Raw genomic sequence first — 115,343 nt, forward strand, 5'->3', positions numbered from 1 at the left:
CGCGTCGAGGATCGCACCATCGACGGCCCCGCCGGTGCCGTCGCCATCAGTATCTATTGGCCGCCAACGGATTCCGGTGATGCCATGCTGCCTGTCGTCGTCTACTTCCACGGCGGCGCCTTCGTGATCGGCGACCTGGACACCCACGACGGCACCGCCCGTCAGCACGCGGTGGGCGCCGAGGCGATCGTGGTGTCCGTCGACTACCGGTTGGCGCCCGAGCACCCGTATCCGGCTGCCGTCGAAGACGCTTGGGCCGCAACGCTGTGGGTGGCCGAGCACGGCGCCGAGCTGGGCGCCGACACCGCCCGGCTGGCCGTCGCCGGGGATTCGGCGGGCGGCAACATCGCGGCCGTGATCGCTCAGCAGAGCCGCGACGAGGGTGGGCCGCCGATTGTGTTCCAGCTGTTGTGGTATCCCTCCGTGCTGTGGGACCAGTCGCTGCCGTCGTTCGCCGAGAACGCCAGCGCGCCGATTCTCGACACCCGGGCCATCGCGCAGTTCTCCCGTTGGTACGCAGGCGATGTCGACCTGTCCAACCCGCCCGTCCGCATGGCCCCAGGGCGGGCGACGAACCTGGCCGGCCTGCCGCCGGCCTACATCGGCGTCGCCGGCTACGACCCGCTACGCGACGACGGCATCAGCTACGGCAAGCTGCTGGCCGCCCCGGACGTGCCCGCCGAGGTGCACAATGCCGAGACGATGGTGCACGGCTACCTCGGCTATGCGGGCGTGGTTCCCGCCGCCACGGCCGGGGCGGATCGGGGGCTCGCCGCGTTACGGGATGCGCTGCACAGGTGAACAACGGGCGTACGGTGGACGAATGATTGAGCCCACCGACGCCCGTCCCGAGATCGACCCGACGTTCAAGGCGTTGCTCGATCTGTTCCCGCAGGGGTTCGACGCCGACGCCGGGGTCGCCCCCGCCCGCGAGCGGCTCAAGGTGCCGCCGGAGTTGTTGCCGGACCTGCGGATCGAAGACCGGACGGTCTGTCACGGCGACCTCGTCGACATTCCGGTTCGGATCTATTGGCCGCCCACCCCGGCCGAGATCTCACAGCCAACAGCCGCTACTTCGCCGAGATGATGCGCAAGCGGCACCGGCAGATCTTCTGGCAGGACAGCTGCCGACTGGCCAACAGCTACTACTTCGACAAGAACTGTGACGTGCCGCTGCGCCCGGCCACCACGATGGAGGCGTACTGGCGCAGCCGCCGATTCGACCTCGACGACTACCGATTCACCGGCCGCTAGGCAGAAACGCATGGCCAAGGTGTTTTCCCGACTCGACGAGTCGCTGCGGGAATTCATCGACGGCCAGGCCATGTTCTTCGTCGCCACCGCCCCTGCCGAGGGAGAACGAAGCAACCTCTCCCCCAAGGGATATCGCGATACCTTCGCGGTGCTCGACGATCACCGGGTGGCCTACCTCGATCTGTTCGGCAGCGGCGTGGAAACGATCGCGCACCTGCGCGACAACGGCCGTATCACCGTCATGTTCTGTTCGTTCACCCGCAATTCACGAATCCTGCGACTGTTCGGTACCGGGCGGGCGGTGCGCCCGGATGACGCCGAATTCACCGAATTGCTAACGCATTTCGGGCACCCGCCGCCCGGCGTGCGGGCCGCGATCGTCATCGACGTCGAGCGGATCGCCGACGCCTGCGGATTCTCGGTTCCCTACTACGAACTCGTCGACGAACGACCGGTGCTCGCCGCCTATCACGCCAAAGCCGGCCACGAAAAGTTCGCCCGCCTGGCCGACCGCAATCGACACAGCATCGACGGGCTGGCCGCACTGGACCCCGACCATCCGCTGCCGAACAGTCCCGAATATCGCGCACCGCGGGCGCGCACCCACTAGCATCTGTTTGCCAGAGGGACCTGGACTGTCGCGGGATGCGGCCCGAGTTTAGGGATGTCACGCGGATGACGAAGACTGCGTTGGTCACTGGCGCCGCCAAACGCATCGGCCGCGCGATTGCGCTCGAGTTGGCTCGGGGCGGCTACGACGTCGCCATCCACTTTCATCGTCCTGGGTGGACTCCGAGACGCTGGCCATGGAGATCGGTTCGCTGGGTCGGCGCACGGCGCTGATCCAGGCCGACCTGGCCGACGAGGCGGCGGTCGAAGCCATTCTGCCGGAGGCGATCACGCGACTCGGCTCGGTCGACACCCTGGTCAACAACGCCAGCGTCTACCAGAGCGACGACGTGCTGGACGTGACGCGGCCCAGTTGGGATCGCCACATGGCGATCAACCTGCGGGCGCCGTTCGTGCTGACCCAACAATTCGCTCGGTTACTGCCCGACGACATGCATGGTGCTGTGGTCAACCTGCTCGACCAGGCGGTGTGGAACCTGACCCCGCACGCCGTCAGCTACACCGCCAGCAAGGGCGCGCTGTGGACGCTGACCCAAAGCCTGGCGCTGGGCCTGGCGCCGCGCATTCGGGTGAACGGCATCGGCCCGGTCCTACCGAACACCAGCCAGAGCCCGGAGCAATTCGAGGAGCACTGGTCCAGCCTGCCGCTGGGACGCCGAATCTTGCCGGCCGACATCGCCCGCACCGCGCGCTTTCTGATCGAATCGCCGTCGCTGACCGGGCAGATGATCGCCGTCGACGGCGGCGAGCACCTAGCGTGGGCTCAGGCCAAACACGAGGCGTCCTGGGAGATCAGATCGCGCGTTTGAGCTCGTCGACCTTGTTCTCCTGCTCCCACGGCAGCTCGACGTCGGTGCGGCCGAAGTGCCCGTACGCGGCGGTCTGCGCGTAAATCGGACGCAGCAGGTCCAGGTCGCGGATGATGGCGCCGGGCCGCAGGTCGAACACCTCGGGCACGATCTTCTCGATCTTGACCGGGTCGACGGTCGCGGTGCCGAACGTCTCGATGAACAGCCCGACCGGGGCCGCCTTGCCGATGGCGTAGGCCACCTGCACCTCCACCCGCTCCGCCAGCCCGGCGGCGACGATGTTCTTCGCCACCCAGCGCATCGCGTACGCCGCCGAGCGGTCCACCTTGGACGGATCCTTGCCGGAGAAGGCGCCGCCGCCGTGGCGGGCCCAGCCGCCGTAGGTGTCGACGATGATCTTGCGGCCGGTCAGGCCGGCGTCGCCCATCGGGCCGCCGAGGACGAACTTGCCCGTCGGGTTGACCAGTACCCGCGTCGCCGACGAGTCCAGGGTGTCGTGGGCAAGTTCCTCGAGCACGGTCGACAACACGTGCCGGCGGATGTCGGGATCCAGCGTCTTGTCCAGGTCGATGCCGTCGGCGTGCTGGGTGGAGACCACCACGGTGTCCAGCCGCACCGGGACGTCGTCCTCGTAAGCGATGGTGACCTGGGTCTTGCCGTCCGGGCGCAGGTAGGGCAGCGTGCCGTTCTTGCGGACCTCGGTCAGCTTGCGCGACAGCCGGTGGGCCAGCGCGATGGGCAGCGGCATCCGCTCGGGGGTGTCGTTGATCGCGTAGCCGAACATCAGGCCCTGGTCGCCGGCGCCCTGGGCGTCCAGCGGGTCCGCGGCGCCCTCGACACGGGTCTCGTGGGCGGTGTCGACGCCCTGGGCGATGTCGGGCGACTGCGCGCCGATGCCGATGTTCACCCCGCAGGTCAGCCCGTCGAAGCCCTTGTCGGAGTGGTCGTAGCCGATGTCGAGGATGCGCGCGCGCACCGTGTTGGTGATGTCGGCGAACGCCTCCTTAGCGGTAGTGGTGACCTCGCCGACCACGTGCACCTGCCCGGTGGTCACCAGCGTTTCCACCGCGACACGCGAGCGGGGGTCCTGCGCCAACAGCGCGTCGAGGACCGAGTCGCTGATCGCGTCGCAGATCTTGTCGGGATGCCCCTCGGTCACCGACTCACTGGTAAACAGCCGACCCTTTTCGCTCACCGCGTCATCCTTCCGTCTTGCCTAAATGTTAGTTAGACAAATTATTTTAAGTGTTCGTGGCACAGCCGGCGAGGCCGGTCGTGATTGCAACCTTTCTAGCAACCTGCCGCCGGACCCTTCGAGCGGGCTAGCCGGCGCCGCCCTGCAGAAAAGCGACAATCGCGTCGACGATGCGACTGGCCATCAGCGTCTTCGACCCGTGCTGCAGCGCGGCCTCGGTCCCGTCGGAGGCCAGCAGCCAGCCGTCGTTGCTGTCCACCTCGAACGCCCTGCCCTCGCCGACCGCGTTGACCACCAACAGGTCACATCCCTTGCGGCGCAACTTCGCTCGCGCGTGCAACAGCACGTCGCCGTTGGCGTCACCGGTCTCGGCGGCGAATCCGACGATGGCCCGCATGTTGGGCAACTCGCCGTGGGCTCGCGCGCGCACCGCGCCGGCCAGCACGTCGTCGTTGCGCACCAGCTCGATCGTCGGCGCGTCGTCGGCGTCGTTCGGGCCCTTTTTGATCTTCGCGGCGGCAACACGCGCGGGCCGGAAGTCGGCGACCGCGGCGGCCATCACCAGGACATCGGCCGCCGGCGCGTGCTTGGACACCGCGTCGGCGAGCTGCGCGGCGGAGCTGATATGCACGACTTCCACGCCGGCCGGATCGACGAGCCCGGCGGTGTGGCCGGCGATCAGCGTGACCTCGGCACCGCGCTGGGCGGCCACCCGCGCGACGGCGTAGCCCTGCTTGCCGGAGCTGCGGTTGCCGATGAAGCGGACCGGATCGATCGGCTCGCGGGTACCGCCGGCGGTCACCAGCAGCTTGCGGCCGGCCAGGTCGTAGGGCAGCGCGTCACCTCGCTCCAGCAGCAGATGCGCCAGGGTGGTGATCTCTTCGGCCTCGGGCAGCCGTCCTTTGCCGCTGTCCGTGCCGGTGAGCCGTCCATATGCCGGTTCCAGCACCACAGCGCCGCGGCGGCGCAAAGTCGCCACGTTGTCAACGGTGGCCGGGTGTAACCACATCTCGGTGTGCATCGCCGGGGCGAACAGCACCGGACATCGCGCCGTGAGCAGCGTCGCGGTCAGCAGGTCGTCGGCGCGGCCATGCACCGCGCGGGCCAACAGGTCGGCGGTGGCCGGTGCCACCACGACCAGGTCGGCCTGCTGGCCGAGCCGGACGTGCGGCACCTCGGCGACGTCGGTGAAGACGCCTGTGTGCACCGGTTGGCCGGACAGCGCCTCGAACGTGGCGGCGCCGACGAAGCGCAACGCGGACTCGGTCGGGATGACGCGGACCTCATGGCCGGCCTCGGCGAGCTGCCGGACGACAGTGCACGCCTTGTACGCGGCGATACCCCCGGAGACACCGACGACGATCCGCTTGCGATTCACCCACGCCGGTCCTTCTTCGTTGAAGCGGCTCACCACGTCGGGCCCCGTCCCGTTACTCGCCCTCGGTGTGCTCGAGCAGGTCGGCGTGGATCTCGCGCAGCGCGATCGAGAGCGGCTTTTCCTGCAAACCGGGCTCGACCAGCGGACCGACGTACTCGAGGATGCCCTCGCCGAGCTGGTTGTAGTAATCGTTGATCTGCCGCGCGCGCTTGGCCGCGTAGATCACCAGCGCGTACTTGCTCGAGACGCGGTCGAGCAGTTCGTCGATCGGCGGGTTGGTAATGCCCAGCGGGGTGTCGTAGGCGCGCTGCCCACCGGACGACGGATCGAATTGGTCCACGGCGGTCAGCGACGCGTCGGACTGCGAAATACTCACTGAAGACTTTCTCCTGGCGCTCGGTCTCGTTGAAGAGCGGTTGAAACTGCTGAAAACTTTGATTCTCGATCGCGCCTGACGGTCGGTTCAGGCCGTACCAGGCGCGTTTCCCACCAGCAAGGATACCAATTCGGCGCACGCAGACTCCAATTGACTGTTGACCACGACCTGGTCGAAGTCGTGTTGAGCTGCGAGTTCCTCGCGGGCGGTTTGCAGGCGGCGGGCCATGTCCTCCGGCGTTTCGGTGCCCCGCCCGATCAGCCTGGCCTCCAGATCCGCCCAGCTGGGCGGGGCCAGGAACACGGTGATGGCCTCCGGCATCGCCCGTTTGATCGCCCTGGCGCCGGCCAGGTCCACCTCGATGAGCACCGGAAACCCCGCCTCGGTCGCGGCCCGGACCGGAGCCGCCGGGGTGCCCGATCGCTGCAGCCCGCCGTGGATTTCGGCCCACTCCAGCAGCGTGCCCTCGTCGATGAGTTGCTGAAAGCGGGCGGGACTGACGAAGTGGTAGTCGACGCCGTCGACCTCGCCCGGCCGCGGCGCCCGCGTCGTGGCCGAGACGCTGAAGTGCAGGTCCGGTACCCGCTCGCGCAGGCACCGGACCACTGTTGACTTACCGACCGCTGAGGGACCGGACAGCACCACCACACGCCCTTTGCCGGATGGCGCGGGATGTGCGCGGTGCTCGGCGTCCGGTCCCTCGTCGACGTTCACCGGCGCCCCTGGGTTGGAGCGCCCACAGGCCGAGCGGCCTGCATGGTCGGCGGGTTAGGCGGAGCCGAACTTTTCCAGCAGGGCCTTGCGCTGGCGGTCGCCGAGCCCGCGCAGGCGGCGGGTCGGGGCGATCTCCAGCTCGGTCATGATTTCCTGCGCCTTGACCTTGCCCACCTTCGGCAACGCCTCAAGCAGCGCAGACACCTTCATCTTGCCCAGGACTTCGTCACTCTCGGCGTCCTTGAGCACCTGGGTCAGGTTGGTGCCACCGCGCTTGAGACGGTCTTTCAGCTCTGCTCGTGCTCGACGTGCGGCAGCCGCCTTCTCCAACGCGGCCGCGCGCTGCTCGTCGGTCAACTGGGGAAGGGCCACGATTCCTCCGTATCTAGATCATTCTCGTGTCTCTGCCGGGTACTTGGGCCCAGCGGAGACGACCGTACTCACGCTTCCTGACGAAATCTAACCCGACCCCCTGGTTAACAGGTTAAATGCGCAGCTAGCGCGGCGCCCACCGATGCCGTCGGCGGCCGGCTTCGGCATCGCTAGCAGCTCCCCGCTCCGGCACTCCGGCGGCCGTCGCGTCCTCGCGAAACGGCCCCCGAACAGGCCTTCTACCTGCTGTTTTGTGCCGTCACGGCACCGCGTCGGTGGCCGGCCGACGGACCGTCGCCGACGAGGCCGACTGATAGCCGCAGGCCTCCGTGCGGGGTATCACGATTTGCCATGGCGTGTCGCGCGTGTCGCGGCGCGGACAAACACCAGGTCGCCGGGTGCAAGGTGGTGAGAAAAATTTCCGACGCTGTTAACCGGGGCCCGACACGGCCCCGCTATTGGGCGCCGAGGTAGGCGACGGCGTCCCGCATTTTCTCCGCCGCGGCCCGCAGCTGCGAGACGCCCGGCCCGGCCCGCAGCACCTCGCGGGCCACCGCGGGCAGCAACTGGCCCGGAGCGGCCCCGCCCAGGCCCGCCAGGGCCTCAGGACGCCCGCCCTGGACTCCGACGCCCGGGACCAGCACCGGCCCGCCCAGCGCGCTGACGTCGGGCGCCTCGAAGACCGTCGCACCCACGACCACGCCGACGTAGCCGGGCTCGTCCGGGGCCGACGACCGGTTGACCACCGCGGCCTGGTCGATGACCAGCTGTGCCACCGTGCGGCCGTCGAAGGTGGCCCGCTGCACGGTCGCGCCCTCCGGGTTGGAGCTCGCCGCCACCACGAACACCCCGCGGTCGTGTGCGGCGGCCGCCTCCAGCAGCGGGCGCAACGAGCCGAATCCCAGATAGGGCGACGCGGTCACGGCGTCGGCGGCCAGCGGCGAATCGGCTGCCCAGGCCGCGGCGTAGGCCGCCATCGTGGTCCCGATGTCCCCGCGTTTGGCGTCGGCCAGTACCAGCACCCCGGCCGCGCGCAGCGCGGCGATCGTGCGCTCCAGCACCGCGTAGCCCGCCGAGCCGTAGGACTCGAAGAACGCCACCTGGGGCTTGACCACCGCGAAGCCGGAAAACGCCGCCACGCAGATGTCGCAGAACTTGGCCACCCCGTCGGCGCTGGTCGGCAGGTCCCACGCCCGCAGCAGCTCCGGGTGCGGGTCGATGCCCAGGCACAGCGGCCCGCGACTCGCCTTGGCCTCGGCCAGCCGGACGCCGAACCCGGTCATTGGTTGCTGCTCCCGGGTCCGATCACGCTGTGCAGCTCCTGCAGCGACCGCACCCCGATATCACCGCGGATGCCGGCCTCGATGCCCTGCACGGCGGCCGACGCGCCCTGCACGGTCGTCACGCACGGGATGTTCGCCGACACCGCGACGGAACGGATTTCGTAACCGTCGATGCGGGGGCCGGAATTCCCGTAGGGCGTGTTGATCACCATGTCGACCTCGCCCGCCTTGATCGCCTCGACCGCCGAGACCTCGGGGCGCCCGGGCTGCGGCGGCTCGAAGTGCTTGCGCACCTCGTCACAGGGAATTCCGTTGCGGCGCAACATCTCCGCAGTCCCTTCGGTGGCAAGGATGCGGAAGTCCAAGTCGTAGAGCCGCTTGACCGGGAACACCAGCGAACGTTTGTCGCGGTTGGCCACCGAGACGAACACGGTGCCCCGCGCCGGCAACGAGCCGTAGGCCGCGGTCTGGCTCTTGGCGAACGCGGTGCCGAAGTCCCGGTCGATCCCCATCACCTCGCCGGTCGACTTCATCTCCGGGCCCAGCAGGGAGTCGATGCCCGATCCGTCGGCGCGGCGGAACCGGTGGAACGGCAACACGGCCTCCTTGACCGCGATCGGAGCGTTCAGGGCGGCCTGGGCGCCATCGCCGGAGGCGGGCAGCATCCCCTCCCGGCGCAGCTGAGAAATGGTGGTGCCCAACATGATCCGGGCACACGCCTTGGCCAGCGGGATCGCGGTCGCCTTGGACACGAACGGCACGGTACGGCTGGCCCGCGGGTTGGCCTCCAGCATGTAGAGCACGTCGTCTTTGAGCGCGTACTGCACGTTGAGCAGGCCGACCACCCCGATGCCGTGCGCGATCGCCTCGGTCGCCTTGCGCACCTTCTCGATGTCGCTGCGGCCCAGCGTGACCGGCGGCAGCGCGCAGGCGGAGTCGCCGGAGTGGATCCCGGCCTCCTCGATGTGCTCCATGATGCCGCCGATGTACACCTCGGCCCCGTCGCACAGGGCGTCGACGTCGATTTCGACGGCGTCCTCGAGGAATCGGTCGACGAGCACCGGGTGCTCGGGCGACAGTTGGGTGGCGCGGGTGATGTAGCTCTTCAGCGTCGCCTCGTCGTAGACGATCTCCATGCCGCGCCCGCCCAGCACGTACGACGGGCGCACCATCACCGGGTAGCCGATCTCGTCGGCGATCCGCCGCGCCTGCGCGAAAGTCGTTGCGGTGCCGTACTTCGGCGCCCGCAGGCCCGCGGCACTGAGCACGTCGCCGAACGCGCCGCGGTCCTCGGCCAAATCGATGGCCTCCGGCGGGGTGCCCACGATCGGAACCCCGGCGTCGGCGAGGCGCTGGGCCAGCCCCAACGGGGTCTGACCGCCGAGTTGCACGATGACGCCCACCACACCCGGGCCCTCGCCGGCCGACTCCGCTTCGGCCCGGAACACCTCCAGCACGTCCTCGAAGGTCAGCGGCTCGAAGTAGAGCCGGTCGGCGGTGTCGTAGTCGGTGGACACCGTCTCGGGGTTGCAGTTGACCATCACGGTCTCAAAACCCGCCTGGCTCAACGTGGTTGCCGCGTGCACGCAGCTGTAGTCGAACTCGATGCCCTGCCCGATCCGGTTCGGCCCCGAGCCCAAAATCAGCACCTTGGGCCGTTCGATCTGGGCGGCGACCTCGGACTCGGCGGCGAGGTCGAGTTCGTAGCTGCTGTAGTGATACGGCGTCTTGGCCTCGAACTCGGCCGCGCAGGTGTCCACCGTCTTGTACACCGGGTGGATGCCGAGGCGCTCGCGCAGCGAGCGCACCCCGCCCTCGCCGGCCAATTCCGGTCGCAGCGCAGCGATCTGGCGGTCGGATAGCCCGCTGTGCTTGGCGCGGCGCAGCAGCTCGGCATCAAGGACGGGTGCGCCGGACAACTCGGCGCGCAGCGCCACCAGCTCGCCGATCTGCGCGACGAACCACGGGTCCACCCCGCTGGCCTCGGCGACCCGCTCCACCGGCGCGCCCAGCCGCAACGCCAGCTCGATGTCGTAGAGCCGGCCTTCGGTCGGCGTCCGCAGCCGGGTCAGCACGTCCTCGACGTCGCCGTCGGGGTCGGGCTGCGTCCAGAAGCCGGCGCGGTCGGTCTCCAGTGAGCGCATCACCTTGCCCAGCGCCTCGACGAAGTTGCGGCCCAGCGACATCGCCTCGCCGACGGACTTCATCGTGGTGGTCAGGGTGGGGTCGGCGCCGGGGAATTTCTCGAACGCGAACCGCGGCGCCTTGACCACGACGTAGTCCAGGGTGGGCTCGAAGCAGGCCGGCGTTTCCTTGGTGATGTCGTTGACGATCTCGTCCAGGGTGTAGCCGATGGCTAGCTTGGCGGCGATCTTGGCGATCGGGAACCCGGTCGCCTTGGAAGCCAGTGCGCTTGAACGGGATACCCGCGGGTTCATCTCGATGACGATCGGCCGGCCGTCGACCGGATTGATGGCGAACTGGATGTTGCAGCCGCCGGTGTCGACGCCGACCTCACGCAAGATCGCGATGCCCAGATCGCGCATCCGCTGGTACTCCCGGTCGGTCAGCGTCATCGCCGGCGCGACGGTGACCGAGTCGCCGGTGTGCACCCCCATCGGGTCGACGTTCTCGATCGAGCAGACCACCACGACGTTGTCGTGGCCGTCGCGCATCAGCTCGAGCTCGAATTCCTTCCAGCCGTAGATCGATTCCTCGATCAGCACGTTGGCGCTGGGGCTGGCGGCCAGCCCGGCGCCGGCCATCCGCTCGAGCTCCTCGATGGAGCGCGCGATGCCCGAACCCAACCCGCCCATCGTGAAGCTGGGCCGCACGACGACCGGGAGCCCAACCTCCTCGACCGTCTCGCGGACCTCGTCGAACGTGAAACACACACGGCTGCGCGCGGATTCACCGCCGACCTTGGCGACGATGTCCTTGAACATCTGGCGGTCCTCGCCGCGCTGGATGGCGTCGAAGTCGGCCCCGATCAGCTCGACACCGTGGCGCTGAAGCGCCCCGTTCTCGTACAGCGCGACCGCGGTGTTGAGCGCGGTCTGCCCACCGAGGGTCGCCAGCAACGCGTCGATCTTGTTGCCGCGCGCGGCCTGCTGGGCAATCACCTTCTCCACGAAGGCGGCGGTGATGGGCTCGACGTAGGTGTGGTCGGCGTACTCCGGGTCGGTCATGATCGTGGCCGGGTTGGAGTTGACCAGGCTGACCTGCAGCCCCTCGGCGCGCAGCACCCGACACGCCTGGGTGCCCGAGTAGTCGAACTCGCAGGCCTGACCGATGAAGATCGGCCCGGAGCCGATCACCAGCACGTGGTTGAGATCAGTCCGCCGGGGCATCAGCGTCCGCCTGCCATCAGGTCGACGAAGTCGTCGAACAGGTACTCCGCATCGTGCGGGCCGGCGGCGGCTTCCGGGTGGTATTGCACCGAAAATGCCCGTACGTCAAGCAGTTTGATACCCTCTACCACTCCGTCGTTGGCGCAGGTGTGGCTGACGATCGCCGGGCCGAACGGCGTGTCGAACCGCTGGCCGGCCTCGCCTTCCAGCGCAAAACCGTGATTCTGCGCCGTCACCGCGACCCGGCCGGTGGCGTGGTCGATGACCGGGACGTTGATGCCGCGGTGACCGAACACCATCTTGTAGGTGGCCAGTCCCAGCGCGCGGCCCAGGATCTGATTGCCGAAACAGATGCCGAACAACGGAATTCCGGCGCCCAGCACCTCGCGGGTGAGCGCGACGACGTGGTCCGCGGTGGCCGGGTCGCCGGGCCCGTTGGACAGGAACACCCCGTCCGGTTTGATGTCGGCGATCTGAGCGAAGGTGGCCGACGCCGGCAGCACGTGGCTGCGGATGCCGCGCCGGGCGAAGTTGCGCGGGGTGTTGGTCTTGATGCCCAGGTCCAGGGCGGCGACGGTGAAGCGCTGCGACCCTTCGGGTGCCACGACATAGCCGGCGGGCGTGCTGACCTCGCCGGCCAGATCGGCGCCCAGCATCGGCTGCTGGTCGCGCACCCGGTTCAGCAATTCGTCCGGCTCGGCCAGCGCGTCGCCGGAGAACACCCCGGCCTTCATCGAGCCCCGGCTGCGCAGATGACGCACCATGGCGCGGGTGTCGATGCCGGCGATCCCGACGATGTGCTGGCGGATCAGCTCGTCCTCCAGCGTCGACGTGGCACGCCAATTGGAGGCGCGCGGCGAGGGGTCGCGGACCGCGTAGCCGGCGACCCAGATCTTGTCGCCCCGGCTTTCGGCGTCCTCGCCGTTCCAGCCGGTGTTGCCGATCTGCGGCGCGGTGGCCACCACGATCTGGCGGTGATAGCTGGGATCGGTCAGCGTTTCCTGATAGCCCGACATGCCGGTGGAGAAGACGGCCTCGCCCAGGGTCTGGCCGATCATTCCGAACGGCCTCCCGGTGAAGACGCGGCCGTCCTCAAGTACCAGTTGGGCTTTCGTCACCAACACCGCTCCTGTCTGCTCACGCCACGTCCCCGAGCCAGCCGTCGTATTCGCCGCGATTGCCCGCCCGGAATCCGGTGTCGATTTCGACACCCGACGGCAGCCGCCACCGGATGGCCAAAATCCCGTTGCGGGCCGCGATCTTGCCGGCGGCGAAGCGCTCGGTGCGCACCTCCGAGATCGCGCTCTGCGGAATCCAAATCGGTTTGGCGCGAATGCGTTCCAGCAGGATTCCCTCGGGATAACGACTCAGCACCGCCTTGCTGCGATATCCGAGATCGCCGGCCGTGACCCGTTCATTGGACTCCGGGGCCAGCGTCGAGCCGACATAGACGCCGCGCAGCGTGGTGGTCGCCGTGCCCACCTCGTCGGGAATGTCGGGTAGGTGACCGATCAGCTCCTCCTGGCGCACTGCGCGCCGGCGCCAGCCGATCATCATCAGCTGGATGGCCACCGCGATGAGCACCACCAGCACGGCGGCGAACACCAGCGACCCCACCAGCGTTCCAGTATTCATGCGGGGCACTTCCCGTCCCGGGCGGTGATCTTGCCGCGCAGCAGCGTGGCCGTCACGGTGGCGGGCAAGGTCATCGACTCGTACGGGGTGTTGGCCGAGCGGCTGGCCAAATCCGCCCCGGTGACCGTCCAGGTCGCATCCGGGTCCACCACGGTCAGGTTGGCCGGCTCCCCCACCTCCAGTGGCCGGCCGTGATCGGGCAATCCGACGATGCTCGCCGGGTTTTCGCTCATCACCCGGGCGACGTCGCGCCAGCCGAGCAGGCCGGGGGCCACCATCGTCTGCACCACCACCGACAGCGCGGTCTGCAGCCCCAGCATCCCGGGGCGGGCAGCGGAGAACTCGCAGCACTTCTCGTGCTCGGCGTGCGGGGCATGGTCGGTGGCCACACAGTCGATTACCCCGTCGGCCAGCGCTTGACGCAACGCGATCGTGTCGGCCGCCTCACGCAGCGGCGGGTTGACCCGATTCACCCCGTCGTAGCTGGCCAACCGGCCGTCGTCGAGCAGCAGATGATGCGGCGTGACCTCCGCGGTGATCGAAATGCCTTGACCCTTGGCCCATTTGAGAAGCTCGACGGTTCCCGCGGTGGAGGCATGGCAGATGTGCACGCGGGCGCGGGCGTCGCGGGCCAGCAGCGCGTCGCGGGCGACGATCGATTCCTCGGCGGCCCGGGGCCATCCGGCGAGCCCCAGCCAGGCCGCGGTGGGCCCTTCGTGCGCCACCGCGCCGACGGTCAGCCGCGGCTCCTCGGCATGCTGGGCAATCAGCACGCCCAACCCGGTGGTGTATTCCAGGGCGCGGCGCATGATCAGCGGGTCGTGCACGCAGTTGCCGTCGTCGGAGAACATCCGCACCTGCGCGGCACCGGCGGCCATCATGCCCATCTCGGTGAGCTCGGTCCCGGCCAGCCCGACGGTGACGGCGCCGACGGGGTGCACGTCGACCAGCCCGACCTGCTGGCCGCGATGCCAGACGTGGTCGGTGACCACCGGGCTGTCGGCCACCGGTGTGGTGTTGGCCATCGCGAACACCGCCGTGTAGCCGCCCAACGCCGCTGCCGCCGAACCGGTTTCGATGTCCTCGGCGTATTCGCGGCCCGGCTCGCGCAGGTGGGTGTGCAGGTCGACGAAACCGGGCAGCAGCACCTGCTCGGTGGCGTCGATGACGTCGGCCGTGTCCGGGATGGCCAGGCCCGGGCCGATTTCGGCGATCTGACCGTCCTCGACGAGGACGTCCACCCGGTCGCCTTCGCCGTAAAGGCGCGCCCCGAGGATCAACACGCTCATGCCGCGATGTCCTCCGCCCCGACCAGCACATGGAACAGCACCGCCATCCGCACGTGCACGCCGTTGGAAACCTGTTGCAGCACCGCGGATTGCCACGAGTCGGCGACCGAGGACGCGATCTCCATGCCGCGCACCATCGGGCCGGGGTGCAGCACCACCGCGTGGCCGGGCAGCATGGCCTGACGCCGGTCCGAAAGGCCGTAGCGCACCGAGTATTCGCGCACCGACGGGAAGAACCCACCGTTCATCCGCTCGGCCTGGACCCGCAGCATCAGCACGGCGTCGGCGGCGGGCATCTCGGCGTCGAAGTCGTAGGAGACGGTGGCCGGCCAGCTGTCGACGCCGACCGGCAGCAGCGTCGGCGGTGCCACCAGCACCACCTCGGCACCCAGCGTGGCCAGCAGCATCACGTTGGAGCGGGCGACCCGGCTGTGCAGGATGTCGCCGACGATCACCACGCGCCGGCCCTCGATGGAGCCCAGCCGCTGGCGCATGGTCAGCGCGTCCAGCAGCGCCTGGGTCGGGTGCTCGTGGGTGCCGTCGCCGGCGTTGATCACCGACGGGCCGCCGTCCTGGTCGCCAGGAGCCGTCCAATCGGCCAGCAGGTGCGCGGCCCCGGAGGCCGGGTGCCGGATGATCAACGCGTCGGCGCCGGCCGCGTGCAGCGTCAACGCGGTGTCGCGCAGCGACTCTCCCTTGTTCACCGAGGAGCCGGCCGAGCTGACGTTGACCACGTCGGCGCTCATCCACTTTCCGGCCACCTCGAACGAGACCCGGGTGCGGGTGGAGTTCTCGTAGAACATCGTCACCACGGTGCGCCCGCGCAGGGTGGGGAGTTTCTTGACCTCGCGCCCGACCAGAGCCTGGGCGAACCGGTCGGCGTCGTCGAGGATCGCGGTGGCCTCGTCGCGGGACAGGTCGCCGGCGGCCAGCAGGTGTCTGGTCATGAGGCGGTCCTCATTCGGCGTCCCTCCCGATGACGACGGCGTCGCAATCGTCGTGCTCGCGCAGCTGGACGTGCACGCTCTCGTTGCGCGCGGTCGGCACGTTCTTGCCCACGTAGTCGGCGCGGATCGGCAGTTCGCGATGGCCGCGGTCGACCAGCACGGCCAGCTGCACGGCCCGCGGCCTGCCCACGTCGCGCAGCGCGTCTAGCGCCGAACGCACCGAGCGACCGGAATACATCACGTCGTCGACGAGGATCACCAGCGCGTCGTCGATGCCGCCGGCCGGGATCGAGGTGACCTCCAGCGGCCGAGGCGGCTTGGTCATCAAATCGTCACGGTACAAAGTGATGTCGAGGGCGCCATGGCCGACCTCGACACCGCAGAATTCACCGATGTTGGCGGCCAGCCGCGCGGCCAGACTGACCCCCCGGGTGGGGATTCCCAACAGCACCACGCGTGGCGCGTCGGCACCGTCGAGCGCGGTCTTTTCGATGATCTGGTGCGCGATACGGGAAATGGTTCGGCCGACGTCGGCCGCCGACATCAATTCGCGGCCGGATGCGGCATCACCCGCGGCACTCATGCGAAACCTTGACCTCCTTCTCCGCCTCTCCGGACGGATCGTTAAAGGATGTCGACTGTCCGGCAGCGTAGCATCACCCGGCTCGCGCGACGATGTCGGACGCGCCCGGTCCCCGTGCGGACCGCGCTATGTCGCCGAAACTGAAATGGCCATCCGCGGCGCACCGAATTTTCGCGATATCGCGCACGGCCCGTCAATAGCGCACTGTTAAATCTACGTACAATAGCGAAAATTCGCAGCATCAGGGCAATAGCAACGGAATACCGGGTAGCCGGCGACTGACGAGTATCTTAAGCGAGCCGACCGACCGTCTTGCGGCATCGCAGCACTGGCTCCCAGCCAGATTGAACTGCTGATACCGGGGTTGGTGTCCTTTGGGGATTCGGCGGGCGATTTCATTGACGCGTCGGTGTTAATTCACCAAAAATTATCAGTTGCAAACCTTCTCGCCTAATGCAAAGATTCTAACCGCAGGCGACAAACTCATTTGAGTGTTCGCCATTTCTTGAATTCGAATAGGAGTTTTCATGCGCAGCGCGAGTTCGCGTGCTATTAAGTCGTGTGCCGCGCCTCCGCCGGGCCAGTACCCGATGCCCGCCGCGCGCCCCGCGACCGAACGCATCGTGCGCCGTGAATACCTGCGATCGGAATGCCTGGGGGCCCGGCGGCGCGGTGAGCTGGCCGGCGAGCTCTACGACATCTACAGCGAGACGCTGCACGGCTACACACCCGCGGCGTTCGACGAATTGGTCTTCGGCGCGCCGCGGGTTCGGCTCGCACTTTTCTACGGCGCGCGCGACGAGCTCGCGGGTTTTGCGTTCGCCGCGATCGACCGCATCGAGCACGGCGGCCGCATGCACGCCGTGATGGGCGGCGGCGGATTCTTCCGGTCGCACTATCGCGGCGGCCCGTCGGCTTCGCTGTTCATCCTCGGCCAGGGGATCCGCGTCCGGCTGCGCGAACCGCACACCCCGCTGGCCTATCTGACCCGGGCCACCTACCGCCGGCTCGCAGTGACGATGCCGACGATTTATCCGAGCCGCCGGCGCCGGACCCCAGGCGACGTCGACGCGCTGGTGCGTGCGCTGGGCCCGCGCCGGCACTACATCCCGGTCAACGAGAACCCGTGGGTGGTGCGTTCGGCCGCGCCGCATGACCCGTCGCGGCTGCGGCGACTCGACCACGATCCCGATGTGCGGTTCTATCTCGACCTCAATCTCGGCTTTGCCCAAGGCGAATCGCTGCTGGTGTGGGTGCGCGCCGACATGGCGGACCTGGCGAGTGGATTCGCCCGGGCGATGCGCGCGGTGAACCCCGCGAAGCTCGGATGACCGGCATTCTCCGACGCATCTGGATTCCGATCGTCATGCTCGTCGTCGTGACGGTCGGTGCCGTCGTCGTCGCCCGGCTGCACGGCATTTTCGGGGCACACCAACATGTTGCGGTCAAAAGCAACGCCGACGCGATCGTCGCGTTCAATCCCAAGCACGTCGTCTACGAGATTTCGGCCCGGCCGGCACGACGGCAACCATCCATTACCTGGACGCCGACGCGCAGCCGCAGGAGGTCGACAACGCGACGGTGCCCTGGACGCTGCGCATCGACACCACGCTCACTGCGGTGGTGGCCAACGTCGTGGCGCAGGGCGACGGTGGCACCCTCGGTTGCCGGATCACCGTCAATGGTGTTGTGCGCGAAGAACTTACCGTCACCTCGCACCACGCCGCGACCAGCTGCCTGGTGAAGTCCGCATGAGCGACGGCGGGCGGGTGCGTGCCGCCGGCCGGACGATCCGACGGCTGGCGCTGCTGATCATCCTGTTCTGGGTGGCACTGTGTGCGGTGCTGAACACGGCGACCCCGCTGCTGTCCGAAGTCGCCGGGACACATGCCGTTTCGTACAGCGCCCACGACGCACCGTCGCTGATCGCCATGAAGCGCATCGGCAAGGTTTTCCAGCAGTTCAACTCCGACACCACCGCAATGGTGGTGCTGGAAGGCCAAGACAAGCTGGGCGATGACGCGCATCGGTTTTACGACACGCTGATCGCCAAACTGTCCGGCGACAAAGCCCACCTGGAGCACGTCGAGAACTTCTGGGGCGACAGCCTGACCGCGGCCGGGTCGCAGAGCACCGACGGCAAGGCCGCCTACGTTCAGCTGTACCTGGCCGGCGACCAAAGCAGCTCGGTGGCCAACGAATCCGTCGCCGCCGTGCAGCGCATCATGGACGGCGTGCCGCCGCCGCCCGGGATCAAGGCCTACCTGACCGGCCCCGGCCCGCTCAACGGCGATACCCATAGCTACGGCGACCGCAGCCTGGAAAAGATCACCCTGATCACCATCGTCGTGATCGCGCTGATGCTCTTCATCGCGTACCGCTCGCTGACCACCGTGGTGTTCGTGCTGCTGACGGTGGGCCTGGAGCTGCTGACCGCCGAGGGCGTCATCGCCACGCTGGCCAACAACGACGTCATCGCCCTGTCGACGTTCGCCGTGAATGTGCTTGTCGCACTGGCGATCGCGGCGTCAACCGACTACGTCATCTTCCTGATCGGCCGCTATCAGGAGGCCCGCTCGGCCGGTCTGGACCGAGAGGCCGCTTACTACGCCATGTTTCACGGAACGGCCCACGTGATCCTCGGTTCCGGGCTGACCGTCGCCGGGGCGATGTACTGCCTGAGTTTCACCCGGCTTCCGGTCTTCAACACGCTCGGGTGGCCGTGTTCGATCTCGGTCCTGGTGGTGATCGTGGCCTCGCTGACGCTGGCGCCGGCCGTCGTCGCCGCCGCCGGCCGATCCGGCGCCTTCGACCCCAAACGCACGGTGAACACCCGACGTTGGCGCCGCATCGGCACCATCGTCGTCCGCTGGCCCGGCCCGGTGCTCGTCGCGTCGATCCTGGTATCGCTGATCGGGCTGGTCGTCCTGCCCAGCTATCAGACCGGCTACAACGGGCACTATTACCTGCCGGCCGACACCCCGTCGAACGTCGGCTTCCAGGCGTCGGACCGGCACTTCGCGCCGGCCCGGATGGAGCCCGAGCTGTTGATGATCGAGGCCGACCACGACCTGCGCAACCCGACGGACATGCTGGTGCTGGACCGGGTCGCCCGCACGATTTTCCACACGCCAGGTATCGCACGCGTGCAAGGCATTACCCGGCCGCTGGGTTCCCCGATCGATCATGCCTCGATTCCGTTCCAGATCAGCGCGCAAAGCGCCATCACGATCGAGAACCTCAAGAATCTGCGGGACCGGGTGGCCGACATGTCCAGGATGACCGAGGAGCTGCAACGAATGATCGATATCTCGTTGCATATGCAGGACTTGACCCGCCAGCTCGTCGACGTGACGCACGGCATGGCCGGTGACACCCGCCAGATGCGGGACACTACCGGTGAATTGCGGGACCACCTGTCCGACTTCGAAGACCTCTGGCGGCCGGTGCGGAGCTATTTCTATTGGGAGCGAAACTGTTTCGACATCCCGCTGTGCTGGTCGCTGCGGTCGCTGTTCGACGGAGTCGACGGCATCGACCGGCTCAGCGAGGACGTCGGCAACCTGTCACACAGCACCGATCAGCTCGACCGGATCATGCCGCAGCTGCTCGCGCAGCTGCCGCCGCTGATCATGGCAATGCAGACGGTCAAGGATCTTGCCCAAACGGCGACGAGCACCTTCGCCGGGTTGATCACGCAGATGGACGCCTTGACACGCAACACCACCGTGATGGGACAGGCCTTCGACGGTGCCAAGAACGACGACTTCTTCTACCTGCCGCCGGAGGCCTTCGACAATCCGGACTTCAAGCGGGGGCTGAGCATGTTCTTGTCCCCCGACGGCAGCGCGGCGCGGTTCTTCATCACCCACAAGGGCGATCCCGCGACGGCCGAAGGGATTTCACACATCGACGCCATCCGGCAGGCCGCGGACGAGGCCGTCAAGGGCACCCCGCTGGCGGCCGCCAACATCTATCTGACCGGCACCGCGTCCGCCGACAAGGACGAGCGCGACGGGTCCAGGTATGACCTGATGATCGCCGCGATCGCAGCGCTGTGCCTGATTTTCATGATCATGTTGGCCATCACCGGCAGCGTGGTCGCCTCGGCGGTCATCGTGGGAACGGTCACCATCTCGCTGGGCTCGTCGTTCGGGCTGTCGGTGCTGATCTGGCAGCACCTGCTGCACACGCCGCTGCACTGGCTGGTGCTCGCGATGGCCATCATCGTGATGCTGGCCGTCGGATCGGACTACAACCTGCTGCTGGCAGCCCGGTTCCGGGAGGAAATCGGCGCCGGACTCAAGACCGGGATGATCCGCTCGATGGGCAGCACCGGCGGAGTGGTCACCACCGCCGGCCTGGTATTCGCGTTCACGATGGGCGCGATGGGGACCAGCGATCTGCGTGTCGTCGGTCAGATCGGCACCACGATCATGATCGGGCTGCTGTTCGACACGCTGATCGTGCGCTCGTTCATGATGCCAGCCGCTGCGACCCTGCTGGGCCGCTGGTTCTGGTGGTCCCGCCGGGTCCGCACTCACGCGCCGCGGCCCGCCCGTGCGGCTACCGTCGAGCAGCGGCCGGCCGCCGCATACGCGGCGAGTGCCCCCACCGCCGAATGACGTTCGCGGCTATGCCACGGTGCACGGATATTGCGCGTTGACCACACAATTGGACGGCGGCGTGTAGGTGCCGCTCAGCACGCCCCGGAAACCGCCGGTGGCCGTACCGCCGGGGCCGATCTCGCGATCCCAGTTCGCCGGCGTCACCACATAGTGCGTGCCGGATTGGGTCACGGTGCTGTTCCACGCGTGCAACACGGATTGGCCGGCCGGCATGTCGAAGTCGATGCGCCAGTCGGTCATCGGTGACAGGTTGGGATTGGTGACGGTGAAGTGGGCGATGAACCCGGTCTGCCACGTGTGTTCGATTTGCAACGTCGCCGTCGCCGCGGCCGCGTGAGCCGCGGGAGCGACGCCGAGCCCGAGCGCCCCGGCCGCCACTGCCGACACGGCGACGTGAAGCGCTGTGCGACAGCACTTCACGGGATTGCTCAGTCCGGCCATAACACCCAACATTAGAGCCAACCGCGCGACATCGGCCCGCGCATCACAGGTACGCTGCCGTACCTTTGCGCAACCGAAACCGTGATGAAATCTTGGTGAGCCCTTCAGGCACCGCGCGGGCTACGCTGGCGGAAATGACAGCCAGTAACCCCTCCGGCTTTCCGTCCGGATTGCAACGCATGGATTTCGACGCCCTGTACCGCGGCGAGAGCCCGGGCGAGGGCATCCCGCCGATGCCCGTCCCGCCATGGGATACCAAGGCGCCCAAGGAAAATGTCATCCACTGGCACACCGGCGGCTGGATCTACGGCAACGTATTGGACATCGGCTGCGGGCTGGGCGACAATGCCGTTTACCTGGCCAAGAACGGCCACCCGGTAACGGGGCTGGATATCTCCCCGACCGCGCTGAGCACCGCCGAGCAGCGCGCCAAGGACGCCGGAGTCGACGTCACGTTCGCGGTGGCCGACTCCACCAAGCTCGAGGGCTACCCGCAAGCGTTCGACTCCATCGTCGACAGCGGGATGTTTCACTGCCTGGACGACGAGGGCAAGCGCAGCTACGCGGCTGCCGCGCACCGCGTCGCCAGGCCGGGCGCCACGCTGCTGATCAGCTGCTTCTCCGACGCCAACCCGCCCGACCGGGAACGGCCCCGGCCATCGGTGTCCGAGCAGACCCTGCGCGACGTCCTCGACGGCGCCGGTTGGGATATCGAGGCGCTGGAACCCGCTACCATGCGACGCGAGGTCGACGGCAGCGAGATCGAGATGGCGTTCTGGTACGTCCGCGCGCAGCGGCGCTGACGAGCCGTGGGCGTCGCGACGGGTTCGCAGCTAATCTGTCTCGCGTGAGCGACAACGCCGACGGGCCGGCCCGCCCGCTGATCGGGTACATCACCAGCGACAACGCGCCGCCGATCGCCCCCGCCCCGGTGAGCCGGGCGTGGATGACGGCCCAGGCCGAGGCGGACGAGGGTTGGCCCAGTCGCTGTTTGCCGATGCTGATCGCCAACCAAAGCGGCTGGGAGCTGCGCAATCCGTGTGCGTTCACCGCCACCTGGATAGCCCAGGAGAGCATGGACGTGATGGTCGAACCCGATCAGTACCGGGCCGATCAGTTCCTGCCCGCCGGCCATTTCGGCAACGGCATCCTGACCTGGCGCCTGCCGCTGCTGTTCCGCACCCCGCCCGGTTACAACCTGTTGGTCCGGGGACCGGCAAACTATCCCAAGGACGCTGTCTGCGCGCTGGAAGGTGTCGTCGAAACCGATTGGGCGAGTGCCAGTTTCAGCATGAGCTGGAAGTTCACCCGCAAACTGATGCCGGTGCGATTCGAAGTCGACGAATCGATCTGCATGATCGTCCCGCAGCGCCGCGGCGAACTCGAGGAGTTCACCCCCGAAATCCGGCCCCTGGCCGCCGACGCAGAGCTACAGCGCAAGCACGAGTTGTTCCTTCGCGAACGCGACGCGGCAAAGCACGCCGAGCAACTGGCCAGGGTTGCCGCGGGCGACCGGGTGGACTGGCAGGGCGACTACACGCGAGGCAAACACCGAGACGGCGAGGCCGGCGCACCGGATCACCAGACCCGCCGCCGTCTTCGCCCGTTTGCCCGGCCGGAATAGCCGGCCCTCGCCGGTTCATCACCGCAGTCCGCGGACCCGCCCAAACCCCAAGCGAATTACCAGGTTTCGCCCATGAGCTCGGGTGCGTGAATGACACGGCCGACGCGACGCCCCGACCGTTGATCGGGTTCGTCACCCGTGACAACGCGCCACCGATCGCCCCGGCACCGATCAGCCGCGGCGTGCCCGCAGGCACGAGGCGTCCTGAGCGCTACGCGCGCAACGGGGCTAACCGGCCGCGGGCTACCCTGACCGGGTGAATCTCGATGGCAATCAGGCCTCCATTCGCGAGGTCTGCGACGCCGGCCTGCTCGCCGGCGCAGCGACGGTGGTCTGGCAGCGCGGAGAAATCCTGCAGGTCAACGAGATCGGCTACCGAGACGTCGGCGCGGGGCTGCCGATGCAGCAAGACACGCTTTTCCGCATCGCGTCGATGACTAAGCCGGTCACCGTGGCCGCGATCATGAGCATGGTCGACGAGGGCAAGCTAACGCTCAAGGACCCGATCGCGCGGTGGGCGCCGGAGCTGGCCAACCCGGCGGTGCTCGATAACCCGCGTGGCCCGCTGGACCGCACCCACCCCGTCGACCGCGCGATCCTGATCGAGGATCTGCTGACCCACACCAGCGGCCTGGCCTACGGATTCTCGGTTTCCGGGCCGATCTCCCGGGCCTACCTGCGGTTGCCCTTCAACCAGGGCCCGGATGTGTGGCTGGCCGAACTCGCCAAGCTGCCGCTGGTGCACCAGCCCGGTGAACGGGTTACCTACAGCCACTCCATAGATCTGTTGGGCGTCATCGCTTCTCGGGTCGACGGCAAACCGTTCCACGAGGTGCTCGACGAGCGGGTGCTGGGCCCGACGGGCATGCCCGACACCGGCTTCTTCGTCTCGCCCGAAGCCCGGCGGCGGGCCGCGACCATGTATTCGCTCGACGACGAGCACCGGTTGCGGCACGACGTGATGGGCCCGCCGCACATCACGCCGCCCTCGTTCTGCAACGCCGGCGGCGGGTTGTGGTCGACCGCGCACGACTACCTGCGCTTCATCCGGAAGCTGCTCGGCGACGGGACCGTCGACGGCGTGCGGGTGTTGTCGCCCGAATCGGTCCGCCTGATGCGGACCGACCGGCTCACCGACGACCAGAAGCGGCACGACTTTTTGGGCGCGCCGTACTGGATGGGCCGCGGGTTCGGACTGAACCTGTCGGTGGTGACCGATCCGGCGAAGGCCACGCCGCTGTACGGGCCGGGCGGCATGGGGACGTTCAGCTGGCCGAGCGCCTACGGGACCTGGTGGCAGGCCGATCCGTCGGCGGATCTGATCCTGCTGTATCTGATCCAGAACCTGCCCGACCTGACCGTGGACGCGGCCACCGCCGTCGCGGGTAACACGTCGTTGGCGAAACTCCGCACCGCGCAACCGAAGTTCGTCCGCCGCACCTATCAAGCGCTCGGCCTCTAGCGCCGTGCCCGGCTACCCACCCGATCGCATCGTCGGCGGACTGCTGCTGCTGCGGCTGCCCACGCTCGCCGACGCCGGTGCGCTGTACCAACGGGTCGCCCGCGACCGTGCGGTCACGAAATATCTGCTGTGGTCGCCGCATCCGGACGTGGCGACGACGCGGCGGGTGATCGCCGAGAAACTCAACGCCAGCGACGACGAGCGGACGTGGGCCGTCGAGCTGCGGCACAGCGGCGACGTCATCGGGCTGACCAGTTGCCGCCGCTCGGCGCCCGAATCGGTGGAGATCGGCTACTGCCTGGGCCGCAAGTGGTGGGGCAAGGGCTTGATGTCGGAGGTGCTGGACATGCTGTTGACCGCGCTGCGGGCCGACCGGGAGCTGGTGCGGGTCTGGGCGACCTGCAGTGTCGACAACATTCGGTCGGCGCGTCTGCTGGAGCGGGCCGGGTTCGTGCAGGAGGCCCGGCTGACACGTCACGCCGTCTACCCCACGATGGGACCCGAACCGCAAGACGCCCTGCTCTACGGCATGGCCCTGCGTTGAATTCGCGCGCGGCTTTCGTTGTGCGCTGACGGATTTCGTTGCGCGGTCAGGGTTTTCGGTGTGCGACCCCGGCGGGCTGCCGCGGCGTGTCGCCGGCGTGACCGCACACTCAAACACGCGGATGCACACTCACCGGCCGGGGCGCACGCCCGAGTCGCCTAAGCCAGAACACCGAAACTTTGGGTCCGGATCGGCGGAGGGACGCATGACGGCCGGAATTGCGTGCCGCACGTGTCGGATCGAGCCACTCGAGAATGCCCGGTTCTGTCACGGATGTGGCTCCCCCGTTGCCAAGGCCGACACGCCGGCGGAGTACAAGCAGGTAACGGTGCTGTTCGCCGACGTCGTGCGCTCGATGGACATGGCGGGCGCGGTGGGTCCCGAGTGGTGGCGCGAGATCATGGCCGCGCTGGTCACCTCGTCGGCGGCGGTGGTGCAGCGCTACGGCGGCACGCTCGACCAGTTCACCGCCGACGGCATCATGGCCGTGTTCGGCGCCCCGACCGCTCTGGAGGACCACGCGCTGCGGGCGTGTTTGACCGCGCTGGGTATTCAGGACGAGGCCAAGCGCCTTGCCGTCGAAATCAACCGCCGCGACGGCATCGGCCTGCGGCTGCGGGTGGGTCTCAATTCCGGCCAGGTGGTGGCCGGCGATATCGGTTCTGCGGGTTTGCGTTACACCGCGATCGGTACGCAGGTCGGGATGGCTCAGCGGATGGAGTCGGTCGCGGCACCCGGCACGGTGATGCTGAGCGAGTCCACCGCGCGGCTGGTGGAGGGCGCCGCGGTGCTGGCAGAGCCGCAACTGGTGCGCATCAAGGGCGCCGAGAATGCGGTGCCGACGCGGCAGCTGGTCAGCGTGGCCGGGCAACTGGAACGGACCGGTCCCTCGTATTCGAGGCTGGTGGGTCACGAGTGGGAAATGTCGGCGCTGGCCGCCATGGTCGATCGCGCGGTTGGTGGTCGCGGGTCCGTGGTCTCGGTGGTCGGCCCCGCCGACGTCGGGAAGACCCGGCTCGTCCGAGAGGCCATGCGGCTGGCCGAAACTCGTGACGTCGAGGTGTTCACCACGTTTTGTGAATCGCACGCCGCCGACGTCTCGTTCCGGGTGGCGGCCCGTCTGTTGCGCGCCTTCTGGCAGTTACGCGGCCTCGACGACGACGCGGCACGAGCACGGGTGCGCGCGCAGGTTTCCGACGCGGATCCGCAGGATCTACTGCTGCTGGACGAGTTGCTCGGCATAGCCGATCCCAATGCGGCGCCGCCCAAGATCGACCCGGACGCGCGGCGGCGCCGGTTGACAGCGCTGATCAACGCGGCCCAGCTGGCCCGCGGCGAACCCGCGGTCTTCATCGTCGAGGACGCGCACTGGATCGACGAGGTCAGCGAATCCCTGCTGGTCGACTTGTTCTCGGTGATCCCGCAGACGCCGTCGCTGGTGCTGGTGACCTATCGGCCGGAATATCACCGGGCGCTGGGGCGTCTCGCCGAGGCCCAGACCATTGCCCTTGGGGCGCTGAGTGATTCGGAGACCGCGACGATGGTCGCCGAACTGTTGGGCACCGACCAGTCCGTGCGCCGGATCGGCGAGGTCGTCGCCGAACGGGCGGCCGGTAACCCGTTTTCGCCGAGGAGATCGTTCGCGAGCTCGCCGAACGCGGCGTGCTGGTGGGCCAGCGCGGCAGCCACACCTGCACCACCGACGTCGGCGAGGTCCGCGTGCCCGCCACGGTGCAGGCGACCATCGCCGCCCGCATCGACCGACTGGGCCCGGCCGCCAAGCGAACGCTCAGTGCGGCGGCGGTCATCGGGGCCCCGGTTCAACTCCGACCTGCTGAGCAGCCTGGGCATCACCGCATCCGTCGAGGAGCTGATCGCCGCGGAGCTCATCGACCAGGTGCGGTTCGCCCCGCGCGCCGAATATGCGTTCCGGCACAACCTGATTCACGCGGTGGCCTACGAATCACAGCTGAAGTCCGATCGGGTCCAGATGCATCGGCGGCTCGCCGCCGCGATCGAAGCCGGCGAACCGCAATCGGCCGACCAAAACGCCGCGCTGATCGCCGAGCATCTGGAGGTCGCCGGTGATCTGCACACCGCCTACGGCTGGCACATGCGCGCCGGATCGTGGGCGAACAGGCGCGACATCAACGCGGCGCGGCTGAGTTGGGAGCGCGCCATCCGGATCGCCGATGCCTTGGGAGCCGAAGACCCGAACCGGACGGCCCTGCGCATCGCCCCGCGCACCATGTTGTGCGGCCTCGCGTTTGTCGCCCGGGTGGACGTCGCGGACGCCCGCCTGGGCGACTTGCGGGAGTTGTGCGCCGCCGCCGGGGACAAGGTGTCGCTGGCCATCGGGATGTCCGGTCTCGTGATGCATCACGCGTATCAGGCCCGGACACGCGAGGCGTCGGCGCTGGCGTCCGAAGCGATGGCCCTCATCGAGTCGATCGACGATCCGAACTTGACGGTGGGGCTGTCGTTTGCGTCCATCTACGCCAAGGCGCTGAACACAGAGTGGTGCGACACGCTGGAATGGTCGCAGCGCGTCATCGATTTGGCCGACGGTGACCCCCGCAAGGGCAAGGTCATCTTCGGCTCGCCGTTGGCGCTCGCTTTCGCGTCGCGCGGCATCGCCCGGTATTGGCTGGGCCGCCCCGGCTGGCACGACGACCTGCGGCAAGGCCTGACCATGGCCCGCAACGCCGACCACATGTCCTACGCCACGGTGGTCAGCTGGGTCTACTTCGGTGGTATACCGCTCGGGGTCCTGACGGCCGACGACGACGCGGTGCGCGAGATCGAGGATGCCCTGCGAATCGCCGAACGATCCAGCGACAACCTCGCGGTTGGCCTACACGCAAATGACCTTGGGCGTGGCACTGGTGGAGCGGCCGACGGCCGCCGAACGCGAACGCGGACAAGCGGTATTGGCCGAGGTGGCCGAGGCCTTCTTGCGTCGGGGCCACAACCTCGGGTGAATTGCCGCTGGTGAACGCCTACTTGGCGCGTGAGATGGCGCGGCGCGGCGATCGGGACGGCGCGATCCCGCTGATGCGCGCCGCGGTCGAGACGCTGTTCGCCGGCGGGCGACTGCTGGCGTGGGGCGTGCCGACGGCCGCCCTGCTGGTGCACACGCTGCTCGAGCGCGGGGCCGATTCCGACGTGGCCGAGGTCGAGGCCGTGATCGAGCGGTTGGCCACGGCGCCGTCCGACGACGGCCAGACCATGCGCGACGTCGTGCTGTTGCGGCTGCGCGCGCTGCTGGCGCGGGCGCACGGCGACACCGCGACGCACGAAAGTCTGCGGGATCGCTACCGCGAAACGGTGACGTCGCTGGGCTTGCAGGGGCAGATCGCGTGGGCGGCGGCGATGGCGTGAACCGGGTCAGACGCCGTCCAGTGCCCGGCGCGCATAGGCCCGCACGTCGGCGTCGCTGTCCTTGAGCGCGATACCAAGCGCGTCGCGGGCCGCGGCCTCGTCGGCCCAGCGGGTCAGGCTGAGCACCGCCGCCTTGCGCACGTCCAGATGCGCGTCGGACAGCGCATCGGCCAGCCGCGAAATCGCAAGCACCGCAAGCTCGGTGGCCGCACCGGACAGCGCACGCGCCGCGCCTTCGCGGACCTGCCAGGCCGGCGCCTGCAACGCCTTTTCGACTGCGTTGAAATCGTCTGCGCTGCAGCCCAATTCACCGAGTGCGGCCAGCGCGGCCGCGCGCACCAACGGGTCGGTGTCGGCGATCAGCGCGCTGACGGCCCCGGCACCGGCCCGCAGCGTGGCCAGGCCGGCCACCGCGGCGATGCGGACCTCGCGGCTCTCGTCGCGGGTGGCCGCCTGGACCCCGGCCACGTCGTCGACCGAGACCAGCGCCCGTACCGCCTCGATGCGCACCCGGTGATCGGGATCGTCGAGCGCCCGGCGGTATTGGCCGGCCGCACCGGCCTTCCGGGCGGCCAGCAGATACACCGCGGCTGCCCGCGCCACCGTGTCGGCCGACTGCAGATACGGCTCGGCGCCGGCCGGGTCGGGCAGCACCTCGACCAGCTCCCGGATCCCCTCGGCGCCGGCGCGGCGCACCCCGGCGTCGGCGTCGTCGAGCGCGGCGAACAGCGCGGGCGCGTACCCGTCGGGCAGGTGCTCGGTGAGGGTCGCCACGGCGGTGCGGCGCACCCCCGGATCGATGTCGGCCAGATACGGTTGCAGGTCGGCGACCGTCGGCTCCTCGAGGGCGAGCACCTGCGCGATCCGCGGTGACGGCGGCTCGAACGTGGTTGCCGCCGAGGCGATTCGCGAGCCGGCCGTGGCCGGGGCCTTGCCGCCGACCAGCGGCGGCTGCGCCACCTCGTGCACCGTCTGGTCGGCCGGCGGCAGGCCGTCCAGCTCCGGGACCGACACCAGGTACGGGGCCACCGGGCGCTTGAGGAACACCATCGCGCCGTCGGGTCCCTTGCGCAGGTTCAGGTGGTAGCCCCACTGGCTGTCGTCGCGGACCGGCAGGTCGGCGCGTTCGTGGTAGAGGCCCCACCGGGATTCGGTGCGGGTCAGCGAGGACCGCGCCGCCATCTCGGCGCAGTCGCGGATGAACGACACCTCCACGGCCCGCATCAGCTCGTGCGGATTGCGGGCCCCCATGACGGCGATCTCGTCTTGCATCCGGTCGAAGGTGCGCACCGCGATGGACAGCTTGGCCGCCGTCTTCAGCGGGGCCACATAGTCGTTGACGAACCGGCGCAGCTTGTATTCGACCTGCGGCTGCGGCGGGCCGTCCGGGTGCCGCAGCGGCCGGTAGATCAGTTCGTGCGCGGCCCGCAATTGCTCCTCCGGAAGTTGTTGCGGCGCAGCGATATCGAGCAGCGTCGAGGCGGCGTGGGTGCCGGCCAGATCGCCGAAGACGAATGCCCCGATCATGTAGTTGTGCGGGACACACGCCAGGTCGCCGGTGGCATACAGCCCGGGAACCGTGGTTCGCGCGTGCTCGTCCACCCACACCCCGGAAGCGGAATGCCCGCTACACAGGCCGATTTCGGAGATGTGCATCTCGATGTCGTGAGTGCGGTAGTCGTGGCCGCGGTTGGCGTGGAAGGTGCCACGGGTGGGCCGCTCGGTGGTGTGCAGGATGTTCTCCAGCGCCGTCAGCGTCTCGTCGGGCGGGTGAGACACCTTGAGGTAGATCGGCCCGCGTGCGGAGTCGATTTCGCGTTTGACTTCCGACATCATCTGCCCCGACCAGTAGTCGGAGTCGACGAACCGCTCGCCGTCGGCGTTGACCTGGTAACCACCGAACGGGTTGGCCACATAGGCGCACGCCGGGCCGTTGTAGTCCTTGATCAGCGGATTGACCTGAAAGCCACTCGATGCCGGACAGCTCGGCGCCCGCATGGTAGGCCATCGCGTACCCGTCGCCGGCGTTGGTCGGGTTCTCGTAGGTGCCGTACAGGTAGCCTGACGCGGGCAGCCCGAGCCGGCCGCACGCCCCCGTCGACAGGATCACCGCCTTGGCGCCGATCGCGACGAATTCGCCGGTGCGCGTGTGCAATGCGGCCGCACCCACCGCGCGCCCGTCCTGAACCAGCACCCGCACCGGCATCAGCCGGTTCTCGATCCGGATCTTCTCCCGCATCGAGCGCTGCCGCAGCACCCGGTACAGAGCCTTCTTGACGTCTTTGCCCCCGGGCATCGGCAACACGTAGGAACCCGAACGGTGCACCCGGCGCACCGCGTACTCGCCGTGGGAGTCCTTCTCGAACTTCACCCCGTACCGCTCCAGCCGCTGCACCATCGCGAATCCGCGGCTGGCCGTCTGATAGATGGTGCGCTGGTTGACGATTCCGTCGTTGGTGCGGGTGATCTCCGCGACGTAGTCCTCTGGTTCGGCCTTGCCCGGGATGACGGCGTTGTTGACCCCGTCCATGCCCATGGCCAGCGCCACGGAGTGCCGCACGTGGGCCTTCTCCAGCAGCAGCACCTGCGCACCGTTCTCGGCGGCCGACAGCGCCGCCATGGTTCCAGCGGTTCCACCGCCGATGACCAGCACGTCACAGTCCAGCCGCACCGGTGTCAGATCGGGCGCCTCCATCATGCTGCAACCACGGAATGATCCAGTGCGGCAATGACTTCGATGCGCAGCGCGGTGCACTGCCGATCGACCCGGGGCTCCGGCACGTCGATCAGGGCGCGCAACGGCTGGCCGGCCTTGCCCAGTACGGCGATCCGGTCGCCCAGCAGCAGCGCCTCGTCGACGTCGTGGGTGACGAAGACGATCGTGGTTGGGTGTGCGCGCCAGGTTTCGATCAGCAATCGCTGCATGGCCGTTCGGGTTTGGGTGTCCAGCGCGCCGAACGGTTCGTCCATCATCACCTCGCGCGGCGTTCCGGCCAGCCCGCGGGCCAGCTCCACGCGTTGGCGCATGCCGCCGGACAGGCTCTTGGGCAGGAAGTCGCCGAAGCCGGTGAGACCCAGTTCGGCGATCCAGCGGTCGGCCTCGGCGCGGCGCCCCGAGCGCGGGACCCCGCGCAGCCGCAGGGCCAACTCGATGTTGGACCGCACGCTGCGCCACGGCAGCAACGCGTTGTCCTGGAACACCATGCCCCGGTCCCCCGAGGTGGTGGTCACGTCGGCGCCGTCGGCCAGGATGCGGCCGGCGTCGGGGCGCAGCAGTCCCGCGATCGCGCGCAGCACCGTCGACTTGCCGCAGCCGGACGGACCCGTCAGCACCCGGATCTCCCCCGGGCGCACGGTCAGGCTCAGCCCGTCGATCACCGGGGATCCGGTGTAGGACAAGCGAACTCCATCCAATTCCAGACTCATTCCGGCGGTCATCGTTGCGCCTCCTGTGCGCGCGGCAGCCAGCGGGTCACCCGGCGGCCGACCAGTTCGACGGCGGCGGCGGTCGCCAATCCGAGCACGCCGATCGTGATGATGCCGACGAACACCTGGGGGTAGGCCAGCACGGTGTAGTCCTGCCAGGTGCGATAGCCGATGCCGAGGCGCCCGGAGATCATCTCCGCGGAGATCACGCAGATCCACGCCACCCCTATGCCGACCGACAGGCCGCCGAACACTCCCGGCAGGATGCCCGGCAGCACCACCTCTTTCAGCACGTCCCACCGGTTGCCGCCCAGGGTGCGCACCGAGTCCTCCCACAAGGTGGGCAGCGCCCACACCGCGTGCCGGGTGCTGACCAGGATCGGGAAGTAGGCGGCCAGGAAGGTGATGAACACGATGCCGGCCTCGTCGGTCGGGAACAGCAGGATCGCGACCGGAACCATCGCGATCGCCGGCACCGGCCGCAGCAGCTCGGTCAGCGGGCCGAAGGTGTTGGCGAACAACCGGGAACGCCCCAGCAGCACGCCCGTGGCGACACCGATCACGGCGGCCAGCCCGAAGCCGGTGAGGATCCGGATCAGCGACTGCGCCAGGTCGAGCCAGTACTCATAGGTGCCGAGCCGACGCTGCAGCGCGTGCACGATCTGGGTGACGGTAGGCAGCGTGTCGAACCGCAGCAGCAGCCGCACCTTGTCGGCGGTCAGCACCTGCCACAGCCCGATCGCGGCGGCGACCGAGGCCAACCGCAGCAGCCGCCACTGTCACGGCAAGGCGGCCCGCCGCAGGGTGCCGAGCACAGGCACCGACACGGGTTGGTCTATCACTTGCGCGGTTATACCGAACCTCCAAGGGCCTGTTGGTAATTCACGACGGTGCCGCCGGGGTGGGCGGCGAGATAGCGATGCGCGCCGGCCGGGGTGCCGAACGGCAGGTAGTTCCGGCCGTCTTGCACCCAGACGGCCTTGTCGGCGAACCACCGGGTGCCCAGCTCGGCGTCGGGCACATAGGCGGCACGGATTTTGGCGCCGTGGGCGGTGGCCTCCCGCACCACCCGCAGCAGGCTGGTCGGGTCGGCCAGCGTCTGGGTGGCATCGGATCCGTCCAGCCACAGCTCGCTGGCCAACGCGGGGTCACCGCCGAGCGCCGACGGGTTGGCGGTGGCGGCCCGGGTCGCGTCGTAGTTGAGGCCGCGGGCGCCGAACACGGCGCGCAACGGCGCGCCGTGGACGAACTCGGCGACGTCGAGATCGGCGAAGTCGCCGATCGACTTCAGGTACGGAACATCGTTTTTCAGCGCTTCGACCAGTGACGGTTTGAGCGTGGTGTCGAATGACGTACCGCCGAGACCGTTGTAGAGGTAGACCACTTCCTGCGGCAGCCCGCTGGCCTGGGCGACGATGCGAACGGCTTCCAGCGGCTTGGCGTTGAGGAAGTCGGTCGCGTCGAGTTGGGCCTGCAGGAACGCGCCCAACACCTCCGGATGCGCGGACGCATACGAGCGGCACCACCACCCCGTGCAGGGTGGGCAGGTTCAGCTCGGCGCCGTCGTACAACAGTTAGGCCTTGTTCTGAAACACCAGCAGACCTGGCCAGGCGACGAACTGCGAAAGCCCTTGCACCTGGCCGGATTCCAGGGCGGACGCGCCGACCTAAGGCTGCTGGTTGAGCACCTCGACGCCGTTGATCCCGCCCCGGTCCAGGGCCCGCATCAAGGTGCCGTGGCCGGCCGAGCCGACACTGACCGAGACCTTCGAGCCGGCCAGGTCACGCAACGTGGTGGCCGTCGAATCGGGCGCGACCACGACCATGTTCAGCGCGCCCTTGGGGTTGTAGCCGGTGATCGAGACGATCTCGGTTTTCGCCAGCGGGTTGGCCTGTGTCTTGGAGCCGTTGATCAGCATGGGGTAATCCCCCATGGAGCCGATGTCGATCTTTTCGGCCAGCATCTGCGCGGTGATCGGGGCGCCGGTGTCGTAATCTTGCCACCGGACCGCGTATTTGGTGCCGGTGTGGGTGGTGATGTCGGCGAGCCGGCGCTCCAGGTAACCCTGGGCGCGCAGCAAGGTCCCAACGGTCACGGTGTTGATCGTCTTGGACTGGTAGCCGACGACGACGTTGACCACACCGGAGGACGCCGATAGGGATTCCAGCGAGCAGCCGGAGACGGCCACGACGATCGCGGCCACGACCGACACCAGCCGGAGGGCGTGTCGTTTCATGAAAGATCCTGGGCTGTTGGGGATTTCAGCGAAGCTGATACGGCATGTTGACGGTGACGGCGCCGGTCGGGCAGCGCGCGGCGCACGGGCCGCAGTACCAGCATTCGTCGACGTGCATGAACGCCTTGCCGGTGTCGGGGTTGATGGCCAGCACGTCCAATGGACACACCTCGACGCAGAGGGCACAGCCGTCGATACACAGCGACTCGTCGATGGTGACCGGCACGTCGACCCGGTTGTTGTTGAGCAGCGCCATGGCTTACTCCTAATCAGGTGGCCGCGCATGGTGATTCGATCGCCGCGCATCCGGATGTATTCGAGGTCGACGGGCCGGCCATCGTCGAGACTGGTGAGCCGCTCGAGCATCAGCAGCGCCGCGCCGTCGGGCACCTGCAGCGTGGCCGCCGAATGCACGTCGGCGGGAATGGCTTCCAACGCCAGCGATGCCTCGCCCAGCCGGTGCCCGCTGACCCGCTCGATCAGCGCGAACAGATCGTTGGTCTCCAGCGGGTGATCCAGGATCCGGGTTCCGATATCCGGGGCGAGGTAGGTCAGGTCGAGGCTCAGCGGCAAGTCGCCCAGATAGCGCAGCCGCTCGATGAACACCGCCTGCTCGCCCGGTTGCAGCCGCAGCCGGGCGGCGACCGCCGGCGGAGCGACCACCGACATGGCCGCGCGCACCTCGTTGCGGACTTCGCCGATGTGTTTGAAGGTCTCTTTCAACCCCAGCAGGGAGTCGATCCGGTGGTCGTACTTGCGCTGCGCGACGTGGGTGCCGACCTTGGGTCCGCGGTCGATCAGGCCCTCCTGCTTGAGCACGCTCAGGGCCTCGCGAATGGTGTTGCGGGACACGGAAAATTCGGTCGCCAGGTCGCTTTCGGCGGGTAACCCGTCGGGATAGGCGCCGGTGTGGATCTGCTGGCGCAACACGTCGGCAACCCGGCGGGCACGGTCGGCCCGGGGTCCGCCAATGGGTATCGCCTCAGCCACGCCGTCACGCTAACCCAGCTCAGGGGCATATTTCGGGAGTGCGATGACCGCGCGGTGACGCCGGCTCGACGTATTGCGCCGGGTGCGTTTGCGCGGCTACCAGCAGAAACCGGGATCGTGGCGGCTATTGCGCCATTTGGGCAAAAGCGCCGGCATTGCGATACCGGTGAGTAGAAAGTCTCGCGTCGCCGGACGCGGCCCGCAGCCTCCGGGTGACGCACCACGTTTTGCCCGCCTCCGAGCGACAACACCGCGGATGTCGGGGCACCGTGGGACAGTTCCGGGGATGACGACTAATTCCTTGCAACTACGTGGAATCGAACTGCGTTACGCGCTGACGTGGCAGCTGGCCCTGTACGGCGCCGCGACGATTCCCGAGCTGATAGACGCGTTGGCATACCACAACTTTGACGCCGGCGAACGCGCCTCAAAATCGATTTCCGACGCGCTGCGTTGGGAAAGAGGCTACGGACGAGTGCAGCACCCGGCCCGCGGTCGGTACGGCCTCGGCTGGATGCCGCGCGGCACCGAGCACCGTATCCATCAGCGGGTGCTGGCCCTGCGCGAACAAGCAAAGTCGCTCAGAGGCGGGCAAAACGTCAAGTCCTCTGGCACCGCCGGCGTCGGCAGCGGCTAAGCGTCTTCAGTCACCGCCCGTTGAACCCGGTCTCCGTTACGCGCGCCGTTCAATACCGATGTGTCCGAGGGCAACTCGAAGCCGGGGAACACCGACCCGACCGCGGCGCTTGCCGCGCTGCGTTGGGCTTCCAGGCGGGCCAGTGCCTCCGAGGTGAACACCGACAGGCCGAGATCCGGGTTGTAACCGTGGATTTCCTTCACGTCGAGTTGAGCCAGGAAATACAGGATCTCCTTCGAGACCACCTGACCGGGAACCAGCACCGGGAACCCGGGCGGGTAGGGCACCACGAACGTGGTGGATACCAATTTGCGACCCTCGGCGATCCGCCGTCCCGCCTGACCGATCTGCACGTACTCACGGTCGGACTCTTCGTAGCCCACGTAGAACGCCGCCCGCATGTCACCGAAGGCGCAGGCGTCCACCGGGCGGAACGCGATGTCGAATTCGCTGAAGTCGGGCAGGTGCGGCAGGTCCTCGGTGATCTCCTCGACCCGGCGCTGGTGTAGCGTCCAATCGGCAGCGCTGGCCAACTCCTTCTCCCGGTCCAGGTCGGTGGCCACCCGGCGCAACACGTCGAGCAGGTGGTGCACGCTCGACCAGGTGACGCCGATCGTGAAGATCAGCAGCACGCTGTTGATCGACGTCTTGTTGATCTGGATCCCGAAGCGCTCCATCAGGATCTTCTCGCGGAAGTCGTACCCGTTCATCCCGGTGTTGCCGAGGAACAGGGTCACCCGGGTCGGATCCAGCACGAACTGGTCGGACCGCTAGGCCTCGTTCCACTCCGCCAGCGCACCCTGACGGACCTCGCGATAGGAACTCACCGCCGAAGCCCGGAACCGCTCGGGCACCAGGTCGGCCTCGTCGAGGATCCGGAACCACTTGCTGATCAGCCGGTCTTTGCGGACGCGGTGCCGGAACACCAGCGCCATGTCATAGGTTTGCCGGACCAACTGAAATCCCTCGATGTCGACCTGCCGGCGGGCCAGGTCCAGCGAGGCCAGCAGTTGCTGGTTCGGCGACGTCGAGGTGTGCGTCAAAAACGCCTCGCCGAACGCGTCGCGGGCGCGCGAGTTGAAGTCGCGGTCGCGCACGTGGATCATCGACGCCTGCCGGAACGCCGACAGCGACTTGTGCGTGGAGTGCGTCGCGTACACCCGCACCCGCGCCTTGGCGGGGTCGGGCAGCAGCCGATGGTTGACCCACTCCGACCGCGGGATCCCTTCCATCTTCTGGGCCCAATCCCGGTATTCCACAGCGTATTCCGGTGACGCCAGCATCTGCTCGAGGCGTTCGGCCGCAACCATGGCGGTGCGTTGCCGAGCCCACGGAACCGCGGTCGCGAACGCGTACCAGGCCTCGTCCCACAAAAAGCGGACGTCCGGCTTGATCGCCAGCACCTCCTCCATCACCCGCAGCGGGTTGTACACCACGCCGTCGAAGATGCAGTTGGTCACCAGCAGCATGCGCACCTTGTCCAGCTGGCCGGCCGCCTCCAGATCCAGCAGCGCCTTCTTGATCGTGTCCAGCGGCACCGCCCCGTAGATCGCGAACTGCGGCAGCGAGTAGGCATCCAGATACAACGGATAGGCGCCGGCCAGCACCAGGCCGTAGTGGTGCGACTTGTGGCAGTTGCGTTCGATCAGCACGATGTCGCCCGGCCGGGTCAGCGACTGCACGACGATCTTGTTGGCCGTCGACGTCCCATTGGTGACGAAGTAGGTCTGCTTCGAATTCCAGGTGCGCGCGGCCTTGTCCATCGCCTTCTTGATGTTGCCGTGCGGGTCCAGCAGCGAGTCCAGCCCGCCCGACGTCGTCGAAGTCTCGGCCATGAAGATGTTGCGGCCGTAGAACTCCCCCATGTCCTGCAGCGACCGGGAGTTGAAGATGCTGGCGCCCCGCGCGACGGGCAGTGCGTGGAATTGACCGACCGGCGAGTCCGCGTACGCCCGCAGGGCATCGAAAAATGGTGTGGCGAAACGATTTCGCAGACCGGCCAGCACCGTGCTGTACAGATCCGTGACATCGTTGAGCCGGTAGAACGTCCGATCGTAGACGTCGTTCTCCTCGTCGTTGCCGGCCGCGATCGACTCGTCGGTGAGCAGATAGAGGTCGATGTGCGGCCGCAACTCGCGGATCCATTCGCCGCATTCGATGCAATCGGTGCCGCAATCGCGGCTGACCGGATCGTCGCTGGTGCCCAGCAGCGTATTCATCAGCGGGACGCGATCGCGCGACCGCAACGCGACGTCGTGCCGGATGATCGCGGCCTGAATCTCGCCGTTGAGGGCGACGGCGGTGATGGCGTCCTCGACGCTGGGCACCACCAGCAGCTCGAACTGCACGTCGTCGGACGGGCAGCGCAGCGCGCGCAGGGCTTCGGCCAGGCAGTCGGGCCCGGTGTTCGGCGAATCGTCGGCGAGCAGCACCGTGTAGAACTGCTGCTGTTTGGCCTGGGCCACCAGCTCCTGATCGGCCAGCGGGGCTGAGGTGTCGAAAAGTGCTGTGCGGTCGCCGTATTCGGACAGCAGCCGCACCGCCAGCGACACCTCCTCGGCAAGCCGCACCGTGGACAGGCTCACCAGGTGGGCGCGGTAGGTCGCCAGGTTGGCCGCCCCGGGGTACAGCCAGTAGCGCTCGTAGGCGGCGAGGCGGTCCATCAGCCGCTTGACCTTCGCCAGGTCATGGGTTTTGTCCAGCCCGGCCAGGTCGACCTCGGCGAGGTGCCGGCAGGCGTCGTCGAGCAGGTTCCAGGTGTCGACGCGCGTGTACGACGGGTTGGCCACCGCCGCCAGCGCGGACACGCGCAGCCGTCGCGGATAGGCACTGTAGGGATTCATGTCGTCACCTGTTCTGTGATGGTGTCCGATACTTGGCCACCGCAGCGAATAATTCCCGACACCGGCCTGAACGACTCGTCACCATTGTTATCCGGTCCTACCTGCGGCCGCGATGTTTTCGCTCAGGATCGGCCGGGTGGGCGGTCGGTGTCGCCGCCGTCGACGATCCGGCGGCGGGCCAGCTCCCACCGGCGCGCCGGCAGCTCGGTGACGTCGCTGAGCGAGCGCACCACGGCCTGGGTCAGGCCCATGATCGCGGCCATCACCGGCAATAGCGGCTGCAGCGGCTTGGCCGCCGTGCGCACCACGCTGATGCGGCGGGCCACGATCAGGCGCTCGACCGCGTGGTACAGCCAGGCGCCCACCCCCAGCGCGTAGATCGACAGCGCCGCGGCGACGATGGTCCACCCGTACGCGGCGCACACGACGGCACCCAGCACCACGGTCGCGGCCAGCCCGGCGGCGAGGACGGCGCGGAGTTCCAGTCGGGTCATGACGGCGGTTCGGAGTGCTCCGGTGTCGTGGCCGCGGGCGTCGCGGCGGCGGCCCGGATCTGCGGCGTCACCATCATGACCTGGCCCAGCACGCCGTTGACGAATCCCGGTGAGTCGTCCATGGACAACTCCTTGGCCAGCTGCACGGCCTCGTCGACCGCGACCGGCTCCGGCACGTCGTCGGCATAGAGCAACTCCCACACCGCAACCCGCAGGATCGCGCGGTCGACCGCGGGCAGCCGGTCCAGCGTCCAGCCCTGCAGGTGGGTGCTGATCAGGTCGTCGATATGTGCGTACTGGTCGGCGACGCCGTGGGCCACCGCGACCGTGTACGGGTGCAGCGGCTTGACGTCGGGGTTGGCCTCGGCCAGCGCGGCGCGCACGTCGGTCACCTCGGCCGGGCTCAGGCCGCGCGCCTCGGCCTCGAACAGCAAATCCACCGCGCGCTTACGGGCGTGATGGCGTCCCTTGGTAGGCCGCGGCGATTTACCGTCCGGCATGGTCAGGCGTTGACCCGCCCCAGGTAGCTGCCGTCGCGCGAATCCACCTTCAGCTTGTCCCCGGTGTTGATGAACAACGGCACCCGAAGCTCCGCGCCGGTCTCCACGGTCGCGGGCTTGGTGCCGGCGCTGGACCGGTCGCCCTGCAGACCCGGCTCGGTGTGGGTGACCACCAGCTCGACCGACACCGGCAGCTCGAGGTACAGGGGTTCGCCGTTGTGGAAGGCCACCTGCACCGGCAGGCCCTCCAGCAGGAACCGGGCGGCATCGCCGACCAGCGATTCCGGCAGCGCGTGCTGTTCGTAGTCCTGGCTGTCCATGAACACGAAGTCCGAGCCGTCGCGGTACAAATAGGTCGCGTCGCGGCGGTCGACGGTGGCGGTGTCCACCTTCACGCCGGCGTTGTAGGTCTTGTCGACGACCTTGCCCGACAGCACGTTTTTCAGCTTGGTGCGCACGAAGGCCGGGCCCTTACCCGGCTTGACGTGCTGAAACTCGACGATCTGCCACAGCTGGCCGTCGATCACCAGAACCAGTCCGTTCTTGAAGTCGGCAGTCGATGCCACGGTCGCTCTATCTCCTACGGGAAGGCCAATTTTCAGGGTCTTTCGGTGGTCGGGCAAGGGCCACCCGGCAGCGGATTCCGCCGCAAACGGTGCGCGCAGAACAGCACCGGATGCAGCTTACCCGTGCCGCGGTCCGGCGCTGACCGCACCCGCTAGCGGCGCAGCTGCCCGGCCCCGCACAGGCCGAACAGGCCGTCGTTAAGGTCGCAGAGGTCCGACGGGGACGGCGCGACCAGGTCGGAGGCGGACGCCGGCGGCAGGTGGTTCGCGGCGAGTTTGCCCAGCAAACCCAACGCGACGCCGGCCGCGATCCGCAGCGGGCCCCGTCCGGCCACCCGGCGAGCCGCCGACATGACGACCCCGGCCGTGTCGTAGTCGTGCCCGACGAACAGCACGGCGGTCAGCCAGAACCCGGCGAGCGCGGTGCCCGCGGCGACCACGTAGACGGCGATGACTGCTAGGTAGGCCATTTGCCGGATCCTACGATGCAACGCCCTACGTCAGAATGGCCAGGTCCTTGGGGAACCGGGTCAGCAGCTCCGCGGTGGCGGGCTGATCGCCGACGACCAGGGTGTCCTCGATGCGGACCCCGCCGCGGCCCGGCAGGTAGACGCCGGGCTCCACCGTCACGACCGAACCGGCCAGCAACGTCCCGTTCGACGTGGCTCCGATGCCCGGCGCTTCGTGGATCTGCAGACCCACGCCGTGTCCCAACCCGTGGCTGAACTGCTCGCCGTAGCCGGCGTCGACGATCACCTGGCGCGCGGCGCCGTCCACCTCGCGCAGGTCGGCGCCCGGGCGCAGCGCCTCGCGGCCGGCCCGCTGCGACTCGGCGACCAGCTGGTAGATCTCCAGCTGCCAGTCCGCGGCCTTACCCAGTACGAACGTGCGGGTCATGTCCGAGTGGTAGCCGCCCACCAGCGCGCCGAAGTCGATCTTGACGAAGTCGCCGTCGGCCAGCACCGCGTCGGTCGGCCGATGGTGCGGGATCGCCGAATTCGGCCCCGCCGCCACGATCGTCTCGAACGAAACCGCGTCGGCCCCGTGATCGAGCATCAGGCCCTCCAGCTCGCGGCTCACCTCACGTTCGGTTCGGCCGGGCCGCAAACCGCCGCGCGCCACCAGGTCTTTGAGTGCCGCGTCGGCGGCCTCGCAGGCCAGTCGCAGCAGCGCCACCTCGCCGGCGTCCTTTATCTCGCGCAGCGCTTCGACCATCCCGGCGGCCCGCACCAGCTCCGTCTTCCCGCCGTGCTCACCGATCTCGCTGGTCAGTGCGTCGAAGCCGTCCACCGTGACGACATTGCTCTCGAAGCCCAGCCTGGACACGCCGGCGTCGACCGCCTTGCCCGCCAGGTAGCGGCCGACGGCCCGGTCGATGGCGATCTCGATATCGGGCGCCTGCGCGGCGGCCTGGGTACGGTACCGGCCGTCGGTAGCCAAAATCGCCTCGCGATCGTTGGCGAACACCAGCAACGCGCCGTTGGACCCGGAGAAACCCGACAGATAGCGGACGTTGATCAGGTCTGTGACCAGCATCGCGTCCAGCCCACTGGCACCGATCTGGCTTTTTAGATTGTCTCGACGCTGGGAATGTGTCACGACTCACGACGGTACTCGCTACGCTGGTTGGCCATGAGTAACTGGATGCTGCGTGGATTGGCGTTCGCCGGGCTGATGGTCGTCGTCCGGTTGTTGCAGGGGGCGATCATCAACGCGTGGCAGACGCAGGCCGGCCTGGTAAGTGTCGTGCTGCTGCTGGTGTTCGTCGTCTGCGTGGCCGTCTGGGGGGTCATGGACGGCCGGGCCGACGCCAAAGCCAACGCGGATCCGGATCGTCGCGCCGACCTGGCGATGACCTGGCTGCTGGCCGGCCTGCTCGCCGGCATCCTGAGCGGAGCCGTGTCGCGGCTCATCGCGCTGTTCTACAAGGGCCTCTACACCGGCGGCCTGATCAACGAGGTCACCACGTTCGCGGCGTTCACCGCGCTCTGCGTGTTCCTGCCCGGGATCGTCGGCGTGGCCGTCGGCCGCTGGCGGGTGGACCGCAATCCGCCGGCCGATCGCGGCGCCGGACAAGACGAGGAGCGCGCCGACACCGACGTGTTCGCGGCCGCCCGCGCCGACGACGCGCCGACCGGCGAGATCCCGACGCAGTCCGGCGCGCAGGCCGCGGCGCCGACGTCGTCGGTGGCCACCGCGGAACGCGACGCGCCGACCGAGACGATCCCGACGCACACCGACGACGCCAAAACCGAGGTGATCCGCACCGACACCGACCCGAAGAAGGACTAGCCGCTAGCCCTTGTTCGCCAGGTAGCGCAGCGCCAGCAGGTAGCCCTGCACACCCAGCCCCACGATCACCCCGGTCGCCACCGGGCTCAGGTACGAGTGACGCCGAAACTCTTCGCGCGCATGCACATTGGAGATGTGCACCTCGATCAGCGGGGCGCGCAGTTCGGCGCACGCATCCCGCAGCGCCACCGAGGTGTGGGTCAGGCCGCCCGCATTGAGGATCACCGGTTCCCCCGCGTCGGCGGCCAGATGAATCCAGTCCAACAACTCTGCTTCGCTATCGCTTTGCCGCACAACGGCTTTGAGCCCCAGTTCGGCGGCCTCGCGTTCGATGATCGCGGCCAGCTGATCATGGGTGGTGTCCCCGTAGACCTCGGGTTCGCGTCGGCCCAGCCGGCCCAGGTTGGGGCCGTTGATGACGTTGACGATCATGGCGCACAGACTCCCGCGTAGGCGGTCACCAGCAGGCCGGGGTCCGGCCCCACCAACCGGCCCGGCTTGGCCAGCCCGTCGAGGACCACGAACCGCAGCACCCCGGCGCGCGACTTCTTGTCTCCGGCCATGTATTCCAGCAGCTGGGGCAGCGCGTCGGGGTCGTAGCTGACCGGCAGGCCCAGCGAGGTCAGGATCGTCCGATGGCGGGCGGCGGTGTCGTCGTCGAGGCGGCCGGTCAGCCGGGCGAGTTCGGCGGCGAACACCAGGCCCACCGATACCGCGGCGCCGTGGCGCCACTGGTAGCGCTCCCGGCGTTCGATGGCGTGCGCCAAAGTGTGGCCGTAGTTCAGGATTTCGCGCAGCTCAGATTCTTTTTCGTCGGCGGCGACCACCTCGGCCTTGACCGCGATCGAGCGACGGATCAGCTCCGGCAGCACGTCACCCTTGGGGTCCAGCGCCGCCTGCGGATCGGCTTCGATCAGGTCGAGGATCACCGGATCGGCGATGAATCCGGCCTTCACGACCTCGGCCATGCCGGCCACGATCTCGTTGTGCGGCAACGTTTCCAGCGTGGCCAGGTCGACCAGCACGGCCAGCGGCTGGTGGAAGGCGCCGACCAGGTTCTTGCCGGCCTCGGTGTTGATGCCGGTCTTTCCGCCGACGGCCGCGTCGACCATGCCCAGCAGGGTGGTCGGCACATGCACGATCGAGACTCCGCGCAACCAGGTGGCCGCCGCGAAACCCGCGACGTCGGTGGCCGCGCCCCCGCCGAGGCTGACCAACGCGTCCTTGCGGTCAATTCCTATGCCGCCCAATACTTCCCAGATGAAGCCGACGACCGAAAGGTCCTTTCCGGCCTCGGCGTCCGGAATCTCGATGCGGTGCGCATCGACGCCGCGGTCGGCCAGGTAACTGCGGATCGCCTCGGCGGTCTGTGCCAGGACCGGCTGATGCAGGATCGCGACCCGGTGCCGGTGGCCGAGCAGCTCGCCCAGTTCGGTGAGCAATCCGGTGCCGATCACCACCGGGTACGGCGGCGCGACGGCCACGGGCACGGTGACCGGCGCGGTGGGCTCTGTCATGTGGTGGCCTCTTGCAGGGGCAGCCGGGACATGATGTAGCGCACCACCGCCCCGGGATTGCGGCGGTTGGTGTCGACCCGCATCGTCGCGACCCGCCGGTACAGCGGAGCTCGTTGGGCCATCAGGGCGCGGTACTTCTCGGCGCGGTTTGCGCCGGCCAGCAGCGGGCGGACCGAGGTGCCGCCGGTGCGCCGGATGCCTTCGCGGGCACCGATCTCCAGGTAGATGACGGTGTGCCCGGCCAGCGCCTCGCACACCCCCGGGGTGGTGACGGCCCCGCCGCCGAGCGATACGACGCCGTCGTGGGAAGCCAGCGTCGCGCGCACCACGTCTTCCTCGATGCGGCGGAATTCCGGCTCGCCGTCGGTGGCGAAGATGTCGACGATGGTGCGGCCCGTCTGCTGCTCGATCAGCACGTCGGTGTCCACGTAGCCGACGCCCATCGCCTTGGCCAGCCGTCGCCCGATGGTCGACTTGCCCGAGCCCGGCAACCCGACGAGTACCGCCCTGGGGGTCACGGCGGTTACCCCGACGCCTTGGCGCGCGCGGCCGGGGTTTCGTACTCGGCGACCGCGCGCCGGTAGGCCTCGATGTTGCGTCGGGTTTCGGCCAGCGAATCGCCGCCGAACTTGTCCAGCGCGGCCCGCGCCAGCACCAGGGCGACCATGGTCTCGACGACCACGCCGGCGGCCGGCACCGCGCAGACGTCGGAGCGCTGGTGGATCGCGACGGCCTCGTCACCGGTGGCCATGTCGACGGTGGCCAGCGCCCGCGGCACGGTGGAGATCGGTTTCATCGCGGCCCGCACCCGCAGCGCCTGGCCGTTGGTCATGCCGCCTTCCAGCCCGCCGGCCCGGTTGGTCGAGCGGATCACGCCGTCGGGGCCGGGGTACATCTCGTCGTGGGCCTGGCTGCCGCGACGGCGGGCGGTCGCAAAGCCGTCGCCGATCTCCACACCCTTGATCGCCTGGATGCCCATCACGGCGGCGGCCAGCTGGCTGTCCAGGCGGTTGTCGCCGCTGGTGAACGAGCCCAGGCCGACCGGAAGGCCCAGCGCGACGACTTCCAGCACGCCGCCGAGGGTGTCGCCGTCCTTCTTGGCGGCCTCGATCTCGGCGATCATCGCCTGCTCGGCGTCCTTGTCGAAGGCGCGAACCGGGCTGGCGTCGATCGCCGCCAGGTCGCCCGGCCCGGGCGGCGGCCCGTCGTAGGGCCGCGACGGGCCGATCGCGATGACGTGGGAGAGCACCTCGACGCCGAGGGCCTGGCGCAGAAACGACCGGGCCACCGTTCCGGCGGCGACGCGGGCGGCGGTCTCGCGCGCGCTGGCGCGCTCCAGCACCGGGCGGGCGTCGACGAAGCCGTACTTGAGCATGCCGGCGTAGTCGGCGTGTCCGGGCCGGGGCCGGGTGAGCGGGGCGTTGCGCGCCGAGCTTTCCAGGTCGGCTGCTCCTGCCGGGTCGACCGGGTCGGCGGCCATCACGGTCTCCCACTTGGGCCACTCGGTGTTGCCGATCTCGATCGCGATCGGCCCCCCCAGCGTGACACCGTGGCGCACCCCCGCCAGCACGGTCACCGCGTCCCGCTCGAACTGCATGCGGGCGCCGCGACCGTACCCGAGGCGGCGACGGGCCAACTGCTCGGCGATTTCGGCGGAGGTGACCTCCACGCCGGCGACCATGCCTTCGACCACGGCTACCAGTGCGCGGCCATGGGACTCCCCGGCGGTGATCCAACGCAACACGGGTGCCATTGTCCCATGGGCGTCGGAAGAAGCTGCTTTCCGGCAGTTCGGCGCCGTTGACGGCGATGTCGCCGAGCACCCGCGCCTTGTACACGGTCGGATTGTGCGAGAACAGCGTCCGCAGGTTGCGCCAGTGCCGGTCCAGCCGCGCGGACGCCTGTATCGCCGACGCGCCGCCGACGTCGAAGACGCGCGAGGCCGCCCGCAGCGCGGGCTCCTGGACCGCGACCTTGACGCGGGCGGCCGCGATCGAGGACCGCTTCTCCAGTTCGGGAGTTCGGGGTCGATGCCGGTGGTGCGGGCCGCGTCCAGCGCGGGCGCGAGTTCGGCCGCCGCGCTACGGACCAGCGCTTGCGCGGTATACGCGACGGCGTCGATCTCGCCGACCACTTGCAGCAGCTGCGGGTCGGCGGTCGGCTGGTCGACGCTGGCGAAGGTGTAGGTACGGCGCCGCTCGCGGACCAGCGCGGCGGCGTCGGCCGTCAGCGCCCGCAGGATCCCCGCGGCCACCGCATGCAGATACAGCTGCATCAGCGCGCCCCGGGCGCGGTCCAGCCCGATGGTGGCGCCCAGCGGGAACACCTCGTCGGCCGCGACCTCGACATAGTGGAAAACCGTTGTGCCGCTGCCAGTTTGGCGCTGACCGATGCCGTCCCAGTCGTCGACGTGCTCGACGCCGGCCCGGTCGACGGGTATCACGACGGCGGTCGGTGCGCCGTCGTCGCCCTGGGCGGTGATGCGCAGATGGTCGGAGAACTGGGCGCCGGTGCTGTAGAACTTCTGCCCGCGCAACCGCAGGCCGTTCGCGGTGGCCACCAGCCGGGTGTCGCGGTCGTTGCCGCCGATGGACTTCTGGCTTCGTTCGGAGTTGGCGCCGCCGATCAGTCCGCCCTCGCGACCACCACGATCCACCGGTCGCTGCCCGGGCGTTTCGGCCGGATCTGCAGCTCCTCCAGCGCGTGGTGCACCCGCAGGATGTGCGCCAGGTCCGGGTCGGCCGCGGCCAGCGCGACGAGGTGGTCGAAGAACTCCGCCACGGTGTAGCCGGCGCCGCCGAGTTCGCGAGCCAATCGCACGGCGCCCAGCCGGTGTTCCCGGACCAGCTTGAGCCCGCGCAGCGGCGGCTCGATCAGCCCTTCGACCAGACGCTGGTGATAGGCCTCGGCGATTTCGGCGAGCACCTGGTCGATTGCAAGCATGCGCCGAAAGGTAGGCGCGGCCGGCCGCACCGGCAACGATTTCCAGCGTCGCAATTTTTAAGCCAGCGCCAGGACCAGCGCGGTGGCCAGGCACATCGACGGACCGTGCGGCACGGCGCCGCGCACGGCCATCACGATCGCGGCGGTCAGCAGCGGCGCGGCCAGCGCCGCGGCCCACGCACGCCGCGGCCACCAGGATCACGCCCGCCCCGGGCAGCGTCAGCAGGTTGGGCAGTCGCCGCTGCCGGATGCCGTAGCAGCTCAACGCCGCCAGCCAGCCGAACACCAGCACCGCCGCCGTCGCCCGCACCGCCGGGACGTTAGTCCAGGGCGGCCAACGCGCAAGTCATCGCGTCGCGCGGGGCAGGCTGCCCGGTGAATTGCTCCACCTGCGCGAACGCCTGATGCAGCAGCATCTGCACGCCGTTGATCACCCGGCCGCCCGCGCCGGCCACCGCGGCGGCCAGCGGGGTGGGCCAGGGGTGGTACACGGCGTCCAGCAGCACCGGGATCGTCGCAAAAGTCGCGGCGTATCGGGCCGCCACCTCGGCCGGAACCGTGCTGACCAGCACCTCCGCGGCCGCGACCTCGTCGGCCAGGGTGTCCGTGTCCAGCCCGCAGTAGCGCGTCGCGACGCCGATCCGGGTGCCCAGGTCCACCAGCCGGGCCGCCTTCTCGGGGTTGCGCGCCACGACGGTGATGCCGCTGACGCCGAGCTGGGCCAGGCCGACGACGGCCGCCGGCGCGGTGCCGCCCGATCCACAGACCAGCGCCCATCCCGAGGCTCCGCCGATTTGCGCGATCGCCCCCGCCACCCCGTCGATGTCGGTGTTGTCGGCCCGCCAGCCGCGGGGCGTGCGCATCAGCGTGTTGGCCGATCCCACCTGCTGCGCGCGTTCGGTGCGCTCGTCGGCGAACGCCAGCGCGGCGAACTTGCCCGGCGCGGTCACCGACACGCCGACCCATTCGGGCCCGAACCCGGCGACGATCCCCGGCAACTCCTCGGCGCCGCATTCGATGCGCTCGTAGGTCCAATTGTCCAGGCCCAGCGCGTGATAGGCCGCGCGGTGCAGTTGCGGGGACTTCGAATGCGCGATCGGCGACCCGAGGACGGCCGCTTTTCTCGGGCCCGCGCTAGCGGGGTGTGCTGTCGAGGACACCGTTGTGCTTAGCCAGCTCGATATTGGCCAGATGCTGCTTGTAGTCCCGGGTGAACAGCGTGGTGCCCTGGGCGTCGATGGTGACGAAGTACAACCAGTCACCCGGCTCGGGATGCTCGGCGGCATGCAGCGCGTCGATGCCGGGCGAACAGATCGCCGTGGCCGGCAGGCCCGGCGAGACGTAGGTGTTCCACGGCGTCTTCTGGGCCCGGTCGGCGTCACTGGTGGCCACCTCGCGGCGGTCCAGCGGATAGTTCACCGTCGAGTCGAACTCCAGCGTGTGGTGCGCGTTGAGGCGGTTGTAGATGACCTGGGCCACCTTGGCGAAGTCCTGCGAGTTGGATTCCTGCTGCACCAGCGAGGAGACCACCAGGATGTCGTACGGCGACAGCTTCATCGCCGCCGCGGTGTCCACCAGCCCGGACTGCATGTACATCGCGGCCCCGGCGCTGATCAGGTTCGCCAGGATGTTCTGCGGCGAGGCCGACGGGTCGACGTTGAAGGTCCCGGGCACGATCAGCCCCTCCAAGCGGCGGTGGTCGGCACCCAGCTCGGTGACCGGCTGAATCGCCCAGGCCGGCACCGACAACACGTTGGGTGGGGTGTTGCCGGCCGCCGCGCGCAGGTCGTCGGACGACACGCAGTGTTTGTTGCCGTCGAGATCCACACAGGTGGCGCGCGAGATCAGCGTCAGGATCCCGGGGTTGACCTTGTTGGTCTTCATGTCGGTGGTGTCGTCGAGCTGACGGCCTTCCGGAATGACCAGCTTGCCCACCCGGTTGCCGGGGTCGGTCAGGCGCGCGACGGCCGAATCGGCCGGGATCTCGGTGCGCATCCGGTAGAAACCCGGCTGGATCGAGTTGATCGCGGCGTTGCCGTGCGCGGCGTTGATGAAGGCTCGGACGGTCTTGACCACACCCTGGTTGTGCAGCGTCTCGCCGACCATCGTCGTCGAGTCGCCGGCCTGGATCTGAATCACCAAGTCGCGCTTGCCGGTTCCGCTGTAGTCGTCCCCGGTGCCGAACACCGTGTGCCACATCTTGAAGCCGACGAACACCGCGGCCATCACGATGACGACGAGCACACCCAAGACGACGCGGCCGGTGAATCGCCGACGCCGGCGCCCACGCTCGCCCTTGATCCGGGCCACCCGGCTGCTCCGGTGCCGGGGCGGCCCGACGGCGGCCGGCTCGGCCCGTTCGTCCCGCGCGCTATCCACCATCGATGACACTCCCCAGCGTGGCCCGGCACTGATCCAGCCAGCTCTGCAGAATCGCCACGGCCGCCGCCTGGTCGATCACCGCGCGCTGTTGTCTGGCTCGCACTCCCGCCGCGCGCAGCGCACGCTGCGCGCTGACGGTGGTCAGCCGTTCGTCGGCCAGCCGCACCGGTATGGGCGCGACCCGTTCGGCTAGCGCCTCGGCCACCTCGATCGCGTCGAGCGCCGACGGCCCGGTGCGGTCGGCCAGCGTGCGGGGCAGTCCGACGACGACCTCGACCGCTCCCAGTTCGGTGACGAGCTCGGCCAGCCGTCGCAGGTGCTTGCCGGAGCGGTCCCGGCGCACCGTTTCCACCGGCGTGGCCAGGATGGCGTCGGGATCGCTGGCGGCCACCCCGATGCGCACGCTGCCCACGTCGACGCCCAGCCGCCGTCCCCGCCCGGGGTCGTGGTCAGGGTCGCCGGGCCGGTCGGGCAACCGATGCTCTGCCAAAGCCACTCAACCGACCTGCGCTTTCACGGCGATCTCGGAGCGGACCGCCGCCAGCGCCGCGTCGATACCGGTCGGATTCTTTCCGGAGCCCTGCGCCAGGTCGGGCTTGCCGCCGCCGCGGCCGTCGACGGCCATGGCGAGCTGCTTGACCAGGTCATTGGCCCGGATCCCTAGGTCTTGAGCGGCCGGATTCGCGGCGACCACATAGGGCACCATCGCGCCGTCGTCGCCAACGGCGATCAGCGCGACCACCGCGGGATCGCCGCCCAGCTTGCCCTTGATGTCGCCGACGAGGGAACGCAGATCGGCCGCCGTCATCCCGCCCGCCATCCGCTGCGCCACCACACGGACGTTACCGATTCGCTCCGCACCGGCCGCCGCGTTGGCCGCCGCGGCCTTGGCACCGGCCTGCCGGGCGCGTTCGAGTTCCTTCTCGGCGGCCTTGAGCCGCTCGACCAAATTGGCCACTCGGGCGGGCACCTCCTCCGACGGCACCTTCAGCGACGACGCCAGCCCCGCCATCAAAGCCCGCTCCTTGGCCAGGTGCCGAAACGACTCCAGCCCGACGTAGGCCTCCACCCGGCGCACCCCGGAGCCGATCGACGATTCCCCGAGGATGGTCACCGGGCCGATCTGCGCCGAGTTGTGCACGTGGGTTCCCCCGCACAGCTCCAGCGAGAACGGCCCGCCGATCTCGACCACCCGGACCTCGTCGGGATAGGCCTCACCGAAAAGCGCCATGGCGCCCATCGCCTTGGCCTTCTCCAGCGACTCGTGGAAGGTGTGCACCTCGAAGTCTGCCTGCACGGCCTCGTTGGTGACTTCCTCGATGTCGCTACGCTGCTGGTCGGTCAGCGCGCCCTGCCAGTTGAAGTCGAAGCGCAGATAACCCGGACGGTTCAGCGACCCGGCCTGAACGGCGTTGGGGCCCAACACTTGTCGCAGTGCGGCGTGCACCATGTGGGTACCCGAGTGGCCCTGAGTGGCGCCCTTGCGCCAGCCCGGGTCCACCGCCGCGATCACCGTGTCGCCCTCGACGAACTCGCCGGACTCGACGTTGACGCGGTGCACCCAAAGGGTTTTGCCGATCTTCTGCACGTCGGTGACCGCCGCCCGCGCACTCTCGCCGGAACCCGTCCCGCTGATCGTGCCCTCGTCGGCGATCTGACCACCGGACTCGGCGTACAGCGGCGTGCGGTCCAACACGAGCTCCACCCGATCGCCGACATCGGCACCATGCGCGACGACCGGAACCCGCTTGCCGTCCACAAAGATGCCCAAAATCCTTGCCTCGGAGGTCAACTCGTCGAAGCCGATGAACTCGGTCGGTCCGGCGTCGACCAGCTCGCGGTAGGCGGTCAGGTCGGCGTGCGCGTGTTTGCGCGCGGTCGCATCGGCCTTGGCCCGGCGGCGCTGCTCGGCCATCAGTTCCCGGAAGCCGACCTCGTCGACCTGCAGGCCGGCCTCCGACGCCATCTCGAGCGTGAGTTCGATCGGGAAGCCGTAGGTGTCGTGCAGGGTGAATGCATCGGAGCCGGAAACCACCTTGGCCCCAGCCGCTTTGGTGGTGCCGGCCACTTCCTCGAACAATTTCGACCCCGACGCCAGGGTGCGGTTGAACGCGGTTTCCTCGGCGACGGCGATGCGCTTGATCCGGTCGAAATCCGCGACGAGTTCCGGATACGACGGACCCATCGCGTCGCGCACGGTGGTCATCAGATCGCCGACGATCGGGCCTTCGATGCCCAGCAGCTTGGCCGAGCGGATCACCCGGCGCAGCAGCCGGCGCAGCACGTAGCCGCGGCCGTCGTTGCCCGGGCTGACGCCGTCGCCGATCAAGATCGCGGCAGTGCGGCTGTGGTCGGCGATCACGCGGTAGCGCACATCGTCGTCGTGGTTGCCGACGTCGTAGCCGCGTGGGGCACGCGCGGCCACCATGTCGATCACCGGCCGCAGCAGGTCGGTCTCGTAGACGTTGTGCACGCCCTGCAGGATGAACGCGACCCGCTCCACACCCATGCCGGTGTCGATGTTCTTGCGCGGCAACGGCCCGCGGATCTCGAAGTCTTCCTTGCCGGTTCCCTCGCCGCGCTCGTTCTGCATGAACACGAGGTTCCAGATCTCGATGTAGCGATCCTCGTTGGCGATCGGGCCGCCCTCGACGCCGAATTCCGGGCCGCGGTCGTAGTAGATCTCCGAGGACGGGCCACACGGTCCGGGGATGCCCATCGACCAATAGTTGTCGGCCATGCCGCGGCGCTGGATCCGCTCGGGCGGCAGCCCGGCGATCTCCTGCCACAACCGCACTGCCTCGTCGTCGTCGAAATAGACCGTCGTCCAAATCTTTTCGGGGTCCAGGCCGTAGCCGCCGTCGGCGACCGAATCGGTCAGCAAGGACCAGGCCAGCTCGATGGCCTCGCGCTTGAAGTAGTCGCCGAACGAGAAGTTGCCGGCCATCTGGAAGAAGGTGTTGTGCCGGGTGGTGATGCCCACCTCGTCGATATCCGGGGTGCGGATGCACTTCTGGATGCTGGTGGCCTTGGTGTAAGGCGGGGTGCGCGCGCCCAAAAAGAACGGCACGAACTGCACCATGCCGGCGTTGACGAACAGCAGGTTGGGGTCGTCGAGGATCACCGATGCGCTCGGCACCTCGGTGTGACCCGCCTTCACGAAGTGATCAAGAAATCGCTTCCTGATCTCGTGTGTCTGCACTCTTTTCCGCTTCTTTCCTTAAAGGCTGTCTAACCGCGTTTCGACCGCTCACAGTACCGGGCCCGGTGCCGTCGGTTACTGAACAGCTAACCGTCCAAAAAGCTCAACCGCACCGAGCGCCGCGGGTTGTCCCGGTTGAGGTCGACCAGAACGACGCTTTGCCAGGTGCCCAGCTGCGGCTCACCCGCGACGACCGGCAGCGTGACCGACGGCGAGACGATCGCCGGCATCACGTGGTCGGCGCCGTGCCCGGGCGAGCCGTGCGCGTGCCGGTAGCGGTCGTCGCACGGCAACAGCCGTTCCAGCGTGTCGACCAGGTCTTCGTCGGAACCGGCGCCGGTCTCGATGATCGCCACCCCGGCCGTCGCGTGCGGGACGAACACGTTGCACAACCCGTCCCCGTAGGAGAAGCAGAACCTGCGCACCGCGTCGGTCAGATCCACGATGCGACGGCTGACAATGTCGACCTCGAGCAGATCCGTATGCATCCGATCCAGGGTACGGCGCGAGCCCGCTGACCAGCCAATCGCTTGTGAGCGCGGCCACACGGGCGGACACGCCGCGACCGCGCCGCGCAGCCATGCCAGGAGGTGATCGGTAGGAGGAAGGTATTTGGTGGGACCGGTGGCGCCACCGGGGGTGCTGCCCCGAATTAGTAGGAGCCATCGTGTACGCACGCTCTTTCACCATCGACGGGCAACCCTTGTCGGTCGACATCGGAATCGCCCATGTCCGCAATGTCGTGATGCCGGGAATGCAGGAGACCGACGGCTACATCGGGCTGTCGCTGTTGGTCGACCGGCAGTCCGGCCGCTGCATCGCCACCAGTTCCTGGGAGTCCATCGCATCGATGCGCGCCAGCGCCGAGCGGGTGGCGATCATTCGTGACCACGTCGCGTTGATGTTCGACGGCAGCGCCAGCGTCGAAGAGTGGCACATCGCGTCGCTGCACCGCCGTCACCGGTCGCACGAGGGCGCGTTTGTGCGTGCCACCTGGCTCAAGGTGGTGCCCGGTCAGCTCGAGCGATCGATGGACTTCTATCGGATGGCGGTGCTGCCGGAGATGGAGCGTCTCGAGGGGTTCTGCAGCGCCAGCCTGATGATCGACCACCCGGCCGGGCGGCGAGCGGTGTCCTGCTCGACGTTCGACAGCCAGGAGGCGATGGCCCGAAACAGCGACGAGGCCAGCCAACTGCGCAGCCGGCGGGCACGCGAGCTGGGCGCCGAGATCGTCGACGTCGCCGAGTTCGAGCTGGCGATCGCGCGGCTGCGGGTTCCCGAACTGGTCTGAGCCCTAGTCGCGCCTGCGGCGGATGATCGCGCGCAGCCGCTCCAGGCGACCGGTGATTTCGCGTTCGACGCCGCGCCCGGTGGGCCGGTAGTAGTCGACGCCCGCCAGCTCGTCGGGCGGATATTGTTGCGCGACAACACCATCCGGGTGGTCGTGAGCGTACTTGTAACCCTGCGCGTGGCCCAGTGCGGCCGCTCCCGAGTAGTGGCCGTCGCGCAGATGGGCCGGCACCAGGCCCGCCTTGCCCGCCTTGATGTCGTTCATCGCCGCGGCCAGTGCGGTGGTCACCGCGTTCGACTTCGGGGCGGTGGCCAGGTGAATGGTGGCGTGCGCCAAGGTCAATTGGGCCTCGGGCATGCCGATCAGCGCCACCGTCTGCGCGGCGGCCACCGCGATCTGCAGCGCCGTCGGGTCGGCCATGCCGATGTCCTCGCTGGCCAGGATCATCAGCCGCCGCGCGACGAACCGCGGGTCCTCCCCCGCGACCAGCATGCGGGCCAAATAGTGCAGCGCCGCGTCGACGTCGGAGCCGCGCACCGATTTGATGAACGCGCTGATGACGTCGTAGTGCTGATCGCCGTCGCGGTCGTAACGCACGGCGGCCTTGTCCAGCGATTGCTCGACGGCCGCCACCGTCAGCTCGCCGCCCGCCGCAACGGTTCCGGCCGCGACCTCCAGCGCGGTCAGCGCGCGACGGGCGTCGCCGGCGGCCAATTGCACCAGCAGCTCGATCGCGTCGGGCGCGACGCCGATCTGGCCGCCCAGGCCCCGCGGATCGTCGATCGCGCGCTGCACCACGGTGCGGATGTCGTCGGCCGTCAGCGGGCGCAGCTGCAGGATCAACGACCGCGACAACAGCGGCGCCACCACCGAGAACGACGGGTTCTCGGTCGTCGCCGCGACCAGCAGCACCACCCGGTTCTCCACCGCGGAGAGCAGCGCGTCCTGCTGGGTTTTGGAGAACCGGTGCACCTCGTCGATGAACAGCACCGTCTGCTCGCCGGATAGCAGCGCCTGGCGGGCCTTGTCGATGACCGCCCGGACCTCTTTGACGCCCGCCGACAACGCGGACAGCGCTTCGAACCGGCGCCCGGTCGCTTGCGAGACCAACGCCGCCAGCGTCGTCTTGCCGCTGCCCGGCGGGCCGTACAGGATGGCCGAGGCCACCCCCGAGCCCTCGACCAGTCGGCGCAACGGCGACCCGGGCCCCAGCAAGTGGTCCTGACCGACGACCTCGTCCAGCGAGGCCGGGCGAATCCGCACCGCCAGCGGCGCGTTGGCCGGCGCGACGAGCGCGTCGTCGGCCGTCCGCGACTCGCCGGGCAGGTCAAACAGACCGTCGGACACGGCTTCAGGCATACCACGCGGACCGGACAGGTACGCGCGGCGGCGCGACGGCCCGGAAGACCGCCCGGAGACGAGCCCCGAAGCAAGCAAAGCCCAACCCTCGCTCCCCCGGCGCATATTTGCTAAGTTCCGGGTTGCCAGGTTCCGCGCAGGTGCCCGCAAGCCATTCCGACAGCAAATTAGGACGGCAAATGAGCCAGCCTCCCGAACAACCCGCTGACCCGGCCGAGCCCTTCGGCGCCGACCCGAACCCCCCGGGCTACGGCGCACCGCCTCCGCCGCCCCCGGGCTACGGCCCGCCCCCGGGATACGGCCCGCCGCCGGGCGGCTACACCCCACCGCCTCCCCCGCCGCCCGGCTACGGCGCACCGCCTCCCTCGCCGCCGGGCTACGGTGCACCGCCGGCGAACTACCCGCCGCCGCCCGGCTACGGCGGCTATGGCGCCCCGGCCTCCCCACAGTTCGACGTCACCGAGGCGCTGAAGTGGGCGTGGGGCAAGTTCCAGCAAAACATCGCCGCACTGGTCGTCCCGGTCTTGATCTACGTCGCGGTGATCACCGTGTTCGCCCTGATCGCCGCGCTGCTGCCGATGGTTTTCGGGGAAAGCACCACCACGACGTACACCGACAGCTACGGCGAGACCACCAGCGGCGTCGACATCGCGTACGGCCCGGCGTCGATCGCCGTCATGATCGTCGGCTACGTGTTGCTCTTCATCGCCGCGATCTACATGCATGCGGGGGTGACGACCGGTGCCCTGGACATCGCCGACGGCAAGCCGGTGACGATCGGCACATTTTTCCGGCCGCGCAATGTCGGCTCCGTGTTCGTCGTCGCGTTGCTGGTCGCGGCCGGCACCGTGGTCGGCACGATCCTGTGCGTCATTCCCGGCATCATCTTCGCCTTCCTGACCTTGTTCGCGATCCCGTTCGCCGTCGACCGGTCGCTGTCACCGGTGGAATCCATCAAGGCCAGCATCGCGACGACGCGGGCGAACATCGGCCCGTCGCTGTTGTCGTGGCTGGTGCAGTACGCGGTGGTGCTGGTCGGTGAATTGCTGTGCGGCGTGGGCATCATCGCGGCCATACCGGTTGCCGCGCTGATCCAGGTGTACACCTACCGCAAGCTGTCCGGCGGTCAGGTCGTTCCGCTCGAGCAGCCCGGCTACCCGGCGGGACCGCCCGCCGGTCCCCCACCCGGACAGCAGTTCGCCTAGCCCCGATAGGCCGCGTCGATCCTCGCTACCCCACCGCGCATTTGTTAGGTTCGGTTGCCAGGTTCCGCGCACGTTAGGACGGCACATGAGCCAGCCCCCGCCTCCCGGTTACGGCCCGCCGCCCGGCTACGGCGCACCTCCCCCGGTTACCCGCCGCCGGGCTACGGCGGCCCGGTTAAACCGCCATTCCGCGTCGCCGAGGCGTTCGGCTGGGCCTGGAACACCTTCACCAGGAACGCCGTCGCGTTGATCGTTCCCACCCTGGTTTACGCGCTGCTGTTCGCCGCGGCGTCCACGCTGAACTTTGTCGACCAGAACATGAGCTCGAATGTGACACCGTACGACTCTTCCGACTACGACTTCAGCTTCGCGGCCAACCTCAGTCCCACCGGAATGGCCATCGTGGGGCTCGGCTACGTCGTGTCCTTGATCGTGACCGCGTTCGCCCAGGCCGGGTTCCTGTCGGGGTGCCTGGACCTCGCCGACGGGCAGCCGGTGAACATCGGATCCTTCTTCAAGCCGCGCAACCTCGGCATGGCGTTTCTCGCCGCGTTCCTGGTCAGCATCCTCACCTCGATCGGTTACGCCGCGTGCTTCCTCCCCGGAATCGTGGTGGGCATCTTCACTCAATTCGTCATCCTGTTCGTCGTCGACCGCTCGGAGAACGCCGTCAAGGGGTTCTCGTCGGGCTTCTCGTTGGCCGGGTCGAATTTCGTCAATGCCCTGCTGGTGTGGCTGGTGACGGCGGCGACAGTTTTCGTCGGCCTGGTGGCCTGCGGTGTCGGTGTGTTGGTGGCGGCCCCCGTCGCGGCACTGATCCTGACCTACTCCTACCGCAAGCTTTCGGGTGGTCAGGTGGTGCCGGTGCAGCAGCCCGGCTACCAGCCGGGACCGCCGCCCGGTCCGCCTCCGGGGCCGGCGCCCGCGTAGCCACGCTGCACCGCCGACCCGCCACGCGCTGCGGTGCTGCTGCCCTTGTGATGAGATCAGCGGTTATGAGCATCAAAGTTGCGCTGGAGCATCGCACCAGCTACACCTTTGACCGGCTGGTGTCGGTGTTCCCGCACGTCGTGCGGCTGCGCCCGGCTCCGCACTCGCGTACACCCATCGAGGCCTACTCGCTGCGCGTCGAGCCCGCCGACCACTTCATCAACTGGCAACAGGACGCGCTCGGCAATTTCCTTGCCCGGCTTGTGTTTCCGAACCCCATGCAGCAGTTGACGATCACCGTCGGGCTCATCGCCGACCTCAAGGTGATCAACCCGTTCGACTTCTTCATCGAGGACTGGGCCGAAAATGGCCTCCCGCTTCGGGATTGATCTATCCCAAGACACTTGCCGACGACCTCAAGCCCTACCTGCGGCCCGTCGACGAGGACACCGAAGGCTCGGGCCCCGGCGAGCTGGCGCAGGCATGGGTGCGGAGCTTCTCGGTCCCCGAGGGCACCCGCACCATCGACTTCCTGGTCGCGCTCAACCGGGCGGTCAACGCCGACGTGGCCTACAGCCTGCGCATGGAACCCGGCGTCCAGACACCGGATTTCACGCTGCGCACCGGCGTCGGATCGTGCCGGGATTCGGCATGGCTGCTGGTGTCGATCCTGCGCCAGTTCGGGCTGGCCGCCCGGTTCGTCTCCGGCTACCTGGTGCAGCTGGCCTCCGACGTCGAAGCCCTCGACTGCCCGTCCGGGCCCGCGGCCGATTTCACCGACCTGCATGCGTGGACCGAGGTGTACATTCCCGGCGCCGGCTGAATCGGGCTGGATCCCACCTCGGGGCTGTTCGCCGGTGAGGGCCACATCCCGCTGGCGGCCACGCCGCATCCCTCCAGCGCAGCCCCCATCACCGGCAGCACCGAACAGTGTGAGACCACGCTGGAGTTCTCCAACACCGTCACCCGCATCCACGAGGATCCGTGCGTCACCCTGCCCTACACCGACGCGGCCTGGGAGACGATCTGCGCGGTCGGCCGCGGCGTCGACGAACGGCTCGCCGCCGGCGATGTCCGGCTGACGGTGGGCGGCGAACCCACCTTCGTCTCGGTCGACAATCAGGTCGACGAAAAGTGGACGACCGCGTCCGACGGGCCGCACAAGCGACAGCGCGCGTCCGAGCTGGCCGCCCGTTTGAAAGCGGTGTGGGCCCCCCGCGGACTGATCCATCGCGGGCAGGGCCGGTGGTATCCGGGAGAACCGTTGCCGCGCTGGCAGATTGGAATCTACTGGCGCACCGACGGGTTGCCGCTGTGGACCGACGACACGCTGCTGGCCGACCCGTGGACCCAACAGCCGACGAGTTCGACAGCCGACAACGAGACGGCGTACAAGGTGCTCGCCGAGGTCGCCGAGGGTCTGGGGTTGCCACTGTCCCAGGTGCGGCCGGCCTTCGAGGACCCGTTGGCCCGGCTCGCGGCCAAAGTCCGCCTGCCCCAGGGCGGCCCGGTCGAACCCGGCGACGACCTCGCCGACGACGACACCGCGGCGCGCGCCGCGCTGCTGGCTCACCTCGACGAAACCACCACGGAACCAGCCGCATTCGTGCTGCCGCTGCACCGCCGCGACGACGGAACCGGTTGGGCCAGCGCGAACTGGCAGCTGCGCCGCGGGCGCATCGTGCTACTCGAGGGCGATTCGCCGGCGGGGCTGCGGCTGCCGCTGAAGTCGGTCAGCTGGCAGCCGCCGCGCCCGTCGTTCCACGCCGATCCGCTGGCCGTCGGCCACGCGCTGTCCACGGAGTCGACCGGCGCGGTGGTCGAAGACGCCGAGACCGCACCGCCCACCGCGATAATCGCCGAGGTCCGCGACGGGCTGCTGTACCTGTTCCTGCCGCCCACCGAGGCGCTGGAGCACTTCGTCGACCTCGTCGGGCGTATCCGAGGCCGCGGCGGCCAAGACGCAGCGCCCGGTTGTGATCGAGGGCTACGGTCCGCCGCCGGACCCGCGGCTGCAGTCGACGACGATCACGCCCGACCCCGGTGTGATCGAAGTCAACGTCGCGCCGACCACCAGCTTCGACGAACAGCGCCAGCAGCTCGAAACCCTGTACGAGCAAGCCAGATTGGCCCGGTTGTCCACGGAGTCGTTCGACGTCGACGGCAGCCACGGCGGCACTGGAGGCGGCAACCACATCACCCTCGGCGGCGTAACGCCCGCGGACTCGCCGCTGCTGCGCCGCCCGGATCTGCTGGTGTCGCTGCTGACCTACTGGCAGCGGCACCCGTCGCTGTCCTACCTGTTCGCCGGCCGCTTCGTCGGCACCACCTCCCAGGCGCCCCGGGTCGACGAGGGCCGCGCCGAGGCGCTGTACGAGCTGGAGATCGCGTTCGCCGAAATCGCCCGGCTTGCTGCGTCATCCACGGGTCGACCACCACAACCGTGGCTGACCGACCGCGCGCTGCGGCACCTGCTGACCGACATCACCGGCAACACCCACCGGGCCGAGTTCTGTATCGACAAGCTCTACAGCCCCGACAGCCCCCGCGGCCGGCTCGGCCTGCTGGAGCTGCGCGGGTTCGAGATGCCGCCGCATCTGCGCATGGCGATGGTGCAGTCGCTGCTGGTGCGCTCGCTGGTGTCCTGGTTCTGGGACGAGCCGCTGCGCGCCCCGCTGATCCGGCACGGCCCCAATCTGCACGGTCGATACCTGTTGCCGCACTTCCTGATTCACGACATTGCCGACGTGGCTGCCGATCTGCGCGCACACGGCATCGCGTTCGAGACCAGCTGGCTGGACCCGTTCACCGAGTTCCGCTTCCCGCGCATCGGCACCGCCGTCTTCGACGGCGTCGAGATCGAGCTGCGTGGGGCGATCGAGCCGTGGAACACCCTCGGCGAGGAGGCCACCGCGACCGGCACCGCCCGCTACGTCGACTCCTCGGTCGAGCGGCTGCAGATCCGCATCATCGGCGCCGACCGGCACCGCTACGTGGTGACCTGCAACGGCTACCCGGTGCCGCTGCTGGCCACCGACAACCCCGACATCCATGTGGGCGGGGTGCGGTACAAGGCGTGGCAGCCGCCCAGCGCGCTGCACCCGACGATCACCACCGACGTGCCGTTGCAGTTCGAGCTCATCGACCTGACGTCGGGCACCTCCCGCGGCGGCTGCACCTACCACGTCGCCCATCCCGGCGGGCGCGCCTACGACGAACCGCCCGTCAACGCCGTGGAGGCCGAGGCGCGGCGCGCGGCGGTTCGAGGCGACCGGCTTCACCCCGGGCAAACTGGACCTGTCCGGCATCCGGGAGAAGCAGGCCCGGATATTCACCGACATCGGCGCGCCGGGCATTCTCGACCTGCGGCGCGTGCGTACCGTGCAGCGGTGATGACGTCTTCCGGAACTGGCATCTTCATGGCACTCGACCCGTCGGATCATTACGACGCCGACCGGCTGCTAGCCGGATACCGGGCCGCGCGCGCCCAGGAGCCGCTGTTCGAGCTGCGCCCCGCCGGTGCGCAGTCGGCCGGCTACGACGAATTCCTCGGCGAAGACGGACAGGTGCGACCGGCCTGGGTCGAGCTGGCCGACACCGTCGCCGAACGCGGCCGCACCGGGCTGAACCAGCTGCGTACGGTGGTGCACAACCTGATCGACAACGACGGCATCACCTACACCGAGGTCGATCCCACCAGCGGCCATGCCCTCGAGCCGCGGCCGTGGAGCCTGGACACCCTGCCGATCGTGGTGTCCGCGGCCGATTGGGAGGTCCTGAAAGCCGGGCTAGTGCAGCGCTCGCGGCTGCTCGATGCCGTGCTCGCCGACCTGTACGGCCCGCGCACCCTGCTCACCGACGGCATGCTGCCGCCGGAGCTGGTGTTCGCCCACCCCGGCTACGTGCGCGCGGCCAGCGGCATCGAAGTGCTGGGCCAGCACCAGCTTTTCATGCACGCCTGTGATCTGAGCCGGCTGCCGAGCGGCGCCTTCGAGGTGAACGCGGACTGGACGCAAGCCCCCTCGGGCGCCGGTTATGCGCTGGCGGACCGGCGCGTCGTCGCGCACGCGATCCCCGATCTCTACGAGCGGATCGCGCCGCGACCCAACACACCGTTCGCCCAGGCGCTGCGGCTGGCCCTGATCGATTCCGCACCCGACGACGCCCAAGACCCGCTGGTGGTGGTGCTCAGCCCGGGTATCTACTCCGAAACCGCCTTCGACCAGGCGTATCTCGCGACGCTGCTGGGTTTTCCGCTGGTGGAAAGCGCCGACCTGGTGGTCCGCGACGGCAAACTGTGGATGCGCTCGCTGGGCACCCTGAACCGGGTCGACGTCGTGCTGCGCCGGGTCGACGCGCTGTATGCCGACCCGCTGGACCTGCGCGCCGACTCCCGGCTCGGCGTGGTCGGTTTGGTGGAGGCGCAGCGGCGGGGCACCGTGACCGTGGTCAACACGCTGGGCAGCGGCATCCTGGAAAGCCCTGGGCTGCTGCGCTTTCTGCCCGAGCTGGCCGAGCGGCTACTCGGCGAAGCCCCGCTGCTGAACACCGCGCCGGTGTACTGGGGCGGCATCGACAGGGAGCGCTCGCACCTACTGGCCAATCTGTCGTCGCTGCTGATCAAGTCCACGGTCGGCGGGGAAACCATTGTCGGACCGGCACTTTCGTCGGCTGAGCTGGACGAGCTGGCCGCTCGGATCCAAGACATGCCGTGGCAGTGGGCCGGCCAGGAACTGCCCCAGTTCTCCTCGGCGCCGACCGATCACGCCGGCGTGTTGTCCTCGGCCGGAATCGGCATGCGGTTGTTCACGGTTGCCCAACGCAGCGGCTACGCCCCGATGATCGGCGGGGTCGGCTACGTCGTCGCACCGGGACCCGCCGCGTACACACTGAAAACTGTTGCTGTTAAAGATGTTTGGGTACGGCCGACGGAACGCGCTCGAGCGGAGACCATCACGCTGCCCACCGCTGTGCAGCCGGTCAAGACGGCAGCGGGCACCTGGGGGGTCAGCTCGCCGTGGGTGCTGTCCGACCTGTTCTGGATCGGCCGCTACGGCGAGCGGGCGGAGAGCACGGCCAGGCTGCTGATCGCCGCCCGCGACCGCTTCCACGTCTACCGCCACCAGCAGGACACCGAGGAAAGCGAGGTGCTGCCGGTGCTGATGGCCGCCCTGGGCCGCATCACCGGCACCGACACTGGAGCCGACAACGACCACGCCGAGATGATCGCGATCGTCCCGTCGACGTTGTGGGCGCTGACCTTTGACCCGGACCGGCCGGGATCCCTGGTCCAGTCGGTCGAAGGCCTCGCGCTGGCCGCGCGGGCGGTGCGCGACCAGATGTCCAACGACACCTGGGTGGTGCTGGCCACTCTGAGCGCGGACTTGCGCACCGGCCCGAGCCGCCGCAGTCGCTGGCCGAGGCCGACACCGTGCTGGCGTTGGCGCACCGGCACGCGTTGGCCGGGATGCTGACCCTGTCCGGAGTGGCCAGCGAGTCGATGGTGCGCGACGTGGGCTGGACGATGATGGACATCGGCAAGCGGATCGAGCGCGGCTTGTGGCTGAACGCGCTGCTGGGCGAGACGCTCACCACGGTCCGTGGCGCGGATGCCGAACAGACCGTCATCGAGTCGACGCTGGTGGCGTGCGAATCGTCGGTCATCTACCGGCGCCGCACCGTCGGCAGGTCAGCATCGCCGCGGTGGCCGAGCTGATGCTGTTCGACGCGGACAACCCGCGCTCGCTGCTCTATCAGCTGGAGCGGCTGCGGACGAACCTCAAGGGCCTGCCCAGCGCGTCGGGGTCGTCGCGTCCGGAATGGATGGTGGAGGAGATCGGCACGCTGCTGCGCCGCTCGCACCCCGGCGAGCTGGAGGCGGCCGTCGACGGGCGTCGCGAAGAGCTGGCCGATCTGCTGGCCACGATCCACGCCGAACTGCGCGAGCTGGCCGGGGTCATCACCGACACGCAGCTGACCCTGCCCGGCGGCATGCAGCCGCTGTGGGGGCCCGACGCACGACGGGTGATGCCCGCCTAACCCGCGACGGCGGCCGGCGTGTTCGACGTCACCTCTTCGATGACGTTGTGGATGAACTGCATCTTCTCCAGCACCGGGCCCGGCAGCATGAACGGGTACAGATCGTCGTGGCCCATCGACCTGTTCACCATGTTCAGCGACCACGACAGCGGCAGCCACAGGTCGATGATGGCGCCAAAAGCGCTGGGGCCCAACGGCAGCCGGTCGAACGTGGCCGACGCCGGGGCCAACCCGGACCACGCGCAGGTGTCCAGGGTGTCGCGGATGTGCAGGTAGTGGGCAAACGTTTCGGCCCAATCCTCGGCGGGGTGTATGGTCGCGTAGGACGACACGAAGTTCTCCTGCCAGCCCTCCGGCGCCCCCTCGCGGTAATGCCGGTCCAGCGCCTGCTGATAGTCGGCATCCGGATCGCCGAACAACTCGTTGAACCGCCGCAGGTAATCGTCGGACGGGTCGACCAGCCGATAGAAGTAGTAGTGGCCGATCTCGTGGCGGAAGTGGCCCAGCAGAGTTCGATACGGCTCGTCCATCTCGACGCGTAGCTGCTCGCGGTGGACGTCGTCACCCTCCGCCAAATCGATTGTGATGACCCCGTTCTCGTGGCCGGTCAGCACCTGTTCGTGCGCGCTGGACAGCAACCGGAGGGCCAGCCCGAAATCGAGATCCTGGCCACGATCGACGATCGGCAGCTTCAGCTCGTGCAGCTCGGCGATCAACCGCCGCTTGGCCGCCTCGGCCGCCGCGAACTCCGCCAGGCCGACGGCGTCGGCATCGTTGGGCCGTTCGGTCGTCAGCACACAGGACTGGCAGAGCAGCCGGGGATTGTTGATAGGCACCAGCCAATTACATTCGGCGACTAGACGATTCGCGCACAGCTGATATTCGGCGGCGTTGACGAAACCGGGCTGCTCGCCCGCCTCGCCCTCGGTGATCACCAGCAGCGCCATCTGTTCGAGCGAGAACCCCAGCGCGCTCTTGCATTTCAGGCAGGTGGAGTTCTCGAACGTCAGGCGCTGGCCGCAGTTCGGGCAGTTGAAGTCACGCATAGAGTTTCGTCGCCTTCGAAGGGCACGACGTCGACGGCGACGTCGATCACGCTGTGCTCGGAGTCGGTGTAGATGATGCCGCGCAGCGGCGGCACGTCCGCGTAGTCACGGCCACGGCCGACGATGATGTACCGCTCGTCGACCATCTGGTCGTTGGTGGGATCCAGTCCCAGCCACTCGAACGCGCCGGGCTCCTGCGGAGTCCAGACCGCGGCCCAGGCGTGGGTGGCGTCGATGCCGATCATTCGTTCCTTTCCCGGTGGCGGGTCGGTGGCCAGGTAGCCGGACACGTAGCTGGCTGCCAACCCGTTGGCGCGCAGGCAGGCGATCGCCAGCCGTGCAAAGTCTTGGCATACCCCTTCCCGGGCCGCTAGAACCTCGTCGACCCCGGTGGAAATCGTGGTCGACCCCGACCGGTAGGTGAAGTCGGAAAAGATCCGCGACGCGAGATCGCGCAGCACCTCGATCAGCGGGCGCCCCGGCACGAAACTGGGCGCCGCGTAGGCGCGGACTTCGTCGGTGATCTCCGGCGGGTTCAGGTCCAGGGTGAACTCGGTCGCCAGCGCTCCCCGCCGCCCGGTCGGCCGGGCCGCCTCCCAGGGTTGGACGGCCGGCCCGCCGCGGTAGCGCTCGGGTGGCGCCGGATACACGTCGACGATGGAGTCGCTGGTCACCGTCAGGGTGGTGTGCGGCTCGGTGACGTGGGAATAGGAGCTGATGTTGCCGTAGCCGTCGACGCTGGTAGAGCTGTCGGCGGGGACCGGATCGATGGTCAGTCGGTGCGCGACGCACCGCTGGCGCTGCGAGTCGCGCGGGGTGAGGAAGCCGCGGCCGTAGGAACTGGCCACGACGTCCGAATACCGGTACTCGGTGCGATGGGTGATGCGGTGGCGACGGGTGGCCGGTGGTGACACGGCAGCGGACAACGGGCGACCTCCTCAATACGGCACCAACCGCACCATAGCGGGAGCACAATCGATTGGGTGGCCACCTGGGACGACGTCGCCCGGATCGTAGGTGAGCTGCCACTCACCTCCGAGCAGTCGCCGCATGACTGGCGGGTCGGCAGGAAGTTGCTGGCGTGGGAACGACCGCTGCGCCCGTCGGACCGCGAAGCGCTGTCGGCGACGGGAACCGAGCCGCCCGAGGGCGACATCCTCGGCGTCTGGGTGTCCGACGAGGGCGTCAAGTTCGCGTTGGTCACCGACGAGCCGCGGGTCTACTTCACCACCCCGCATTTCGACGGCTATTCCGCGGTGCTGGTCAGGCTGGCCGAGATCGACGTTCGCGGCCTCGAGGAGCTGATCACCGAGGCCTGGCTGGCGCGGGCGCCCAAGAAGCTGGTGCAGGAGTTCCAGGCCGGCGCGTTCTGAGCTACCGCAGTTCGATCACCCGCTGCAGGTCCTCGACGCAGGCCTGCACGGCGTCGGCCAACACCACCTCGGACCGTTCCCGCGCATTCGCGAGCAGCGTCGACGCGTGCCGGCGGGCGGCGTCGACGTGGGCGGTCGCGATCACAGGATCGGAGTCGGCACGGGCCGTCGCCCGCGCGAGGTTGGCCAGCACCGCCTGCGCGGGTTGGGGCAGACGGTCGCGGCGGCCGTCCGGCCCGGATTCGGGTGCGGGCAGCACCGTGCGGGCCAGCTGCAGCACGGAGCCGGCCAGCAGGGCCAGCTGCACGGCCTGACGATCGGCGGCGCGCACGGCATCGCGAAGTCGCCACCGCCGCGGCGCGACTCGCACCACTTGACGCGCCGTGGTGCGGGCCTGGATCAGTCCGCCCAGCTGCTCGTGCACCCGGTCGACGGCCGGCAACGGCCAGTCTGTCGCGGGAACCTCACGGCCACAAGCGAATTCGGCGGTGCGGTCCAACACCGCGTGCAGCGTGCGCAGCACCTCGACGCGCGCACTGCGCAACAGGGCGAGCGGGTCGGCCGGGAACAACCCGATGGCGACGACGATCGCCAATCCCCCGCCGATCAGTGCGTCGAAGATGCGTTCCCAGCTGACGCCGCTGCGATAGAGGGCCAGCACCAGAATCGACGACACGACGGTCTGGTTGGCGAACATCATTCCCTGGCCGATGTAGCCCTGACCGATGAAGACCGCGGCCAACAGGGCAACCAGCGCCGCGACCGCGATGGGCACCGCCCCGGGTCCGAGCAGCGCCTCCACCAGGATCCCGGTGCCGATGCCCACGGTGACCCCGATGATCATCTGGATGGCGCGTTGCGCGCGCAGCACGTTGCTGGTCGACAACGACACCGCCGCGGCGATCGGGGCGAAAAACGGTTGGGGATGCGCCATGACGTCGTGCGCGATGAACCAGGCCAGACCCGCCGCGACCGAGGTCTGCACCAGGTAGAACCACACGCCGCGGACCCGGTTGACGCCTGCGACCAATGCCGCTGTGCCCGCGAACGGCCGCGTCAGCAGCGAAGTGCTCATCTCGCTTGCTTACCGCAGCGCCGGCGGGCGCGGCAATGCAAGCGTCAGGCGCGCTGCAACTCGAACAGCGGAATGACCCGGTTGGTCTTCGACGGGTATTCGGCGAACACCGGCGCCGTGGCGATGACCTTGGGCAGGATCGCCTCGCGTTCGGCGGGCGGCAGTTCGCGCGATGTCACGTCGTTGGCGTCGGTGCCGACCTCGATGTACGCCCGCGGGGGTGGTCCGCAGATTGTGCACCCAGGCCAGATCCTTGGGGGCGCCGGCGAACGAGCCGATGATGATCAGCCTGCCGTCGATGGTGAAGTAGGCCAGCGGCGACAGGCGTTGCTGCCTGGACTTGGCGCCGGTCGTGGTGAGCAACAGCAGATCGGCGCCCTCGAACTGGCCGGCGACCTTGCCGCCGTTGGCGCGGAATTCGTCGGCGATGGTGGTGTTGAACGCCTTGACGGTTTCGGTGTCGGGAAAGCCTTCGGTCATGCCTGGTCAACCTTTTTGGGTTTGGCATCTATTCCGGATTCCTTGCGCTGCTGCGCGGTGATCGGCGCGGGCGCATTGGTCAGCGGGTCGACACCGCCGCCGGTCTTCGGGAAGGCGATCACCTCACGGATGGAGTCCACCCCGGACAACAGCGCGTTGATCCGGTCCCAGCCGAACGCGATGCCGCCGTGCGGCGGCGCGCCAAACGTGAACGCCTCCAACAGGAATCCGAACTTCTCCTCGGCCTCGGCCCGGTCCAGGCCCATCACCGCGAACACCCGCTCCTGGACGTCGCGGCGGTGGATACGGATCGAACCGCCCCCGATCTCGTTGCCGTTGCAGACGATGTCGTAGGCATCGGCCAGCACGACGCCCGGGTCGGTGTCGACCACGTCGGAGAACTCCGGCTTCGGCGAGGTGAACGCGTGGTGCACCGCGGTCCAGGCACCGGCGCCGACGGCGACGTCACCGGCGGCGGTGGCGTCCTCGGCCGGCTCGAACAGCGGCGGGTCGACCACCCAGACGAACGACCAGGCTCCCGCGTCGATCAGGTCCAGCCGGTTGGCGATCTCGACCCGGGCGGCACCCAACAGGGCGCGCGACGCCTTCGCCGGTCCGGCCGAGAAGAAGATGCAGTCGCCGGGGTTGGCCCCGACGTGCCCGGCCAGGCCGTCGCGCTCGGCGTCGGACAGGTTCTTGGCCACCGGCCCGGACAACTCGCCGTCGTCGCCGACCAGCACGTAGGCCAGCCCGCGGTGGCCGCGCTGTTTGGCCCATTCCTGCCAGCCGTCCAGGGTGCGGCGCGGCTGCGACGCTCCGCCGGGCATCACCACCGCACCGACATAGGGCGCCTGGAACACTCGAAATGTGGTGTCGGAGAGGAACTCCGTGCACTCGACGAGCTCCAGCCCGAAACGCAGGTCCGGCTTGTCGGAGCCGTACCGGCGCATCGCGTCGGCGTAGCTGATCCGCGGGATCGGCGTCGGAATCCGGTAGCCGATCAGCGCCCACAACGCGCCCAGGATCTCCTCGGAGATCGCGATGATATCCTCGACGTGGACGAAGCTCATCTCCATGTCGAGCTGGGTGAATTCGGGCTGGCGGTCGGCGCGGAAGTCCTCGTCGCGGTAGCAGCGGGCGATCTGGTAGTAGCGCTCCATGCCGGCCACCATCAGCAACTGCTTGAACAGCTGCGGGCTCTGCGGCAGGGCGTAGAACGATCCGGGGTGCAGCCGGGCCGGCACCAGGAAGTCGCGCGCCCCCTCCGGCGTCGAGCGGGTGATCGTCGGCGTCTCGATCTCGACGAAGTCGTGGCGCGCCAGCACCGATCGGGCGGCGGCATTCACCTTGGAGCGCAACCGGATTGCCGCGGCCGGGCCGTCGCGGCGCAGGTCGAGGTAGCGGTACTTCAGGCGCAGCTCCTCGCCGGCCGGCTCGTCCAATTGGAACGGCAGCGGCGCACATTCGCCGAGCACGGTCAGCGTCGTGGCGTTGAGTTCGACGTCGCCGGTGGGGATTTCGGCGTTGGCGTTGCCTTCCGGGCGGATCTCGACGACGCCGGCGACCGCCACGCAAAATTCGGCGCGCAACCGGTGTGCCTGCTCGAGCACGTCGGCCGCGCGGAAGACCACCTGCGCGATGCCGGACGCGTCCCGCAGGTCGATGAAGATGACGCCACCGTGGTCGCGGCGCCGGGCCACCCAGCCGACCAGCGTTACCTGTTGACCGGCGTCGCGGCCCCGGAGCGAACCAGCGGCGTAGCTGCGCAACACAAATAATCCCCTTTACCCGGCTGAACGAGTGACCAGTCTAAGGGGCCGGGTAACTTCGCCTTCATCGCCACACACATCGCACTCGTGGGTCCCGGCGCGGTCGGCACGACGGTCGCCGCGCTGCTGTACCGGGCCGGGCATTCGGTGCTGGTCTGCGGTCGCAGCGCCCGCAACGGCATCGAACTGCGCCCGGACGACGGGGCGCCGATCGTGGTGCGCGGGCCGGTGCACACCGATCCCGCCGCGGTATCGGGCCCGGTCGACGTCGTGATCCTGGCGGTCAAGGCCACCCAGAACGCCGCCGCCCCTGGCTGTCGCGGCTGTGCGCCGAGCACACCATCGTCACGGTGCTGCAGAACGGCGTCGAGCAGGTCGAGCACGTGCAGCCGCTGTGTCCGTCGTCGCCCGTGGTCCCGGGGATCGTCTGGTACGGCGCCGAGACCCAACCCGGGGGTTGGGTGCGATTGCGCACCGAGGCCGCCCTGGTGCTGCCGAGCGGGCCCGCGGCCCAAACGGTTGCCGAATTGCTGCGTGGCGCCGGCTGCCGGGTGGACTGCGACCTCGACTTCTTGACCGGAGCCTGGCGCAAACTGCTGGGCAACGCGCTGGCCGGGTTCATGGCGCTGTCCGGACGACGATCCGGGATGTTCCGCCGCGACGACGTCGCCGAGTTGTCGCGCCGCTAGGTCGCCGAATGCCTGGCCATCGCGCGGGCCGAAGGCGCCCGGCTGCCGGACGGCACCGTCGACGAGTTGGTCGGCATGTTCCGGAGCGCAGCCCAGGACATGGGCACCTCGATACTGGCCGACCGGGAGCACGGGCGGCCGATGGAATGGGATCTGCGCAACGGAGTGATCATCCGTAAGGCACGCACCCACGGCCTGCCGACGCCGATCAGCGAGGTGCTGGTGCCACTGCTGGCGGCGGCCAGCGACGGTCCGGGCTAAGTTATCGCCATGCATGCCTGCGAGCGCGTCGGCCTCGACTTCATCGACAACGCGCCTTTCCGGTTCCGCAACAGCGTCGACCTGGCCATCACGCCCGAGCAGGTTTTCGAAGTCCTCGCCGACGCGCAGGCCTGGCCGCGCTGGGTGAGCGTGATCACCAAGGTCACCTGGACCAGCCCCGAGCCGCGCGGCGTGGGCACCACCCGCGTCGTCGAGATGCGCGGCGGCCTCACCGGCGACGAGGAGTTTTTGGCCTGGGAACCGTTCACCCGCATGGCATTCCGGTTCAACGAGTGCTCGACGGCGGCCGTGGCCGCCTTCGCCGAGGACTATCGCGTCGAGGTGATCCCGGGGGCTGCCGACTGACCTGGACGATGGCGCAGAAACCCGCGCGGCTCGCGCGGCTGGCGATGGTCGTCGTCGGGCCGCTGTTGAACCTCGGGCTGCGGCGGTTTCTGAGCAACCTGCGCCGTTACACCGACAGCCGATTTGCCGCTACGCAACAACGTTAGGTGTGTGCAAAGCTAAATCATGACCTTCAACGAGGGTATGCAGATCGACACCAGCACCGCGGAGTCATCCGGTGGCGGCGGAATGGGGATGGCCCTCGGGGGCGGCGGCGTCGGGCTGCTGATCCTGGTAGCTGCCTTGTTCTTCGGCATCGGCCCGGGCAAGGTGATGCCCCCGCAGGGCGTGAACGCCGGCGGCTACTCCGCACCCGGATTCGACCTGAGCCAGTGCAAGACCGGGGCCGACGCCAACAAATACGTGCAGTGCCGCGTGGTCGCCACCGGCAACTCGGTGGACGCGGTCTGGCATCAGCTGATGCCGAACTATACCCGCCCGCATGTGCGGCTGTTCACCGGTTCGGTCAACACCGGCTGTGGGCCCGCGACCACCGCGGTGGGCCCGTTCTACTGCCCGGTGGACCAGACCGCGTATTTCGACACCGACTTCTTCAAGGAACTGGTCGACAAATTCGGTTCCAGCGGTGGGCCTTTCGCGCAGGAGTACGTGGTCGCCCACGAATACGGCCACCACGTCCAGCAATTGCAGGGCAATCTGGGCCGCGCCCAGCAGAGCGCGCAGGGCGCCGGTGGCAACGGCGTGCGCACCGAGCTGCAGGCCGACTGCTATGCCGGCATCTGGGCGCACTACGCGTCGACGGTCAAACAGGAAAGCACCGGCGTGCCATACCTGGAGCCGTTGAGTGACAAGGATATTCAGGATGCGCTCTCGGCCGCCGCATCGGTCGGCGACGACCGGATCCAGAAGGAGTCGACCGGGCGCGTCAACCCCGAGTCGTGGACGCACGGATCGGCGGCGCAACGCCAAAAGTGGTTCACCGTCGGCTATCAGACCGGTGACCCGCACCAGTGCGACACCCTCTCGGCCACCAACCTGGGCTAGGAGACCAACGCCTTGAGTTGAGCGCGCCCCTGCTCGTCCAGCGGCAGCAGCGGCGCCCGCGGGTCGCCGACCGGGAAACCAATCAGGTCCAGCCCGGCCTTCACCGTGGTGGCCAGGCCCCCCGCCACGATGAACTCCAACAGCGGCTTGAGGTCGTCGTAAAGCAGCTGCGCCTTCTCCAGGTCGCCCGCGCGCACCGCGTCGTACAAATCGATGCACGGCTGCGGTCGCAGATTCGGTGCGGCCGTGCACCACCCGGAGGCGCCGGCTTTCAACGCGTCGAGCACCAGCGGATTGCTGCCGTTGTAGAACGGTAGCCGGCCGCCGGACAGTTCGGTGATGCGCCGCATCCGCGTCAGGTCGCCGGTGGACTCCTTGACCATCTTCACGTTGTCGATCGTCTCGAACATCTTGACCAGCAACTCGGGGCTCATGTCCACGCCGCTGGTGGCCGGGTTGTTGTAGGCCATGATCGGGATGTCGATGGCGTCGCCGATGCTGCGGTAGTGCTGAATGATCTCGCGTTCGGTGAGCTTCCAGTAGGACACCGGCAGGATCATCACCGCGTCGGCGCCGGCCTGTTGCGCGTACGTCGCCCGCCGAATGGTTTTGGCAGTGGTCACATCTGACACGCCGGCGACAACGGGCACCCGGCCGGCGACGGTGGCGATCGTGGTGTCGACGACAGCGTCGAACTCGGGCTCGTCGAGATAGGCCAACTCACCGGTGCTGCCCACCGGCGCGATCGCGTGCACCCCGGCCGACACCAGGCGCTCGACCAGCGCGGCCAGCCGGGCCGTGTCGATGCCGTCGCCGAAGGGCGTCACCGGGTAGGCGATGATGCCGTGGATCTTGGGTTCGGACACTGAGATCTCCTCAACTCGTCAGGGCGTCGGGGTGACGCGCCAGGGCACGGCGCGCGTAGTAAGCGAAGTTGGCCTGGCTGCGCTTGGGTGTCAGCGTCCAGTCGTGAGCCTCGCGCGCCAGCGCCTCGGGCAGCGGCTTGATCCGGCCCGCGGCCATCGCCGCCAGCTGCAGTTTGGCCGCGCGCTCGATCAGGACGCCCAGCGAGCAGGCTTCCTCGATGCTGGCGCCGGCGATCACCTGCCCGTGATGGGCCAGCAGCACCGCCTTCTTGTCACCGAGCGCGGCGCTGATGATTTCGCCCTGCTCGTTACCGACCGGTACGCCCGGCCACTCGGCGAGGAACGCGCAGTCGCCGTAGAGCGGCGTGGTGTCCATGTGGGAGACCACCAGCGGGACCTCCAGCATCGACAACGCCGCCACGTGGAACGCGTGGGTGTACACAATGCATTGCACGTCGGGTCGCGCGCGATAGATCCAGCTGTGAAAACGGTTGGCGGGATTGGCCATTCCGTCTCCGTCGAGCACGTTGAGGTCCTCGTCGACCAGCAGCAGGTTGTCCTCGGTGACCTCGTCGAACCCGAGGCCCAGCCGTTGGGTGTAGTAGGTGCCCTCGTCTTCGGCCCGGGCGGTGATCTGTCCGGCCAACCCGGAATCGTGCCCGGCGTCGAACAGCGCCCGGCAGGTCAGCGCGAGCTTCTGGCGGGTGGTCAACGCCGAATCGGCGATGTTGGCGGCCAACTGCTGCTCGGCGCGACGCATCAGGTCGGATTTCGAATCGCTGAACGTGGTTGCCATGACACTAAGCTAGCATTTAGGAAACTTTGTGTCATTGGTCTAGCGAACGGAGGCACCGCCGTGACTGCCCTGCTGCGTGCGGTCCGCAGGCAACGCGGCCTGACCCTCGAGCAGCTCGCCGCCCAGACCGGGCTGACCAAGAGCTATCTGTCCAAGATCGAGCGCGGGCACAGCACGCCGTCCATCGCGGTGGCCTTGAAGGTCGCCCGGGCACTGCGGGTCAATGTCGGGCGACTGTTCTCCGACGAGGCGGCGCAGGAGAAGATCACCGTCGACCGCGCCGCCGGGCCCGACGGCGAGCGCTACCGGGTGCTGGCGTCGGCGCTGCTCGGAAAGTCCATGTCGCCGTTCGTCGTTCGGCCGACCGCACACGCGGCCGACAACTCACACGTCGAGCACACCGGCCAGGAGTTCGTCTTCGTGCACGCCGGGCGCGTCGAACTCGACTACGGCGACCAGACCATCGAGCTGGGCACCGGCGACAGCGCCTACTTCGACGCGTCGGTCAGCCACAAACTCCGCGCGGTGGGCGCGCAGGAGACCGAGGTCGTCGTCATCGCGCACACCGAGCCGCGGTGATTAACCGGGTTTGCAGGTGACGGTGGTGGTGGCGTCCGCGTGGGCGACGACCTGGCCGTCCACCGCGATCTCGCAGTGAAACTGCGCCGGGCCGTTGCCGGAATCCGGCCAGTGCAGCATGCCGCTGGCGCTGATGCTCGCGTACTGGTTCGGGTTCGCCAAGGTGGCGGTGTAGGTCACCGGCGCTCCCCCGCTGAGTGGGGCCTGCACGCTGCTCATGAACTTCGACGGGTCCGCGCTGTAGGCGGCCTGGCTGGGCGGATCGGAACTCACATAGTTGACGGTGGCGGTCAGATTGTTGGGGCTCGTCACGGTGTAGGTCACCTGGTGGCCATCCGCATGCGCGGTCGCCGGGCCAAGAATCGCTCCCCCGACCAGTGCAAACGACGCCGACGCGACCGCGATGGTCCCCTTTTGCAGGTTCGTCATCACGTTCGTCATATCGAAAACGCTACCGGATTTGTTACCGACGGCTCCGGCGTTCACCGCTTGATATGCCAACGGTCGCCCGGCTCGGGTATGAAACATCCATGACCGACGACGCCGAACCGGTTGTTCCGGACGGCGCACCGGGCATCACCCGCCGCAAGTTGTTGACCACCAGCGCCACCTCGGCGGTCGTCGGGATGGGTGTCGGCGCCGGCGTCGGGGTGGGTGCCGCCACGCTGTTGTGGTCCAACTCGCACGGGCCGGCCCTGTTGCGGCAGCCGGAGCGCAACGGCGCACCGCCCGTGTTCGGGCTACACCTGCAATTCGGCCGCAACGCCGGCACAGAGGTGGTGGTGTCCTGGCACAGCACCGAGGCCGTGCGCAATCCGCGGGTCATGCTCGGCACGCCGGGGTCCGGCTTTGGCCAGACCGTCGCGGCCGAAACTCTGACCTATCTAGATGGCAAGTCCAACAACGAAGTTCGCGTCAACCATGCTCGACTGACCAATCTGACGCCGGACACCGACTACGTGTACGCCGCCGTGCATGACGGCGCCGAACCCGAGCATGGCACCGTGCGGACCGCGCCGGTGGGCCGAAAGCCCTTGCGCTTCACCAGCTTCGGTGATCAGTCCACCCCGGCGCTGGACCAGCTGCCCGACGGCACGTACGGCACCGACAACATCGGATCGCCCGCCGCCGCCGACACCACGCTGGCGATCGAACGGCTGGGCCCGTTGTTCAACCTGGTCAACGGCGACCTGTGCTACGCCAACCTCGCCCAAGACCGGGTCCGGACCTGGTCGAACTGGTTCGAGAACAATACCCGTTCGGCGCGCTATCGGCCGTGGATGCCGGCCGCGGGCAACCACGAGAACGAGTTGGGCAACGGGCCGGTCGGCTACGGCGCGTATCAGACCTACTTCGCGGTGCCCGACTCCGGAGCAAGCCCCGAACTGAGGGGGCTGTGGTACTCGTTCACGGCCGGGTCGGTGCGCGTGCTCAGCCTGAACAACGACGACGTCGCGTTGCAGGACGGCGGCCATTTTTACATCCACAACTATTCCGGTGGCGAGCAAAAGCGTTGGCTTACCGCAGAACTCGCGGCCGCTCGGCGCGACCCCGATATCGACTGGCTGGTGGTGTGCATGCATCAGACCGCCATCTCCACCGCCGAGCGGGCCAACGGCGCCGACCTGGGTATCCGCGAGCAGTGGCTGCCCCTGTTCGACCACTCCCAGGTCGACCTGGTGCTGTGCGGTCACGAGCACCACTACGAACGCTCGCATCCGTTGCGCGGCACCCTGGACACCGATACTCGCACGCCGATTCCCGTCGACACTTCCCACGACGTGATCGACGCGACTCGCGGAACGGTGCACGTCGTCGCCGGCGGTGGCGGAACCTCGGCGCCGTCCAACGCGATGCTGTTCCCCCAGCCGCGGTGCCGGGTGATCACCGGCGTGGGTGCGTTCGATCCCGCGATCGGGCGCAAGAGGCCGCTCTACGTCCTCGAGGACGCCCCATGGTCGGCATTTCGCGACCACGAAAACCCTTACGGTTTCGTATCTTTCGACGTCGATCCGGGCCGGCCGGGCGGCAACACCTCGATCAAGGCCACGCACTACGCGCTGCGCGGGCCGCTCGGCGCCGTCGCGGTCGTGGAACAGTTCACCCTGACGAAGCCCCGGGGGGACAAGCCCGCTTAGAACAGCGTGGGCTGGGCGGGTTCCGGCGGGGCTTTCGGCGCCTGCGCGAACAACCGCTGGTCACCGCTCAGCCGGTGTTTGGCGATCAGCGGAGCCGTCCGCATCCGCAGCATCTCCCGGTAGTCGGGCGGCAAATACGCTCCGCGCCGGTACAACTCGCGATAACGGCCGACAAGTTCGGGATGCGAGCGAGCCAGCCAGGACATGAACCAGCCGCGGGTCGAGCGGCGCAGATGCAGACCGAAGACGGTCACGCTGGTGGCTCCCGCGGCCGCGATCTGACCGAGCAGCCCGTCGAGGTGCTGCTCCGAATCGGTGAGGTGTGGCAGCACCGGCGCCACCATCACATGGCAGTCCAGGCCGGCGTCGCGGACCGCGGCGATCAGACCCAGGCGCGCCTGCGGCGTCGGCGTGCCCGGCTCGACGTCTCGGTGCAGCTCCGGGTCGCCGACCGCCAGCGACACCGCCACCGACACCGGAACCTGTTGGGCCGCAACGGTGATCAGCGGCAGGTCGCGTCGCAGCAGGGTGCCCTTGGTCAGGATGGACAGCGGGGTGCCCGACTCGGCGAGTGCGCCGATGATGCCCGGCATCAGCGCATACCGGCCCTCGGCGCGCTGGTAGGGATCGGTGTTAGTGCCCAGCGCGACGGTTTCGCGTCGCCACGACGGTCGGCGCAGCTCGCGGCGCAGCACCTCCGCGACGTTGGTCTTGACCACCACCTGGGTGTCGAAGTCGGTGCCGCAGTCGAAGTCCAGATATTCGTGGGTGGGCCGGGCGAAACAGTAGCGGCAGGCGTGCGAGCAGCCGCGGTAGCCGTTGACGGTGTAGCGAAACGGCAATGCGGCCGCGTCCGGAATCTTGTTGAGCGCCGTCTTGCACAGCACCTCGTGAAAGGTGATTCCGTCGAACTGCGGTGCGCGCACGCTGCGGACCAGCCCGATCCGCTGCAGACCCGGTAATGCGCCGTCGTCGACCGGTTCCCCGTTGACGGCGACGGCCTGGCTCGCCCACCGCATGCCATCATTCGAATAACTGTTCGATGCAATGTCAAGCGGGCGCCCTACACTTGGCCGAGTGGCGGAGGGGCACTTGTCGAATCCTGAATATGACGGCGAACTGCGGTCCGAACAGAGCTACGTGACCGGGCTGTACGCGCGGCTCGACGCCGAACGTGCCCGAGCGAAGGAGCGATACCGCGCGGCATTGCGGGACGGCGGCGAGAGCCTTTCGGATCGGGATGCCCAGGTGCGCGCGGTGGCCAGGGAGGTCAAGCGGCTGGACGTCGCCGACCACGGGTTGTGTTTCGGGCGCCTGGACGCCCTCTTTGGCGAACGCTCCTATATCGGCCGGATCGGGTTGTTCGACGCCGACGACGAGTACCGGCCGCTGCTGCTCGACTGGCGGGCACCGGCGGCTCGCGCGTTCTATGTCGCCACCGCCGCCAGCCCCGAACACATGCGCCGGTGCCGCCAGTTCCACACCAGCGGGCGGCGCGTGGTCGCGGGCGGCGCGTGGTCGACTTCACCGACGAGGTGTTCGGCCGGCCCGGTGCCGGCGCGCAAGGTGACGCGGCGCTGCTGCCGGCGGTCAACGCGCCGCGGGGCGAGGGCATGCGCGACACCGTGGCGACCATTCAGGCCCAGCAGGACGAGATCATCCGGCTCGATCACCCGGTCGTGCTGGTGATCGAGGGCGGGCCCGGGACCGGCAAGACGGTGGTGGCGCTGCACCGCGTCGCGTACTTGCTGTACACCCAGCGCGAGCGATTCGAGCGTCACGGCGTCCTTGTGGTGGGCCCCAATTCGGCGTTCCTGCGCCACGTCGATCGCGTGCTGCCGTCGCTAGGCGAGTCGAGTGTGGTCTTCATGACGCCGGGCGATCTGGTCCCCGGCATGCAGATCACCGCCGAGGACACGCCGGAATGTGCGGCGTTCAAGGGGTCGCTGAAAATCCTCGACGTGCTCGCCGCCGCGATCGCGGATCGGCAACGGCTGCCCGAGCGCCCGCTGGAGATCGAGCTGGCCGACGTCACGATGCGCATCGACGCCGAGATCGCCGGCTGGGCCCGGGACGAGGCACGCGGCAGCGGACAGCCGCACAACCAGGCCCGCGCGGTGTTCGTCGACATCCTCAGCTGGGCGCTGACCGAGCGCGATCGCCCGGATCGGCCGCGGCTGGCTGACTCGAGAGGACCGCACGGCATGGGAGCAACTGCGCTCTGACCTGCTGGCCGCACTTGCGGACAACGACCAGTTCACCGCCGCACTCGACCGGCTCTGGCCGATCCTGACGCCGCAGGAGCTGCTGACGTCGCTGTACCTGTCCCCCGAGCGGCTGCATGCCGTGGGTGCGCCCCAGTCGCTGCTGCGTGTCCAGGGCGATCCCTGGACGGTGTCGGACGTGCCGCTGCTCGACGAGCTGGTCGATCTGCTCGGCCGCGACAAGGCCGCCGAGGCCGCGGCGGCCGGCGCCGAGCGCGAGCGCAAATACGAGCCGAGTACGCCGCGGGCGTGCTGGACCTGATGGTCGCGCGCGAGGATCTGATGGACGACGAGGACCATCTGATCGCCCGCGACGTGATCCATGCCGAGGCCCTGGCCGATCGGTTCGTCGAACGTGACACGCGAGAACTCGCCGAACGTGCTGCGGCCGACCGGGATTGGACCTACCGGCACGTCGTCGTCGACGAGGCCCAGGAACTGTCCGAGATGGACTGGCGGGTGCTGATGCGACGCTGCCCCGGCCGGTCCTTCACCGTGGTCGGCGACCTCGCTCAGCGCCGGTCGCCGACCGGAGCGACGTCATGGCAGGCGATGTTGCAGCCATACGTTGCGGGCCGATGGGAGTATCGGGCGCTGACCGTCAACTACCGCACGCCGGCGGAGATCATGGCGGTGGCCGCCGCGCTGCTCGAAGAGTTCGCGCCCGGCGTTCAGCCCCCGGAGTCGGTGCGCGCCTGCGGGGTTCGCCCTTGGTCCAGGAAGGTCAGCGACGACGAATTAGCCGGTGCGATCGAAGAATTCGTGGATAGCGAAGCCGGTCGCGAAGGTACCAGCATCGTGATCGGACCGCCCGGCGTGCCCGGCACGGTGCCGGCCTCACAGACCAAGGGCCTGGAATTCGACGCCGTGCTGGTCGTCGATCCGCAGCGGATCCTCGCCGACGGCCCCCGCGGCGCGGCCGAACTCTACGTCGCACTCACCCGCGCCACCCAGCGCCTCGGGGTGCTGCACCGAGAACCGTTGCCACGGGCACTGTCCGGCTTGGCCGAATACGAGACGACCGCTGCGGTGTTGACGGGCCGTCAGAACGGCGGCGGTTGCGCCACGGTCTCCGGCGGTGGCTGACCGACGGCCTGGGGTGGCGCCCGACGCGCGTCGCGATTTTGTCGTCGTTCCGCGGCGACGCGCGCGGCACGGTTTTGCGCGCGGGTACGCGAGCGTCGGGGCATCATCGCGGTCCGGTCGCCGCAGTAGTCGCGCGGCGCGTCGGCCTCGGGTGCCGGCATCCCGCCCGTCGCCCGACACAGGCTCGGGAAGAGCAGCGCGCTACCCGGGGTGGTGACATATGTTTGCCCGGCCGGCGATGTCAAGATCACTGTCCCGTCGGGCAACTGCTGGTCGCGCCAACCCCAGAACGTCTTGACCAGATGATGAGTGCGGCAGTAGCACTTGATGTTTGACGCATGCGTCGGGCCGCCGTCGGCGTACGGGATCGTATGATCAAGGTCGCACTCGACCGCCGGCCGATCACAACCCGGCCAGCGGCAGGTTAAGTCGCGCCATCGCACAAAGTCCTGCAGCGCCCGCGACGGCACGTATCCGGGCTCGGGCGGAGCGTCCGCGGGATGGACGAGCGGTACCAGCCTGGCCGACTTGGCAAGCTCCGCAACGAGTTCCGGGGTGATCAGGCCATCCGAACCCAGCAGGGACGCCGGCGCGGAGCCGGTACCGTCGACGGTGGCCCGCTCGGCGAGCACATGGATGACCACGGGCGATGCAGCGGGACGCTTACCCGCCGCGCAGTCGGGCCGGCCGCACCGGCAGCCGAGCCGGGAGACCGATGCGGCCAGCGCCCCGAGCGCGTCGGCCCGGCGCTCCTCACGGTCGCGAGGATCATGCTCACACACCGTGGCGGACAACGCATTCAGGCACTTTTCGAGCGCACGCGCGTCCGAGCTCAACAGGGATCCGTGAATCTCGGCAATGCCATCCCCGACGCCCGTGATCGATACCTCGCGTGCGGACTGTCGTATCTTGCGCCGCCGGACGGCGTCGGCGTCGGCCCTCATTACGATCCGGTCAACCTACCCGGCAAAACGACCGTGGGTCATCGACGGCCAGCGCGGCACGTTGACCGCCAGCCGTGCGTCGACGCTGGCCAGTATCTCGTCGTCGGTCAGCAGATCGGTGCGATAGACGATGGTCTGAAACATCCGGTAGTCGATGTCGCCGGCCTTGAATACCGCCGCGAGCTTTGGCAGCCGCTCACGCATGGCCCGGGCGTATCGAAGGCGACTTGCCGCCTGGCCCTGACTGATCCGCAATGCCGCAGCGACCTCGGCGGCCACCGCGTCCATGGTGTCGATCGCCCATTCTTCGGTGTCCGAACAACGCGACAGCCGGTAGGCGAACAACTCGCCGATGTCCTCCAGTTGGGCGGCCGCCGCCCGATTCTCGAGCCGTGCGGATGAGCGGATCCGATCCACCAAGGCCCCAAGGCCGCGGAATCGCGCGTGGTGGACGGATAGTGCCGTTCGAAGATCTCCTCGATCTCTTCGACCCCACCCGAATGCATGTTCGAATGCTACCACGGCTCGCCGACGACTAAGCCCCAGTGGATGGATGACCTCGGCCCAGTGCGGGCCAGTCAGGTCAACAACTGAAACTCGTGTGGCACAAGTGATTTGATGCCGCGGGCTCAGGCCTCCTCGGCCAAGGATGCTTCACCATGGGCGGTCATGGCAGAGCGACCGGTCATCAGGCCCATCAGGCCGTCCTGATAGGTGAGCCCGGGCGGTTTGCCCTTGGGAGCGGCCGACAACTCATCGGGCTTGGGCGCCGACTTCGGCCAGGCCGGCGGTACCGATAGCTATCCCAGCGCGGGCGACGCGCCCAGCGGCGCGCACTCCACCACCACGCTGGAGAAGTCGCGGAACGACTTCACGGTCGGAGGGGTTGTCTTGCTCTGCGTTTCGGCACCGTCCACCGACGTCTCCTCACCCGGCAACCAGCGGACAGGCGACGGCGCCTGCCCGCGTGCAATCTTGCACGACCGTACAATAAGTACGCCCGGTCGTGGGCGGGTTTGCTGAACATTTGTTGACGGACTTGCTAATTTCCGCCCGTCCAACCGAACCGGCGGCGATTATCGGCCGAAACGCGAAAGCACGTCGGCGACGACCGAATCGAGCGGCACCGACAGCTGCTCCCCGGTCGCCAGATCCTTGACGCCGATCGTGCCGGTGTCCAGATCGCGGTCACCGGCCACCAGTGCGACCCGGGCACCGGAGCGGTCGGCCGCGCGCATCGCGCCCTTGAGCCCGCGATCGCCGTAGGCCATGTCCACCCGGACACCGGCGGCCCGCAATTGAGAGCCCAGCACCGCCAGCCGCAACTTGGCCGCCTCGCTCAGCGGCACCCCGAACACCTCGCAGCGCGTCGACGACCCCACCCTCTTGCCCTCGGCCCGCAACGCCAGCATGGTGCGGTCCACGCCGAGCCCAAATCCGATGCCGGACAGGTCTTGTCCGCCGAGCTGGCGCATCAGCCCGTCGTAGCGGCCGCCGCCGCCGATGCCGGACTGGGCACCCAATCCGTCGTGCACGAACTCGAAGGTGGTCTTGGTGTAGTAGTCGAGCCCCCGCACCATGCGCGGGTTGATCACGTAGGGCACGCCCAGCGCGTCGAGGTGGGCCAGCACCGTGTCGAAGTGTTGCTTGGCCGCATCGGAGAGGTGGTCGAGCAGCACCGGGGCGTCGGCCGTCATGGCCTGGACCTCGGGTCGTTTGTCGTCCAGCACCCGCAACGGGTTGATCTCGGCGCGCCGGCGGGTCTCTGCGTCCAGGTCGAGCCCAAACAGGAATTCCTGCAGCAGTTCCCGGTACTGCGGCCGGCAACTGTCGTCGCCCAGCGAGGTGATCTCCAGCCGGAAGCCGTCCAGGCCGAGCGAGCGGAACCCGGCGTCGGCAATCGCGATGACCTCGGCGTCCAGCGCCGGGTCGTCGACGCCGATCGCCTCCACGCCCACCTGCTGCAGCTGGCGATACCGGCCGGCCTGCGGACGCTCGTAGCGGAAAAACGGTCCGGAATAGCACAATTTGACCGGCAGCGCGCCCCGGTCCAGGCCGTGCTCGATCACCGCGCGCACCACCCCGGCCGTGCCCTCCGGCCGTAGCGTCACCGAGCGGTCACCGCGGTCGGCGAACGTGTACATCTCCTTGGACACCACGTCGGTGGATTCGCCGACGCCGCGAGCGAACAGCCCGGTGTCCTCGAAAATGGGTAGCTCGATGTCGCTGTAGCCGGCCCGGCGGGCGGCCCCGAGCAGACCGTCGCGCACGGCGACGAACTGCGCCGAGTCCGGTGGAACGTAATCCGGCACGCCCTTGGGTGCGCTGAACTCCGTCATCCGGTCAGCCCTTCGAGGAACGGATTGAACCGGCGCTCGGCGCCAATCGTGGTGGAGTTGCCGTGGCCGGGCAGCACCACCGTGTCGTCGTCGAGCACCAACAGCTTGTCGATGATCGAGGTCAGCAGATCGCGGCCGCGGCCGCCGAACAGGTCGGTGCGGCCCACCGAGCGCTCGAACAGCGTGTCGCCGGTGAACACCACGTCTTTGTCCGCTGGGCTTGCTTGAGAAACCCGGAACACCACCGATCCGCGGGTGTGTCCGGGTGTGTGGTCGACGTTGACGCTGACGTTGCCCAGGTCGATCTTGTCGCCGTCGCGGTCCAGTTCGACGACCTGCTTGGGCTCGCGGAAGAACGCGCCCGTCACCAGCTGCGCCAACCGCGGCCCCATGCCATGGATCGGGTCTTTGAGCATGAAGCGGTCTTCGGGGTGGATGTAGGTCGGGCAGCCGTAGGTGTCGGAGACCTTCTGCGCGGACCACATGTGGTCGATGTGCCCGTGCGTGAGCAGCACCGCGGCCGGCGTCAGCCGATTCTGGTCGAGAATGCGCCGTAGCGGAGCCATCGCACGCTGCCCCGGATCCACGATGACGGCGTCCGTTCCGGGGTGCTCGGCCAGCACGTAGCAGTTGCAAGCCAGCATGCCGGCGGGAAATCCGGTGATCAACACGCCTCCCAGTTTCCCACGGGGTCACTTGACACCGCTCGCGCCGCCCGCATTAGCCTGAGCCTGCTACCCCGGCCCCCACTTGACGACCATGGAGGCAGACCGGCCGTGCCGACCAACGAACAGCGACGTGCCAACGCCAAGCGCAAACTCGAACGGCAGCTCGAACGCCGCGCGAAGCAAGCCCGCAGGCGCCGGCTCTTGGTGATCGGCGGTGGTGCGGTGGTGGCCATCGCAGTGGTCGCCGCGGTGGTGATCACCGTGATCAACACGAACAAGAAGCACCAGCACGACACCGCCGCGCCGACGACCAGCAACTCCCCGGCAGCGTCGAGCACGACGACCCCGCAAACCGGGGTGGTGCCGCCGGTTCCGCCCCTGCCGGCGTTCAAGCCGTCGGACACCGTCGGCGCCAACTGCCAGTACCCGGCGTCGACGGACCCGGCCGCCAAGCCGGTCAAGCCGCCGCGCACCGGCAAGGTGCCCACCGATCCGGCGCAGGTGAGCGCGAGCATGGCGACCAGCCAGGGCAACATCGGCCTGATGCTGGCAAACAACGAATCGCCTTGCACGGTCAACAGTTTCGCGAGCCTAATCGGGCAGAAGTATTTCGACGACACCAAGTGTCACCGGCTGACCACCTCGGAGTCGCTGGGCGTGCTGCAATGCGGTGATCCCAAGGGCGACGGCACCGGCGGGCCGGGCTACCAGTTCGCCAACGAGTACCCGACCGACCAGTACCCGCCGAACGATCCCAAGCTGCGGGAACCGGTTTTGTACCCGCGCGGCACCCTGGCGATGGCCAACGCCGGGCCGGGCACCAACGGCAGCCAGTTCTTCATGGTCTACAAGGATTCTCAGCTGCCGCCGCAGTACACCGTCTTCGGCACGATCCAGGCCGACGGGCTCGCCGTGCTCGACAAGATCGCCAAGGCCGGCGTCAACGTCAACGGTGGCGGCCAGGACGGGGCACCGGTCAGCGAAGTCACCATCAAGTCCATCCTGCTCGACTGAGCGCAACACGGGTCGTCGAGGATTCGTCGGAACCTGGCCGACACCTTAAGGCCAGTGCGTGGTGACGGAGTCGTTCGGACATTACGAGCTGCGCGAACTGCTGGGCCGCGGCGGCATGGGACAGGTGTTCCGCGCCTACGACACCAGCACGGACCGCATCGTCGCGCTCAAGGTGCTGCCCGCACACCTGGCCGACGACGACGAATTCCAGCTGCGGTTCCGGCGCGAGGCGCGAATCGCGGCGAGCCTTTCCGACCCGCACATGGTGCCGATCCACAGCTACGGCGAGATCGACGGCCGGCTCTACGTCGACATGCGCCTGATCGAGGGCCGCGACCTGTTGGCCTACATCGCCGAAAACGGTGGCCGGCTGAGCCCCGACCGCGGTAGCCGTGATCGAACAGGTTGCCGCGGCACTGGATACGGCCCACGAAGTGGGGCTGATCCACCGCGACATCAAGCCGTCCAACATCCTGGTGTCCGCCCGCGACTTCGTCTACCTGATCGACTTCGGGCTCGCGCGCACCGCCGCCGACACCGTGCTGACCCACACCGGCCACACCATGGGCACCATGGCCTACATGGCCCCGGAACGCTTCCGGGGCATGACCGATCACCGCGCCGACATCTACGCCCTGGCCTGCGTGCTCTACGAATGCCTGACCGGGCACCTGGCCTACCCCGGCGACACCTTCGAAGAACAACTCAACGCGCATCTGAACGCCCCGCCGCCACGACCCTCGTTCACCGCACCGGGCGTGCCGCCGGTCATCGACGACGTCGTCGCCCGCGGCATGGCAAAGGATCTCAACCGGCGCTACCAAACCGCCGTCGAGTTCGCCAACGCCGCCAAGGCCGCACTGTCGGGTGCCGGCAACCCCGCGCCGCCTAGCCCGCCGCCGCCGCACTACCCGGCGACCGCGGCCGCCCCGGCGCCCCCATCCAGCCCCGCGCCGCCCCCGCAACAGCAGCGCTCGAGCAGGGCGCTGATCATCGGCAGCGTCGCCGCATCGATCTTCACCCTGGCCATGGTGACGATTCTGGTCGTCGCCCTGGTGACGAACAGCGATTCCGGTTCGAATAGTGCGACCTCCAGCACCGTGCCGCATCCCCGGACGCTCAAACAGGGGCCCGCCTTCGGCGCACCGGGAGCACCGTCGACCCCGGCCGCCCCGAACCCGAATGCCGCGCCGCCGTTGCCGGCGTTTGCCCCGCCATCCGACCTGGGTGCCAATTGCCAATACCAGCCGGTGGGCAACGACTCGGTGGATGCGTCGCCCAAGCCCGTCAACCTGCCTCCGTCCGGGCGGTTATCCACCACGCCGGCGCAGATCCCCGCCACCATCTCCACCAACTTCGGCGATATCGGCATCGAGCTCGCCAACGGCGAGTCCCCGTGCACGGTGAACAGCTTCGTCAGCCTGGTCCACCAACAATTCTTCGACGGCACCACCTGCCCGCAGCTGTCCACCGGCTCCGACGGCGCGATGCTGTCGTGCGGTGGCCCCGACAAAGACGGCAACGGCGGCCCCGGTTACGAGTTCGCCGACGAATATCCCACCAACCAATATCCGCCGAGAGATCCCGCGCTCAGGGCGACCGTGGTGTACCCGCGCGGATCGGTGATCATGGCCAGCAACGAACCCAACACCAACGGTAGCCAATTCGTCATGGTCTACCAGGACACCGAGGCATTGCCCACCTTCACGCTGCTCGGCAACGTCGACCAGGCCGGCCTCGCCGTCCTCGACAAGATCGCCGCGGCAGGAGTCGCCGGCCACCGGCTGACCGGCCTGCCCACCTCACCGGTCACCATCAACTCGGTGCGGCTCGGCTGAGCCTTACGCCGCGGACGTCACGCGGTAGACGTCGTACACGCCTTCGACGTTGCGCACGACGTTCAGCAAGTGCCCGAGGTGCTTGGGGTCACCCATCTCGAAAGTGAAGCGGCTGATCGCAACTCGGTCGCCCGAGGTGGTGACCGACGCGGACAGGATGTTGACCTTCTCGTCGGCTAGCACCCGCGTGACGTCCGACAGCAGCCGGTGCCGGTCGAGTGCCTCGACCTGAATGGCCACCAGGAACACCGACGACGGCGACGGGGCCCACAGCACCTCGATGATGCGCTCGGCCTGCTGCTGCAGCGAGGCGGCATTGGTGCAGTCGGTGCGGTGCACGCTGACGCCGCCACCGCGGGTGACGAAGCCCATGATCGCATCGCCGGGCACGGGTGTGCAGCACTTGGCCAGCTTGGTCAGCACGCCGGGAGCGCCGGGAACCGAGACACCGACGTCGTCGGTGCTGCGCGGACGGCGCAACATCGTTGTCGGCGTTGATCTTTCGGCGAGGTCCTCCTCGGCCTGGTCGATGCCGCCAAGCTCGGCCAGCAGCCGCTGGACGACGTGGCGTGCCGAGACATGTCCCTCGCCGATCGCGGTGTACATCGCCGACACGTCGGTGTAGTGCAACTCACGCGCCACCGCCGACATGGCCTCACCATTGACCAAGCGCTGCAACGGAAGTCCGCCGCGACGAACCTCGCGGGCCATCGCCTCCTTGCCGACTTCCAGCGCTTCCTCGCGGCGCTCCTTGGCAAACCACTGCCGGATCTTCGCCTTGGCCCGCGGTGACACCACGAACTGCTGCCAGTCCCGCGACGGCCCGGCGTTGGGCGCCTTGGAGGTGAAAACCTCTACGACTTCCCCGTTTTCGAGCTTGCGTTCCAGCGCCACCAATCGCCCGTTGACCCGGGCGCCGATGCACCGGTGACCGACCTCGGTGTGCACCGCGTAGGCGAAGTCCACCGGGGTCGAGCCGGTCGGCAGGGTGATGACGTCCCCCTTGGGGGTGAACACGAAAATCTCTTGCACGGCAAGGTCGTAACGCAACGACTCCAGGAACTCGCCGGGGTCGGCGGCCTCCCGTTGCCAGTCGAGCAGTTGCCGCATCCAGGCCATGTCGTCGATCTCAACGGCGGCGTTCGGATGCAGAACACCGTTGCGGCCCTTGGTTTCCTTGTACCGCCAGTGCGCGGCGATACCGTATTCGGCGGTGCGGTGCATGTCGCGGGTGCGGATCTGCACTTCCAGCGGCTTGCCCTCCGGCCCGACGACCGTGGTGTGCAGTGATTGGTAGACACCGTATCTGGGCTGGGCGATGTAGTCCTTGAACCGCCCTGCCATCGGCTGCCACAGCGAATGCACCACGCCCACGGCGGCGTAGCAGTCCCGGATCTCGTCGCACAGGATGCGGATGCCGACCAGGTCATGGATGTCGTCGAAATCACGGCCCTTGACGATCATCTTCTGGTAGATCGACCAGTAGTGCTTGGGCCGGCCCTCCACCGTCGCCTTGATTTTCGACGCGCCCAGCGTGGCGACGATTTCGGCGCGGACCTTGGCCAGGTAGGTGTCCCGCGACGGCGCCCGCCCGGCGACCAGGCGGACGATCTCCTCGTACTTCTTCGGGTGCAGGATCGCGAACGACAGGTCTTCCAGCTCCCACTTCACACTGGCCATACCGAGCCGATGCGCCAGGGGCGCAATGACTTCCAGCGTCTCGCGGGCTTTACGCGCCTGCTTTTCCGGCGGCAGGAACCGCATGGTCCGCATGTTGTGCAGCCGGTCGGCCACCTTGATGACCAACACCCGCGGGTCCCGCGCCATCGCGGTGATCATCTTGCGAATCGTCTCACCCTCGGCGGCGTTGCCCAGCTCGACGCGGTCCAGCTTGGTCACCCCGTCGACGAGGTGGCCCACCTCTTCGCCGAATTCCTCGCTCAGCGCCTCCAGCGTGTACCCGGTGTCCTCGACGGTGTCGTGCAGCAACGCCGCCACCAAAGTCGTTGTGTCCATTCCCAATTCGGCGAGAATGTTGGCAACGGCCAGCGGATGGGTGATATAGGGATCACCGGAGCGGCGCAGTTGACTGGCGTGCCGCCGGTCGGCCACCTCGAACGCCCTGTTGAGCATCGAGAAGTTCGCCTTCGGGTAGATCTCCCGGTGCACCGCCACCAGCGGCTCGAGCACGGGGTTGAACGCGCCGCGCTGGGCGGTCATCCGGCGGGCCAGCCGGGCCCGGACCCGACGCGACGCGCTGCTCGATGTCTTCAGGGTCTCGGCGACCGGCTCGGCCGCCTCGACGACGGGTGACGACTCCGTGAGGGGCGGCACAACGGCTTGCGCCGAGCTTTGCTCATCCGCCACGTTGGTCACCTCCGACCTCGAGGATATCCCGCGCGGCTAGACGCGGCTCAGGCTTTCTACCGGCAAAGGCGCGACGGCTGCCCGGCCGCCGAGCGCGGTGATTTCCACCAGCACGGCCGCACCGGTCACCTGGGCCCCGGCGCGCTCGAGCAGGCGGTTGGCCGCCCCCAGCGTGCCGCCGGTGGCCAGCAAGTCGTCGATGATCATGATGCTGGTGCCGCGCAAGTCCAGACCGTCGGCCGGGATCTCGATCGCCGCGGGACCGTACTCCCGCTCGTACGCCTCGCGGAGCACCGGCGGTGGCAGCTTGCCCTCCTTGCGGATGGACAGCACACCGGTGCCGAGCCGGGCGGCAACGGCGGCGGCCACCAACGACCCGCGCGATTCGATGCCGGCCACCAGATCGACACCGGCAGAAAGGTCCACCAGCGCGTCGATCACCGCGTTCATCGCCGACCGGTCGGCGAACAGCGGGGTGAGGTCCTTGAACTGGACTCCCCGCTTCGGAAAGTTGGCGACGTCGCGGGTCAACGACGCGATCCGGTCGGCCAGCGCCGAATCCTCGCGAATATCCGTCACTGCATCAAAGCCCATCGGTCCATGTTCCAACCCACGCCCCACCTGGTCGGGTTCTCGCTGACTGCGTACATCTTTTTCGACATCAGCAACGTGCGCTGCTGGCGATACAGGGGCAACGTGGGCATATCACCCCAGAGTACCGGCGCTGCCTCGGCAAGCAGGCGAACCCGCTCGGCCGGGTCGCCGGACACCGCAAGCGCCCCGATTACGCCGTCTACCTGCGGGTTCGCGTAGGCCGACAGATTATTGCCGTTGCCGCTGTGCAGGTCGTAGGCGTCCATCGACGACGACCCGGTGGACCCGCTGCCGCTGGCTCCACCCGTGCTGGCCAGCAGAACATCGATCTTTCCGCCCGTGAGCGCCTGGGGTCCGGAGGTGTCCAGTCTGACGTTGGAAACAGTGATACCGGCCGCGGCGCACGACTTGGTGATGGTGCCGACGGTGACCGCGAGTCGGGCGTTGGGCCCCTGGTAGCCGATCCGCACCGGCAACGGCGCACCCAGCGCCGCGCGGGCGGCGACGGGGTCCGCCCGGTTGAACGGGCCCGCCTCGGCGGCCCCGTCGGCCTGCGCGACGGCGTCCTCGGCGACGGGAGACAACCGCGAGTTGGCGATCGGGACCCCGGCGTCACGCGCGATCACGTCGCGAGGCGTACACAGCGCGACCGCGCGGCGGGCGTTGGCCTGCGCCAACGGTCCCTGCGGCGCGAAAATCAGCTGCTCGATGCCCGCCGCGGGCGCGTCGGTGCGCTCGTAGTTGTCCGGCGTGGCCAGCGCGCCCGACGACCCGGCCGCGACGTCGACGACGTCGACGCTGCGGTTGTTGACCCGGTCCTGGATGTCGGGCGCCTGCGGCGACACGGTGATCCGCTTGGTGATCGCCTTGGGACCCCACCACCGGTCGTTGGCCACCAGCACCACGGCGCCGTCGTCCAAAACGGATTCGATTTTGTACGGGCCCGACGACGGGAAGCGCTTGACGATGTCGTCGTGTTTGAGGCCCGGCTTGAGGTCCCACGTGGTGTTCCACAGTTGTGCGATCTGTGCGACCGACGCGGTGTTTTTGCTGAGCAGCGTCGCGGTCACGTCGATATTCAGCTGATCGGCGATGACGTGCGACGGCATCATCGTGGTCGCGGTGAACAATTGGGTGTAGTCGACGATGCCGCGGTCCGGAACGAACGACACCCGCGCCTTCTTTTGCCCGGGTATGCATTCGATGTTGGCGATGTCGACGTAGCCGGCCTGGGTGGCGGCGTCGAACCCGGGAAACCGGCCCGACTGAGCGGCCCAGGCCAGCACCAGATCGTCGCAGGTCACCGGCTTGCCGTCGGAATACACCGCGTTGTCGGCGATCTGATAGTCGAGCACCAGCGGCGAACCGCTGATTACCGAGACGGAGCCGAAGTCGTGGTCGGCGACGACCTGTCCGTCGGGGCCGTGGTAGCCGAACCCGGTCAGCGTGCGGGCGAACGCCTGCGCCGCGGCCGACGCGAACCCGACGGTGGTGTTGGCGTTGTAGCTGCTCACCGGCCCGTCGACGACGTAGACGATCTCCGTGGCGGCGCTGCTCGAGCATCCCGTCAACGTGATCGCGGCGGCCAACGGTAACGCCAAAGCAACGGCCGCGGCCCGCTTCAGCATCGCGGCTACCGCCGGCCGGCGTTCCGCTTGCCGCTCGGGCGCCGGGTGCCGGTGGGTCGCACGGGCCGCGCACCCGGCGCCGGCTTGTTCGGCGCGGGCTCGGCAGGCTTTTTGGTCTCCGGCGCGGTCTGGGTGTCGGGGGCGTCGTCGGCGGTCGACTCCGTGGGCACCGGCGTGCCGGGTTTGCGGCGTTTGAGCACGCGGCGGGTGTGGGTCTTCACCAGCTCGGTGCGCTCGCGCAGCGTGACCAGCAGCGGGGTGGCGAAGAAGATCGACGAATAGGTGCCGACCAGGATGCCGACCAGCTGCACCAGGGCCAGGTCCTTCAGCGTGCCGACGCCCAGCAGCCACACCGCCACCACCATCAGCGCCAGCACCGGCAGCACCGAGATCAGGCTGGTGTTGATCGAGCGCATGAAGGTCTGGTTGATCGCCAGGTTGGCTTCCTCGGCGAAGGTGCGCCGGTTGGTGTGCTGGAAGTCTTTGGTGTTCTCTTCGACCTTGTCGAAGACGATGACCGTGTCATAGAGCGAGAACCCGAGGATGGTCAGCAAACCGATCACCGTCGCCGGGCTGACCTCGAAGCCCACCAGCGAGTACACGCCCGCGGTGACGGTCAGGTCGAAAACCATCGTCGTCAGCGCGGAGATCGACATGTAGCGCTCGTAGCGCACCATGATGTAAATGCTGACCAGCACCAGGAACACGCCCAGCGCGATCAGCGCCTTGTTGGTGATCTGGTCGCCCCAGGTCTCCGACACCGCCGAGTCGCTGATCGCCGCCTTGCTCGGCTTGCCGTCGGTGCCCTTGGGCTGGAATGCGTCGAACAGCGCGTTGCGCAGCTTCGTGGTCTGGTCGTTGGACAGCGTTTCCGAGCTGATCTGCACCGTCGCCGAGCCGACGGTGCCGACGATGACGACCGCTGCAGCGTCGCGGCCCAGAATCTTGCGGAACACGTCCTGCACCTGCGAGGTCTGGACTTGACCCGTCCCGCCGGTGGCGGGCATCGAGACCGTGGTGCCGCCCTTGAAGTCGATCCCGAAGGTAAAGCCGCGCAGCACGATCGACAGGACCGCGATCGCGACGATCGCCCCGCTGATGCCGAACCACAACCGGCGCCGCCCGATGACCTCGAACGCGCCCGTCCCGGTGTAGAGCCGGGCGAGGAAGCCGTGCCGCGGCGGCGAGGCGGCGGAGTCGGACGCCACCTGCACCGCGGCGTCGGCGTCGGTGAGTTCGATCGCGTCGACGTCTTTGGCGCTCATCGCGTTACCTGTCCCGTCTTCAGGTCCGCGGCCCGGCGTTCACGCGCGACCTGCTGGACGGCGCCCAGGCCGTTGTACGCGGGCTTGGCCAGCGTCGGCGACTTGGAGGCCATGTACACCAGCGGCCAGGTCACCAGGAACACCACCACGACGTCGAGCACCGTGGTCAGGCCCAACGTGAAGGCGAAGCCCCGCACCTGGCCGATCGCGAGGCCGTACAGCACCGCGGCGGCCAGGAACGTCACGGCGTTACCCGACACGATCGTCCTGCGGGCCCGGCTCCAGCCTCGCGGCACCGCCGAGCGGAACGTACGGCCTTCGCGGATCTCGTCCTTGATGCGCTCGAAGAACACCACGAACGAGTCCGCGGTGGTACCGATACCGATGATCAGACCGGCGATACCGGCCAGGTCCAGCGTGTAGTTGATCTGTCTGCCCAGCAGCACCAGGATCGCGAAAATCATTGCACCGGAAGCGATTAGAGATAACGCCGTCAGCAATCCGAGCACCCGGTAATACAGCAGCGAGTACAGCAGCACCAGGACCAAGCCGATCGCGCCCGCGATCAGCCCCGCCCGCAGCGAAGTCAATCCCAGTGTCGCCGAGACGGTTTGGGCCTCCGACGATTCGAAGGACAGTGGCAGCGAGCCGTATTTCAAGACGTTGGCCAGCTGCTTGGCGGTGGCCAACGTGAACGGCGGATCGCCGCCAGAGATCTGGGTGCGACCGCCGGGGATCGCTTCCTGGATCATCGGCGCGCTGACCACCTGGGAGTCCAGCGTGAACGCGGTCTGGGTGCCGATGTGGGCGGCGGTGAAGTCCGCCCAGGTGTTGGCCGCGGCGGGCTTGAACTGCAAGTCGACGACGTAGCCGATGCCGCGCTGGTTCATCGTCGAGCTGGCATCCTGGATCTGATCACCGCTGATGATCGACGGCCCCAGCACGTAGACGTACTTGTGGTCGGTCGAGCAGGTCACCAGCGGCAGGGCCGGGTCGTCGTTGCCGGCCAGGATGTCCTCTTTGTCGCAGTGGGCGGCCACCCACTGTTGAGCGACCATTTGGATGTAGGGGTTGTTGCTCTGCCGGAAATCCTTCATCACCTTGATGCGCTCGGCGAGATCCTTGCGCGGATCCGGCGGCCCGGGCGCCTCGGGCGGCGGACTCGGGCTGGGGCTGGGTGTCGGCGGCGGGTCCTGCGGGTAGGGACGCGGTTGCGGCGCCGGGCGCCCGGGTGCGGGCTGGCCGGCGGGCGGCGGACCGGGCTGGCCGGCCGGCGGCTTGGGTTCGGCGGCTTGGGCCGGCGCGGAGTTCAGCACCGGGCGGATGTAGAGCCGGGCGGTCTGTCCCAGGTTGCGGGCCTCGTTGCCGTCGTTGCCGGGCACGGTGATCACCAGGTTGTCGCCGTCGACCACCACCTCGGAACCGGAGACGCCCAGGCCGTTGACGCGGGCGCTGATGATCTGTTGGGCCTGCGACAGCGCGTCCTTGCTGGGGCGCGAGCCGTCCGGGGTGCGCGCGGTCAACGTGACGCGGGTGCCGCCCTGCAGGTCGATGCCGAGCTTCGGGGCGGCGCGCTTGTCTCCGGTGAGAAATACCAACAGGTAGACGCCGATTAGCAAGACGAAGAAAACCGACAGGTGGCGGGCAGGGTGCACCGGCGCCGAAGACGATGCCACTTTCGTTATATCTCCTTATATCTCCTTGGTAATCGGTTTCTGACCCTCGACAGAGCCTACGTGCCCGCCGTCACTGATCTTTGGTCACGCGGCTCTCGTCGGCCGGGTCGCCGACGTCGTCGGATGCTGCCGAGTCGTCGTCGAAGTCGTCCTCCGGCGCGATCTTGTCGCGGATGGCCAGCTTCATCCAGGTCGTCACCACGCCGTCGGCGATCTCGAGGTCGACAGAGTCGTCGGTGAGGGCGACGACGGTGGCCTCCAGGCTTGACGTCGTGTGCACGCGATCCCCCGGCTGCAGCGACTCGTGCAGGTCGATGGTGGCTTGCATCGCCTTCTTCTGGCGACGCGACGCCAGGTACATTAACCCGCCCATGATGAGCAGGAACGGCAGGAACAAAACCAAACTTTCCATCGGACGAGCCTGTCTTTCGTATCGGATTGCTGGGCTTTCGAGGGTCCAGTCTGCCCGTCCAGTCTGGCAGGTCGGGCCCACTCGGTTGGGCGGAGTCCTCGGCGGGCGCCAAGACCCCTGGAACGGATAGGCTTTCAGCACGACGCGACGCGCGCGTTGCCGGGAGGAGGACGTCGTGGCCAGCCTCGAACAGACCCGCCTGCTGGTTACCGAAATTCCCGGTCCCAAATCGCTGGAGCTCGACAAGCGCCGCACCTCGGCGGTGTCGGCCGGCGTCGGCGTCTCCCTGCCCGTGTTCGTCGCGCGCGCCGGCGGTGGCATCGTCGAGGACGTTGACGGAAACCGGCTGATCGACCTGGGCTCGGGCATCGCGGTCACCACGATCGGCAACTCCGCGCCGCACATGGTCGAGGCCGTGCGCGAGCAGGTCGCCGAGTTCACCCACACCTGCTTCATGGTCACGCCGTACGAGTCCTACGTGGCGGTTGCAGAAGAGCTGAACCGGATCACGCCCGGCTCCGGCGAGAAGCGTTCGGTGCTGTTCAACTCCGGGGCCGAGGCCGTCGAGAACTCCGTCAAGATCGCGCGCTCGTACACCCGCAAGACCGCCGTGGCGGCCTTCGACCACGCCTATCACGGCCGCACCAACATGGCGATGGCGCTGACGGCCAAGTCGATGCCGTACAAGAGCGGTTTCGGGCCATTCGCACCGGAGATCTACCGGGCCCCGATGTCCTACCCGTACCGCGACGGCCTTGTCGACAAGGACCTGGCCACCGACGGCGAACTCGCCGCCGCGCGGGCGATCGGCGTGCTGGACAAGCAGATCGGCGCCGCCAACCTGGCCGCCGTCATCATCGAGCCCATCCAGGGTGAAGGCGGATTCATCGTCCCGGCCGAGGGTTTCCTGCCGGCGCTGGTGGACTGGTGCCGCAAGAACAACGTGGTGTTCATCGCCGACGAGGTGCAAAGCGGCTTCGCCCGGACCGGGGCGATGTTCGCCTGCGAGCACGAGGGCATCGAGCCCGACCTGATCTGCACCGCCAAGGGCATCGCCGGCGGGCTGCCGCTGTCGGCGGTGACCGGCCAGGCCGAGATCATGGACGCCCCGCACGTCAGCGGCCTGGGCGGCACGTTCGGCGGCAACCCGGTGGCCTGCGCGGCGGCCTTGGCCAGCATCGCGACCATCGAGAACGACGGCCTGATCGAGCGGGCCCAGCAGATCGAACGGCTGATCACCGACGTGCTGCTGCGGATGCAGGCCGGCGACGACCGCATCGGCGACGTGCGCGGGCGTGGCGCCATGATCGCCGTCGAGCTGGTCAAGTCCGGCACCAGCGAGCCCGCCGCCGAGCTGACGAACAAGCTGGCCACCGCGGCCGGTGCCGCCGGGGTGATCGTGCTGACCTGCGGCATGTACGGCAACATCATCCGGCTGCTGCCCCCGCTGACCATCAGCGACGAGCTACTCCTCGAGGGCCTCGAGGTGCTGCGGCTGCTGCTGGCCGATCTGTAGACGCGCGGCCCTTCATGCTTCGGACCGTCGCCGCGGGAGCCGGTCGTGGGCGAATTCACACCAATGCCACAGGCAGAAACGATTGAGGAATACCTTTAGCTTCACTAACGTTCTAACTGTCAGTGCAGCGTCGCGCGAACAGCCTGAACTTCTCAGCAATGCAACGAACTGTCATGTCGACCACCACTCGTGAAGAGCGGCTCGAACGCCGCATCGAAAATCTGACCGCGACCGACCCACAGTTCGCCGCCGCCAAGCCGGACCCGGCGGTCATCGTAACCCTCGATCAGCCTGGACTGCGCCTTCCGCAGGTCATCCAGACTGTGCTCGAGGGTTACGATGACCGCCTGGCCCTGGGACAGCGCGCCGTCGAATTCGTCAAGGACCCCAAAACCGGGCGTACGGTGCGCCGACTGCTGCCCCGCTTCGACACCCTCAGCTACGGTGAGCTGCGCGACCGCGTCGACGGCGTGGTCCGCGCCCTGACCCGCGACGGCCTGCAGCCGGGCGACCGGGTGGCGGCCCTGGGCTTCAACAGCGTCGACTTCACCACCATCGACGTCGCCCTCGCAATGGTCGGCGCGGTTAGTGTCCCGCTGCAGACCAGCGCGGCGCTCGCCCAGCTCCAGCCGATCGTGACCGAGACCGAGCCCGCCGTCTTCGCGGCGAGCACCAACCAGCTGTCCGACGCCGTCGAGCTGATCCTGAGCACCGACCACCGGCCCAGCAAGCTGGTGGTGTTCGACTACCACCCCGAGGTCGACAACGAGCGCGACGCGGTGGACAGCGCCCGCGCCCGGCTGGCCGACGCCGTGACCGTCGAGCTCCTGGCCGACCTGCTGCAGCGCGGCAAGGCATTGCCCGCCACGCCGGCCGCGGACGTCGACGACGACGAGCTGGCGCTATTGATCTGCACCTCCGGCCAGTACCGGCGCCCCCAAGGGCGCGATGTACCCCCTGCGCAACGTCGGCAAGATGTGGCGCCGGTCGAGCCGCAGCTGCTTCGGCGAGACCGTCGCATCGATCACCCTCAACTTCATGCCGATGAGCCACGTGATGGGCCGGGGCATCCTGTACGGCGCGCTCGGCAACGGCGGCACGGCCTACTTCGCCGCCCGCAGCGACCTGTCGACACTGCTGGAAGACCTCGAGCTGGTGCGGCCCACCGGAGATGAACTTCGTCCCGCGCATCTGGGAGACGCTGTACAGCGAGTACCAGCGCCGCGTCGACCGCGGTGGCAGCGAGGCCGACGTGATGACCGAGCTGCCGCAGCAGCTGCTGGGTGGGCGGTTCATCTTCGCGATGACGGGCTCGGCGCCCACCTCCAGCGACCTCAAGGCGTGGGTGGAAGAGCTGCTCGACATGCACCTGCTGGACGGCTACGGCTCCACCGAGGCCGGGATGGTGCTGTTCGACGGCGAGGTGCAGCGCCTGCCGGTGATCGACTACAAGCTGGTCGACGTGCCGGACGTGGGCTACTTCGCCACCGACCGGCCCTACCCGCGCGGCGAGCTGCTGCTCAAGACGGAGAACATCTTCCCCGGCTACTACAAGCGCCCCGAAACCACCGCCGCGGTGTTCGACCCGGACGGCTACTACCGCACCGGCGACGTCGTGGCCGAAATCGCGCCCAACAAGGTGGTGTACGTCGACCGCCGCAACAACGTGCTCAAGCTGGCGCAGGGCGAGTTCGTCACCGTCGCCAAGCTGGAGGCGGTGTTCGGCAACAGCCCGCTGGTGCGCCAGATCTACGTCTACGGCAACAGCGCACACCCCTACCTGCTGGCGGTCGTCGTGCCCAGCGAGGAGGCACTGGAGCGCTACGACGCCGACGAGCTGAAGGGCCGGATCGCCGACTTGCTGCAGACGGTCGCGAAGGAGGCCGGCCTGCATTCCTACGAGGTGCCGCGTGACTTCGTGATCGAGACCACGCCGTTCACGCTGGAAAACGGTCTGCTGACCGGGATTCGCAAGCTGGCGTGGCCCAAGCTCAAGCAGCAGTACGGCGAGCGCCTGGAGCAGCTCTACGCCGATTTGGCCGCCGGCCAGGCCAACGAGCTCAGCGAGCTACGCCGCAGCGGCGCCACCGCGCCGGTGCTGCAGACGGTAAGCCGCGGCGGCGCTGTTGGGCGCGGCCAGCACCGAGCTGACACCCGATGCCCACTTCACCGATCTGGGTGGAGATTCGTTGTCGGCGTTGACATTCGGCAACCTGCTGCACGAGATCTTCGAGGTCGACGTGCCGGTGGGGGTGATCGTCAGCCCGGCCAACGACCTGGCGGCCATCGCCGCCTACATCGAGTCCGAGCGCCAGGGCAGCAAGCGGCCCAGCTTCGCGTCGGTACACGGCCGTGACGCCGTCGAGGTCCACGCCGCCGACCTGACGCTGGACAAGTTCATCGACGCGGCGACGCTGGCGGCCGCACCGAATCTGTCGGCGCCGGCCGCCGAGGTGCGCACGGTCCTGCTGACCGGGGCGACCGGCTTCTTGGGCCGGTACCTGGCGCTGGAATGGCTGGAGCGGATGGACCTGGTCGACGGCAAGGTGATCGCGCTGGTGCGCACCAAGACCGACGCCGACGCCCGCGCCCGGGTGGACAAGACGTTCGATAGCGGGGACGCCAAGCTGCTGGTGCACTACCGGGAGTTGGCCGCCGATCACCTCGAGGTCATCGCCGGCGACAAGGGCGAGGCCGACTTCGGTCTGGACGCCGCGACCTGGCGACGGCTGGCCGACACCGTCGACCTGATCGTCGACCCGGCCGCGCTGGTCAACCACGTGCTGCCGTACAGCGAGCTGTTCGGCCCCAATGCCGTGGGCACCGCCGAGCTGATCCGCATCGCGCTGACCGGGAAGAAGCCTTACACCTACGTGTCCACGATCGGGGTGGGCGACCAGATCAAGCCGGGTGCATTCGTCGAAGACGCCGACATCCGCGAGATCAGCCCCACCCGGCAGATCAACGACAGCTACGCCAATGGCTACGGCAACAGCAAGTGGGCCGGGGAGGTGTTGCTGCGCGAGGCCAACGACCTGTGTGGCCTGCCCGTGGCGGTGTTCCGCTGCGACATGATCCTGGCCGACACCAGCTACGCCGGCCAGCTCAACGTGCCGGACATGTTCACCCGCATGATGCTCAGCCTGGTGGCCACCGGCGTCGCGCCGGGCTCGTTCTACGAGCGCGACGCCGACGGCAACCGGCAGCGGTCGCACTACGACGGCCTGCCGGTGGAGTTCATCGCCGAAGCGGTCGCGACGCTGGGCGCGCAGAAAGTAGCGAGCTTCCAGACCTACCACGTGATGAACCCGTACGACGACGGCATCGGGATGGACGAGTTCGTCGATTGGCTGATCGCCGACGGCAACGCGATCCAGCGCATCGACGACTACGGCGACTGGCTGCCGCGTTTCGAGACCGCCCTGCGCGGACTGCCCGAAAAGCAGCGCAACGCCTCGCTGCTGCCGCTGTTGCACAACTACCAGGAGCCGGAGCGCCCGATCCGTGGGTCGATGGCCCCGACCGACCGGTTCCGGGCCGCCGTCCAGGACGCCAAGGTGGGCCCCGACAAGGACATTCCGCACATCGGGGCGCCGATCATCGCCAAATACGTCAGCGACCTGCGACTGCTCGGGCTGTTGTAAACGCCGACAAAGCCGATCGCCAGCTCACGGGCCGGCGATCGGCTTGTGCGCGATGCCCTAGCCTTGGGGATGCGGCCAGCGCAGGTATGCCGCGCCCGGCGCGGTGCCGGCGCGTTGCTTGCGCCAACGCCCGGTCTTCGTATCCTCGGACGACTCCACCCGCGGAGTGGTCAGGGCGTCCGGCTCCACCTCACGGTGCGGCTCTTCCAGTCCCGACATCTAGCCGGGCTCGCTGGCCGGGGGCGCAGCGGACCGCACCCGCGCCAGGGCTTCGATATCGCTGGCCAGTCGCACCGCCAGGCGCGCCAGCGCGATGCCGCCGATGAAGACGATCACGGCACCCAGACCCGAGAAGTACGAGATCTCGAGCGCGGCGCGCTTGCGGTCGGTCGCGGCGACCGGGTCGCCGGCCGACCCGATCCCCAGCATCGGAGCGACCTCGCCGCCGATCACGAACCACCCGCCGGCCAGCACCGCCAGCCAGCCGCCCACGATCGCGTTGGCGCGATTCCCGGAGAAGATCAACAACAGGCCACCCAGCGCGGTCAGGCCGCCCGGGAGCACTTCGAGCCAGCCGCGTGCCGTGGTCCATGCCGACTCGCGGTCGGGTGTGTAGGCGAAATTGAAGTGAGGACCGACGAACGGTATCAACGCCCCCCAAGCACCAAGAACGATCAGGATCAACCCGCATACCGCCCCGCGCGAGCGTGGCATCCACAGCCTGCCCGGATGGCCGTCTTGTGCGTAACTCATTGCATCCCCCTATTTGACGCCGGACTATTTCAGCACCGCCTGGGTACCCTGGGGTCCGCGCTTGTAACCCGGCTACGTGGCCAGGCCGACGACCAGCAGCACGATCGAGATCAAAGGGAACGTGCCCTGCGTCACCGCGGCCCGGGCCTTGTCCGGTGCCGACACCACCAGGACGACCGCGGCCGCGGCCATGGATCCGACGCCGGCGAAGACGAGCGCGGCCCCGATCGACCGGTGTCCCATCGCCACCTCGGCGATGCCGACGCCCGCGATAATCGCCAGGAACAGGTTGTAAAAACCCTGGTTGAAGGCGAGTAGCTGGGTGGTCTCGGCCTCCTCGGGCGTCGTGCCGAAGGCGGCGCGGGTCCGGGCCGAGGTCCAGGTGAACGACTCCATCGTGAAGATGTAGACGTGCAGCAGCGCCGCCAGCGCGGCGAAAACCAGGCCGGCGGTGATCATTGGTCGAACAGCCCCGGCTGGATGATTCCGGCCGGCGGTATCATGCCCAGGTGAGTCCAGGCCTGCGCGGTGGCCACCCGGCCGCGCGGCGTCCGCGCGACCATGCCGGCGCGTACCAGGAACGGCTCGCACACCTCCTCGACGGTGGTCGCCTCCTCCCCGACCGCCACCGCGAGCGTCGAAACCCCGACCGGGCCGCCGCCGAAGCTACGGGTCAGCGCCGACAGCACCGCCCGGTCCAACCGGTCCAGCCCGAGCTCGTCGACGTCGTACACCTCCAACGCGGACTTGGCGACGTCGCGGGTGATCGCCCCGTCGGCGCGCACCTCGGCGAAGTCCCGGACCCGGCGCAGTAGCCGGTTGGCGATGCGTGGTGTGCCGCGGGAGCGCCGGGCGATCTCAGCGCCGGCTTCGGCGCCCAGCTCGATGCCGAGGATCCCGGCCGAACGCGCCAGCACCCGCTCCAGATCGGCCGGCTCGTAGAAGTCCATGTGCGCGGTGAAACCGAACCGGTCCCGCAGCGGCCCGGTCAGCGCGCCGGACCGGGTGGTCGCGCCGACCAGCGTGAACGGCGCCACCTCCAGCGGAATCGACGTCGCCCCTGGGCCTTTGCCCACCACCACGTCGACCCGGAAGTCCTCCATCGCCAGGTAGAGCATCTCCTCGGCCGGCCGCGCGATGCGGTGGATCTCGTCGATGAACAACACGTCGTGCTCGACCAGATTGGACAGCATCGCGGCCAGGTCGCCGGCGCGCTCCAGCGCCGGCCCGGACGTCACCCTCAGCGAGGACCCCAATTCGGCGGCGATGATCATCGCCAGCGACGTCTTGCCCAGCCCCGGCGGGCCGGACAGCAGAATGTGATCCGGTGTGCCGCCGCGGTTTTTGGCGCCTTCGAGCACCAGCTGCAGTTGTTCGCGCACCCGGGACTGGCCGATGAACTCCCGCAGCGAGCGGGGCCGCAGGCTGACGTCGATGTCGCCTTCTCCGACGGTCAGCGTCGGGGACAGGTCGCGATCCGCGTACTCCTCGGAATCGTCGTCGCTCATTTGGACTTACCCAGCAAGGACAGCGCGGCCCGTAGCGCGTCGGAAGTCGTTGGCTGCTCGCCCTTTTCGCGACTGGATGCCAGCACGCTGTCGGTGGCGTCCTCGGCCTGCTTGGCCGCGAAGCCCAGGCCGACCAGCGCTTCGACCACCGGGCCGCGCACCGCGTGGCCGTTGACGGTTGGTGCGGCCGCGGGCGCGCCGGTCGCACCGATCTTGTCGCGCAGTTCGAGAACCATGCGCTCGGCCCCGCGCTTGCCGATGCCCGGCACCCGGGTCAGCGCGGTGACGTCGCCGTCGGCCAGCGCCTGGCGTAACGCCGCGGCGTCGTGCACGGCCAGGGTCGCCATTGCCAGCCGCGGCCCGACGCCCGACACCGACAGCAGCGTCAGGAACAGGTCGCGGGTGTCGCCGTCGACGAATCCGTACAGCGTCTGCGAATCCTCGCGCACGATCATCGCCGTGATCAGCCGGGCCTGCATGCCGCGGCGCAGCGTCGCCAGCGTCGACGGCGTCACGTTCACCCGGTAGCCGACGCCGCCGGCCTCGATCACCACATGATCGAGTGCCACGTCGAGCACCTCACCGCGCACCGAGGCGATCATCGAGCCGCCTTCAGCCTGGCGGTGTACTTGCGGCGCGCCTCGGCCGCGAGCGCCTCCGCCTTGTCCATCCGGGCCAGCATCGGCGCCCTGAAGCAATGGCAGATGGCCAGCGCCAGCGCGTCGGCGGCGTCGGCCGGCGTCGGTTTGGCTTGCAGCGCAAGGATTCTGGTGACCATCGCGGTGACCTGAGCCTTGTCGGCGGTGCCGTTGCCGGTGACCGCGGCCTTGACCTCACTGGGGGTATGGAAGTGCACGTCGATATCCCGTTTGGCCGCCACGACCGCGATCACCCCGCCGGCCTGCGCGGTGCCCATCACGGTGGACACGTTGTGCTGGGCGAACACCCGCTCGATCGCGATGACATCGGGCTGATGCGTGTCCAGCCAGTGCTCGACGGCGTCGTTGATGGTCAGCAGTCGTCTGGGCAGCGCGGTATCCGACGGGGTGCGGACCACGTCGACGTCCAGCGCGACGATGTCCCGGCCGCGCCCGCTTTCGACCACGGACAGCCCGCATCGGGTCAGTCCGGGGTCGACGCCCATCACGCGCATAGCATGCTCCAACCTAGTACCGAACAGCTGTTCGATAGCGTAGCGGTCGAGTGCGACGGCACCGCACTCCGACACGCGGCCCGAATCCGGCAAAGCTGTTAACTTAAGCCGACGTTCGCTTCACCGCGGCGACGGAAGGGTTTGCGTGCCGCTCTATCAGCTCGCCGTCGACCCGGCAGATGTATCCGGGGCGGCGCGTCGGCTGCGCCTCAACGCTCCCGCGCCGGTGCCGCTGGCCCGCCACCGGCTGTGTCATGCCGACGGCGGCGCGCTGACACTCGCCGTTCTGGGCGCCTCGCATCTGGTCACCGTCGAGCACGCCGCGGCCGATTTCTCCGAACAAGTGTCGTGCGCCACCGACGGTCCGGCGGACACGCTGCCCGAGCACGCCGACGGCCCCGGCTACCGCTTGGAGTCTTGCACCCGCACGCACGACGAGCCGGAATTTCGCGGGCTCGCACGCCAGCTGCGCAGCCACTGCGCGACCGAAACCGGTTGGCTGGGCGGCACCTTCCCCGGCGACGACGCCGCGCTGACCGTGCTGGCGGCCCGCGCCGACGGCATCGGCTGGCGCTGGCACACCTGGCATCTGTACCCGGCGGCGCGCGGCGGGACCGTGGTGCGCACGGCCAGCCGGTGGCGACCGTGAGCCCGCTTTAGTCAGTCCTCGTCGAGGGCGGCCAGCACCTCGTCGGACAGGTCGACGTTGGTCCAGACGTTCTGCACATCGTCGCTGTCCTCCAGCGCGTCGACCAGCTTGAACACCTTGCGGGCGCCTTCCACGTCGACCGGCACGCTGACCGACGGCTGGAAGCTCGCCTCGGCGGAGTCGTAGTCGATGCCGGCCTCCTGCAGCGCGGTGCGCACCGCGACCAGGTCGCTCGGCTCGGAGATGATCTCGAAGCTCTCGCCCAGGTCGTTGACGTCCTCGGCGCCGGCGTCCAGCACGGCGCTCAGCACGTCGTCCTCGGACAGGCCGTTTTTCTCCAGCGTGACCACACCCTTGCGGGTGAACAGGTACGACACCGACCCCGGGTCGGCCATGTTGCCGCCGTTGCGGGTCACCGCCACCCGGACCTCGCCGGCCGCGCGGTTGCGGTTGTCGGTGAGGCACTCGATCAGTACCGCCACGCCGTTGGGCCCATAGCCCTCGTACATGATGGTCTGGTAGTCGGCGCCGCCGGCTTCCTCACCGGCGCCGCGCTTGCGGGCCCGCTCGATGTTGTCGTTGGGCACCGAGGTCTTCTTGGCCTTCTGGATGGCGTCGTACAGCGTCGGGTTGCCCGCCGGGTCGCCACCGCCGGTACGCGCGGCGACCTCGATGTTCTTGATCAGCCGGGCGAACTCCTTACCGCGGCGCGCGTCTTTGACGGCCTTCTGGTGCTTGGTCGTGGCCCACTTCGAATGGCCGCTCATCGCCGTCCTACCTCAAACTTTCTTGTTGCGCTCGTCGTGTACAGCCAGACGAGTCTACGTGGACGAGCGGCATCGGGCCCCACGCGGCCGTCGGCCGGCAGGTTTCGCGGGCCGCGATTCGGGTGAAGCTAAGCGCATGACGAAAGAACCCGAGGACGCCCGGGAGTCGACCGAGCAGCAGCGGCGACAGCAGGATCAGCTGGAACACCGGCACGACGACCCGGACGCGCCGGGCTTGCGGCAGTCCCAGCGCAACCTCCCGGACGAGAGCACCCGCTAGCCGCGGCCCCCGACCATGTCGACGAACAGCCGATGGATGCGCCGGTCCCCCGTCATCTCCGGGTGAAACGCCGTCGCCAGCATCGGCCCCTGCCGGACCGCGACCGGGTGGCCCGCGGCCGTGGCCAGCACCCGCACGCCCTCGCCCACCCGCTCGACCCACGGCGCCCGGATGAACACCGCCCGCACCGGGCCATCCAGGCCCGCAAACTCGACATCGCCTTCGAACGAATCGACCTGCCGCCCAAAAGCGTTGCGCCGCACCGTCATATCGATCGCGCGTAGCGGCAGCGCCTGACGTCCGTTGGCGCCGGCGTCGAGGATCTCGCTGGCCAGCATGATCATTCCGGCGCACGCGCCGTAAGCCGCCAGCCCGGCGGCCAGGCGCGCGCGCAACGGCTCGAGCAGGTCGAGATCGAGCAGCAGGTGGCTCATCGTGGTGGATTCCCCGCCCGGGATGACCAGCCCGTCGATGGTCTCGATCTCGCCCCGGCGGCGCACCGGCAAGGGCTCTGCCCCGGCCTCGCGCAGCGCCGCCAGATGCTCGCGGGTGTCGCCCTGCAGCGCCAAGACGCCGATCCGCGGCCGGCTCACGGCTGGTGTCCCCGCTTGAAGCGGGTCAGCCCCTCCTGCATGACCGCCGCGACCATCTCGCCGGACTGGGTGAAGATCTTGCCCTGGCACAGCGAACGACCGCCGCTGGCCGACGGCGAGGACTGGTCGTAGAGCAGCCACTCGTCGGCCCGAAATGCGCGCATGAACCACATCGCGTGGTCCAGCGATGCCACCTGCAGATGCTCGCGCACGTCGAGGTGGGTGACCTGCGCCGAGCCCAGCAGCGTGAGGTCGCTCATGTAGGCCAGCGCGCAGATGTGCAGCACCGGGTCGTCCGGCAGTGGGTCCCGATGACGGAACCACACCTGCTGCTGAGATGCCTTGCCGGGCAACAACTCCAGGCGGTCCCGCGGCACGATGCAGACGTCCCACTCCTCGAACTGCTTGAAGCCGGCGTCGTCGAAGACCTTGATCGAGTCCAGGCCGGGCAGGCCGTCGGGCGGCGTCGCGAACGGCATCGCGTCCTGGTGGTGGATGCCTTCCTGATCGGTCTGGAAGGACGCTCCCATGCTGAAGATGATCTCCCCGTGCTGGATCGCGTTGACCCGCCGGGTGGCGAACGATCCGCCGTCGCGGGTGCGCTCCACGATGAAAACCGTGGGCGCCAAGGCATCTCCGGGCCGCAGGAAATAGCCGTGCAGCGAGTGCACCTGGTAGCGCGGGTCGACGGTGCGCACCGCCGAGACCAGCGACTGACCGGCCACGTGGCCGCCGAAGGTGCGCTGCATGAATCCCGACTCCGGGCTGAAGACGCTGCCGCGGTAGATGTTGACCTCGAGTTGTTCGAGATCAAGGATCTGTTCGATCGCCACGAACTGTTTTTACCAGCCGCGCTCGGCCAGGCGGTGCGGCTGCGCGATCTGCTCGACGTTGATGCCCACCATCGGTTCGCCCAGGCCGCGAGAAACCTTGGCCAGCACGTCCGGATCGTCGAAAAACGTGGTGGCCTTGACGATCGCGGCGGCGCGCTGCGCGGGATCGCCGGACTTGAAGATGCCCGAGCCGACGAACACGCCCTCGGCACCGAGCTGCATCATCATCGCGGCGTCGGCCGGTGTGGCGATGCCGCCGGCGGTGAACAGCGTGACCGGCAGCTTGCCCGCCCGGGCCACCTCGACGACGAGCTCGTAGGGCGCCTGCAATTCCTTTGCGGCAACGAACAATTCGTCGTGCGACAAGGACGTCAGGCGACGGATCTCGCCGCCGATCGCGCGCATGTGCGTGGTCGCGTTGGACACGTCACCGGTGCCGGCCTCACCCTTCGACCGGATCATGGCCGCGCCCTCGCTGATGCGCCGCAGTGCCTCACCGAGATTGGTGGCCCCGCACACGAACGGCACGGTGAACTTCCACTTGTCGATGTGGTGGGTGTAGTCGGCGGGGGTGAGCACCTCGGATTCGTCGACGTAGTCCACGCCGAGGCTCTGCAGGATCTGGGCTTCCACGAAATGCCCGATGCGCGCCTTGGCCATCACCGGGATCGTCACCGCGGAGATGATGCCCTCGATCATGTCGGGGTCGCTCATCCGGGACACGCCGCCCTGAGCGCGGATGTCTGCGGGTACCCGCTCTAGCGCCATGACCGCGACGGCGCCGGCGCCCTCCGCGATTCGGGCCTGCTCCGGGGTGACGACGTCCATGATGACGCCGCCCTTGAGCATCTCGGCCATGCCGCGCTTGACGCGCGCCGTTCCGGTCACTGGCTGGCCCGACTGTGCGCCGCTGTCCACTAGCCCCTTCTCTCCTCGAACCATCGCGCTTCCACTCTAGTGGTGCGAGGCAACCGAGTTTGCCCATCGTTTGGCGACGGAAGTTCGACATCTGTTCAGCAGAGTGGTGCGGCGACGTCGACATTGTGCTACATATTGCGGCAGCTATTTGCGCAGGCCGTAGCAGCTGGTGCGAATCAAAGGGCGGCATCCCTGCCCACACCCGCCGTCGCGGTTGGCCGAGAAGAGGCTCGGGGATGTTGCCGGATTTCGTGCTGCTACCGCCGGAGATCAATTCTGCGCGCATGTATGCCGGGCCCCGATCGGGGACGATCTGGGCCGCGGCCGAGGGGTGGGACATGTTGGCCGCTCCGCTGGCCGCGGCGGCCAGTTCCTTCCAGGCGACGGTGTCGACGCTGACCGGTGGGCCGTGGCAGGGGCCGGCGTCGACGATGATGGTCGCGGCGGCCATGCCGTATGTGCAGTGGTTGACCGCGACCTCGGCAAAGGCGGAGCTGCTGGCCAACCAGGCCCGCTTGTCGGCGGGCGCGTTCGAGGCGGCGTTTACCGCGACGGTGCCCCCGAGGTCGTCGCGGCCAACCGTGCCTGCTGACGACGCTGATCGCGACGAACATCCTGGGTCAAACATCCTGGGTCAAAACACCGCGGCCATCGCGACGACCGAGGCCGAGTACGCGCAGATGTGGGCTCAGGACGTGGCGGCGATGACGGGCTACGACGCCGCCACCACGGCCGCCCAGGCCGGGTGGACACCGTTCGGCGCGCCGCCCCTGACGCTGTTTAGCCTGCCGCCCGCCCCCACCTACCCGTCGCTGCTTGACCAGCTGATCAACTCGTTGTTCCAGTCGATGACGCAGCAGCTGATGAATCCGATGTCGCAACTGCAGATGCTCTCGACGCCGGCCCAGTTCGCGATGGAACCGATGCAAATGGCGATGAGCCAGCTCATGTCCGGCGCGAATCCGTTGCTGAGCGGCGGCCTCCCGGCGATCAATCCGGTGCTGGCATCGGCGGTCAGTCCCGCGGTGGGCGCCCCGGGCACGGCACAGCTCACGGGCAGCGTGGTCACCGCGGGTGTGGGCCAGGCCGCCCCTATCGGGGCGCTGTCCGTGCCGGCGACCTGGGCCAGCACCGCGCAGGCGGCGGCCCCCGCGGTCACCGGCGGGCCCCGCGGTCACCGGCGGGCCCGCCGCCGCGGCGGCTCCCGTCTCGGCGACCGCGACCTCCACGCCGTACGTGCCGCCGATGAAGGTGCCCGGACGGTTGATCGGTGCCGTCGCTCCGGCGGCCGCACGCAAGGGTTTGGCGCCCCGCCCGGTGCTGGACTAGCCAGGCGGATCCCCGATGACCGACCTGATAGTCGACCCCGACGCGATAGGGACTGCTGCCGACGAGTTGCAAGGGATCGGGTCGGCCCTGGAAGCGACGAACGCCGCCGCGGCGGCCCCGACGACGGGAGTGCTGGCGCCCACCACGGATTCGGTATCGTTGCGCACCGCCGCATTCCTGGACGCCCAGGCCGAGCAATACCAGGCGCTCAGCGCGCAGGCGGAACTGTTCCACAACCAGTTCGTGCAGACGCTGGTCAACGCGCAGAACGCCTACACCGACACCGAGACGTCCAACGCGGCCGCCCTGCAGTCGGGCGACCAGATCGCGCTGATCATGGGCGGCACCGGCAACCCGACCCCCACTGACACCTACGTGCAGGAGGTCTACCAGACGTTCGTCCTCCCGAATTACCCCGGCTATTCCCCGCAGGGTCTGTACACGCCCGAGCAGTTGTGGCCACTGACCGGCATCAACAGTAAAAGCTTCACGCAGTCGGTCCAAGAGGGCATCGCGATACTGAACAACGCGATCATGAGCCATACCACCGCGGGCGACCGGCTCCTGGTCGTCGGCTATTCGCAGAGCGCCACGATCGCCACCATGGAGATGCGCTATCTCAATGCCCTGCCCGCCGTCCTGCGACCGGACCCCAACCTGCTGAACTTCATGATGCTCGCCGATCCCAACAATCCGGTGACCGGCGGCATCCTGACCCGCTTTATCCCGGGATTCTTCACCGCATTTCACGTACCGACGCCGGCGGACACCATCTACCTGGCCACCATCTACGGCATCCAGTACGACCTACGGCATCCAGTACGACCCCGTCGCCCAGTTCCCCGCGGGCATTTTCAATATCTCGGCCGACCTCAACGCGATTTTCGGCGTTCCGCTGCACACCCAAACTCCGTTGCTGACCGCTGCGCAACTTGCCACCGCGGTGCAACAGCAGATCGGCAACACCACCTACTTCATCGTTCCCACCACGAATTTGCCGCTGCTGGATCCGTTGCGGATGTTCGTGCCGATTTTGGGAAATCCGTTGGCCGACTTGCTCCAACCGTTCCTCAAGCCGTTAGTCGACTTCGGCTACGCCACCGGGCTGCCAGGCCCGCTGCAGTCCATCAGCTCGGTCGCCGGCGCCGCCGCAAGCCCGAGCATCTCGATCCCGCTGGCTACCGGACTGCCGTCGGTGGGTGTGCTGCCCATTGTGTCGGACGCGCGCTAGTTCACGTCAGCGGATCGACTGCAGCTGGGGCAGCCGGCCACCTACGTCGTTGTCGGCCAACGCGATTGCCTCGCCGAGCAGTTCGGCCAACTGGCGCGGGTACACGGTCTGTCCCCCGGCCACCAGTTCGGCGATGTCGTCGGCGGCGCACCAACGGTGGCAGTGGATGTAGCGCCGTTCCAGCTCGGTGCGGCCCGTGCAGACCGGCTCGAAGCGCGTAGTGCGGCGCACGAAGAAGAATTCCTCGCTGTCGATCAGCGTGCCGTTGAACTCGAAGACCTCGTCGCGTCGCCAGACCGGTCCGACCAGCTCGGCCGCTTCGACGCGTAACCCGGTCTCTTCGGCCAACTCTCGCGCGGCGGCCTCAGCCAGGCGTTCGCCCGGGCGCACCTCGCCGCCCACGGTGAACCACCACCGCGGCGCCGAGTCCTCGACCGCCGGATCCGAGCCGCACAGCAACAGCACCGCGCCCGTCTCGTCGAGCAGCACCACCCGCGCCGAGGTCCGGTGTTTGGGCGCCTCGTGCGGGGTGTGCGCCAGCGCGTGTGGCCGCTCCACGATCTCGAAATAGCTTGGAAGCGTGGCTGTTCCACCGAGACGAAGGGCACGCACCGGGCCCCACTCGCCCAGCGCCAGGGTGTCGCGGACCGCGTCGTTATGGAATCGGCGGGCCAGCAGCAGCCGGGCTTCGGCGTCGGCCAACTCGGCGATGAGGCCGGCCGGCAGTGCCGCGGGGTCGACCAGCGCGAGTGCGGCCGACAGCTCGTTTTCGGCGTTCTCCCGCGCGTGACGAGGTGCCCGCTCGGCGGCGTCGGCCAACGCGGCCAGTCGTCGGCCTTCGGGGGAGCCACCGTAGGCGTCGATCGCCACCGCGCGGGTGACCACCGCGCGCCGCGCCAGCGCGCTGTCGAGGGCCTGCCAGGACAGGTCGTAGCGAATGTTCAACCGGTTCAATCGTTGCGCGGTCTGAATGGCCCAGGCACCGATCACCGCCAACACCGCGATCAGCACGACCAGCAGGACGATGGCGACGAGCGGCCAGGCCATCAGCCGGCCACCTGAACCTTGACGCCCGAGCCGGCGACCGTCTCGTACACGCGCACGATCTGCCCGGCCACCACCGACCAGTCGTAGCGGGATACCGATTCGGTCGCCGCGGCCACGTAACGCGCACGCAGCGCGTCGTTTTCGAGCATCTCGACGAGCCCGTCGGCCAGCGCGGCCGCGTCGCCGACCGGCACCAGCCGTCCGGCCTCGCCGTCGCGCAGCACGCGCCGGAAGGCATCCAGGTCGCTGGCCACCACCGGCGTGCCGGCGGCCATCGCCTCCACCAGCACGATGCCGAAACTCTCGCCGCCGATGTTGGGCGCGCAGTAGACGTCGGCACTGCGCATCGCCGAGGCCTTTCCGGCGTCGTCGACCTGGCCGAGGAAACGCAGGTAACGCGTCAGTTCGCCGGCCTCCGCGCGTAATTCGTCCTCGTCGCCGTGGCCGACGATCAGCACCTGCAGGTCCGGGTAGCGTTCGGTCACCCGCGGCAGCGCCTCGAGCAGCACCTGCATGCCCTTGCGAGGTTCGCCGAAGCGGCCCAGGAACAACACCGTCTTGCCCGGCCGCGGATACCCGTCCAAGGGCGGCGCCGAGGCGAGGGAGGCGACGTCGACCCCGTTGGGGATCTCCACCGCGTCGGACCCGAGCGCCTCCATCTGCCAGCGCCGGGCCAAGTCGGACACCGCGATGCGGCCGACGATCTTCTCATGCCACGGCCGCAGCACACCCTGAAAGACGCTCAGCGTCAGCGATTTGGTGGTCGAGGTGTGAAAGGTGGCCACGATCGGGCCCTCGGCGATGCGCAGCGCCCACATCGACAGGCTGGGGGCATTCGGTTCGTGCAGATGCAGCACGTCGAAGTCGCCCTCGGTCAGCCAGCGCCGGACCCGCCCGTGCACCGCGAAGCTGAATTGCAGCCGCGCCACCGAACCGTTGTAGGGAATCGGGATGGCCTTGCCGGCGGAGACGACGTAGTCGGGCAGGCAGACGTGCGGCGACGCCGGAGCCAGCACGCTGACCTGATGGCCGCGGTCGCGCAGCACCTCGGCGAGCTGCAACACATGTGACTGCACCCCGCCCGACACGTCGAACGAGTAGGGGCAGACCATCCCGATCCGCATCAGACTTCCTTCAGCCGGGCACGTCTGTCGGCGGACAGATCGGCTAACCACTGCGGCTGCAGCATGTGCCAATCCTCGGGGTGGGCGGCGATGTTCGCGGCGAATTGATCGGCCAACACCTGGGTGATGGCTCTGACGTCCCCGCTGGAGCAGTCCAGCGGCGGCTGGATACGAACCCGCCAGGCGTCGCCCTCGTTCCAGCAGTGCGCCGCGCACAGCGCCGCCCCGGTTTCGATCGCCAGCTTCGCCGGCCCGGCCGGCAGCCGGGTGGGCTCGCCGAAGAAGTCGACCTCGACACCGGTGCGGGTGAGGTCGCGCTCGGCCATCAGGCACACCACCCGGTTGGCGCGCAGCCGCTCGCACAACACCTCGAACGGCGGCCGATCGCCGCCGGACAGCGGAAGCACTTCGAAGCCAAGGCTTTCGCGGTAGGCGATGAAACGGCGGTACAGCGATTCGGGTTTGAGTCGCTCGGCGACCGTGGTGAAGGTGCCGTGCGTCTGCGCCAGCCACACCCCGGCCATGTCCCAGTTGCCGCTGTGTGGCAGTGCGAGCACCGCGCCACGGCCGGCGGCCAGGGCCGCGTCGAGATTGTCCGCGCCGAGGAACAGCTCGTCGATTCGCCGGGCCAGCACCCGGTGATCCATCGACGGCAGGCGGAAGGCCTCCCGCCAGTAGCGGCCATAGGACCGCAGCGAAGCCCGCATCAGGGCGTCGGGTACCTGCGCCGGCGGCACACCGATGACCCGGGCCAGGTTCTTGCGCAGCTGCTCGGGACCGCCATTGCGGGCGGCATAGCGGGCTCCGGTGTCGAATACGTTGCGCGCGGCGAACTCTGGGACCGCTCGCACCGCCATCCAGCCGGCGGCATAGGCCCAGTCGGTTGCCGTCTCGGTCAAGATCACGGCGCGCTCGTTTCACCGCTTCCCGGATCAGGCAGCAAGGGTTCGGCCGCGCCGGTAGAGGTCCGCACCGCGTGCAACCGCTGCACGCTGGTGCCTACGCTGGCCGCTGCCAGCACCCACATGGCCACGGGCAGCGCCCACGGCAACGGATAACCGGGCAGATCGGACAGGCCCGCGCCGACCAGCACGATGATCAGCCGTTCCGGTCGTTCGATGATCCCGCCGTCCCCGCGCAGCCCGCTGGCCTCGGCCCGGGCCTTGATGTAGGAGATCACCTGCGAGGTGACCAGGCAGATCAGCGTCGCCACCGCCAGCGATTTGTCATGCAGGCCAAAGACAATCCACCACAGCAGTCCGCTGAACACCGCGCCGTCGCTGACGCGGTCGCACGTCGCGTCGAGTACCGCGCCGAATCGGGTGCCGCCGCCGCGCTCGCGGGCCATCGCGCCGTCGACCATGTCGAAGAGCACGAAGAACCAGACCACCAGCGCGCCGACGAACAGCTTGCCGATCGGAAACAACGTCAGGGCCCCCGCCACGGCCACGACGGTGCCCAGGATCGTGACGGCGTCCGGCGTCAAGCCCACTCGCAGCAGCGCCCGGGCTGTCGGAGCCGTGAGCCGGGCGAACGCGGCCCGGGACAGGAAGGGCGCCTTACTCATTTCTGTCTGGCCCACTCCGTGGCAAGCAACTGGCGCGTCTCGCGCAGCAACTGCGGGATCACTTTCGCGCCGCCGACAATCGTGATGAAGTTCGCGTCACCGCCCCAGCGCGGCACCACGTGCACGTGCAGGTGTTCGGCCAGCGACCCGCCCGCCGAGGTGCCCAGATTCAGGCCGACGTTGAACCCGTGCGGCCGCGACACGTTCTTGATCACCCGAATCGCCTTCTGGATGAAGGCCATCAACTCCGCGCTCTCGGCCTCGGTCAGGTCTTCGATCTCGGACAGCCGCCGGTAGGGCACCACCATCAGGTGCCCGGGGTTGTACGGGTAGAGGTTGAGCACGGCGTAGACGAGCTCACCGCGTGCGACCACCAGGCCCTCTTCGTCGGGCAGTTGCGGGATGTCGGTGAACGGCTGGTCGGGTGTGCCGTTGTCGCGCTTGGCCGGCGCCTCGGCCAGATACGTCATCCGGTACGGCGTCCACAACCGCTGCAGGTGATCGCGATCTCCGACACCCCGGTCGAGAATCGTGTTCTCGCTGTCCTGCTCACTCACCGCCGGCAACCTTCACCAATTCTTTTGTGGGAGCGTCATTCTCGCGGTCGGCTATCCACTTGACGATCGTGTCGATCGCGGCGTCGACCGGCACGCCGTTGATCTGGCTGCGGTCGCCGAAGCGAAAGCTGACCGCTCCGTTCTCGACGTCCCGGTCGCCGGCCAACAACATGAACGGCACCTTCTGGTTGGTGTGGTTCACGATCTTCTTGGCCATCCGGTCGTCGCTGGTGTCCACCTCGACCCGCACACCACGCGAGCGAAGTTGGCCCGCAACGTTTTCCAGGTAGCTGGCGTGCTCGTCAGCGACCGGGATCCCGACCACCTGGACCGGCGCCAGCCACGCCGGGAAGGCCCCGGCATAGTGCTCGGTGAGAATGCCGAAGAACCGCTCGATGGACCCGAACAGCGCCCGGTGAATCAGCACCGGGCGCTGTCGCGACCCGTCGGAGGCGGTGTATTCCAGCTCGAATCGGTCCGGCATGTTGAAGTCGAGCTGGATCGTCGACATCTGCCAGCTGCGCCCCAGCGCGTCCTTGACCTGCACCGAGATCTTCGGGCCGTAGAACGCCGCGCCGCCGGGGTCGGGAACGAAATGCAACCCCGACGCCACGGCCACCTCGCGCAGGACCTCGGTGGCCTCGTCCCACATCTCGTCGGAGCCGGAGTACTTCTCCGGGTCCTTGGTGGACAGCTCCAGGTAGAAGTCGTTGAGCCCGTAGTCGGCCAGCAAGTCGAGTACGAAGCGCAGCAGCGAGGTCAGCTCGTCGCGCATCTGCTCGCGCGTGCAGTAGATGTGGGCGTCGTCCTGGGTCATGCCCCGCACCCGGGTCAGCCCGTGCACCACGCCCGACTTCTCATAGCGGTACACACTGCCGAACTCGAAGAACCGCAACGGAAGCTCGCGATACGAGTGCCCGCGCGACCGGTAGATCAGGTGGTGCATCGGGCAGTTCATCGGCTTGAGGTAGTAGTCCTGCCCGGGCTTGCGCACCGTCCCGTCCGCGTTGAACTCCGCGTCCAGGTGCATCGGCGGGTACATGCCGTCGGCGTACCACTCCAGGTGGCCCGAGGTGATGTACAGCTGCTCCTTGGTGATGTGCGGGGTGTTGACGAACTCGTACCCGGCCTCGATGTGCTTACGCCGCGAGTACTCCTCCAGCTCGCGCCGGATGATGCCCCCCTTGGGGTGGAAAACAGCTAGGCCGGAACCGATTTCGTCGGGGAAGCTGAACAGGTCCAGCTCGACGCCCAGCTTGCGATGGTCGCGCCACTGCGCCTCCTCGAGCAGCTCCAGGTGCTTGTCGAGAGCCTCCTGCGACTCCCAGGCGGTGCCGTAGATGCGTTGCAGGCTGGCGTTGCTCTGGTCACCGCGCCAGTAGGCGGCCGAGCTGCGGGTCAGCTTGAACGCCGGGATGTGCTTGGTGGTCGGAATGTGCGGCCCGCGGCACAGGTCACCCCAGACCCGTTCGCGGGTACGGGGATTGAGGTTGTCGTAGGCGGTGAGTTCGTCATTGGAACCAGGGGGGCCGACCTCCATCACGTCGGGGTCGCCCGATTTGTCGTCGACGAGTTCGAGCTTGTAGGGCTCGTTGGCCAGTTCCGCGCGCGCGGCGTCCTTGGACGGATACACTCGCCGGTCGAACAGCTGCCCGTCCTTGACGATCTGGCGCATCCGCTTTTCCAGCTTTTCCAGGTCTTCGGGCGTGAACGGTTCGGCCACGTCGAAGTCGTAGTAGAAGCCGTCCGCGATCGGCGGCCCGATGCCCAATTTGGCGTGCGGGAACAGGTTCTGGACGGCCTGGGCCAACACGTGCGCGGTCGAATGCCTGATGACGCTGCGGCCCTCGTCGGTGTTGGCCGCGACCGGGATCACCTCGGTGTCGGCGTCGGGCACCCAGCTCAGGTCGCGCAGCTTGCCGTCGGCGTCGCGCACCACCACGATCGCGTCGGGCGTACCCCGGCGCGGCAACCCCGCCTCCCCGACCGCCGCGGCCGCGGTAGTCCCGGCAGCAACCCGGATCGGTGCTGCCGGGGCGGATTCTGCGGGGGCGCTCATCGGTGGGTCTCCAAGGTTCGGTGGGGGAATCAATCGGTGATTAATCGGTGCCATGCTATCGGTGCGCGCCCCGACAGGCCCAAGCCGTCACACCGCGGCAACCGCACCGCTTGTCCCCCGATCGGTGTGAAATTCCGTCCCATCGGCGGATTCCGCGCCCGGCCGGGCGTTCCTAGCCTTGGTGCCATGCGCACAGTTGGCGTCCTCAGGTCTGTCGAACATCGACAGGGGGTTTCGATCGCCTACCAGGTCAACCCCGGGCCGGGTGCGCGCGCGGACTGGCTGGTGCTGGTCCACGGGACCATGCAATCGAAGACCATCTGGGAGCGCTTCGGCTATACCGAACAGCTGACCCGCCGGTTCAATGTGGTGACCATCGACGTCCTGGGCCATGGGCAAAGCAGCAAACCACATTTTGCGGCGCGCTACGACACGCGCTTTCTCGCGCTCGATATCTGCGCGGTGCTGGACGCAATCGGGGTCCGGTCCG

At 68.5% G+C, this 115,343-nt stretch carries 86 protein-coding genes and 21 pseudogenes (2 of these 107 only partly in view); 38 read left to right on the forward strand and 69 right to left on the reverse strand.

Annotated features, from left to right (window positions below):
* The 5 genes and pseudogenes from T428_RS0106825 to T428_RS26210 all read left to right on the forward strand — a co-directional run.
* A protein-coding gene (locus tag T428_RS0106825; protein WP_025735890.1) for an alpha/beta hydrolase crosses the window boundary here: on the forward strand, positions 1 to 801 show its 3' portion. Its footprint begins 159 nt before the window's first position; the window shows 801 of its 960 coding nt (coding positions 160–960); the start codon falls outside the window, past its left edge; the stop codon is at positions 799 to 801.
* Between the two features lie 22 nt (positions 802 to 823).
* Positions 824 to 1,039 (forward strand): annotated as a pseudogene (locus tag T428_RS0106830) (alpha/beta hydrolase); the annotation flags it as partial.
* Positions 1,040 to 1,059: 20 nt separating this feature from the next.
* Positions 1,060 to 1,254 (forward strand): annotated as a pseudogene (locus T428_RS31785) (NAD(P)/FAD-dependent oxidoreductase); the annotation flags it as partial.
* 10 nt (positions 1,255 to 1,264) lie between these two features.
* Positions 1,265 to 1,864: a pyridoxamine 5'-phosphate oxidase family protein gene (locus T428_RS0106840; RefSeq protein ID WP_025735892.1), complete on the forward strand. Its 600-nt coding sequence runs from the start codon at positions 1,265 to 1,267 to the stop codon at positions 1,862 to 1,864.
* Between the two features lie 175 nt (positions 1,865 to 2,039).
* Positions 2,040 to 2,693 carry an SDR family oxidoreductase gene (locus T428_RS26210; RefSeq protein ID WP_211243897.1) on the forward strand — a complete coding sequence of 218 codons (654 nt, stop codon included), beginning with the start codon at positions 2,040 to 2,042 and terminating at the stop codon, positions 2,691 to 2,693.
* On the opposite strand, the gene metK is transcribed toward T428_RS26210, so the two are convergent.
* The 12 genes from metK to pyrR form a co-directional block, all read right to left on the reverse strand.
* Positions 2,677 to 3,888 (reverse strand): methionine adenosyltransferase, encoded by a 1,212-nt coding sequence (gene metK / locus T428_RS0106850; RefSeq protein WP_025735893.1) that lies wholly within the window; start codon positions 3,886 to 3,888, stop codon positions 2,677 to 2,679. The two genes, T428_RS26210 and metK, sit on opposite strands and share 17 nt — an antisense overlap.
* A 127-nt stretch (positions 3,889 to 4,015) precedes the next feature.
* On the reverse strand, positions 4,016 to 5,266 hold the full coding sequence (gene coaBC, locus T428_RS0106855; protein ID WP_025735894.1) for a bifunctional phosphopantothenoylcysteine decarboxylase/phosphopantothenate--cysteine ligase CoaBC: 1,251 nt from the start codon (positions 5,264 to 5,266) through the stop codon (positions 4,016 to 4,018).
* Positions 5,267 to 5,318: 52 nt separating this feature from the next.
* The gene (rpoZ, locus tag T428_RS0106860; protein ID WP_025735895.1) at positions 5,319 to 5,642 is read right to left on the reverse strand and encodes a DNA-directed RNA polymerase subunit omega; all 324 of its coding nucleotides are present in this window, start codon (positions 5,640 to 5,642) and stop codon (positions 5,319 to 5,321) included.
* Between the two features lie 87 nt (positions 5,643 to 5,729).
* Complete coding sequence (gene gmk / locus T428_RS0106865) at positions 5,730 to 6,356, reverse strand: guanylate kinase (protein ID WP_025735896.1); 627 nt, start codon at positions 6,354 to 6,356, stop codon at positions 5,730 to 5,732.
* A 54-nt stretch (positions 6,357 to 6,410) separates the two neighbouring features.
* Positions 6,411 to 6,728 (reverse strand): integration host factor, actinobacterial type, encoded by a 318-nt coding sequence (mihF, locus tag T428_RS0106870; protein WP_003407240.1) that lies wholly within the window; start codon positions 6,726 to 6,728, stop codon positions 6,411 to 6,413.
* A gap of 455 nt (positions 6,729 to 7,183) precedes the next feature.
* Entirely contained in the window at positions 7,184 to 8,011 is an 828-nt protein-coding gene (gene pyrF, locus T428_RS0106875) for an orotidine-5'-phosphate decarboxylase (RefSeq protein WP_025735897.1), read from the reverse strand.
* Positions 8,008 to 11,361, reverse strand: a complete 3,354-nt coding sequence (gene carB / locus T428_RS0106880; protein ID WP_025735898.1) for a carbamoyl-phosphate synthase large subunit — start codon at positions 11,359 to 11,361, stop codon at positions 8,008 to 8,010. Before carB ends, pyrF begins: the two co-directional genes overlap by 4 nt.
* The gene (gene carA / locus T428_RS0106885) at positions 11,361 to 12,479 is read right to left on the reverse strand and encodes a glutamine-hydrolyzing carbamoyl-phosphate synthase small subunit (RefSeq protein ID WP_036467455.1); all 1,119 of its coding nucleotides are present in this window, start codon (positions 12,477 to 12,479) and stop codon (positions 11,361 to 11,363) included. The genes carB and carA overlap by 1 nt, the downstream gene beginning before the upstream one ends.
* Before the next feature lie 19 nt (positions 12,480 to 12,498).
* The gene (locus T428_RS0106890; protein WP_025735900.1) at positions 12,499 to 12,996 is read right to left on the reverse strand and encodes a PH-like domain-containing protein; all 498 of its coding nucleotides are present in this window, start codon (positions 12,994 to 12,996) and stop codon (positions 12,499 to 12,501) included.
* The gene (locus tag T428_RS0106895) at positions 12,993 to 14,285 is read right to left on the reverse strand and encodes a dihydroorotase (protein ID WP_025735901.1); all 1,293 of its coding nucleotides are present in this window, start codon (positions 14,283 to 14,285) and stop codon (positions 12,993 to 12,995) included. Before T428_RS0106895 ends, T428_RS0106890 begins: the two co-directional genes overlap by 4 nt.
* Positions 14,282 to 15,232 carry an aspartate carbamoyltransferase catalytic subunit gene (locus T428_RS0106900; RefSeq protein ID WP_025735902.1) on the reverse strand — a complete coding sequence of 317 codons (951 nt, stop codon included), beginning with the start codon at positions 15,230 to 15,232 and terminating at the stop codon, positions 14,282 to 14,284. Before T428_RS0106900 ends, T428_RS0106895 begins: the two co-directional genes overlap by 4 nt.
* A 10-nt stretch (positions 15,233 to 15,242) precedes the next feature.
* A complete protein-coding gene (gene pyrR, locus T428_RS0106905) occupies positions 15,243 to 15,815 on the reverse strand; it encodes a bifunctional pyr operon transcriptional regulator/uracil phosphoribosyltransferase PyrR (RefSeq protein WP_025735903.1) in 573 nt (190 codons plus the stop codon).
* 527 nt (positions 15,816 to 16,342) lie between these two features.
* On the opposite strand from pyrR, the gene T428_RS0106910 reads away from it, so the two are divergent.
* The 3 genes and pseudogenes from T428_RS0106910 to T428_RS0106920 all read left to right on the forward strand — a co-directional run bounded on the left by T428_RS0106910 (position 16,343) and on the right by T428_RS0106920 (position 20,440).
* Positions 16,343 to 17,146 (forward strand): hypothetical protein, encoded by an 804-nt coding sequence (locus tag T428_RS0106910; protein WP_156942879.1) that lies wholly within the window; start codon positions 16,343 to 16,345, stop codon positions 17,144 to 17,146.
* Positions 17,143 to 17,570 (forward strand): annotated as a pseudogene (locus T428_RS26215) (MmpS family transport accessory protein). The gene T428_RS0106910 and the pseudogene T428_RS26215 overlap by 4 nt, the downstream one beginning before the upstream one ends.
* Positions 17,567 to 20,440, forward strand: coding sequence for an MMPL/RND family transporter (locus T428_RS0106920; protein ID WP_025735905.1), 2,874 nt, complete (start codon positions 17,567 to 17,569; stop codon positions 20,438 to 20,440). The pseudogene T428_RS26215 and the gene T428_RS0106920 overlap by 4 nt, the downstream one beginning before the upstream one ends.
* 9 nt (positions 20,441 to 20,449) lie before the next feature.
* On the opposite strand, the gene T428_RS0106925 is transcribed toward T428_RS0106920, so the two are convergent.
* Positions 20,450 to 20,884 (reverse strand): cellulose-binding domain-containing protein, encoded by a 435-nt coding sequence (locus T428_RS0106925; protein ID WP_025735906.1) that lies wholly within the window; start codon positions 20,882 to 20,884, stop codon positions 20,450 to 20,452.
* 170 nt (positions 20,885 to 21,054) lie between these two features.
* Here T428_RS0106925 and T428_RS0106930 point away from each other — a divergent pair, with 170 nt between their 5' ends.
* From T428_RS0106930 to T428_RS26220, 5 genes and pseudogenes are all read left to right on the forward strand, one after another.
* On the forward strand, positions 21,055 to 21,687 hold the full coding sequence (locus T428_RS0106930) for a class I SAM-dependent methyltransferase (protein WP_156942888.1): 633 nt from the start codon (positions 21,055 to 21,057) through the stop codon (positions 21,685 to 21,687).
* Positions 21,688 to 21,731: 44 nt separating this feature from the next.
* A complete protein-coding gene (locus tag T428_RS0106935; RefSeq protein WP_025735908.1) occupies positions 21,732 to 22,508 on the forward strand; it encodes a DUF6065 family protein in 777 nt (258 codons plus the stop codon).
* Positions 22,509 to 22,764: 256 nt separating this feature from the next.
* Positions 22,765 to 23,970 carry a serine hydrolase domain-containing protein gene (locus T428_RS0106940; RefSeq protein WP_025735909.1) on the forward strand — a complete coding sequence of 402 codons (1,206 nt, stop codon included), beginning with the start codon at positions 22,765 to 22,767 and terminating at the stop codon, positions 23,968 to 23,970.
* Between the two features lie 4 nt (positions 23,971 to 23,974).
* A complete protein-coding gene (locus tag T428_RS0106945; RefSeq protein ID WP_025735910.1) occupies positions 23,975 to 24,514 on the forward strand; it encodes a GNAT family N-acetyltransferase in 540 nt (179 codons plus the stop codon).
* Between the two features lie 205 nt (positions 24,515 to 24,719).
* Positions 24,720 to 27,895, forward strand: a pseudogene (locus T428_RS26220) (ATP-binding protein).
* 6 nt (positions 27,896 to 27,901) lie between these two features.
* Here the strand turns inward: T428_RS26220 and T428_RS35305 are convergent.
* The 6 genes and pseudogenes from T428_RS35305 to T428_RS26245 form a co-directional block, all read right to left on the reverse strand.
* Positions 27,902 to 30,590 (reverse strand): annotated as a pseudogene (locus T428_RS35305) (fumarate reductase/succinate dehydrogenase flavoprotein subunit).
* Positions 30,590 to 31,333 (reverse strand): ABC transporter ATP-binding protein, encoded by a 744-nt coding sequence (locus tag T428_RS0106960; protein WP_025735911.1) that lies wholly within the window; start codon positions 31,331 to 31,333, stop codon positions 30,590 to 30,592. The pseudogene T428_RS35305 and the gene T428_RS0106960 overlap by 1 nt, the downstream one beginning before the upstream one ends.
* Complete coding sequence (locus tag T428_RS26235; protein ID WP_051465143.1) at positions 31,330 to 32,091, reverse strand: ABC transporter permease; 762 nt, start codon at positions 32,089 to 32,091, stop codon at positions 31,330 to 31,332. The genes T428_RS0106960 and T428_RS26235 overlap by 4 nt, the downstream gene beginning before the upstream one ends.
* Before the next feature lie 80 nt (positions 32,092 to 32,171).
* A pseudogene (locus T428_RS26240) lies at positions 32,172 to 33,558 on the reverse strand (ABC transporter substrate-binding protein).
* 25 nt (positions 33,559 to 33,583) lie between these two features.
* Positions 33,584 to 33,814, reverse strand: coding sequence for a 4Fe-4S dicluster domain-containing protein (locus tag T428_RS31795; protein WP_084298667.1), 231 nt, complete (start codon positions 33,812 to 33,814; stop codon positions 33,584 to 33,586).
* Positions 33,799 to 34,548, reverse strand: a pseudogene (locus T428_RS26245) (GntR family transcriptional regulator); the annotation flags it as partial. The pseudogene T428_RS26245 and the gene T428_RS31795, both read right to left, overlap by 16 nt.
* A 256-nt stretch (positions 34,549 to 34,804) precedes the next feature.
* Here T428_RS26245 and T428_RS26250 point away from each other — a divergent pair.
* Positions 34,805 to 35,185: a hypothetical protein gene (locus tag T428_RS26250; RefSeq protein WP_425411988.1), complete on the forward strand. Its 381-nt coding sequence runs from the start codon at positions 34,805 to 34,807 to the stop codon at positions 35,183 to 35,185.
* On the opposite strand, the pseudogene T428_RS26255 reads toward T428_RS26250, so the two are convergent.
* From T428_RS26255 to T428_RS0107010, 6 genes and pseudogenes are all read right to left on the reverse strand, one after another.
* Positions 35,182 to 38,028 (reverse strand): annotated as a pseudogene (locus T428_RS26255) (aminotransferase class I/II-fold pyridoxal phosphate-dependent enzyme). The gene T428_RS26250 and the pseudogene T428_RS26255 sit on opposite strands and share 4 nt — an antisense overlap.
* A gap of 122 nt (positions 38,029 to 38,150) precedes the next feature.
* Positions 38,151 to 38,522: a hypothetical protein gene (locus T428_RS0106990; protein WP_025735913.1), complete on the reverse strand. Its 372-nt coding sequence runs from the start codon at positions 38,520 to 38,522 to the stop codon at positions 38,151 to 38,153.
* Positions 38,519 to 39,022: a transcription antitermination factor NusB gene (gene nusB, locus T428_RS0106995; RefSeq protein ID WP_025735914.1), complete on the reverse strand. Its 504-nt coding sequence runs from the start codon at positions 39,020 to 39,022 to the stop codon at positions 38,519 to 38,521. The genes T428_RS0106990 and nusB overlap by 4 nt, the downstream gene beginning before the upstream one ends.
* Positions 39,023 to 39,024: 2 nt before the next feature.
* Positions 39,025 to 39,588 (reverse strand): elongation factor P, encoded by a 564-nt coding sequence (gene efp, locus T428_RS0107000; protein ID WP_025735915.1) that lies wholly within the window; start codon positions 39,586 to 39,588, stop codon positions 39,025 to 39,027.
* A 152-nt stretch (positions 39,589 to 39,740) separates the two neighbouring features.
* Positions 39,741 to 40,058 carry a hypothetical protein gene (locus tag T428_RS0107005; RefSeq protein WP_025735916.1) on the reverse strand — a complete coding sequence of 106 codons (318 nt, stop codon included), beginning with the start codon at positions 40,056 to 40,058 and terminating at the stop codon, positions 39,741 to 39,743.
* Positions 40,059 to 40,083: 25 nt separating this feature from the next.
* Complete coding sequence (locus T428_RS0107010; RefSeq protein ID WP_025735917.1) at positions 40,084 to 41,187, reverse strand: M24 family metallopeptidase; 1,104 nt, start codon at positions 41,185 to 41,187, stop codon at positions 40,084 to 40,086.
* Between the two features lie 33 nt (positions 41,188 to 41,220).
* Here T428_RS0107010 and T428_RS0107015 point away from each other — a divergent pair, with 33 nt between their 5' ends.
* Positions 41,221 to 41,880 carry a B-4DMT family transporter gene (locus T428_RS0107015; protein ID WP_211243898.1) on the forward strand — a complete coding sequence of 220 codons (660 nt, stop codon included), beginning with the start codon at positions 41,221 to 41,223 and terminating at the stop codon, positions 41,878 to 41,880.
* Between the two features lie 3 nt (positions 41,881 to 41,883).
* On the opposite strand, the gene aroQ is transcribed toward T428_RS0107015, so the two are convergent.
* The 10 genes and pseudogenes from aroQ to T428_RS0107065 form a co-directional block, all read right to left on the reverse strand.
* A complete protein-coding gene (gene aroQ / locus T428_RS0107020) occupies positions 41,884 to 42,321 on the reverse strand; it encodes a type II 3-dehydroquinate dehydratase (protein WP_156942889.1) in 438 nt (145 codons plus the stop codon).
* Positions 42,309 to 43,397, reverse strand: coding sequence for a 3-dehydroquinate synthase (gene aroB, locus T428_RS0107025; RefSeq protein WP_025735920.1), 1,089 nt, complete (start codon positions 43,395 to 43,397; stop codon positions 42,309 to 42,311). Before aroB ends, aroQ begins: the two co-directional genes overlap by 13 nt.
* Positions 43,394 to 43,915, reverse strand: coding sequence for a shikimate kinase (locus T428_RS0107030; RefSeq protein WP_025735921.1), 522 nt, complete (start codon positions 43,913 to 43,915; stop codon positions 43,394 to 43,396). The genes aroB and T428_RS0107030 overlap by 4 nt, the downstream gene beginning before the upstream one ends.
* 5 nt (positions 43,916 to 43,920) lie before the next feature.
* A complete protein-coding gene (gene aroC, locus T428_RS0107035; RefSeq protein ID WP_025735922.1) occupies positions 43,921 to 45,141 on the reverse strand; it encodes a chorismate synthase in 1,221 nt (406 codons plus the stop codon).
* A gap of 25 nt (positions 45,142 to 45,166) precedes the next feature.
* Positions 45,167 to 46,340 (reverse strand): annotated as a pseudogene (locus T428_RS26260) (acyl-CoA dehydrogenase family protein); the annotation flags it as partial.
* A 320-nt stretch (positions 46,341 to 46,660) separates the two neighbouring features.
* Positions 46,661 to 47,500 carry a shikimate dehydrogenase gene (locus tag T428_RS0107045; RefSeq protein WP_025735924.1) on the reverse strand — a complete coding sequence of 280 codons (840 nt, stop codon included), beginning with the start codon at positions 47,498 to 47,500 and terminating at the stop codon, positions 46,661 to 46,663.
* On the reverse strand, positions 47,475 to 48,722 hold the full coding sequence (locus T428_RS34175; protein WP_025735925.1) for an endolytic transglycosylase MltG: 1,248 nt from the start codon (positions 48,720 to 48,722) through the stop codon (positions 47,475 to 47,477). Before T428_RS34175 ends, T428_RS0107045 begins: the two co-directional genes overlap by 26 nt.
* Positions 48,712 to 49,218 carry a Holliday junction resolvase RuvX gene (ruvX, locus tag T428_RS0107055; RefSeq protein ID WP_025735926.1) on the reverse strand — a complete coding sequence of 169 codons (507 nt, stop codon included), beginning with the start codon at positions 49,216 to 49,218 and terminating at the stop codon, positions 48,712 to 48,714. The genes T428_RS34175 and ruvX overlap by 11 nt, the downstream gene beginning before the upstream one ends.
* The gene (gene alaS, locus T428_RS0107060) at positions 49,219 to 51,924 is read right to left on the reverse strand and encodes an alanine--tRNA ligase (protein WP_025735927.1); all 2,706 of its coding nucleotides are present in this window, start codon (positions 51,922 to 51,924) and stop codon (positions 49,219 to 49,221) included. It lies immediately after the preceding gene.
* Positions 51,925 to 52,010: 86 nt separating this feature from the next.
* Positions 52,011 to 52,400: a secondary thiamine-phosphate synthase enzyme YjbQ gene (locus tag T428_RS0107065; protein ID WP_211243903.1), complete on the reverse strand. Its 390-nt coding sequence runs from the start codon at positions 52,398 to 52,400 to the stop codon at positions 52,011 to 52,013.
* 191 nt (positions 52,401 to 52,591) lie between these two features.
* On the opposite strand from T428_RS0107065, the gene T428_RS0107070 reads away from it, so the two are divergent.
* On the forward strand, positions 52,592 to 53,215 hold the full coding sequence (locus T428_RS0107070) for a hypothetical protein (RefSeq protein WP_025735929.1): 624 nt from the start codon (positions 52,592 to 52,594) through the stop codon (positions 53,213 to 53,215).
* Between the two features lie 3 nt (positions 53,216 to 53,218).
* Here T428_RS0107070 and T428_RS0107075 read toward each other — a convergent pair whose 3' ends face one another.
* Positions 53,219 to 54,574, reverse strand: a complete 1,356-nt coding sequence (locus T428_RS0107075) for a replication-associated recombination protein A (RefSeq protein ID WP_025735930.1) — start codon at positions 54,572 to 54,574, stop codon at positions 53,219 to 53,221.
* Positions 54,575 to 54,753: 179 nt separating this feature from the next.
* On the opposite strand from T428_RS0107075, the gene T428_RS0107080 reads away from it, so the two are divergent.
* The 4 genes and pseudogenes from T428_RS0107080 to T428_RS26275 all read left to right on the forward strand — a co-directional run bounded on the left by T428_RS0107080 (position 54,754) and on the right by T428_RS26275 (position 62,748).
* Positions 54,754 to 55,779, forward strand: coding sequence for a DUF2189 domain-containing protein (locus T428_RS0107080; protein WP_025735931.1), 1,026 nt, complete (start codon positions 54,754 to 54,756; stop codon positions 55,777 to 55,779).
* A gap of 54 nt (positions 55,780 to 55,833) precedes the next feature.
* On the forward strand, positions 55,834 to 56,709 hold the full coding sequence (locus T428_RS34180; protein WP_245604817.1) for a hypothetical protein: 876 nt from the start codon (positions 55,834 to 55,836) through the stop codon (positions 56,707 to 56,709).
* A gap of 65 nt (positions 56,710 to 56,774) precedes the next feature.
* Positions 56,775 to 60,102 (forward strand): annotated as a pseudogene (locus tag T428_RS33180) (transglutaminase family protein).
* Between the two features lie 26 nt (positions 60,103 to 60,128).
* A pseudogene (locus T428_RS26275) lies at positions 60,129 to 62,748 on the forward strand (circularly permuted type 2 ATP-grasp protein).
* On the opposite strand, the gene T428_RS0107120 reads toward T428_RS26275, so the two are convergent.
* Both T428_RS0107120 and T428_RS0107125 read right to left on the reverse strand, forming a co-directional pair.
* Positions 62,745 to 63,794: a zinc-binding metallopeptidase family protein gene (locus tag T428_RS0107120; RefSeq protein ID WP_025735936.1), complete on the reverse strand. Its 1,050-nt coding sequence runs from the start codon at positions 63,792 to 63,794 to the stop codon at positions 62,745 to 62,747. The pseudogene T428_RS26275 and the gene T428_RS0107120 overlap by 4 nt on opposite strands.
* Positions 63,755 to 64,720: a transglutaminase family protein gene (locus T428_RS0107125; protein ID WP_051465145.1), complete on the reverse strand. Its 966-nt coding sequence runs from the start codon at positions 64,718 to 64,720 to the stop codon at positions 63,755 to 63,757. The genes T428_RS0107120 and T428_RS0107125 overlap by 40 nt, the downstream gene beginning before the upstream one ends.
* 57 nt (positions 64,721 to 64,777) lie before the next feature.
* Here T428_RS0107125 and T428_RS0107130 point away from each other — a divergent pair, with 57 nt between their 5' ends.
* Positions 64,778 to 65,167 carry an MmcQ/YjbR family DNA-binding protein gene (locus T428_RS0107130; RefSeq protein ID WP_025735938.1) on the forward strand — a complete coding sequence of 130 codons (390 nt, stop codon included), beginning with the start codon at positions 64,778 to 64,780 and terminating at the stop codon, positions 65,165 to 65,167.
* 1 nt (position 65,168) lies between these two features.
* Here T428_RS0107130 and T428_RS0107135 read toward each other — a convergent pair whose 3' ends face one another.
* The 3 genes and pseudogenes from T428_RS0107135 to aspS form a co-directional block, all read right to left on the reverse strand.
* Positions 65,169 to 66,242: an FUSC family protein gene (locus tag T428_RS0107135; RefSeq protein WP_025735939.1), complete on the reverse strand. Its 1,074-nt coding sequence runs from the start codon at positions 66,240 to 66,242 to the stop codon at positions 65,169 to 65,171.
* Positions 66,243 to 66,286: 44 nt separating this feature from the next.
* Positions 66,287 to 66,722, reverse strand: a pseudogene (locus T428_RS26280) (nitroreductase/quinone reductase family protein).
* The gene (gene aspS, locus T428_RS0107145) at positions 66,719 to 68,494 is read right to left on the reverse strand and encodes an aspartate--tRNA ligase (RefSeq protein ID WP_025735940.1); all 1,776 of its coding nucleotides are present in this window, start codon (positions 68,492 to 68,494) and stop codon (positions 66,719 to 66,721) included. The pseudogene T428_RS26280 and the gene aspS overlap by 4 nt, the downstream one beginning before the upstream one ends.
* A 63-nt stretch (positions 68,495 to 68,557) precedes the next feature.
* Between aspS and T428_RS26285 the strand changes: the two are divergent.
* The 3 genes and pseudogenes from T428_RS26285 (at position 68,558) to ypfJ (ending at position 70,851) form a co-directional block, all read left to right on the forward strand.
* Positions 68,558 to 69,441, forward strand: a pseudogene (locus T428_RS26285) (oxidoreductase).
* Positions 69,442 to 69,450: 9 nt separating this feature from the next.
* Positions 69,451 to 69,953, forward strand: a pseudogene (locus tag T428_RS26290) (SRPBCC family protein).
* Positions 69,954 to 69,972: 19 nt separating this feature from the next.
* The gene (gene ypfJ / locus T428_RS0107160) at positions 69,973 to 70,851 is read left to right on the forward strand and encodes a KPN_02809 family neutral zinc metallopeptidase (RefSeq protein ID WP_025735941.1); all 879 of its coding nucleotides are present in this window, start codon (positions 69,973 to 69,975) and stop codon (positions 70,849 to 70,851) included.
* Here ypfJ and T428_RS0107165 read toward each other — a convergent pair.
* On the reverse strand, positions 70,848 to 71,717 hold the full coding sequence (locus tag T428_RS0107165; RefSeq protein WP_025735942.1) for a dihydrodipicolinate synthase family protein: 870 nt from the start codon (positions 71,715 to 71,717) through the stop codon (positions 70,848 to 70,850). The genes ypfJ and T428_RS0107165 overlap by 4 nt on opposite strands.
* A gap of 10 nt (positions 71,718 to 71,727) precedes the next feature.
* The gene (locus tag T428_RS0107170; protein WP_025735943.1) at positions 71,728 to 72,513 is read right to left on the reverse strand and encodes an aldolase; all 786 of its coding nucleotides are present in this window, start codon (positions 72,511 to 72,513) and stop codon (positions 71,728 to 71,730) included.
* A gap of 60 nt (positions 72,514 to 72,573) precedes the next feature.
* Here T428_RS0107170 and T428_RS0107175 point away from each other — a divergent pair, with 60 nt between their 5' ends.
* The gene (locus T428_RS0107175) at positions 72,574 to 73,092 is read left to right on the forward strand and encodes a helix-turn-helix domain-containing protein (protein WP_025735944.1); all 519 of its coding nucleotides are present in this window, start codon (positions 72,574 to 72,576) and stop codon (positions 73,090 to 73,092) included.
* Here T428_RS0107175 and T428_RS0107180 read toward each other — a convergent pair whose 3' ends face one another.
* Positions 73,093 to 73,521, reverse strand: coding sequence for a hypothetical protein (locus T428_RS0107180; RefSeq protein ID WP_036467473.1), 429 nt, complete (start codon positions 73,519 to 73,521; stop codon positions 73,093 to 73,095).
* Positions 73,522 to 73,622: 101 nt separating this feature from the next.
* On the opposite strand from T428_RS0107180, the gene T428_RS0107185 reads away from it, so the two are divergent.
* Complete coding sequence (locus T428_RS0107185; protein ID WP_025735946.1) at positions 73,623 to 75,230, forward strand: purple acid phosphatase family protein; 1,608 nt, start codon at positions 73,623 to 73,625, stop codon at positions 75,228 to 75,230.
* On the opposite strand, the gene T428_RS0107190 is transcribed toward T428_RS0107185, so the two are convergent.
* The gene (locus T428_RS0107190; RefSeq protein ID WP_025735947.1) at positions 75,227 to 76,249 is read right to left on the reverse strand and encodes an Rv2578c family radical SAM protein; all 1,023 of its coding nucleotides are present in this window, start codon (positions 76,247 to 76,249) and stop codon (positions 75,227 to 75,229) included. The two genes, T428_RS0107185 and T428_RS0107190, sit on opposite strands and share 4 nt — an antisense overlap.
* A 28-nt stretch (positions 76,250 to 76,277) precedes the next feature.
* On the opposite strand from T428_RS0107190, the pseudogene helR reads away from it, so the two are divergent.
* Positions 76,278 to 78,580 (forward strand): annotated as a pseudogene (gene helR / locus T428_RS26295) (RNA polymerase recycling motor ATPase HelR).
* Here helR and T428_RS26300 read toward each other — a convergent pair.
* From T428_RS26300 to T428_RS0107220, 3 genes and pseudogenes are all read right to left on the reverse strand, one after another.
* Positions 78,538 to 80,030 (reverse strand): annotated as a pseudogene (locus tag T428_RS26300) (HNH endonuclease signature motif containing protein). The pseudogenes helR and T428_RS26300 sit on opposite strands and share 43 nt — an antisense overlap.
* A gap of 570 nt (positions 80,031 to 80,600) precedes the next feature.
* Positions 80,601 to 81,863 (reverse strand): histidine--tRNA ligase, encoded by a 1,263-nt coding sequence (gene hisS / locus T428_RS0107215; RefSeq protein ID WP_025735948.1) that lies wholly within the window; start codon positions 81,861 to 81,863, stop codon positions 80,601 to 80,603.
* On the reverse strand, positions 81,860 to 82,534 hold the full coding sequence (locus tag T428_RS0107220; RefSeq protein ID WP_025735949.1) for an MBL fold metallo-hydrolase: 675 nt from the start codon (positions 82,532 to 82,534) through the stop codon (positions 81,860 to 81,862). The genes hisS and T428_RS0107220 overlap by 4 nt, the downstream gene beginning before the upstream one ends.
* Positions 82,535 to 82,639: 105 nt before the next feature.
* On the opposite strand from T428_RS0107220, the gene T428_RS0107225 reads away from it, so the two are divergent.
* From T428_RS0107225 to T428_RS34185, 3 genes and pseudogenes are all read left to right on the forward strand, one after another.
* Positions 82,640 to 83,545, forward strand: a complete 906-nt coding sequence (locus T428_RS0107225; protein ID WP_025735950.1) for a peptidylprolyl isomerase — start codon at positions 82,640 to 82,642, stop codon at positions 83,543 to 83,545.
* A 115-nt stretch (positions 83,546 to 83,660) separates the two neighbouring features.
* Positions 83,661 to 83,864 (forward strand): annotated as a pseudogene (locus T428_RS36005) (protein kinase domain-containing protein); the annotation flags it as partial.
* Between the two features lie 73 nt (positions 83,865 to 83,937).
* A complete protein-coding gene (locus T428_RS34185; RefSeq protein WP_425411989.1) occupies positions 83,938 to 85,383 on the forward strand; it encodes a protein kinase domain-containing protein in 1,446 nt (481 codons plus the stop codon).
* Between the two features lie 3 nt (positions 85,384 to 85,386).
* On the opposite strand, the gene T428_RS0107235 is transcribed toward T428_RS34185, so the two are convergent.
* From T428_RS0107235 to yajC, 6 genes are all read right to left on the reverse strand, one after another.
* On the reverse strand, positions 85,387 to 87,750 hold the full coding sequence (locus T428_RS0107235) for a RelA/SpoT family protein (protein WP_025735951.1): 2,364 nt from the start codon (positions 87,748 to 87,750) through the stop codon (positions 85,387 to 85,389).
* 36 nt (positions 87,751 to 87,786) lie between these two features.
* Entirely contained in the window at positions 87,787 to 88,344 is a 558-nt protein-coding gene (locus T428_RS0107240) for an adenine phosphoribosyltransferase (protein ID WP_084298651.1), read from the reverse strand.
* A complete protein-coding gene (locus T428_RS0107245; protein ID WP_025735953.1) occupies positions 88,326 to 89,972 on the reverse strand; it encodes an ABC transporter substrate-binding protein in 1,647 nt (548 codons plus the stop codon). The genes T428_RS0107240 and T428_RS0107245 overlap by 19 nt, the downstream gene beginning before the upstream one ends.
* Before the next feature lie 5 nt (positions 89,973 to 89,977).
* Positions 89,978 to 91,237 (reverse strand): protein translocase subunit SecF, encoded by a 1,260-nt coding sequence (gene secF / locus T428_RS0107250; protein WP_025735954.1) that lies wholly within the window; start codon positions 91,235 to 91,237, stop codon positions 89,978 to 89,980.
* Entirely contained in the window at positions 91,234 to 92,913 is a 1,680-nt protein-coding gene (secD, locus tag T428_RS0107255; RefSeq protein WP_025735955.1) for a protein translocase subunit SecD, read from the reverse strand. The genes secF and secD overlap by 4 nt, the downstream gene beginning before the upstream one ends.
* Before the next feature lie 70 nt (positions 92,914 to 92,983).
* The gene (gene yajC / locus T428_RS0107260; protein WP_025735956.1) at positions 92,984 to 93,325 is read right to left on the reverse strand and encodes a preprotein translocase subunit YajC; all 342 of its coding nucleotides are present in this window, start codon (positions 93,323 to 93,325) and stop codon (positions 92,984 to 92,986) included.
* A gap of 175 nt (positions 93,326 to 93,500) precedes the next feature.
* On the opposite strand from yajC, the gene gabT reads away from it, so the two are divergent.
* Together gabT and car are read left to right on the forward strand one after the other, a co-directional pair.
* The gene (gene gabT / locus T428_RS0107265; protein ID WP_025735957.1) at positions 93,501 to 94,841 is read left to right on the forward strand and encodes a 4-aminobutyrate--2-oxoglutarate transaminase; all 1,341 of its coding nucleotides are present in this window, start codon (positions 93,501 to 93,503) and stop codon (positions 94,839 to 94,841) included.
* Between the two features lie 173 nt (positions 94,842 to 95,014).
* Positions 95,015 to 98,485, forward strand: a pseudogene (gene car, locus T428_RS35310) (carboxylic acid reductase).
* Between the two features lie 57 nt (positions 98,486 to 98,542).
* Here the strand turns inward: car and T428_RS26315 are convergent.
* The 5 genes and pseudogenes from T428_RS26315 to ruvC form a co-directional block, all read right to left on the reverse strand.
* Positions 98,543 to 99,238: pseudogene (locus tag T428_RS26315) on the reverse strand (hypothetical protein).
* 72 nt (positions 99,239 to 99,310) lie between these two features.
* Positions 99,311 to 99,697, reverse strand: a complete 387-nt coding sequence (locus tag T428_RS0107280; RefSeq protein ID WP_025735958.1) for a DUF1304 domain-containing protein — start codon at positions 99,695 to 99,697, stop codon at positions 99,311 to 99,313.
* Positions 99,694 to 100,746 carry a Holliday junction branch migration DNA helicase RuvB gene (gene ruvB / locus T428_RS0107285; RefSeq protein ID WP_025735959.1) on the reverse strand — a complete coding sequence of 351 codons (1,053 nt, stop codon included), beginning with the start codon at positions 100,744 to 100,746 and terminating at the stop codon, positions 99,694 to 99,696. Before ruvB ends, T428_RS0107280 begins: the two co-directional genes overlap by 4 nt.
* Positions 100,743 to 101,348 carry a Holliday junction branch migration protein RuvA gene (gene ruvA, locus T428_RS0107290; protein WP_025735960.1) on the reverse strand — a complete coding sequence of 202 codons (606 nt, stop codon included), beginning with the start codon at positions 101,346 to 101,348 and terminating at the stop codon, positions 100,743 to 100,745. Before ruvA ends, ruvB begins: the two co-directional genes overlap by 4 nt.
* On the reverse strand, positions 101,345 to 101,899 hold the full coding sequence (ruvC, locus tag T428_RS0107295; protein ID WP_025735961.1) for a crossover junction endodeoxyribonuclease RuvC: 555 nt from the start codon (positions 101,897 to 101,899) through the stop codon (positions 101,345 to 101,347). Before ruvC ends, ruvA begins: the two co-directional genes overlap by 4 nt.
* Positions 101,900 to 102,044: 145 nt before the next feature.
* Here ruvC and T428_RS0107300 point away from each other — a divergent pair, with 145 nt between their 5' ends.
* A complete protein-coding gene (locus T428_RS0107300; protein ID WP_025735962.1) occupies positions 102,045 to 102,548 on the forward strand; it encodes a DUF2617 family protein in 504 nt (167 codons plus the stop codon).
* Positions 102,549 to 102,559: 11 nt separating this feature from the next.
* On the opposite strand, the gene T428_RS0107305 is transcribed toward T428_RS0107300, so the two are convergent.
* The gene (locus tag T428_RS0107305) at positions 102,560 to 103,315 is read right to left on the reverse strand and encodes a YebC/PmpR family DNA-binding transcriptional regulator (RefSeq protein ID WP_025735963.1); all 756 of its coding nucleotides are present in this window, start codon (positions 103,313 to 103,315) and stop codon (positions 102,560 to 102,562) included.
* Between the two features lie 136 nt (positions 103,316 to 103,451).
* Between T428_RS0107305 and T428_RS33200 the strand changes: the two genes are divergently transcribed.
* Positions 103,452 to 103,595 (forward strand): hypothetical protein, encoded by a 144-nt coding sequence (locus T428_RS33200; protein ID WP_169733625.1) that lies wholly within the window; start codon positions 103,452 to 103,454, stop codon positions 103,593 to 103,595.
* Here T428_RS33200 and pdxT read toward each other — a convergent pair.
* From pdxT to pdxS, 3 genes are read right to left on the reverse strand one after another with little or no spacing between them, the layout of a single operon-like run.
* Positions 103,592 to 104,188 (reverse strand): pyridoxal 5'-phosphate synthase glutaminase subunit PdxT, encoded by a 597-nt coding sequence (gene pdxT, locus T428_RS0107315; RefSeq protein WP_025735964.1) that lies wholly within the window; start codon positions 104,186 to 104,188, stop codon positions 103,592 to 103,594. The two genes, T428_RS33200 and pdxT, sit on opposite strands and share 4 nt — an antisense overlap.
* Positions 104,185 to 105,021 carry an acyl-CoA thioesterase II gene (tesB, locus tag T428_RS0107320; protein ID WP_025735965.1) on the reverse strand — a complete coding sequence of 279 codons (837 nt, stop codon included), beginning with the start codon at positions 105,019 to 105,021 and terminating at the stop codon, positions 104,185 to 104,187. The genes pdxT and tesB overlap by 4 nt, the downstream gene beginning before the upstream one ends.
* 9 nt (positions 105,022 to 105,030) lie before the next feature.
* Entirely contained in the window at positions 105,031 to 105,963 is a 933-nt protein-coding gene (pdxS, locus tag T428_RS0107325) for a pyridoxal 5'-phosphate synthase lyase subunit PdxS (protein ID WP_051465146.1), read from the reverse strand.
* A 212-nt stretch (positions 105,964 to 106,175) separates the two neighbouring features.
* Between pdxS and T428_RS36010 the strand changes: the two are divergent.
* The 3 genes and pseudogenes from T428_RS36010 to T428_RS35320 all read left to right on the forward strand — a co-directional run.
* Positions 106,176 to 107,114: pseudogene (locus tag T428_RS36010) on the forward strand (PPE family protein); the annotation flags it as partial.
* A gap of 169 nt (positions 107,115 to 107,283) precedes the next feature.
* Positions 107,284 to 107,985 (forward strand): annotated as a pseudogene (locus tag T428_RS36015) (PE domain-containing protein); the annotation flags it as partial.
* A 133-nt stretch (positions 107,986 to 108,118) separates the two neighbouring features.
* A complete protein-coding gene (locus T428_RS35320; protein WP_425412002.1) occupies positions 108,119 to 108,499 on the forward strand; it encodes a PE-PPE domain-containing protein in 381 nt (126 codons plus the stop codon).
* Positions 108,500 to 108,505: 6 nt separating this feature from the next.
* Here the strand turns inward: T428_RS35320 and T428_RS0107350 are convergent, their stop codons facing one another.
* The 6 genes from T428_RS0107350 to thrS are packed head-to-tail and all read right to left on the reverse strand — an operon-like array spanning position 108,506 to position 114,853.
* The gene (locus T428_RS0107350; protein WP_025735969.1) at positions 108,506 to 109,546 is read right to left on the reverse strand and encodes an NUDIX hydrolase; all 1,041 of its coding nucleotides are present in this window, start codon (positions 109,544 to 109,546) and stop codon (positions 108,506 to 108,508) included.
* On the reverse strand, positions 109,546 to 110,670 hold the full coding sequence (locus T428_RS0107355) for a glycosyltransferase family 4 protein (RefSeq protein ID WP_025735970.1): 1,125 nt from the start codon (positions 110,668 to 110,670) through the stop codon (positions 109,546 to 109,548). The genes T428_RS0107350 and T428_RS0107355 overlap by 1 nt, the downstream gene beginning before the upstream one ends.
* Positions 110,670 to 111,575 (reverse strand): phosphatidylinositol mannoside acyltransferase, encoded by a 906-nt coding sequence (locus T428_RS0107360; RefSeq protein WP_025735971.1) that lies wholly within the window; start codon positions 111,573 to 111,575, stop codon positions 110,670 to 110,672. The genes T428_RS0107355 and T428_RS0107360 overlap by 1 nt, the downstream gene beginning before the upstream one ends.
* Positions 111,572 to 112,237: a phosphatidylinositol phosphate synthase gene (pgsA, locus tag T428_RS0107365; protein ID WP_025735972.1), complete on the reverse strand. Its 666-nt coding sequence runs from the start codon at positions 112,235 to 112,237 to the stop codon at positions 111,572 to 111,574. The genes T428_RS0107360 and pgsA overlap by 4 nt, the downstream gene beginning before the upstream one ends.
* Positions 112,234 to 112,803, reverse strand: a complete 570-nt coding sequence (locus T428_RS0107370) for an ATP adenylyltransferase (protein WP_245604819.1) — start codon at positions 112,801 to 112,803, stop codon at positions 112,234 to 112,236. Before T428_RS0107370 ends, pgsA begins: the two co-directional genes overlap by 4 nt.
* Positions 112,787 to 114,853, reverse strand: a complete 2,067-nt coding sequence (thrS, locus tag T428_RS0107375) for a threonine--tRNA ligase (protein ID WP_025735974.1) — start codon at positions 114,851 to 114,853, stop codon at positions 112,787 to 112,789. The genes T428_RS0107370 and thrS overlap by 17 nt, the downstream gene beginning before the upstream one ends.
* Before the next feature lie 186 nt (positions 114,854 to 115,039).
* Here thrS and T428_RS26325 point away from each other — a divergent pair, with 186 nt between their 5' ends.
* On the forward strand, positions 115,040 to 115,343 hold the 5' end (the start) of the coding sequence (locus T428_RS26325) for an alpha/beta fold hydrolase (RefSeq protein WP_051465147.1). Its footprint extends 404 nt past the window's final position; the window shows 304 of its 708 coding nt (coding positions 1–304); its start codon is at positions 115,040 to 115,042; its stop codon lies off the right edge, out of view.

This window comes from Mycobacterium genavense ATCC 51234 (genome assembly GCF_000526915.1).
Classification (GTDB): Bacteria; Actinomycetota; Actinomycetes; order Mycobacteriales; family Mycobacteriaceae; genus Mycobacterium; species Mycobacterium genavense.

What these genes read in the sequence shown, in the direction of transcription:
- T428_RS0106840 (WP_025735892.1), top strand. Translation starts at nt 1,265, where the DNA reads ATGGCCAAGGTGTTTTCCCGACTCGACGAGTCGCTGCGGGAATTCATC.
- pyrF (WP_025735897.1), bottom strand. Translation starts at nt 8,011, where the DNA reads ATGACCGGGTTCGGCGTCCGGCTGGCCGAGGCCAAGGCGAGTCGCGGG.
- carB (WP_025735898.1), bottom strand. Translation starts at nt 11,361, where the DNA reads ATGCCCCGGCGGACTGATCTCAACCACGTGCTGGTGATCGGCTCCGGG.
- T428_RS0106890 (WP_025735900.1), bottom strand. Translation starts at nt 12,996, where the DNA reads ATGAATACTGGAACGCTGGTGGGGTCGCTGGTGTTCGCCGCCGTGCTG.
- T428_RS0106895 (WP_025735901.1), bottom strand. Translation starts at nt 14,285, where the DNA reads ATGAGCGTGTTGATCCTCGGGGCGCGCCTTTACGGCGAAGGCGACCGG.
- T428_RS0106900 (WP_025735902.1), bottom strand. Translation starts at nt 15,232, where the DNA reads ATGACCAGACACCTGCTGGCCGCCGGCGACCTGTCCCGCGACGAGGCC.
- pyrR (WP_025735903.1), bottom strand. Translation starts at nt 15,815, where the DNA reads ATGAGTGCCGCGGGTGATGCCGCATCCGGCCGCGAATTGATGTCGGCG.
- T428_RS0106910 (WP_156942879.1), top strand. Translation starts at nt 16,343, where the DNA reads ATGCGCAGCGCGAGTTCGCGTGCTATTAAGTCGTGTGCCGCGCCTCCG.
- T428_RS0106920 (WP_025735905.1), top strand. Translation starts at nt 17,567, where the DNA reads ATGAGCGACGGCGGGCGGGTGCGTGCCGCCGGCCGGACGATCCGACGG.
- T428_RS0106925 (WP_025735906.1), bottom strand. Translation starts at nt 20,884, where the DNA reads ATGGCCGGACTGAGCAATCCCGTGAAGTGCTGTCGCACAGCGCTTCAC.
- T428_RS0106960 (WP_025735911.1), bottom strand. Translation starts at nt 31,333, where the DNA reads ATGACCGCCGGAATGAGTCTGGAATTGGATGGAGTTCGCTTGTCCTAC.
- T428_RS31795 (WP_084298667.1), bottom strand. Translation starts at nt 33,814, where the DNA reads ATGGCGCTGCTCAACAACAACCGGGTCGACGTGCCGGTCACCATCGAC.
- T428_RS26250 (WP_425411988.1), top strand. Translation starts at nt 34,805, where the DNA reads ATGTCGGGGCACCGTGGGACAGTTCCGGGGATGACGACTAATTCCTTG.
- T428_RS0106990 (WP_025735913.1), bottom strand. Translation starts at nt 38,522, where the DNA reads ATGACCCGACTGGAACTCCGCGCCGTCCTCGCCGCCGGGCTGGCCGCG.
- nusB (WP_025735914.1), bottom strand. Translation starts at nt 39,022, where the DNA reads ATGCCGGACGGTAAATCGCCGCGGCCTACCAAGGGACGCCATCACGCC.
- T428_RS0107005 (WP_025735916.1), bottom strand. Translation starts at nt 40,058, where the DNA reads ATGGCCTACCTAGCAGTCATCGCCGTCTACGTGGTCGCCGCGGGCACC.
- T428_RS0107015 (WP_211243898.1), top strand. Translation starts at nt 41,221, where the DNA reads ATGAGTAACTGGATGCTGCGTGGATTGGCGTTCGCCGGGCTGATGGTC.
- aroB (WP_025735920.1), bottom strand. Translation starts at nt 43,397, where the DNA reads ATGACAGAGCCCACCGCGCCGGTCACCGTGCCCGTGGCCGTCGCGCCG.
- T428_RS34175 (WP_025735925.1), bottom strand. Translation starts at nt 48,722, where the DNA reads ATGGTGGATAGCGCGCGGGACGAACGGGCCGAGCCGGCCGCCGTCGGG.
- T428_RS0107075 (WP_025735930.1), bottom strand. Translation starts at nt 54,574, where the DNA reads ATGCCTGAAGCCGTGTCCGACGGTCTGTTTGACCTGCCCGGCGAGTCG.
- T428_RS0107080 (WP_025735931.1), top strand. Translation starts at nt 54,754, where the DNA reads ATGAGCCAGCCTCCCGAACAACCCGCTGACCCGGCCGAGCCCTTCGGC.
- T428_RS0107120 (WP_025735936.1), bottom strand. Translation starts at nt 63,794, where the DNA reads ATGCGTGACTTCAACTGCCCGAACTGCGGCCAGCGCCTGACGTTCGAG.
- T428_RS0107135 (WP_025735939.1), bottom strand. Translation starts at nt 66,242, where the DNA reads ATGAGCACTTCGCTGCTGACGCGGCCGTTCGCGGGCACAGCGGCATTG.
- ypfJ (WP_025735941.1), top strand. Translation starts at nt 69,973, where the DNA reads ATGACCTTCAACGAGGGTATGCAGATCGACACCAGCACCGCGGAGTCA.
- T428_RS0107170 (WP_025735943.1), bottom strand. Translation starts at nt 72,513, where the DNA reads ATGGCAACCACGTTCAGCGATTCGAAATCCGACCTGATGCGTCGCGCC.
- T428_RS0107180 (WP_036467473.1), bottom strand. Translation starts at nt 73,521, where the DNA reads ATGACGAACCTGCAAAAGGGGACCATCGCGGTCGCGTCGGCGTCGTTT.
- T428_RS0107185 (WP_025735946.1), top strand. Translation starts at nt 73,623, where the DNA reads ATGACCGACGACGCCGAACCGGTTGTTCCGGACGGCGCACCGGGCATC.
- T428_RS0107190 (WP_025735947.1), bottom strand. Translation starts at nt 76,249, where the DNA reads ATGCGGTGGGCGAGCCAGGCCGTCGCCGTCAACGGGGAACCGGTCGAC.
- hisS (WP_025735948.1), bottom strand. Translation starts at nt 81,863, where the DNA reads ATGACGGAGTTCAGCGCACCCAAGGGCGTGCCGGATTACGTTCCACCG.
- T428_RS0107240 (WP_084298651.1), bottom strand. Translation starts at nt 88,344, where the DNA reads ATGGGCTTTGATGCAGTGACGGATATTCGCGAGGATTCGGCGCTGGCC.
- T428_RS0107245 (WP_025735953.1), bottom strand. Translation starts at nt 89,972, where the DNA reads ATGCTGAAGCGGGCCGCGGCCGTTGCTTTGGCGTTACCGTTGGCCGCC.
- secF (WP_025735954.1), bottom strand. Translation starts at nt 91,237, where the DNA reads ATGAGCGCCAAAGACGTCGACGCGATCGAACTCACCGACGCCGACGCC.
- yajC (WP_025735956.1), bottom strand. Translation starts at nt 93,325, where the DNA reads ATGGAAAGTTTGGTTTTGTTCCTGCCGTTCCTGCTCATCATGGGCGGG.
- T428_RS0107280 (WP_025735958.1), bottom strand. Translation starts at nt 99,697, where the DNA reads ATGATCACCGCCGGCCTGGTTTTCGCCGCGCTGGCGGCGCTGCTGCAC.
- ruvB (WP_025735959.1), bottom strand. Translation starts at nt 100,746, where the DNA reads ATGAGCGACGACGATTCCGAGGAGTACGCGGATCGCGACCTGTCCCCG.
- ruvA (WP_025735960.1), bottom strand. Translation starts at nt 101,348, where the DNA reads ATGATCGCCTCGGTGCGCGGTGAGGTGCTCGACGTGGCACTCGATCAT.
- ruvC (WP_025735961.1), bottom strand. Translation starts at nt 101,899, where the DNA reads ATGCGCGTGATGGGCGTCGACCCCGGACTGACCCGATGCGGGCTGTCC.
- T428_RS0107305 (WP_025735963.1), bottom strand. Translation starts at nt 103,315, where the DNA reads ATGAGCGGCCATTCGAAGTGGGCCACGACCAAGCACCAGAAGGCCGTC.
- T428_RS33200 (WP_169733625.1), top strand. Translation starts at nt 103,452, where the DNA reads ATGACGAAAGAACCCGAGGACGCCCGGGAGTCGACCGAGCAGCAGCGG.
- pdxS (WP_051465146.1), bottom strand. Translation starts at nt 105,963, where the DNA reads ATGGTTCGAGGAGAGAAGGGGCTAGTGGACAGCGGCGCACAGTCGGGC.
- T428_RS0107350 (WP_025735969.1), bottom strand. Translation starts at nt 109,546, where the DNA reads ATGGCCTGGCCGCTCGTCGCCATCGTCCTGCTGGTCGTGCTGATCGCG.
- T428_RS0107355 (WP_025735970.1), bottom strand. Translation starts at nt 110,670, where the DNA reads ATGCGGATCGGGATGGTCTGCCCCTACTCGTTCGACGTGTCGGGCGGG.
- pgsA (WP_025735972.1), bottom strand. Translation starts at nt 112,237, where the DNA reads ATGAGTAAGGCGCCCTTCCTGTCCCGGGCCGCGTTCGCCCGGCTCACG.
- thrS (WP_025735974.1), bottom strand. Translation starts at nt 114,853, where the DNA reads ATGAGCGCCCCCGCAGAATCCGCCCCGGCAGCACCGATCCGGGTTGCT.